This is a genomic window from Bacillus sp. BR3(2024) (assembly GCF_039134555.1).
In the GTDB taxonomy this organism is placed as follows: domain Bacteria; phylum Bacillota; class Bacilli; order Bacillales; family Bacillaceae_G; genus Bacillus_A; species Bacillus_A cereus.
On the sequence record NZ_CP152433.1, the window covers coordinates 4,980,017 to 5,095,359 of the forward strand.

Here is a 115,343-nt window from a genome sequence, read left to right on the forward strand (position 1 = left end):
CATTGCTTCTATCGCTGGATTTAAATTATTGAAGAAAAATTTAAGTACACGTGAAATTGCTTATCATAAAAAAGGGCTGCTATTAGGGCTTGTCGTTACATTTATTACAGGCGCTACGATGTGGCTTTCAGGACATGAATCAGCGATCGCCTTACATAAACACTCACCTGAAAAACTTGCATCTGCTGAAGCTTTATTTGAAACGACATCACACGCACCGCTATCCATTGGCGGAGTTGTGGATCCCAATACACTTGAACTAAACTATGCACTTGAAATTCCCAACATGCTTAGCTTATTAGTGGGACTAGACCCTAGCACTGTCGTAAAAGGTCTAAAGGAATTTCCCCAAGAAACATGGCCACCATTTTATACACATACACTATTCAACTTAATGGTCGGCACCGCTGCGTTTACCTTTGCAGTTGCAGCAATTGCGCTCTTATATTGGTACTTCGTTTACCGAAAAAAGGGAACAGAACTACCAAAGTGGCTACTTTGGGGGGCTGCCGCATGCGGACCAATTATGATGCTCGGTATTGAATTCGGATGGATTTTCAGTTGTAGCGGTCGTCAACCATGGACAATTTATGGTATGCAACGTACCGTCGATGCATCTACACGCGCTGATTTCGTCGGTCCTTTATTTGTTTTGTTCATCATTTTATATATTGGACTCGCTATTTTAACAGTCATTGTTCTACGGACATTCTTTAGAAGACATCCATTAAAGAATGATTTACAACACCAAGGAGGCGATTCTCATGCATGAGGAAAGTATTGCAATCATCATCTTATGGGCCCTTATTTTCGTATACAGTATACTAGGGTCCATCGATTTTGGAGCTGGTTTTTGGGGCATGGTATACGCAAAACATCCGACGCTCGCTGCTAAACTTGCAAATCGGTACTTATCACCAACTTGGGAGGTAACAAATACGTTTCTTGTTTTCGTCGTTGTCGCATTTCTCGGCTTCTTTCCGAAAGCGGCCTTTACTCTTGCGACAGTAATGTTCGTACCAGTTATGTTAATTTTAGTGCTCGTTGCAGTACGTAGTACGTTTATGGTATTTGCTTACTCTTTGCCAAAATATCAGTACCTTCTTCGGGTTATTTCAGGTATTACTGGTCTCTTAATTCCAGCACTATTAATTACCGTTTTACCCGTTACAGAGGGAGCCTATATTACAATGTCTGAAGGAAAAGAAGTACTCTTGTATGGAAAACTTCTTTCTAGCCCGGTTATCTATTGTTATATGCTCTTCGGACTAACGTCTGAACTGTTTCTCTCCTCTCTCTTTCTCGCTGATTTTGCGAGAGAACAAAGTTCAGAAGATACGTATAGAATTTATAGAAGAAATGCCATCATCCTTGGTCCTGCAACGCTCGTTACAGCGATCATCGCCCTCGTTGTAATGGATCCAGAAACACATTGGCTTACGCAAGGATTAATAAAGCAATTCCCGTGGTTTACAGTTTCTATTGTTTTATTCGTTATCGGATACTCGTCCCTTTGGTGGACAAACAAAAAGTACAATACACTAGGATACCCTCGCATTGCCGTTTTAGCTGTCGTCGCTCAATATGCATTTGCAAGCTACGCTTACGGCGTCGCGCATTTACCGTATATTATTTATCCTGACGTAACTGTATTTACAAGCTTTACAACGACAGAAACGTTCTATGCACTGCTCATTCTATACGCAATTGGGATTGCAATTTTATTACCAGGATTTATTTTCTTCTGGAATTTATTCTTGAAGGATCGTACTTTTTTGAAGGAAAAATAATATAGTCTTGGAGTCTGTCCCAAAAGGCATTTTGGAATAGACTCCTTTTGTCATGTTTTGTCGATAAGTCGATATATTTTAAAAATCGCTGATATATTTTAACTTGCGCCAATACATCTCCATAATCGCCCATATAAATTTCATTTACTATTTTACTGCCCCACTAATTTATAGACTCCTCTCATAATAGTTATTTCACTATTCGTGACACTTGTCCTTTAGCTTGAAAAACACATATTCGCTTCATCTCGTTATACGTCTAGTTCTTCTTATTTTTTGCTGAATATACTACCAATATAAACTTGAGACAAGCTACATCTGTTCAAGGGAAAATAGAAAGGTAGGCAAAATATGAGCATTGAAATATGGATTACTATTATTGTATTCTTCTTAACGATGATTGTTATCTTTTGGCGGCCTCGCGGTTTAAATGAGGCGTGGCCAGCAGCAATCGGTGCTGGCATTATCCTAATTACTGGACTTGTGTCAAAACCAGACGTCATAGATATTGTTAGTAAAATAGGAGGGGCCTCCATAACAATATTAGCAACTATTGTTATGGCAGTTATATTAGAAAGCTTCGGCTTCTTCCATTGGTCCGCAGCGAAACTGGCAAATCTAGCGAAAGGTTCTGGACGCCGTCTATACTGGTATATTCAATTATTATGTTTTCTTATGACTCTTTTATTTAATAACGACGGTAGTATTTTAATTACAACTCCCATTTTAATTCTTCTTCTAAAAAACCTTCAATTAAAACCACATCAACAAATTCCTTATTTATTAAGCGGAGCTTTAATCGCTACCGCATCTAGTGCACCAATTGGTGTAAGTAATATCGTAAACTTAATTGCATTAAATATCGTTAATATGACTCTTTATATGCATACTGCTATGATGTTTGTACCTGCAACATTAGGCTTATTATTTATGTCATGGCTCATGTATACAGTTTTGAAGAAAAAACTTCCGAAAAAATTACCTGTTTCTTCATATGATATTGAAGAAATTTTCTTCACGAAAAACTTCCATCCACTAAAAGGAAATAATTCTGTTGATACGAAACAAAAACGGACAAGATTCATGTTAAAAGTATTAGGTTTCGTCTTCCTGATGCGCTGTCTTTTATTCGTTGCATCCTTCTTATCCATCCCAATTGAAATCGTTGCAGTACTTGGTTCACTTGTTCTTCTCATTTGGAGATGGTACTACTTACGAACAAATCCTGTCGACATTTTGAAAAAGACACCGTGGCACATTTTAATTTTCGCCTTCTCTATGTACGTCATTATTTACGGACTCCACAACGCAGGATTAACAGCTGTACTTGTACAATGGCTCGAGCCAATTGTGAATCAGCATCTACTCTATGCTAGCTTTGCAATGGGCGGACTTGTATCCATCCTCTCTAACGTCTTCAATAACCATCCTGCCCTTATGATTGGTACAATCACATTAACAGAAATGGGACTAGATCCAGTCACATTAAAAACAATCTATCTTGCAAACATCATTGGTAGTGACATCGGTTCACTATTACTACCAATTGGTACACTAGCTTCACTCATTTGGATGTATATTCTGAAACAAAACAAAATTAAAGTAAAATGGAAAGACTATTTAAGTGTATCCCTTATCGTTATCCCGCTCACAACAGTCGTCACACTATTCCTCTTATTCTACTGGGTACATCTCTTCTTCGCCTTATAAAGTGAAACTTTAATCAGTGGGGGTTTTGTTCATCCCCCACTGATTATTAGCCTTCACCAATCGGGCTTTTACGGGCAGTTTACCCCCGACCTAACTTCTTTGCTTCCGCTGAATTTTGAGGTGGGGGTCTTACTGCCCACAAATAGCGGGATAAACAACAGAAGCCCCATTTGCTACCGTCTTAGCAAATGGGGCTTCTTCTATAATAAAGTTAGGTACTACAGTGTGATCAATCAAGTAAAGAGGTGTAACATGTTATTGATATAAATGACTACCAGCTTCTTTAAATTCTTCCGCTTTCTCTTTCATTCCTTTTTCAATTGCTTCTGTCGTTTCTAAATCATTTTCTTTTGCATACTCACGAATATCATGCGAAATTCTCATACTACAAAACTTCGGTCCACACATTGAACAGAAGTGAGCTGTCTTTGCCCCTTCTGCAGGCAACGTTTCATCATGATATTCCATCGCGCGTTCAGGATCTAAAGATAAATTAAATTGATCGCGCCAACGGAATTCGAAGCGTGCTTTTGAAAGTGCATCATCACGCTGATGAGCCGTTTTATGTCCTTTCGCAAGATCAGCCGCATGCGCTGCAATTTTGTACGTAATAACACCCGTGCGTACATCATCTTTGTTTGGCAAACCTAAATGTTCTTTCGGCGTTACATAACAAAGCATCGCTGTTCCAAACCAGCCAATCATAGCAGCTCCAATCGCCGATGTAATATGGTCATAACCGGGTGCAATATCTGTCGTTAGCGGCCCAAGTGTGTAAAACGGCGCGCCCTGACAAATATCAAGCTCTTTCTCCATATTTTCTTTAATTAAATGCATCGGTACGTGTCCAGGCCCTTCAATCATAACTTGCACATCATGTTTCCAAGCAATCTTCGTTAATTCACCAAGTGTTTCAAGCTCAGAGAACTGTGCTTCATCATTTGCATCTGCAATCGAACCTGGACGTAATCCATCTCCAAGAGAGAACGAAACATCATACTGCTTCATAATTTCACAAATCTCTTCAAAATGAGTGTATAGGAAGTTTTCTTTATGATGAAATAAACACCACTGCGCCATAATTGATCCACCGCGCGAAACGATACCTGTCGTACGCTTTGCAGTAATTGGAATGTAACGAAGCAATACACCAGCGTGAATCGTAAAGTAATCAACGCCTTGCTCCGCCTGCTCAATTAACGTATCACGATATACTTCCCACGTTAAATCTTCTGCAATTCCGTTTACTTTTTCCAGCGCTTGATAGATCGGTACAGTTCCAACTGGTACAGGCGCGTTACGAATAATCCACTCACGCGTCGTATGAATATTTTTACCTGTAGATAAATCCATAATCGTATCTGCACCCCAGCGCGTTGCCCACGTCATCTTCTCTACTTCTTCTGCAATCGAAGAAGATACAGCTGAGTTTCCGATATTCGCGTTTACCTTCACATGGAAGTTACGCCCGATAATCATCGGTTCAGCTTCTGGATGATTAATATTCGCTGGTAAAATAGCGCGGCCTTCTGCGATTTCCTTACGAACAAACTCCGGCTCTACCCCTTCACGAATCGCAACATATTCCATCTCAGAAGTAATAATGCCATTACGTGCATAGTGCATTTGCGTAACGTTTGCACCTTGCTTTGCTCTAAGTGGCTGGCGATCCATTTGCGGGAAAACAGGTGTATGTTTCGAAGCCACTTTCACACCGTCATCCTCTGGTTTCACTTCACGCCCTTCGTATGCTTCTACATCACCACGTCCCATAATCCAAGAGTGGCGCGGCGTTGGAATCCCCTTTTCTAACTCCACTTTATACTCAGGATCCGTATAAGGGCCGCTCGTATCATACACACGAATTGGCGGATTTGGAACGCCATTCGTTTCGCTTTGTTCAATCTCACGCATCGGTACTTTCATGCCTTCTCGTGGTCCATCCACATATACTTTCTTACTTCCTGGTAAACTCGATTTCAATTCAATTTGCTCAGCTGAAACAGATTGTTTCATAATTTTTGTTGCCCCCCTGTTCGTGACAAGGACGAGATATGGCCAGCGTATGCCAAAATAAAAAGAGCCAGGTCCATAAAAAAATAAGGACCTGGCTCATAAAAGACATCATTATGTAAAGCCGTTAACTTCCCTACGCTGGTACGAGCCAGATCAGGTCCAAAGGGTTAAGAAGTTCACGCGCTTCTCTCTCAGCCTACGCATACGTTAGGCACCCCTAGTTTATCACTGATTTAATTTTCAATACTTTCCCATCATACACCATAATCTGAAAAATTCAAAGTTTATTTCTTTTGTTTTTTATGGAATCATCCACGTTAAATAATATGCCTGTACATACGTCATAATACCAACAATAATTACGAAGAATAGACTATGCTTCACTGTAAAACGGAACAAATCCGATTCTTTTCCAGCAAGACCAACCGCTGCACAAGCGATCGCAATCGACTGCGGGGAAATCATTTTACCTGTTACACCGCCTGTTGTATTTGCTGCAACGAGAAGCACTTCAGATACGCCGACTTGCCGCGCTGTAATGGCTTGTAAATTTGAGAACAGTGCATTCGCAGACGTATCAGACCCTGTTAGGAATACGCCAATCCAGCCTAAGAATGGTGAGAAGAACGGGAATAGTCCGCCAGTTCCAGCTAATGCTAACGCTAACGTGGAAGATAGACCAGAATAGTTTGCGATAAATGCAAACCCTAGTACGAATCCGATAGATAGAATTGGCATTTTTAATTCGCTTAACGTTTCTTTAAATGTCACTACTGCATCTTTTACATTCATTTTCAAAATAAACATGGAAATGATACAAGCAATTAAAATCGCTGTTCCAGTTGCCGATAATATATCAAACTTCAAAATTGCCTCGTAAGGCGTTGGTTTATTTACAATGGGCTCCGCTTTCATTACTAAATTATGCAGACCTGGAATTTCAAACTTAAATACAAGACTTTCTAAAGCCCCTCCTGGAGCGAATAATGCCTTAAAGAAACTTTGGCTCCAAATGACTACCATAACCGTTAATACGATAAATGGAGACCATGCCTTCACTACTTTTCCAAACGTTAATTTCGGTATCGATGCTGCTGTCGTTGCTGCTACTTCACTATTTGCTTGCCCAGATTGATAAATTTCTTTCGGCTGCCAAACTTTTAAGAACAGCGCTAAACTAATTAAACTTACAAGTGCCGATGTAATATCCGGAAGTTCCGGCCCTAAAAATGTCGCTGTAATGAACTGCGTAATCGCAAATGAACTACCCGCTACAAGTAATGCAGGCCACGTTTGTCTTATACCTTTAAATCCATCCATTAAAAATACGATAAAGAATGGAACAAATAATGATAGGAACGGTAATTGATGCCCAGCCATTTTTCCAATTTTATGTGGATCAATACCTGTTACTTGTCCAGCAACTGTAATCGGAATTCCCATCGCTCCAAACGCCACTGGTGCAGTATTTGCAATCAAACAAAGACCTGCTGCGTATAAAGGATTTAACCCAAGACCCGCAAGAAGCGCTGCTGTAATCGCTACTGGTGCCCCAAATCCTGCCGCTCCTTCTAAAAATGCTCCAAATGAAAAACCAATTAAAATAACGAGTAGACGATGATCGTTCGTAATCGATAATACCGATGCACGAATCACATCGAATTGACCTGTTTTTACAGAAATTTTATATAAAAATACGGACATAATGATAATCCAAGCAATTGGCCATAACCCGTACAAAAAACCGTACCCGGTTGCTGCCATTGCCATCGTGAACGGTATTTTATAAGCGAATAACGCTACTAAAACTGTAATTACAACTGTAATAAATCCTGCTACATACCCCTTCATGCGGAAAACTGCTAAAGCTAAGAAAAAAAAGATAATCGGAATAAGTGCGACCGCTGCCGAAATCCAAATGTTTCCGAATGGATCATAAACTTGTGTCCATGTGTTCATTGTTCTCTCCCCCTAAAGAATCCCCTTTTGAATAGAATAACCTCATCAATAGACTATCAGGTCATCATACCTTTAAGTCTAAAATAAAAAAACGTTTAAGAAAACGTTTTCAAAAACTTTCATTTATACTGTACCATAACAATTTCTATTAAAAAAGATTTTTTTGAAAATTTTATTATTTAACAGAAAATCTTACAAAATCGTCACGTTCTTGTAATGTTCATCGATAGGAAGTTTGCCAAAATTATTGCATAATAATAGTATAACAACAGAAATTATTTATGAGGTGATATATATGAACGGAAATAAAATATTAGCTGCGTTATCATACTTTAGTGTACTATTTGCCCCTATCTTATTCCCTATTATCGTTTGGATTGTAGGAGACGCTGAAACAAAACCACATGCAAAACGTGCTCTATGGACACACATCATTCCAAGTATCGCTACATTCATTGGCGTAACTATTTTAGGAATTATGGGTCTTGGATCTGATCAACCAGATGTAACACTTGGAATTGGATCAATGATTGTCTTAGCTATTTGCGGAATCATCAGCTTATACTACTTCATCTGGAACATTGTAAAAGGAATTAAAGTACTGAAAGCTTAATTTTAAACAAACGTTTGTTTAAAAAAGGCCCCTTGCAAATTGCAAGGGGCCTTTTCCAAATTCATTCACTTTATCTTCTGCGTTTCTTCTTTTTTCTCATCATTTTCTTTCGGCGCGTATTCACTTTATCCGCTATAATGTGGAGCGTACTTGCCACAACAATTCCCATTAAGAACGTTACAATTTCAACCTCATGTTTCTTCGCAATTTCTATTAAATTACCATCCAGTGCGATTACATTTAATAGAAATAAAAATGGAGAAAAGACGATTAACATGTACGCAATACGAATCACATCACCAAGTATAATCGTATGCGTAAAGAAAGATCGATGCGGCATTACTTTCTTATAAGGATACCAAAATATACGTAAGAAACCCCATTTGTTATAAGCATTACTGTACGTATCTAAATCTGGTGTTAAAAATGAAGTACCTACTAAAAAACCAATTGCAAAAGTTAATAAAAAATCAAAATTTGTTAATCCATACGAAAAGAGCAAAAACAAAACAACCGGAAGGGATATTAAGTTTATTTTCGTATGCGTTCTTCCTGATGGCATAATGCACTTCCTCGCTTACGTTCGTCCTGTCACCTTATGACAGGTTTCACCTATTGACCTAATTTCTGATCGATAAATGTTGTGTCTATGTCCGAACCAAACCATTCTGCCAACTTCACTCGTGCCTTATCTTTCACATCTTCATTGACGTATAACGACACCTGTATTAGTGCGGCCGTTAACGCCCCTAAATCATCCGTATAGCCAATTCCAGCAATAAAATCTGGAATCGCATCAATCGGTGCAATAAAATAAGCAAGTGCTCCAATTACAATAATTTTCACTCGTTTTGGAACATCGGGTCTTTGCAAAACGTAAAACAGTAATAAACTTGCATAAATGACCGACTGCCCTGCTTGCTTTGCAACATGTTTTACTTTCTTCCAAAACGCTTCAACTGAAAATTTTTGTTTCATGTAAAAAGCCTCCCTATTTTTAAAAAGAAATAAGCTACAATATGTTATCAGTAAAAGTTCATGGAAATTACACAAAACCTATCAATGAACTTTCATTGTAACAAACAAACTAAAAAAGAACAAGTGTTCGTTAATTTTCACACAATTTCCTTCATATAATAGATTTCTAGATAACCCTTACCCATCTTCGTTTCTTATTTCTCAACAAAGAAAATTTTCACTTCTACTTAACATTCTGCTCTACCTTTGTTATATTTTCTAGTTGACGGACATATAAACGAATGTTAAAGTTTTCTCTGGTAGTGACAAATCTTATACAAAAAAATGTAAAATGTTATAGTGTTTCTCAGAAATGAATTTTGTTGTATAATACAGAAATGACGTTATGCTTATGAGCAACAAAAGAAACCAAAAGGGTATGCATAGTTATAGTCGTATATGGGTGAATATAGAACCTTTAATTATGGCCAAGAAAACTATGTATTTTTTATTTTAGCATTTTTCGCTCCAAAATCGACCAAGCCTGATAGAGAAAGGGTGGAAATGAATGAAAGAAACCTTGAAATCACAATTTCAAAATGTGCGTTTCACTTTATTCGTAGCTTTAGCCTTATGGCTGAAAACTTACCTTATTACACGCACAAGCTTTGATTTAAAACTTGAATCTTTCATGCAAGAATTCATTTTATTCCTTAGCCCATTAGCAGCATCATTACTGCTTGTTGGTCTTGCATTATTTGCAAAAGGGAAAAAACGTAACTATATAGCACTTGGAATTAATTTTGTCTTAACAATCGTTCTTGTTGGTAACGTAATGTTCTACGGATTCTACAATGACTTCGTTACATTACCGGTGCTAGGACAAACATCTAACTTCGGAAGTTTAGGTTCTAGTGTGAAAGAATTATTTAACTACAAAATTATCCTTGCATTTGCAGACATTATCATATTCTTCGTTCTATTGAAGAAAATGAAGAACTTTGCACCTACAGAGCGTGTAGCACGCCCGATGCGTTCTCTATACTTCGTATCAACAGTTGCTATTTTCTTCGCAAACTTAGGACTTGCAGAAGCTGAACGCCCAGAACTATTAACACGTTCATTCGACCGCGTTATGCTTGTTAAAAACTTAGGATTATATGTACACCAAGTATACGATCTTGGCTTACAAGCAAAATCAAGTTCACAAAAAGCGTTCGCTGACGGTAGTAAATTACAAGAAACAGAAAACTACGTAAAAACAACACAAAGTAAACCAGATCCAAATATGTTCGGTACTGCAAAAGGGAAAAACGTAATTGTTGTCTCTCTTGAGTCATTGCAAACATTCTTAATTGGTGCAACAGTTAACGGACAAGAAGTTACACCATTCTTAAACCAATTTACGAAAGAAAGTTATTACTTTGATAACTTCTTCCATCAAACTGGTCAAGGTAAAACATCTGATGCTGAATTCCTAGTAGATACTTCGTTATATCCACTAGACCGCGGTGCTGTATTCTTCACACACGGTAATAATGAATATACAGCAACTCCAGAAATTTTACGTCAGCAAGGGTATCACACGTCGGTATTCCACGCAAACAACGCAACATTCTGGAACCGTAACATTATGTATCCAGCACTTGGTTATGATCGTTACTACAACGAGCTTGACTACAAGATTACACCGGAAACAAAATTAAACTGGGGATTAAAAGATATCGAGTACTTCGATCAATCTATTGATATGTTAAAACAAGTGAAGCAACCATTCTATACTCGCTTCCTTACTTTAACGAATCATTACCCATTCACTTACGATGACAGTACAAAATTAATCGACGAATACAATTCTGGTGATGGAGTATTTGACCGTTACATGGTAACTGCTCGTTACTTAGACGAAGCAATGAAACACTTTATTGAGCGTCTAAAAGCAGAAGGTATTTACGACAACTCAGTAATCGTATTCTACGGTGACCACTACGGTATTTCTGAAAACCATAACCGTGCAATGGCACAGTTCTTAGGAAAAGAAGAAATCACTGCATTTGACCATATGAACTTACAAAAAACACCGATGTTTATTCACGTTCCGGGTCAAAAAGAAGGTAAAACAATTTCGAAACCAACTGGTGAAATTGACATTAAACCAACTATTCTAAACTTACTTGGTGTAGATTCTACAAATGACGTTCGATTCGGTCATGATGTATTCTCACCTGATAATAAAGGATTTGTTGTTCTTCGTGACGGTAGCTTCGTTACAGATAAATACATGTACACAAACAGTACATTCTACGATCGTGCTACTGGCGAAGTTGTACAATTACCGAAAGAAGAATCTCAACCACTAATTGATCGTGCCCAAAATGAATTGAACATGTCTGATAAAATCATTGAAGGTGACTTACTTCGCTTCTCTGAAAGTAATAAGATCAAAACTGGTGAAGTAAAAACAGTTATTAAAGAAGAAAAGAAGAGCGCTGAGTAATCTCAGCCTCTTTTTTTATTTTCTTCCATACAACTACTTATATTCATTAACTTTAAAATTACATAACCTTTACCAAATATTCACATAGTGTTAATGAAGAATCTCTATAATAAAATATGTAAACGAGGTTCTACATATTTCTTATCTCTCATCTTTCGTAAGATCCCTTAAAGAAGTGTGTAAATCTTTTGTTTCTACTTTCTTATAATTGTCTTTCAACATGTTTTGTTTCCATACACAAAACATTCAACGAGACAATGTCCCTATGAAAGATAGCTACCCTCCTTGTGCAGCATTCCATAAGAATGTTGCTTTTTTTTATTTAAAAGCAGGATTCTCATTCTTATTTTCGAATTTGTATATACAAAATGCTGTAAAGTGAAACATTAATCAGCCTCACCAATCGGGCAGTTATTCGCCCACTTCACTTCTTTGCTCCACCCGAATTTTTAAGTGGGAGTTTTACTGCCCGTTAATGAGGGGTAAATCATCCTTACTTCTCTATGAGTTACAAATACATATACGGTCATATGTAGAGAATTGCTTACATAAAAATTACTATAGTGATTTTTATCTCGCATGAATGAAAGTTTCACGTTACTTACGTACTTACGAAAGGATGGGACGGAAATTGGCATACGAAAAATTTGTACTTTGGAATGATGAAGTTATTGATACAACAAAACAACAAACGTACATAGAACTTGAAGAGAGAGGTTCGCAGTTCGGAGATGGTGTCTACGAGGTTATTCGCCTATATAAAGGGAACTTTCACTTATTAGATCCGCATATAACGAGATTATATCGATCCATGGAAGAAGTAGAATTATCGCTCCCTTTCTCAAAAGCTGAGCTCATCACTTTACTTTACAAATTAATTGAACGAAACCATTTCCACGAAGATGGCACAATTTATTTGCAAGTATCTCGTGGTGTACAAGCTCGCACACATGTATTTTCATATGACACCCCTCCGACAATTTATGCCTATATTACAAAAAAAGAAAGACCAGCCTTATGGATTGAATATGGTATACGCGCTATATCAGAACCCGATACTCGATGGCTACGCTGTGACATTAAATCATTAAATTTATTACCAAACGTACTAGCTGCTACGAAAGCTGAACGGAAAGGTTGTAAAGAGGCACTTCTCGTAAGGAATGGTATTGTAACGGAAGGAAGCCATTCCAACTTCTTTTTAATTAAAAATGGAACTCTTTACACACATCCAGCCAATCACCTTATTTTAAATGGCATTATTCGTCAATATGTCCTTTCTTTAGCGAATACTCTTCACATACCTGTACAGGAAGAACTTTTCAGCGTTCGTGACGTTTATCAAGCAGATGAATGCTTTTTCACAGGCACAATGATTGAAATTTTACCAATGACCCACCTTGATGGAACCGCGATTCAAGATGGGCAAGTTGGACCTATCACCAAAAAACTGCAAAAATCTTTTAATAAAATCTTGTTACAATCCAATATGTCATCTTCTTAAACACGAATAATTTCTGTCCTTTTATATTCAATATATGTATTTAAATGGAAATCAAGGTGTAAATTTATACCTTGATTTTTTCTTGTAATCTTTTTGTCATATTCAGATTCCCACATAAGCCTTGACAGTAATCGACATGCTCTTTAGAATTTTTAACAGTTGGTAAATATTTCTTCACTACATTACAGACAGAAAGGAATCGACAAATTATGAAAAAGTATCTTGCCGGTCTTGCGGCAGTGTCTGTAGCAGGAGGAGCAGCACCTACACTTGATAGTGTTCAAGCTGCACCTGAACAAAATACACAAAAAGCTGCTACAACTGTCCAAGCTTCTGCGTCAAACAACTCATCTTATACGGTAAACGCGAGCGTCTTACATGTTCGTGCGGGATCAAGCACTTCTCACGACATCATCTCACGTGTTTATAACGGTCAATCACTAAACGTGATTGGCGAAGAAAATGGTTGGTTCAAAATTAACATTAACGGAAAAACAGGCTTTGTTAGTGGCGAATTTGTATCAAAAAGTGGAGCAGCAAACAACAATGTAAGCACAGGTGGAAACAATAAAGTTACTGCTGATGTATTACGTGTACGTACAGCTCCTAACACTTCTAGTTCTGTTTCTGGACGTGTATATGCAGGACAAACATTAAACGTAATTGGACAAGAAAATGGTTGGGTGAAAATTAACCATAATGGACAAGTAGGTTATGTAAGTGGCGAATTCGTATCTGGCGTTTCTTCTAATGGGGGTTCTTCAAACAATAATACGAATAATAACAACCAAGAAGTAAAACCAGCAAGCGGAAACTATACAGTAAATGTATCTTCCCTTCGCGTTCGTACAGGTCCTAGCACTTCTCACACAACTGTAGGTTCTGTCAAAAAAGGACAAGTAGTACAAGTTGTCGGCGAAGTTCAAGATTGGTTCAAAATCAATTACGCAGGACAAACTGCTTATATAAGCAAAGACTACGTAACAAAAGGCGGTTCTAACGAAAACGTTACAGAAGGCAACAAACAAGAGCATAACAATAATAATGGAACTATTCAAACTGGCGGTTCTTACGTAGTTAACGCTACATCTTTACGTGTTCGTACAGGCCCTGCCGCTTACCATAGTGTAATTGGTGGCGTTTTAAACGGTACAACATTAAACGTAGTTGGATCTGAAAACGGTTGGTTTAAAGTAAATTACCAAGGAAAAACAGGCTTTGTTAGTAGCGAATTTGTAAAATTCGTTAAAGGTGGCACTACTACTCCTGAGCAACCAAAACAACCTGAACAACCTAACCAAGGTGCAATTGGCGACTATTACATTAATGCTTCTGCACTAAATGTACGTAGCGGCGAAGGTACAAATTATAGAATCATAGGCGCACTTCCACAAGGTCAGAAGGTTCAAGTAATTTCTGAAAACTCTGGATGGAGCAAAATTAACTACAACGGTCAAACTGGTTATATCGGAACACGTTACCTATCTAAAACACCAGTTGGAGGCGCAGTAGATAATAAGCCTAACAATAATCAAAATAACAATCAAAACAATAACAACAACAACAATAATAATACAGGCAATAATAGTGGCGACAGTTCTTCCGTACTTGCATATGCAAAATCAATGCAAGGTGTACCATACGTTTGGGGTGGAACTTCTGCTAACGGCGTAGATTGCAGTGGCTACATCTACCACGTATTTAAGAAATTTGGTCATAACATTAGCCGTCAAAGTGTTGCGGGATATTGGAGTAGCCTACCAAAAACTTCAAGTCCACAACCAGGTGACTTAATTTATTTCCAAAACACTTATAAATCTGGCCCTTCTCACATGGGTATTTACCTTGGGGGCGGATCATTTATCCAAGCTGGAGATAAAGGTGTAGCAATCGCTTCATTAAGTAACTCTTATTGGAAGAGCCACTTCTTAGGATACACGAAAGCACCTTAATTAATAGTTTCAAAGCCTTCTAGTTTACTAGAAGGCTTTTTGCTATGAGTTCAACATATTACTCCCTTTCTCCTACCTTCTCTCTATAAAAATAATGTATCTATTTTTTCATTTCATACACTTTATTCTGCAAAAATAATCCATAACGTTATCATAATGTATATATTCCCATAAAAAACATAACCTATTTCATGTCTATTTATTTTATATGTGTTTTTTTGAAGAATTTTCTTTTTATTTAAACTTTTCGTTAGACGTTTGACCTCCGATGTCCATTATGATAAGTTACTTAAGATGTATATTCGCAAAAGTATAGACAACTGGTTTATACACTTTTTTACTATGAGGAAGGAGCATACACTGCATGAATCTTTTATGGGGAATTGGCGGCGTGATTGGAGTATTAGCAATTGCTTTCTTACTATCTTCCAACCGCAAAGCTATTAATTGGCGCACAATTTTAATTGCGCTAGCATTACAAATGTCATTTTCATTTATCGTATTACGATGGGATGCTGGTAAAGCAGGTTTAAAACACGCTGCTGACGGTGTTCAAGGATTAATTAATTTTTCTTACGAGGGAATTAAGTTCGTTGCTGGGGATTTAGTCAACGCAAAAGGACCTTGGGGATTTGTATTCTTTATTCAAGCACTACTTCCAATCGTATTTATTAGTTCATTAGTAGCAATCTTATATCATTTCGGTATTATGCAGAAATTTGTTAGCGTCGTTGGTGGTGCATTAAGTAAACTTCTTGGAACTTCTAAAGCAGAAAGCTTAAACTCAGTAACGACTGTATTTTTAGGACAAACTGAAGCTCCAATCTTAATTAAACCTTACTTAGCACGCTTAACAAATAGTGAATTCTTCACTATTATGGTAAGCGGTATGACAGCTGTTGCTGGATCAGTTCTTGTCGGCTATGCAGCAATGGGTATTCCGTTAGAGCACTTATTAGCAGCTGCAATAATGGCAGCTCCATCAAGCTTATTAATTGCGAAACTGATTATGCCAGAGACAGAAAAAGTAGATAATAACGTTGAACTTTCTACAGAACGTGAAGACGCAAACGTTATCGATGCAGCTGCACGCGGTGCATCTGAAGGTATGCAACTTGTTATTAACGTAGCAGCAATGTTAATGGCTTTCATCGCATTAATCGCTTTATTAAATGGATTATTAGGATGGGTTGGTTCTTGGTTCGATATTAAACTTAGCCTTGATTTAATCTTCGGTTACTTATTATCACCATTTGCAATCTTAATCGGGGTTTCTCCTGGTGAAGCTGTACAAGCAGCAAGCTTTATCGGTCAAAAACTTGCAATCAACGAATTCGTTGCATACGCAAACTTAGGACCACACATGGCAGAGTTCTCTGACAAAACAAATCTAATTTTAACATTTGCAATCTGTGGATTCGCAAACTTCTCTTCTATCGCAATTCAATTAGGTGTAACAGGAACGTTAGCTCCTACTCGCCGTAAACAAATTGCACAATTAGGGATTAAAGCAGTTATCGCTGGTACATTAGCGAACTTCTTAAACGCAGCAGTTGCAGGTATGATGTTCCTATAAACTTATATAGAGTCTTCTCTTTCTCCAAGAGAAGACTTTTTTCATGCAATCCAAACGTATTATATATATCTATCAAGCACCTTATCCCAAATATAAGAACATTATGATACAATAATGTTTAAGTCTTTTTATTTTTCTGATGAAAATAGAAATACTACTTGTTGTTGCCCTTCAAAAGAATGTAACGACATAGTCAATTTCTTAATAATTGCGCATACTACAAGTATCTATGGATGAAATAGCTTTAAGGAGGAAAGTTTTGTGAAAGATAAGTTCTATAAAATCCTCTCTATGTGGATTCTACAAATTGTATTTTATTTTACTACTGTACATGTGACGAATTATGAGCATGCGCTCATTTTTACAATAATATACGTAATCGTAAATGTACTATTCTTATTTTTAGCTGACAAAACAGCATTTATTTTCTTCATACTAGGGACCATTATTTCCGTATTTTATTTATTTTATCAAGCATGGCTTCATTTATGGAGTACATCAGATCAATGGCAATATATGATTATCCACTTCCTGATGGCAGCTAACTTCTTCATTGTATATATAACAACTCACCTATTGAAAAAAGTGATTCATGAAAATAAAACTTTAACTGAGCGTGTGAGAACATTAGAACAATATATTGGAGAATCAAAATTACTAACAAGACAAGAATTCGAGAGACGCCAAGCGTTATTAACGACTGCAATGAATCGTCGTAATGAAACAGGCGTTATCATTTACTTTGATTTCACTTCCTTTAGTAAATATACGAAGGAAAGTGTTATGGACCGTGTAGCTTCCTTATTAGTTGAAACGGTAAGGAATGATTTTGACCTTGCTGCTGAATATGATAATAATACGCTAGTTATTTTATTACAAAACACAAATGAAGCTGGTGCTGACATTGTAATGAACCGCCTAAAACCAAAAATGGAGCAATGGCTTGCTGCTGAAGCAATCCGAGATATAAAAATTTCACGCGAGCACATTGGAAACAAAGGACAGACACTGTTATGATGACTCTCGTTATACTTCTTTTATTTCTTCTGTTTTGCGTACTCGTTTTTTGGATTAGTATCACATTTTCAATTAAATATGTACTTATTTTTACGGCCTTTCTATTCTCTGGCTTACTCGTTTACTACTCTTTCTTAACAATCGCGGGCTTAATTCACCGAAATAGTAAACGAAAAGATCGTACGCTAGAACATTATCCAAGCGTCGATATTTTCATACCTGCCCATAATGAAGGCGTCGTTATTAAAGATACCTTAGAGGCGATGGCGAAGATTGAGTATCCCGGAAAGCTAACTATTTATTTATTAAATGATAACTCTCAAGATGAAACACCTGAAATCGGCGATGATTTCGACAAAGCTTATGCTCATATTCGCCATATTCGTGTTCCACCCGGTGAACCGAAGGGTAAATCACGTGTACTAAACTACGGCCTTAGTATTTCAGATGGTGAATACTTCTGTGTGTACGATGCAGATAACCAACCTGAACCACACGCACTGCGAATGCTTGTAGAGCACGCTGAAACAACTGAAGATGCTGTTGGAGCTGTTGGACATGTTCGTACAGTAAACGAAAAAAGAAACTGGTTGACGCGAATGATTTCGCTAGAATTCCAAATCTTCCAGCTCCTTATGCAATCTGGACGCTGGTTACTATTCCAAACAGGCTCACTGACAGGAACAAATATGCTTCTTCGTCGCTCCGCACTAGAAGAGCTTGGTGGCTATGACCCTTACGCAATTGCAGAAGATGCTGAATTAACATTAAGAATTACACAAAAAGGTTATCTCTTACCAATCGTCCCAGAATCAGTTACTTGGGAACAAGAACCAGAGCATTTAAAAATTCTTATTAAACAACGTACACGTTGGCTCCAAGGGAATTTATACATTTTAGAAAAAATGTTCTCGTCATTAAGTTTCTTTAAAGGAAAACTTCTCGTCCATTCCTTACAACAAGTTCTAGTGTATGTTGTATTTTGGCTATTCCTAATCATTTCAAACGTTTGGTTTGTAATTGGGCTACTCGGGATATTCCAAATTCAATATAGCATTCCGCTACTATTTATGTGGTATGTCGCATATATTACATATGTTTCTCAATTATTTAGTGCCCAGAGTGTCGAACGAACCTTTACACCGACTAATATTTTTATTAGCGTTATTATGTACTTTACGTACGCACAGCTCTTTACGTACTTATTTATTCGTAGCTTAATCTTATACTTACGTGCAAAGAGCAAGAAACAAGTCATTGGCTGGGATAAGACAGTTCGATTCAAAAAAGATAAATAATAACAATAAGCACAGAGCGCCGTATGCTCTGTGCTTATTTATTGCCGTATAAATTATATATCAGACAATACCCCTTAGCTGAAAGTAATTTCACGTCCATCCCCCAACGAACGATCGACCTTCATTTATATACGAAAAAGTGATTGCTATTTTTGTAGAACCAATTGCTTCTCTTGCTGTTCTTTGCGCGTTTCAGTCTTAGGTTCCGTGCTTTCTTGGACACTACGATGTGCCACACGTTTCAAACAAATATGCTTCCACTTTCTTTCGTAACGTTTCATTATTCTAGATGTCCCCCTTGAATGCGCTTTAAAACTATTTGAAATCGCTTACAGGAAATAATATAGCACATATATATAAACGTGACAACACATTTCCGACAATTTTTTGTCAAAAATATGAATAGAATTCGTAAGGTATCGAATATTGTCGAAACCTATCGTTTTTTCTTCGTATAAAAGGCATACTACTTATATGGTAAAGTATTTTATTTCCCCTACCCGCATTTCAAATTCCTTCTATATAAAGTGAAACTTTCATTAGCCATCACCAATCGGGCTTTTACAAGCAGCTCGATTTATTTGCTTTTGCTGAATTTTGAGGTGGGGTTCTTACTGCTCAGCAAATAGAGGGATAAAAAAAGAGCTGATATGAAATCAGCTCTTTTCCTTCTATTATTAATGACGCTTCATACGTCCTTCTTTTTGTAACTCTTTAAATAAAGCTGCCATCATAAAGAAAATAACAAAGACGAACGGGAATGCTGCAATGATAGCTGCCGTTTGTAAGGCTTCTAATCCGCCAATATATAATAGCGTAGAAGCTATCGCGGCTAGAACGATACCCCAAATCATTTTAATACGATTTGGTGGGTTTAAACTACCATGTGTCGTTAACATTCCTAAAACAAATGTTGCAGAGTCTGCAGATGTAATAAAGAATGTTGCAATAAGTAAAATACCTAAAACTGATAAAGCTGATCCAAAGCTGCCCATCTGATCGAACATAGCGAATAATCCTACTTCTGTTCCCATCTCTTTAATTTTTTCAAACATATGTGCATCACCAAACAGCTCCATATGAATACCTGTTCCGCCGAAAACTGAGAACCAAAGTGCACCAATTACGGTCGGCACAAGTAACACACCGATAACAAACTCACGAATCGTACGTCCTCGTGAAACACGAGCAATAAACGTACCTACGAACGGTGACCAAGCAATCCACCATGCCCAATAGAAAATTGTCCATGACTGAATCCATTGATTCCCACCTTCGTCTAATGGACTTAAACGGAAACTCATACTTGGCAATTCCTGAATGTAAGAACCGATTGTTGAAGTGAAGTAATTCATAATAAAGTTTGTTGGACCTGCAAATAATACAATGATCATAAGTGCAAACGCAAAAATAATATTCGTATTACTTAAATATTTAATTCCTTTATCAAGACCTGTTTGCGCAGATAACATAAATAATACTGTTACGATTGCAATAATAACTAACTGAGTCGTTAATGAGTTCGGGATAGATGTTAAATAACTAACACCACCTGCAATTTGTTTCGCACCAAGACCTAATGACGTTGCAACACCAAACACAGTTGCGAAAACAGCTAACACATCAAATGAATGAGCAATACGCCCGTGTTCCCCGCCCTTAAATAACGGACCTACTGTCGCACTAATCGTACTTGCTTTTCCTTTTCTAAAAGTAAAGTAAGCAATACATAACGCTACAAACGCATATAGTCCCCAAGGATGTAATCCCCAATGGAAAAATGAAAAACGCAGTGCAAGGCGCGCACTTTCCTCAGTTGCACTATCTCCAAACGGAGGTGCGTATAAATGGTTTAATGGTTCGGCAACGCCCCAGAAAACTAAGCCAATACCCATACCAGCACTAAATAACATAGCAAACCATGTCATATAACTATAATCAGGTTCATCATCATCTTTACCTAAACGAATAGAACCGTATTTCGAAACAATTAAAAAGATAGACACACCTAAAATAATAGACACGGAAATAATATAAAACCACCCGAACTTACTAACTAATGCAGTTTGAATTGCGGTTGTTACATTTCCTAAGCTACCTTTTCCAATAATAGATTCGGGAATAATCCCCCAAATTGTAAATGCAATACATAATGTTAATGAAACGATGAATGTTTTTGTCAGTTTCCTCATCAAATCCCCCTTCGTAGGTTTCGCTTTTGTAAATAACATAAATTCCGATATGTAAAATCGGATAGAAAACTATAATTTTGCGGTGATTTTCTTACTTTCACCTTCACCAATTCGAATTCTTATGGACAGCCTTACCTTTCGTATAACCTTTTCACTCTGCAAGAGCTACAAGTTAGAAATACTGCTGTCAAATTGTGTGAGAAAAACGCGGATAGGAATGTATTTTCCTAAAAAAGGATGTGTTACATATGTAAAAAAGGGCAAAGTTCTTCCCTGCAACCCTTTCGTTTTGTAACAATTATGCGGTTTTTTTGCTAGTATATAGCACGTGTTTATAGCTTCACAAACAAAATGTTTATGTTTATATAACTATATTACCCATAAAACGGTAAAATACTCAAGGAATGTAATTGTTTAGTAAACATCATGTAACATTCCTGTAACATTTTTATTTACGTCGAAAAAAACATGTTGTATTAAATATTTTGAATATAACTAGAAACCTATGAATCATATAGAATGAAAAACGCTTTCCTATATTTTTTGTTATATTACAGGATGTTAACGACTTATTACGAATGGTTTGTAATTGTGTGTTTTCCCCAAATCCGAAAAAATCTGTTGCTATAATGAGGACACGAAAACAAACGCAATGGAGGCTATCATGAAAAAATTAATTGGTATAGCAACAGCAGCAGTTTTTGGTCTTGGGATTTTCACATCATCTGCTAATGCAGAAGCTGTTGTAACAACAGACGTACTAAACGTACGCGAAAACCCTACTACTGAATCAAAAGTTGTCGGTAAATTACTAAACGGTAATAAAATAGATGTTCAAAATACAGAGAACGGATGGTCAAAAATTACTTTAGACGGTAAAGACGCATTCGTAAGTGCAGAGTTCACAAAAAGCATCTACTACGTAACAGCTAACGTATTAAACGTACGTGCTGAAACGAACACAAACTCAGAGGTTCTTGGAAAGTTGAAGAAAGACGATGTAATCGAAACAACGAACCAAGTACAAAATGAGTGGTTACAATTTGAATATAACGGGAAAACAGCTTATGTTCATGTTCCTTTCTTAACAGGTACAGCACCTGTAATTGAGAAACAAGAAACAACTGCTCCTGCTAAAGCTGAAGCACCAGCTAAGGCTCAAGCACCTGTAGCACAAGCAAAACCAGCTGCTAAGCCTGCTGTGAAAGCTGCTGAAACTAGCGAACCATCTGGTGGTCGTGAGTTAACAGTTGTAGCTACAGCATATACAGCTCACCCGAGCGAAAACGGTGGCACATATGGCGGCCGTGTATTAACTGCAATGGGTCATGATTTAACTGCGAATCCAAACATGAAAATGATCGCTGTTGACCCGAAAGTAATCCCATTAGGATCTAAAGTATGGGTAGAAGGTTACGGAGAAGCTATCGCTGGAGATACTGGTGGTGCAATTAAAGGTAACCGTATTGATATCTTACTTGGATCAGATAGCGCTGCTCAAAAATGGGGACGCAAAACTGTTAAAGTGAAAATTTTAAAATAACCAATGACTGCTAAATTACAAGCCGGTTCTCTTTATTGAGAGCTGGCTTTTATTTATTTATAATACATATAAGGAGGCTACGCCCATGAATGTACAAGCAAAAGTAGACTGGATTGGTACGCCAAAACCGTACATATATAAAGATGAAGTGACATATAACGCTACTTCTATTGATTTTTCACTCGCTGGCGATGATAACCGCTATAAGTTAATTGTGCTCAAGTCTGAAAACAATACACATTACAAAATTGTGCAATATGGAATAAAACCAGGCTCTCAAAAGCCATTTCCTATCGACATTCCATTTGAACAAAACATGTTACCAATTATAGAGCAAATATTACATGATCCGTATGTACAAGCGATACTAAAGGAAACACACTCATAATTGTAAAAAAATATATCAACGATTTTTCAATTATATCTATCATACATCGCAATATATCAACGATTTTTCGATTATATCTATCATAACTTACGATATATCAACGGTTCGACACGAAATATCGATTTAGCTACAAAAAAGAAGCTGTTCAAATATTGAACAGCTTCTCTCATATTAACGAGTTGGACCAGATACATCTTCTGATTTCAACGTATTATTTGCACCAAGAGAATGATACAACATCTTTCCATTTCCATTCACAGTTATAATATGTTCGTTATTAAAACTTTTGAACTTCACAGATCCATCACCGTAACGAATATGATACTCTTCATATGTCGTTACTTTATATTTCGTAGCACTTTGACGCTCTACATTACGAACTTCCATCGTTAATAAGTCTTCTGTAATTCCTTTTTTGTGTAAATACTGTATATAATCACGGTCTTCCTTATACGATTTCCCGCTCTTATCATAATTATTTTCAATTAAACTAAAATCATTTAATGAAATTGCACGTACGTTATCATAAATATGATTTCTTACAAATTCGCCCACTGCTGAACTTGATGCTTCTTTCGGGAATTTTAAGTAATATGTGCTTTGGTCTCCCACTTTAACGCTTTCTGATTTAATTAAACCAAACTCAGCATTTTTCTCTAAATGCACTTCTACTGTTTCATCTGTTGGTACAGGGCCAAGCTTATAACTTCCATAATTTAATTTTCCACGTTTTTTCCCATTCACAAATACAGTTGCATCACTTTCATCAGAAGAAATGCTTACATACCTGCCTTCAAGCGATAAATCCACTTTCACCTTCTCGCTCTGTTCATCCGCTAAATCTACTTCTTTCTCTGTTTCTAATTCAGTAAGTTCTGTCTTCGCCGTTGCCTTTACAACATATGTACCTGGGAAGTATGGCCCCAACTCTTTCGAAGTTTTATCACTAGAAAGCTCTGCTTCTTTTTTGTCATTCACATATATTTCTGCATTTTTTGCAGTTGTACTAACGCTCATATAATAAGATTTCATGCTGAACTTATACTTTGGATATAAGAACCACTCTTTTCCCTCTTCTACTATTTCCCCGTCCTTAAATGAAGATTTATCTTTTGTTAACTTTTGATCTACTGTCTCTTTCTGTAAATAAGACAGTAATTGTTTGTTGTAAGAAGGATTCTCTTTTAAATAACGCATGTACGCTTTAAGATCCTCTGTCTTAATCTTTAAGCTTGAATCATTTGCTTTTACAAACTCATCAATTGCATTAATATCTTTCTTTTGGAATGCTTCAATCATTACATTTACTTGCTTTTCTTTTGAAAACTTATATGCTCCAAATTTATATGCCCCAAATAATAATGCAGCAATAATGGCAAAACCAATGATTAAAAATAAATTTTTCTTACTTTTCACTGGTTTTGTCTCGCTTTGTAATTCTGTATATGAAGCAGCAGTGTTATCAACGATTACTTCTACTTTACTCCCACACTCAGGACAAAAGTTCAAATGGTCTGCAACATTCTTTTTACATGTTCCACAAAACTTCAACGTGCTCTCCTCCTATTTTTTAGCTAATTTCATTCCAGCAAATGCCGCTACATATGTCACAATAAAACTAAACAAAATTAAATATGTAAATGAATTTTGCATAGATAGTACTGTTCCGCTTGTTCCAAATAAACTTGTTACAGTTCCTGAAACATTAATTTGGAACTTAGAAATCATATTCATTACAATCATCATAATTGTGTAAGAACCACTGCATACCGCTAATGTAATATATATATTGGCAGTCGGTAATTTAGCTAACTTTCTTCCCGCTCTAAACATAAAGAACAATGGAATAATAAGCAGTAATAAACCGTAATGGAATACGTTATTCACTTTATCAAATTCTGCAAGGCTTTCCTCATTTGCTCCTTTTGAAATTAATATCTCTCTAAGCTCTACGCCATTTACAGAGACGCCTGATATAAATGAAAACGATAGTGTGCTCTCATATACATTTGATTTCTTACCAATTCTAGTAAATTCCTTACTAAGTGCTGGACTTGATACTTCTAACGGCGCAAAATGAGCCATACTCCATAATTGAGGTGTTAACTCTAATGCTAATAATGTACTTTCAGATTTTAAAGTTGTTATTTCTTTTAATGGTTCAATACCGTCTTCCTTACTTACTAACGCCATAATACAAACTGCTACCGCTGTTACTAAAAGTCCTTTTATCATAGCTGAAACACCGTAATAAACAGACGCTCCATATGGCATTAACTCTTGAAATGCTACTGCCATATTGTTTTTGCTTGTATGAGCAATAAATCCTAATAAGGTAAATAATGTCCCACATACAAAACCACTCAATAAACTCTTCATCGCTGAATAGCCAACCGTAATCTTACCTGCTTCTGAGAATGGGATTGCAAAAGATTGTGATGCTATAAAACTTATAATGAATAAAAAGACTCCATAAATAATACCAACTGTTCCTGCCATAAAGATTTGATCTTTAATCGTTTTCGCAACATGCTGTTTCCCTAACCAAATTCCTGTACCAGCGAAAATAATAAATGGAATGATTAATAATAATGTAAATGGAGTATGCCAAGATAAAGAAAATATCAATCCACTATCATCGTTAGCTGTAAAACCAAGTAAATGGTAACTTAACATCGTAGAAGTTGCACTCGAATAAAAACTTGGCAACATTTCTAATTCTTTCGCAAATTTGCTAAACATCTCACTTAACATAGAGGCAAATAATAAACTACCAATCCAACCAGCAATTAACATGAGAATACTTGCAACAGCCCCACCAATAAAACCTTTTTGTAAAACGGCTTTATCTGCTTTAAATTCAACTTTAGGAGCACCATCCATTGTAGGCAATTTTACAGATTGTTCTTTTTTCTTCACAACAGATAAAGAATACCCACACTTTTGACAATATAAATTTTTTTGAGCATTTTCACTGCCACAACCTCTGCAGTATTTTGCAGTATCTTTTTCTAATGTTACTGCATCTATAGCTCCTGCAATCTCCATACTACCTTCATTTGGGCAATAATTTACTTCTTCACCATGTTGTTTTCCACATGTGCGACAATACATTTAATTCACTCCCCACTTTGCTTAATTCCACAAACTGGACAGTAAGTAGAGTTTTTATCGATATGCTCATTACATGAAATACAATTTACCGTTTCACCTTCATTTTCTACTGCTAACATCGGGTTAGGCTTTCCACACGAACCACAAAACTTATCATTTATTGATAAAGGTCCACCACATTCACATGTAGCTTTTTCACCTTGTTGTTTTTGCAATTCAACAATGCGCTTTCTTGCTTGATAAATAGCTACATCAAATTCTTGAACTGGAGCAATCATTTCTTTTAAGCTCGCTTCATTTACTCCACTTCCTCTTAATTGAACATACACTTGCTGTCCAACCTCTAATAGAACCTCTGCTTTTTTCTGCATTTGCACTTGCATTCCCTTTTTCAATTGAGCAATTTCTTGTGCAACTTGCAACTTCATTTTCCCTTGTTCTATTCCTTCTTGTAACTTATTCATTCCACTACCTAACTTCGTCTGTAAATCTGACAAATCATTTCTCCTCCTATACATATATATTCATATATGAAATTAACATTTTATATATTACCATGATTTTCAAGTTATGTAATCCAAATTTCATTTTTTCTGTTTTGAGCATTTTTTGTTTATAATGGTAAAGGAAAGAAATATGTGTACGGAGGAATATTATGCTGCAACACTCAATTACGAAAGATGAAATTATGATGATTGCGAATGAGTTCGTTCAAGGACTAGATCCACAGCAAACAGCTGATCAGGAACATGTCGCTACAGCTCGGCACCTATATCGTAGTGGTGTTGTCTACAACGTTGACTTTGATGGTTATACACTATCAGGAACTGTAGATGCGGAAGGCAACGTATATAGCGTTCATATTCCGATTCGTAATGTCGCTGAAAGTTATTGTGATTGCTTCGCACCAACACAATGTGAGCATATGCTCGCTGTATTACTATCTGCAGCGTCTAGTTTCGGGCAAGTAGGAGATGTATTAACTTTATTTAAAAATAATACGAAACCTTCCCTTCCTCCTATTCGAACTGCAAGACAAGTATTGCAATCATCAGCTTTTGAAGAAACGGATTATAAAAGTTGGGAATCATATTTTGAAAAAGAATATGATTCATTTAAAAAAGAACAAGCTCGCCTTACTTATAAACAAATGTATTTTCTTATGAGTATCTTTACAGATTTCTATACGAAACTTGAGCGGAAAGCTCCGCGCGTCATCGCCATACATGAATTATTCAGGTTACATGCAGCACTTTACTGCTTTCAAAAATTATTAGAAGAAATTCAGGCATTCGAAGCAAACAAAACGTATTCTTATCACCAACCTGTTAATGTCGTTCGCCTATTTGTAGATAAAGTGGAATCCATCGTTCGGGACTTACAATCAGAAGCGATTCCTTCAGAATCTGAAATAATTTTGCAAGAAACAGCTCGTCTTGTTCATGAAGTATTCTTCTCTACCGACGCTTATACGCAAGAGCGATTTTTCATTTATCGCCACATATGGAGTGAACTTTTAAACAATAAAGAGAAAATGCAAGAGGAAGAAAAACGAATCGATACGAAAATTAATCCACTATCTAAAGCGTTAGCGTCTTCTCACCTTCTCTTTTTAAATGAAGAAGATCTACTAGCGATGGACTTACTAAAGAAACAACCTGCTTCTGTTGTGAGTCTATACTTCTATTGGTTAGAAGAACTATTAAGTGCCATGCAGTGGGATCGTGCGAAAAACTGGCTTTCCTTTACGTATAAACAAGTAAAGAAAACGATCCAAGATCACGAAAATACGATTTTTATAAAAGATATCGTTCGGCTATTTGTAATCATGTATGAAACATACGCAACACATACAAATGAACAAGCTGGTTTTGAAATGATCTTGCAGGAACTATTACCGTATAGTTTCACAAACTATGAACAGTACGTACTCGCGAAAAAACAGTATCGTACATGGGCAGAGCTCCATCTCTTATATGGGTTTGAAGCAATTGAACTGTTAAAAGAACCACTGAAAGATATTGAAAAAGAAGCGCCAGAAGCAGCACTTCCTCTTTATCATCTTGCTGCTGTAGAAGCAATTGAAGAACGAAATCGTAAATCATATAGACGCGCAGTTCGTTACTTAAAGAAATTACGTACATTATATAAACGATTAAAACGCACCGATGAATGGGATGCTTTCATTATTCACATCGCCAATCTCCATTCACGTCTGCGTGCACTACAAGAGGAATTACGGAAAGGAAAATTAATCGATGATCAATCAAACTGAAGTAACAATTAGGCTCCAGCATGTTAGTCAAGGTTGGTTCCTTTGGGGAGAAGATGACAGCGGTACTTCATTATCCGTAACAAGTTGGAAACGAAATGCATTCACATGGCACTCCACTTCTTTCTACGGTACGTTTCTAAAAGAAGCAACCTTCGAAGGAAAACAAGGTGTGCTACTAACAAATGCACAAGCCTTTGAATACATTGCAAACAAACCAATGAATTCCTTTGCACATATTCAACTGAACGGCCCTATTACAGCACTTACAAAAGATGCAAATGAATTATGGGATGCCTTTACGAGTGGTAGCTTCGTACCAGATATCGAGCACTGGCCCAAACAACCATCTTGGAAAGTTCAAAATACGCCAATTGAAGATGACACATTAGCATCTCTTTTCTCAGCAGCAGTTAATGAAAGCATATTACAAGATAATCGCTCAAATGACGGCTGGGAAGATGCTAAAAGACTATATGAACATTACGACTTTACGAAAAGACAATTGGAAACAGCACTACATGAAGAAGATTGGCTTCGAAAAATTGGTTATATTGAAGATGATCTTCCGTTTACAATCGGACTAAGACTGCAAGAACCACAAGAAGAATTTGAAATGTGGAAACTTGAAACAATCGTGACACCAAAGCGCGGGGCGCATCGCATATATGTATATGAAAACATCGATTCCTTACCGAAAAGATGGCACGATTACGAAGAACGGATTACAGAAACACAAGAAGGTTTTAGTAAGCTCATACCGTGGTTAAAAGAAGGAGATACATTCCGAAATGAGCTCTTTGAAACAGAAGCTTGGAACTTCTTAACAGAAGCAAGCGATGAATTACTTGCAGCCGGCATTACAATTTTACTACCATCATGGTGGCAAAATTTAAAAGCAACAAAACCGAAATTACGTGTCCAGCTGAAGCAAAATACAGTACAAACACAATCGTTCTTCGGTATGAATACGCTCGTTAATTTTGACTGGCGAATTTCGACGAACGGCATTGATTTATCAGAAAGCGAATTTTTTGAACTCGTTGAACAAAACAAACGTCTATTTAATATAAACAGTCAATGGATGCGACTAGATCCAGCCTTTATCGAAGAAGTAAGGAAACTCATGAACCGTGCCGATAAATACGGACTAGAGATGAAAGATGTCCTGCAGCAACATTTATCAAATACGGCTGAAACAGAAATTGTAGAAGATGATAGTCCGTTTACTGATATTGAAATTGAACTAGATGGATATTATGAGGAACTATTCCAAAAGCTGCTTCATATTGGAGATATTCCAAAAGTAGATGTCCCTACTTCACTAAACGCAACACTTCGTCCGTATCAACAACACGGCATTGAATGGTTATTATATTTACGAAAGCTTGGATTTGGAGCATTGCTAGCTGACGATATGGGACTCGGGAAAAGTATTCAAACAATCTCTTACTTACTATATATAAAAGAAAATAATCTCAAAACAGGCCCTGCATTAATCGTAGCGCCGACATCTGTTCTTGGAAATTGGCAAAAAGAATTTGAGCGTTTCGCACCGAATTTACGTGTTCAATTACATTACGGAAGTAATAGAGATAAGGGCAATTCTTTTGAAGATTCCCTTCAATCAGCAGATGTTGTATTAACATCTTATGCATTGGCTCAACTCGATGAGGAAGAACTAACTTCATTATGCTGGGATGCTGTTATTTTGGATGAAGCACAAAATATTAAGAACCCACATACGAAACAGTCGAAAGCAGTACGAAACTTACAAGCAAATCACAAAATCGCTTTAACTGGTACGCCGATGGAAAATCGCCTTGCTGAACTTTGGTCCATTTTCGACTTTATTAATCATGGATATCTCGGAAGCTTAGGGCAATTCCAACGTCGCTTCGTCACACCGATTGAAAAAGATCGTGATGAAGGAAAAATCCAGCAAGTTCAACGGTTTATCTCACCATTTTTACTGCGCCGAACGAAGAAAGATCAAACGGTCGCATTAAATTTACCAGATAAACAAGAACAAAAAGCTTACTGCCCTCTTACTGGTGAACAAGCTTCCTTATATGAACAACTTGTTCAAGATACACTGCAAAATGTCGAAGGATTAAGTGGAATTGAAAGACGCGGCTTTATATTACTTATGCTGAACAAGCTAAAACAAATTTGTAATCATCCAGCTCTTTATTTAAAAGAAGAAGAGCCACAAAATATCGTTGAACGCTCTATGAAAACAAAAACGTTAATGGAGCTCATCGAAAATATAAAAGATCAAAATGAAAGTTGCCTAATCTTCACTCAATACATCGGCATGGGGAACATGCTAAAACGTGTGCTAGAAGAAAAATTCGGCCAGCGTGTCCTCTTCTTAAACGGTAGTGTGCCGAAAAAAGATCGCGACAAGATGATTGAGGAGTTCCAAAACGGAACGTATGACATTTTCATCTTATCCTTAAAAGCTGGCGGAACAGGATTAAACTTAACCGCTGCCAACCATGTCATTCACTACGACCGTTGGTGGAATCCAGCTGTGGAAAATCAAGCAACAGACCGCGCATATCGCATTGGTCAAAAACGATTTGTTCATGTTCACAAACTTATTACAACAGGAACATTAGAAGAAAAAATTGATGAAATGCTAGAAAGAAAACAATCTCTAAACAATGCGGTCATCACAAGCGATAGCTGGATGACTGAACTATCAACAGACGAACTAAAAGAATTATTACTTGGTGTATAAAGTGAAACTTGAATCAAGCCAGTTAAGTGGAGTTTTACTACTCGCAAAAAAAGGCGCTAATCTCAAATGAGATTAGCGCTTTTTTCTATTCCAAAACCAATTACTTATTATAATTCCCGTTAATCCGCCGCACGTATCAAGCAATGAATCTTGCCACATTGGTGTGCGGTCTCCCGTATACCATTGGTGAATTTCATCAAATGTTGCATAACCCGCAACGAAAAGAAGGGCATATATAAAACATCTTTTCCTCGAATGACCTGATCGATGAAAAGCGTAATAAATCAATGAACCTAGCATAAAGAACACCATAAAATGAGCACCTTTACGAAGGAAAAACTCAATAAATCCGCCTACACCTTTATTCGCAATACTAACAGGGGTTCCTCCACCATAATCAATAGATACCCATGAAAAATGCTCTTTCACAAATTCAACATTTACATATTGTTCAATATCTGAACGCATATCCTGCTTTTTATATGGTTGTGCCGAAGAATAGAAAATCAGCCCCATCCATAGTAATACAGGAATCCAAAATAACCATTTACGATTCATTATCCAGAATTCTCCTCTCTTAATCTTTTAAGGGTACCAAAAAAAAGAAAAAATTTCACGCCAAAACATGACATTTGTACCCTATTTATAAAGTGAAAGGAGGTGATACACATGGCAATTGAAACAATCGTAATGGATTTAACTTTACGTCTTGTCTTAAATAACGGATTAGATAAGAACGGCAAAACAGTTTTCAAGAGCAAACAATTTAAACGTGTTAAAACAAATGCGAGCTTAGATCAAGTACACAACGTAGCTCATGCTCTAGCTTCCTTACAAGCATCACCACTTCACGCTGTACAACTTGTAAGCACATCAGATCTTTCTAAACTATAAAGTAAAACTCGGATCAGTGGGGATTTTAATCATCCCCGCTGATTATTAGACCGCAATTTAACCGGCAGACCCAAATCCCATAAATAGCTTGATAAATACAAAGGAGGGAATAACAACATGCAAGTACTAGAGTTGATTTTCGCAAAAGAAGATGGAAAAACAGTCGTTTTTTCTATCGATACGCCCATCACACCAATCGATGCACAAGTCGTAAATCAAGTAATGGATACAATCCTCGCCTCATCTGTATTTTCATCCATTGATGAAAATACACGAAAAAAGGGAGCTCGCCTTGTAGAAAAAAATGTATCTGAAGTTCCAATTACTCTATAAAATGAAAAAGACGAATCTGCATCATTTTGCAGATTCGTCTTTTTTCTTCGGCATTTCAATCGGAATAAAAATCTTTGAGAAACCGACGCATACGTACTTATAATGTTCTTCACCTATATCAAACTCAGTCGTATATGTTGAGAAGAATATATAATCATTTCGCTTCGTATAATGATCAATTAATAACCCAACTTGTGGCTCAACATACTTTTTCGCTAACTTTTTACCGGCCGATGCCAAGTCGCCAAGGAGACCCTCTTCATTCTCTTTTTGAACTTCATCTAGCTTCTTACTCACATCATTACGCTTCATAAACTGCTTCGCTGCCCATTCTGTATATTCGCCCTTACTCGGATTACTGTTTGCTAAATATACTAGGAGAACGACAACTAAAGCCATAATAATATACTTTTTCTTCATACTATATCACCGCCTACTCTTTTCTATTTTCATATATATGTACAAGCGATGCAAATTAGAAAGACTATCACCTATTGATTGTAAACGAATAGCCAAAATTTACAATATGAAATAGAATATTAACAGTAAATTTACTTAATTTATATATAATTATATTCGGAATGAAAATTATAAGGGAGAATATAGAATTATGGATAATGAAAACAACATTTTTATTTCTAGTTCTACAATGATGCTTGAACCATGTAAACACCCTTATTACCGCACAAAAATTATCGACAGTAGCGGGAACCATCTTTACTCCTGTCAAACTGCTCTCCAACTTATACAGAAATCTTGTCTAACAAATATTCATTCTACTTATCAAGGGAGACGTAATGCCGTAAAAACAAAATTTAAATTCAAACAAAACGTTCCAATTCCGATCAATCATAGAGAATATATTTGTGCTTTCCCAACAGAATCTCCTGCTTCTCCAAATTGCATTTGGCTTTTCTTCAAACATGTTCATACAATAGAGTTTTTCAAAAAAGCTAAACAAGCTAAAATTCATTTTTCAAATGGAGCTACCGTAACGATACAAATTAGTCCCCATAAGTTAAGCCAGCAATTATGGAAAGCTGGATATGTATTATCCCAAATGAACATGCAAGATTCATCACCTTAATAACAAATGGAATGGAAGGTAGTATTTCCTTACCTTCCATTCTATTTTCTATTTTTATCCTTTTACACTATCTCGCATTTTCTCGAGTGCTTGCCGATACATCCATCTTACTTGATAATATGTCATTTCCGTCTCTAAAGCGATTTCTCCCATCGTCTTCCCTACAAAAAAACGTTCAAAAATAATATACTTCTCCTTCTCATCTAACACGCTCATAAAATCCTTCACTCTTATTTCAACGTCCTCAAAATGAAAGATATCCTCATACTCTCCTACACATACACATCTCTCCTGCACTGCGAACTCTTTCTTCAATCTCTCTAATATATAACCTCGCACCGTTACAACTGCATATGCAGGGAAATACCCCTTCTTTTCATCAAATCTTTCATACGCATGCCAAAGACCGATTAAACCACATTGATAATACTCTTCATAATCTTTACGAATACCTAATTTCTTTATTTGATTTACAATCATCCCTTCATACAAAACAACTGCCTCTTTAAAAGTCGCTGGCTTCACACAGTACCCGTTTCTAAAAGGTATACCTTTCTAGTATTCCGCGGTACCTTCACAATATAAAAATAAAGAAAAGATTTCACTGTGAGTAATTTCAAATACTACCGACGGAATTTGAAATTACACTAAACCGTATTTAAAATTCTGCTGGTAGTAATTGAAGTAAGGGTAAAAATAAAAAAGGTGACTCCTTTAAAGAGTCACCTTTTTAAAATAATATGTTATGCACCAAAGCCGCTTACTAAACCTCTTACAACGCCTAATGCAATTGTTAGGATAAAGAAGATTACAATTAAAATCGTAGCTTTTTTCTTACTTAAACCAGCTACAATGTGTAAGCCTAGTCCTGTTAGAATGAGGCTCCAAATATTAAAAATTTCAATTGAAGAGGCAATTCCATGTGCTACTGTCCCTTGTTCAAATAAAGGAGCTAAACTTGTATAAACATCAGTGCCATTTCCATCAAAAATAAATCCTAATCCTGCATTTAACAATCCGCCGATATAATAAACCAGATTAGCATATAAGTAAATCGATAATATTTTCATGTACGGTGTATCATTGCTCATAAACATCATAATAATTTTATAAAAACCTGCCGCAATAAAGAGACCTATAGGTGTCCCTAATAGACCAACAAGTGCGCCTCCACCAAGGGTAAATCCTTTTACCATTGCCCCTGCTTCACCATTTAATTCTTTTGCCAATTCTGGAGTACTAATTAATGTTAAGTAAGACACTGCTGTTGCTATAATCGTTCCTAATATAACAAATAAGAAAAATACTCCCCATATCGGACTTTTCGTCTTCATTCTCTCAAACTGCTCACCTGGAGAAGTAATCATTCCAAATAATGATGGCTTTTTTGAAACTACATCTTGCGTATTAATATTTGCTTCCATTATAACGCCTCCTTCTATTTATATAACCCGTTCTAACGGGCGGTTCACTTCCTCACGCAAGAGGCTACGAACCGCCCACTAGAACGGTAACGTGTAGTTCTACTACACTATTAATTACTCATAACGCAATGCTTCAATTGGATCTAATTTTGCAGCTTTGTTCGCTGGAATTAATCCGAAAATAATACCGAGTGTCATCGAGAACAGTACGCCTCCAACGACAACTTCCCATGAAACGAGTGGTGGCCATTTTGCGAATGTAGAAACGATATATGCTCCACCATACCCAAGACCAATTCCGATTAAACCACCTAGAAGTGTTAACATAACGGCTTCAATTAAAAACTGTAATAAAATTTTACTACGCGTTGCTCCAAGTGCTTTACGTATCCCAATTTCGCGCGTACGCTCTGTTACAGATACGAGCATGATATTCATAACACCGATACCACCAACGACTAGTGAAATACCAGCGATACCACCGATGATCATCGTCATAATGTTAGTAACTTTAGAAACACCTTCTTGGAATTCTTTTAAATTCACCAGCTCATATTTACCTGGAATATCGCTTGGTTTACGACTATTTAATACATCAACAGCTTTTTTCCCTGCCGTTTCTAAATTATCTACGTTTTTAGATTGAATGGCGATACTTTGAATTTCATCTGTTCCGTATAAGACGGGCCATAAAGTAAGAGGAATTAACATTTCCTCAGCCTCGAACCCCATAAATTCATTATCTGATTTATAGACACCAATAATTTGCATCGGTTGCCCTTTCATTTCAATAATTTTCCCTACTGGATTTTCATCTTTAAATAACGTCTCTTCTGATTTCGTACTAATCATAACAACATTATTTCCTTGTGAAATATCAGATTCATTTAATGAACGGCCTTTAACCACTTTCACTTTATTTACTTCAAAATACTCACTATCAAGTCCAATAACATTAATCATTGATTTTTTATCATTAATATCCATTGTTTCCATCGTATTATTCGTCGTAATAACATGAGAAACATCTTTAACTTGCTTTACTTCCATAATATCTTCTTCTGTTAATTTCGGTACTTGATGCCCACCCATACTAAACTCATCATTAATATCTGGTTTAAATTGAATTGGCATAAGATTATTACCAGAACCAGCGATTTTCGACTTCAACATCGCTTCTCCGCCTTGCCCAATTGCAACGACAGTAATAATCGAACCTACCCCGATAATAATACCGAGCATCGTAAGAGCTGAACGCAGTTTATGAGCTAAAATAGAAGATAAGGCAATTTTTATACTATCTAGTAAACTCATACCGCACACCTTCTATCTTCTGTAACTTTCCCGTCTCGCAGTACAATGCGGCGGGAAGAATACGCTGCTACTTCCTCTTCATGCGTAACCATAACAATCGTCGTACCTTCTGCATTAAGCTTCGTGAAAATATCCATAACTTGCTCACCAGACTTCGTATCAAGTGCACCAGTCGGTTCATCGGCCATAATAAACGTTGGATTATTCGCAATCGCTCTTGCAATCGCTACACGCTGCTTCTGTCCACCTGATAACTCATTTGGTAAATGATGCACGCGATCTGCCAATCCAACTTTACCTAACGCCTCCAAAGCACGTTTGCGACGCTCCGCTTTCTTCACGCCACCATATACGAGCGGAAGCTCAACATTTTCCACTGCGGAAAGACGAGGTAGTAAATTAAAATGCTGGAATACAAAGCCAATATATTCATTACGAATTAAAGCAAGCTTTGACTCGTCTGCTGTTAAGATATTCACGTCATTCAGCACATATTCGCCTTCTGTTGGACGATCTAAACAACCGATAATATTCATAAGCGTTGACTTACCAGAACCGGATGGCCCCATAATAGAAACGAACTCACCGCTCTGAATTGTTAAACTAATACCATGCAAAATCGGCACCGCCAATTTCCCTTGATAATAAGTTTTAGCAATATTATTTAACGTAATCATTTCTCTTTCACTTCCATTCCGTCATACACATCGTCGGAAGGATTTTTAACCACCTTTTGCCCCACTGTTACGCCTTCTATAACCTCTGTCCAGTCTCCATCAGTAGAACCTTTTTTCACATTTTGTTTACGAAGCTTCCCTTTATCCTCAACATAAACAAATGCATCATCGCCTTTTTCTACAATGCTTTTACTTGGGACAGCAATCATCGTCTTATTCTCTAAGTTTACTTGCAGAGAAACGTGATAACCTGGAGATAAACCATCTTGACTATCAAGACTTGCTTTATATGTATACTGAGACATATTTTGAGTTGCTTCACCCACGCCGCCAGCTTGCGCCATCTCTGCGCTCGTTGGGAATTCGCTTACCTCTGTAATCTTACCTGTCCACTTCTTCTTATTATTTGCTTTTGCCGTTACAGTGAATGTTTGGTCCTTTTGGATTTGTGACTTTTGAAGCTCAGTTAACGTCCCTTGAACTTGGAATGGATCTTTAGAAGCTACTTGTAAAAACGCTTTTCCTTGACCACCTAACGCTTGAGATGAACTTTGTGCCGTATCTTTATCTAACTTTTGAACAACACCAGCGAAATTACTATAAATCGTAAGCTCTTTCTGCTTCTTACTTAACTCTTCTTTCTGCAACTTTCCTTTTTCTTTCTCAAGGTCAATTGTTTTTTGCCCTATCTCTAACTCGTTTACTTGCTCGTCCATCGGATCTGTTACTTCTTTCCCAGCTCCGCTATCTTTCGCCTTCTTAATTTCTTTCTTCAAAGAATCAATCTTCTTTTTCCCCTGATCATAACGCATATCCGCCATCTTCTGATCAAGGTCAGCTTGCTTCATTTGAAGGTTAATCTCTTCATTATCATAAGAGAATAACTTCGTACCTTTCTCTACCTCTTGCCCTTCTTTTACCTCAATATCTTTCACTTTCCCTTTGGCCGGATCTGCATAGAAGCTTTCAATATTACCAGGTTTCACCTGACCAGAAATTAACTTCGTATTATTCAGCTTACGCTCTGTCACTTTCTCAAAACTTACAGCATCAGCATTTGTTGATACACCCTTCTTCTTACCTTGCATAACAAAAATATTAATTGCCGCTACAATAACAATTAGTGCAATAACCCCAATAATAATCCATTTCTTCTTCTTGTTTGGAGTACGAACCGTATTTGGTAACATATTCTCTCTCCCTTTATAAATTAATAGTTTAATAAATACCATAATTGTATAAAACTTTCTGAAAATAAATTGTATATTATTACAATCTTTTTACAAAGTTTTACACATCCATTTATATTGTAACAAAAATTCCAATGATTAGAAATATGACATTATATCTTTTAAGATAGATTTAAGGAAAGGAAAAAGGATAATTTAAATTGAATTTTCAAGTACTTTCTATATGAATGTAAGCCATCTTTTATTAATAAACTTCTTACCAAGATAAATTATTAAAATCATTTTCCTAATTGTACTATTGTCATTTTTGTCATATATATTTGACATTTCATTTATTCAATTATAAAATGTCACATATAAATGACATTTTGGTACACGAGATCTACAACCATAAATGGGAGGGTTATATTTGAATAACGTTAAACAATATCGAAAATTTGAAGGGCTATCGCAGCTAGCGTTAGCTAAAAAAGTTAACGTGGCAAGACAGACAATAAATTTAATTGAAAATAATAAATATAACCCTTCTTTAGCCTTATGTATCGAATTAGCAAAAGCACTAAAAACAGATTTAAACAGTCTATTTTGGGAGGGAGATTAAATGATGAAAATTGAATGGAAAGAAAGAGTTTATAATAGTTTTGTTGGAACACTGAGTGAGAGAGATGAATATCAAAAACAAGAAATCAATAAAGAATTATCTGTAGCTGGAATTGGTTTATGGTGGTTGAATATGTTGGCAATGCTTATTATGTTACTTGTTGATACTATGAACCACACAATATCTATAGGAACAATATTCACTTTTCTATCTAATATGATTTAAGCTAATTATTTAGCCTTTAAATTCAAGAAAAAAGGTTTAAGTGATACTGAATGTGCAACAAAAGAAGAATATTTACAACATAAGAAAAAATTAAGAAAAGCTGGCTTAAAAGCAGGTGTGCTTTGGGGCTTTCAAATGTTTGTTTTTATGAATTATATCCTTCCCTATGTAGGTTCAGAGGAAATCTCTATTTCTTTATTTAAGGTTGTAATTTTCATCTGTGGCGGCGGATTTTTCGGTCTAACTATGTACGTAATTGGTTTATTAAATCTAAAAAAATTATATTAATTAATAAAAATCATTTACATATTAAACTGCAATTTTACATACTGTTTGTTTTTCTAATATAAAAGCTATCCAATCACAATTGGATAGCTTTTTCAAACAAAATATTACGCTACTTTAGGATCTTTTCTCTCATGTCCACGCTGAACAATAAATAAGAAAATTGTTGATAAAACCGCACCTGTTAATAGTAAGATGAAACAACCATCCCAGCCAGAACTATCAACAATAACACCAATTGCTGCGTTAGCTACAAGACTTCCGCCTACATAACCGAATAGACCACACATACCAACTGTCGTACCTACTGCAAATTTCGGTACTAATTCCATCGCACTTAAACCGATTAAGAACTGTAGTACATAAATTAAACAACCGATAATAGAAACTGCAATACTTACAACAAGTACGCTAGTTGCTTGCCGATATATAAACGTACCAACAACAACTCCAACCATACTAATAATACATAATGGCATACGTTTTCCTTTAAATAATTTATCACTTAAAAAACCAACGATTAATGAACTTGGAATTGCCATACCTTCAAAGATTGCATATGCCGCATGCGCTTCTGCTTTTGAAAATCCTTTAACTGTCGTTAAATAAAGTGGAACCCAGTTAATAACACCGAAACGAATTAAATAAACAAAAGCATTCGCAATACATAAGAACCACACAAATTTATTTTTCACTACATACTTCATTAAAATTTCTTTTGGAGACATCTTGTTAGCATTATCTGCTTTTTCAAGATTTTCATAGTCATTACGATACTCATCAATTGGAGGAAGACCTTCAGATTCTGGTGTATCCTTCGCATTGATCCAAACAAGTACTGCAATTACCATTGCGATAATCGCAGGGAAAATAAACACGCCGCCTTGCCAATGATTTTCACCGAAAATACCTACACCAATTCCGACAAGTGGTGGCACAAGCATTCCACCAACGTTATGTGAAATATTCCAAAGACTTGTTTTCGTACCACGTTCTTTCTTCGAAAACCATTTCGTCATAACAATACTACAAGGTGGTGCTCCCATACCTTGTACAATACCGTTAACAACAAGTAATGTAACAATCGCAAAGCCGAAACAAATATTTACAAGCCCTGATAAGAATAAACCGACTGCGATAAAGCGCTGGGCGAAAGCTTTATCTGATAAATTCCCATAAAGAACTTACTAAATCCATAAACAATTGCCATTACTGAACCTAGTAGACCAATTTCAGCTGTACTAAATACGTACTTGATAACGTAAAGTTACTACGAACTAAATAATAAGCAGCATATCCAACTGAAATCCCCATTAACACACGAATACGTAGTAATCGATATACACGGTCGATCATATCCGCTGGCAATCTTTCAATTGCAGGTGCTGGCTTGAGCCATTTAAACATATATTTCCGTCTCCTTTTCTCACTTCAGAGAGAGACGCTGTCTATTCCATATCTCGATTATCCCGCTATTTGATATATTTTGGTTCGTCCTTCTAACCGGCTGTCCTTCTATTTCTTTCTCATTCTTCGCAAACATCGTTGGTACGCCAAACGACACTTTTTCTAAAATGTGACCCGCTTCTTCTGATAAACAATAATCAATAAATAAATCCGCAATAATACCACTCGGTGCACGTTTTAGTTTAGAAATCGCATTAACGGATAACCCTGTTTGCTGAGGTTCGTTACTTAAAATAGGAAAGCCTTGTTTTTGAAGCATTCTCTGATCTACCATATATTCACCGCTCGTAACAAGTTCCGCTGGGATGTAACCATTCACTGTTACTTCTCCAACTTGTTCTGCCAGATTCTTCACATATTCCTTCGCTTCCTCTTCACCTAACGTATCAATAAGTGATTGGAAAAACGTATATGCTGTACCTGAAACATTTGGATCGGGCATGACAATCTTTCCCTTATATACTGGATTCAATAAATCTTTCCATCTTAACGGATACGAGAGACCGAGCGGCGCTATTTCCTCGTTCCACCGCTCTTTATTAATCGCAATTGCCAGCTTCTCCACTTCATAACCGTACCAATAACCATCTTTATCTTTAACAGTTTTTGAAATACGATTTGCATGTTGACTTATCACAGGAATAGAAAGATTTTTTTGCTTCATCATTTGATGCGCATCTATTGTACCGCCAATAATAATATCCGCCTTCGGATTTCCAGCTTCTTCTTCCACTCTACGAAGAAGTTCTTCTGTTGAAAGACGAATAAATTCATACGTACATCCGCGCGGCTTACAAAATGATGAAAGTAACGCTTCACCAACTTCCTCACGAGCCGCTACATACGCAACAATATGACGATCATCCAAAATAGGGAGACCATTTTTACTATATTTAATAGAGGTTGTATCTCGAGAGCAACTAGACATCGCTCCTCCAATTACTAGCAAAAAGAAGAAAAAGGCTATCTTTCTCATGACGCATTCTCCTTTACGAATAACTCTGCTAGAGAGCCTTTCATATACATGACATTTCCGTTATTATCACCGAGATATTGCACAACAAAGTACGATGGATACACAGAAATCGTAAGAATATCTTCACGATCATTCTTTACACGCTTACCTGTTTTATAAGCTGTAATATAAGCAATCGGTTCATTCTGCGATTGTAATAACTTCTGAATTTCTCCGTAATCTGTAATTTGCTTTGCGTATCGAATAGAATCAAGTATGTACGTAAGATTGATAGTACGTACCACATCGCCTTGACGTACTACGACATCCTTTGCTGAAGCAAAGAAATCACTAATACGCTCTGGCGTGTAATACAGGCTTAATAAATACGTTTGAAGTGCTGAAATCATCGGATCCATGCCATTCTTTCCGTATACATTTTCCCCATACTGGAACAAGTCACCTAATGCAAAAGTACGCTTATGTCCATTCAAGTACGTTACTTCTCCAGTAAATACTTGTTCTTGGCTCTTAACGTCCCCTGGCTCTATTCGAATTCGGTCAAAGAATGTAACAATCGTATGCAAACGAACTTCATCCGTTACAACAATTTCTCCCCACTTTTCATGTCTTACTTTCACTTCGATTGGAAGAGATTCATTCACCCTTTATAAAACGGCTTGTTTATCATTTACAATGTTGATTCGATTATAGATTTGCTTCTCCATAACATAAAACAAAACAAGAGAAACAATCATACAAATGACAAACATAAGAATTTGAAATGATAGCCTTTTCATTTCTGCCTACCTCCAAGATAAAAAAACGTTGTTTCAAAAATACCGCATAATTGTTTCATAAATGTATCATTTAACCGCTTTCAAGTTTTTTATGTCTTCCATCCTTCTCGGAAGCAAAAATGTAATGAATATTGTAGTACCTATTTCTTCACTACTCTCAATCCGCATACTTCCGCCCTGCTTATTCATAATCTCCTGGCAAATATACAAACCATAACCATTCCCGTAACTAGAAGGAAGTGCCTTTCCTTTTGGAGACTCATTCCACTCTGCAAGCACCTCTTCGTCTATACCGATTCCATCATCATGAACAAAAACCTTCGCCTCATGCTCATTTACAATTACATTCATACGAATGTGCGAAGCATCACTATACTTAATTGCATTATCAAGCACATTTAAGAAAATTTGCTTCGTCTTATCAAAATCCGCAACAACATGTACATCCGTTAACTCATTTATCACTTCAATTTCAAATTGATTTAGACGAGGTTTCACAAGTGAAACTGCTTCTTCTGCCAATTCCTTTATGTTCACAACTGTAGGAGACACTTCAAGCGTACTCGTCCCATATTTCGAGGACTTAAGCAGTTCCTCTACAAGTGATAATAAACGCTCACTTTCCACAGCCACATAACGAAGACTTTCCTGTACATCTTCTTTCGATTGTAACTTTGGAATTAAATCAACATAACCAATAATTGCCGTTAGCGGTGTTTTTAGCTCATGCGTAATGCGGTCTAGGAAATCTTTCTGCTTCTCTTTCTCCTCCTGCAGTTGCTTAATATGCAGTTCAATTCCATCGGCCATCGCGTTAAAAGATGCTGAAAGCTGAGCGATTTCTACGTACTCATTTAACTCAATCTTACTCTTATAATCACCATTCGCGAGCCTCTGTGCCATTTGTCTCAACTGATCAATTGGTTTATGAAGAGACTTCGCCAAACGAATCGCAAAGAAAATACCGGTAGCTACTAAACAAAGAGATGTCATTAAGAACGTCCAGCTCACATTTGTTAAAACTTCCTTCTCACCCGTTAACTCATTTATAAAACGAATACTTCCAATGACATCGTTTCCATAATATACTGGGCTTGAAAACAAAAGAATAGGAGCTGGATCCGCCTCCTCAAAAACATAAGATTTCTTCCCCTTCAAGGAACTCTCAATGTCGATGTTACGGTGAAGCAATGCTCCTTTTTGTGTATCTGCAACAACATCGCCATTCTTCCCGATCATCTGCACACGGACATCCATACGCTTCGCTAAATACGACGCAATTAAAAGTGAATTCGAACCAAGCGTATCCACTTCTGCTTCCTTCTCTAAATAATTCATCGTATAAATTTGTGCTTCTACACTTAACTTTTCTAAAGAATCTGCTGCGTTATGATACATATTCTTTTCTAACGTAATATAAACAACTGCATATAAAAGAACAAAAATCGGAATTAACAGCCCAACTATTCCGAACACCATATTTCGCTTTAAAGACATACCATCACCATTTAACAATCCAGTTTATAGCCAACGCCATAATAAATTGTCTTAATATATTCTCCGCTCGTCCCAAGCTTCTTGCGAAGTCTCTGCACCATAATATCAACTGCTCTCGTATTTCCGATATACTCAAATCCCCATACTTTCTCAAGCAACTCATCCCTCATAAACACACGCTGCGGATTTGAAACAAATAACTGACATAAATTAAACTCTCGGTACGTTAACTGAATCTCTTGTCCACTCACATGTCCCTTTCTTTCCTTAGGACAAATCACTATCTCTCCAGCCTCAATTACTTCATGACTTACAGCGGCCTCCGTCTTCTTTACACGCCGCGCCATATTCTTAACTCGAAGAATAAGCTCCGCATAATTAAACGGCTTCGTCACATAATCATCAGCACCCAGCTGCAAGCCAAGCAACTTATCATTCATCTGACTCTTTGCCGTTAACATAAGCACCGGAATATCCCTATCCCTCTCACGGAACAAACGAAGCAACTCATACCCATCCGTATCCGGAAGCATAACATCCAAAATCAATACATCTGGTCCTTCATTCCATCGCTCTAAAGCTTCTCTCCCATCAGCCGCCGCTAATACTTCATAACCTTCCATCTCCAACTGCATCCGAATCAAATTACGAATACTCGATTCATCATCAACCACAAGTATTTTCATCATTCTCCTCCTTCCATCATGTATTATAGTACAGTTTAGTATAGCAAAAATCGTACAAAAAAAGAGAGGGTATTGTCGAACATATTTTGTCGACGATACCCTCTCCCCTTTTATTATTTAGCTACAAAATAATCCGTTACATATTGTGCCCAAACTTCATGACCTTTAGCAGTTGGGAAACCAAATTCTTCTTTTAAATATGGTAGGATAGCCTTTGTCGATGCATCCGGCCACGCTCCCCAATGATCAATATATGTATAATTATTTTGCGTCGCAAATTGTTTTAATGCTTCGATCGCTTTCGGATAATTTTTCGCACCATACACTGGATTTGATGGTTGAATCATAATCGTAGCACCCTTTGCACTAGTAGAAAGTGCTTGAACGAACTTCTGTGTATTTGCGACAGAGTTCCCATTACCAGTTTTACCGTTATCAGTAATAAATGGTGGCTCAAATAAAATTACATCTGGATTCTCTTTCGCAATCTCTTTATCACGCTTATTCGCGATTAACTCTTCTGTGCTTTCACCCTTATATTCCTTTACAGTCACATTCCATAAACCTTTACCGTAAGCAGTTTCTAAATTAGACGTTAACTTAGCTGTCCAAGCACCTTTTTCAGATGAAGAAGCTTCATCACCAACAATAACAAGATTTAATGCCTTTTTATCCTCAGCAGCTTTCTTTAACTTCTCTTTCACTGCATCTGGCAAATTCTTCGCATATGCTTCATTAAAAGATGACTTCGTATCTTGTTTTTTCTCTTCTTTTTTCTCTTCTTTTTTCTCTTCCTTTTTCTCTTCTTTCTTCGCTCCGCTATCTTTCACTTCAGCCTTTGTTTTCGTTACTTCACTCGTTTGTGTTTGTCCTGTTGCATTCGCAATCTTCTTATTCCAGTATAGTTTACCGCTCACAATCGAAGCTACAAACAATACAAAAATAACAAGGACAAGTACTGCTTTCTTATTCATCGATTCACCTCATCTATTAATCTCACAATATATAATACTAATATAAATCCATGCAAAAATAAACCCAACTCCTTCCAAAGGAGTTGGGTTATTACATATTATTTAGTCACTTCAAGATGCGCTCTTAACTTATTCGTTAAATCTTGTTTTGCTGCCTCTGGAACATAGTAGTACCAAATCCCATCAGCTGCTATGTGACCATCACCTGAGATTTGGATATCTTCACTGTTCTGCAGACAATCTTTATAATTCTTTTGCATATCAAACATTTGATCTTGCGTTAAGTTTGTTTTCACATTCTTTTGAATTGCTGTTAACACATCACCATAGCTTGATAAAGAAGAGAAACTTGCGCCTTTCTTAATAACAGCTTGCATCACTTGACGTTGACGCATTTGACGACCAAAATCGCCTCGTGGGTCTTCTTTACGCATGCGTGTGTATGCTAGAGCTTGGTCACCTGTTAAGTGGATATTTCCCTTTTGGAAGTGCTTTCCTTCCAGAGAAAACTCTAAATCATTATTAACATCTACACCGCCTACTGCATCGACAATGTCTTTAAATCCTTCCATGTTTACTTCAATATAGTAATTGATAGGAACATTTAAGAATTTTTCTACTGTCGCTACAGACATGTCTACGCCACCAAATGCATACGCATGGTTAATTTTATCACTTTTTCCTTTTCCAACGATCTCTGTGTATGTATCACGAGGGATACTTACTGTTTTCATTGAATTATTTTTTGGATTTAACGTGATGACCATTAATGAATCTGAACGACCTTTATCTTTACCGCGCTCATCTGCACCTAATAGTAAAATTGAAACAGGTTCAGATTTATTGATTTTTTCTTCTTGTTTATTACCTTGATCACGTTTTAATGGTTTATGAACTTCATCTAATGTTTTTGAAACGGAAGAATATATATTATAAGCGTAAGCTCCTCCACCTATAATTAGTACTCCTATGATTCCTAATATCCAAAATAGGATTTTCTTTTTCATGCTTTTAACCTTCTTTCTTCAGGTACCGCTATCAAATTATTATAACTTCAAAATATAAAATACATTATACATGTAATTCGATTTTTAAGCCAAACTATATTGATAACTCAATGAAAGTTTTAGCAACCTATAACCAATTCTCTAGTTACTAACTTTTTGATATCCAGTCTTATTTTCAGACTGCCACCTCCAAGAATCTGCACACATTTCTTCTAATCCGCGTGTTGCCTCCCAGCCTAATTCACGCTTTGCTTTCGATGCATCAGCAAAACATACTGCCACATCACCTGGGCGACGTTCTGTAATTTTATAAGGAACTTTTTTGCCCGAAACTTTTTCAAACGCTTCAACCATCTCTAGTACACTATAGCCCATGCCTGTGCCCAGGTTATAAGCATCTACTCCTGTTGTACTCAGTACTTTCTCAAGCGCCTTTACGTGACCATTTGCTAAGTCCACAACATGAATGTAATCACGGACTCCCGTTCCATCTTTCGTTGGATAGTCATTTCCGAATACACTTAATTCTTTTAACTTACCTATTGCTACTTGCGTTACATATGGCATTAAGTTATTTGGAATTCCGTTTGGATCTTCTCCGATACGCCCACTTTCGTGTGCACCAAATGGATTGAAATAGCGAAGTAACGCGATACTCCATTCTATATCTGCAAATGCTACATCACGCATAATTTGCTCAATCATTAATTTCGTTTGACCATATGGATTTGTTGCACTTAATGGAAACTCCTCCGTAATCGGTGACGTTTCCGGAATACCATATACAGTTGCAGATGAACTAAAGATTATCTTCTTTACATTATGTTTCTGCATTACTTCACATAGCACTAACGTGCTTGTAATGTTGTTATGATAATATGTTAATGGAATCGCTACTGACTCCCCTACAGCTTTAAATCCTGCAAAGTGAATAACTGCTTCAATTGCATTTTCTTCAAAAATTGCGTCAAGCGCTTCGCGATTTAAAACATCTTCTTTATAAAACTTAAATTGTTTTCCTGTTATTTCTTTCACTCGATTTATAGATTCTACCGAGCTATTCGAAAGATTATCCACTACTATAACTTCATAACCGCTATTTAGTAACTCTACACATGTATGACTACCAATATATCCTGCTCCACCTGTTACAAGTATTGCCATAATTAAACCTCCATTGCTATAACTTATTAAAAAAAGCGGAAATTATTTAATTTACAATCTCCTCTTTAAACTATTTTTTATTTAGACACAAAATAATTTGTTACACATTATGCCTAAATATCATATCCTTTCTCACTAGGGAAGCTAAAATCTTCTTGTATGTATGGTAAAATCGCTTTTTTTGATACATCAGGCCAAGTATTCCAATGATTAACATATGCATAACCATTTTACTTTGCAAATTGTTTTAATAACTTGATCGCTTTTTGGTTGTTCTTCGCACCAGAAACTGTATTTGATGGATGAATTATATTCGTATTACCTGTTGCATTCATAGAAAGTGCTCGAACGAATTTATTATCTCAATATAATGTATCGTTCACGATTAAAGTGACAAACAACATAAAAACAACTAAGGCAAGTACTACTTTCTTATTCATTGATTCGACTCATCTATTTATCTCACAATATAAGCCTACAAAAAAACAACTCCTTCCAAAGGAATTGTTTTTTTGTGACTTATTTAAGTCACGATGTGTTCGTAATTTATTTGTTGAATTACTATAAACATCTCTACATAATGAGCTAAATAAGATAAGTTTGCATAACTTGACATTGACGCATTTGATGAGCAAAGTCACCATGTGGTTCTTCTCTATGCATGCATAAGCTAAAGCTTAATCATCAGTCAAGTGACTATTCCTTTAAAAAAACACTTTTCTTCTAAAGAAAACTCTAAGACATTATTAATATCTACTAAAGCTACAATATCTCTAAATCCCTCCGTATTCACTTCAATACAATAACTGCTAGGGATATTTAAGGGTTTTTCTACAGTTGCTATCGACATACCTACGACACCAACAAATAAGATAATACCAAGTATCCAAAACAAAACTTTTTTCTTATACCAGCTAGCGCAAAATTCAAAGAAAAAAACAGTAATTACATTCTACATGAAACTGTATAAGCAAAAGCATATGCAATTCTCTCTCCTATACTCCAAATCCAAAATAACACTGACGTATAGAGTATGAGGATTCCAAATTAAAATATTTCTTTTTATTGCATAGAAATAAGAACCCTATTTTACCAAACTAAACTAATATAGAAAAATTTCCCAATACTTATTCTACTATCATTAACCGTTATACATATTCTTAATTTTAGGACATGCTATATTTTAAATTATTAATCGTCTCTCTTCCAATGGAATCATAAATAACATTATCCTTTTTAATAATATCTAATTCATAACAATTCCTTCCATCTATAATTATTGGACTTTTCATTAAATCCCCATACTTAGATATTTCAAAATCTTTTATTTCTTCCCATTCAGTAAAAATAAAACATATATCTGCTCCTAATAATGCATCTTCAATAGTTGCACAATATGTTATTTCATTAGGGTACAGTTCCTTAAACCTATCAAAGGCAACCGGATCCCAAACCCTCACATTCGCTCCAGCGTCTAGCATAATGGGTATATTAACTAAAGATGGAGCCTCTCTTAAATCGTCTGTCCCTGGTTTAAAGGTTAAACCTAAAACAGCAATTGTTACATCATTTAAACTTTCAAAGTATTTACGTGATTTTTTGATTAATTTTATTTTTTGATTCTCATTAACATCTATAGCTGCTTTAATCGTTTTTAATTCATAGTCATGGAAATTAGCTAACCAATGTAACGCTTTAGTATCTTTTGGGAAACAGGAACCACCATAACCTATACCTGAATTCAAAAATTTATTCCCTATTCTACTATCATATCCCATACCTTTAGCTACATCATCAATATCAGCACCGACAATTTCACATAAGTTAGCAATTTCATTAATATATGAAATCTTAAGCGCCAGGAAATCATTAGATGCATACTTAATCATTTCTGCACTTCGTCTTTTCGTTACCAATATTGGTGCACCAAAATCTTTATATACTTCTTTTAAAATATCCGCTACACTTTCTTCTTCTGCCCCGATAATAATTCTTGAAGAATGTAATGTATCCCTAACTGCCGAACCTTGTGATAAAAACTCTGGATTTGATGCAACATGTATAACCACATCATTCATAAGATTATTTTTGATAATGTATTCTAACCGTTCATTAGTACCAATAGGAACCGTTGATTTCACCACTACAATACAATCTTTTTCAACACTTTCTGCAATTTGAACTGCTACCGAATAAAGATACTGTAAATCAGCTGAACCATCTGCTTTCTCAGGGGTTCCCACACCTATAAAAATGACATCAGCATCTCTATAAGCCTTTTTATAATTTGTAGTAAATTTAATTTTATCCATATTTTTAACCATTAACTCTTCAAGTCCTGGCTCATAAATCGGAGATTTTCCAGATTTTAAAATTTGTATTTTGTCTTCATTCATATCTACACAAGAAACGAAATGCCCATGTTCTGCAAGACACACACCAGTGACTAGTCCAACATATCCAGTTCCAGCTACAGCTATTTTCATCATTATCTTCCTTATCTATCAATAATTTTTGCATTAATCTACTAAAATAGAAAATTCCCCTTAAAATTTCTTTTAAGATCCTAAAAAATAAGCTTTACTACCATATTTTAACTGATTATAATTAATATAAATATTATTAAATTAACACTATAGAGTATATTTTATCCATCGTAAAAATTCTTAATTATTTCTCCGCTTTTCTTTTTGGTATTACCCCCTTTAACATCAATGCTTGACTCATTAAATATGTAGATTCTCTTGTTTTTGCAAAAAACAATGGGGCCACAATTGTAGTAATGATTTGGGCAATTAAAGTTGCTACAGCAGAACCTACTACACCAAAGTAATTTATAAAGATGTAATTAAGTACAAAATTCACAAACATACCTATTAAAAAATAATATTTTGTATACTTGTTAACGCCTTCACTTACTATCCAAATATTTCGTGCAGTTCCTAACAAAGAAAAAACACTTGCCCATATTAAAATCGCAAGTGGAATAGCTGCTTCAATATATTGTTGTCCGTATAATGTTTGTATTATTAAATTAGAGCATACTGTAATAAATAAAGATACTAGTAACCCTAACCAGAAAATAAATGCATACAATTGCTTTAATTTCTCTTGGTATTCTACTATGGATATTTGTTTCATTTTTAATATAATTGGTCTAGCAGAGTTAATCACAGCTAATGGAACAAAATACCACAAAGTCGCTATATTTGATGCAACAGAATATACCCCAACACTTTCTTGTCCAATCAAATTTCCCAACATAATTCTATCCATCTGAGTAAAAATAGTTACTAAAAGACCTGATAAAATAAAATGATAGCCATTCAAAAACAGCTCTTTTGAATAATATTTGGAAAAAGATAAGTTAATGGGATTTTTTTTAAAATAGACTACTAATAAAATCACACCTAGAATCATAGCTTCAATTGAACTTGATAAAGCAAAAAGTTGTAATGAAGCATTTGAAATTAATAAATACACTTTCCAAATGCTAACAATAACCCTCGTGACTGACTTTGCTATTACCACATACATGGACATTAATCTCGATTGAAACCAATAATCAATTGTATCAAGTGAATTAAATATTAAAGCTAATGATTGTAATGTTATAACAGCAATAACTAGTTTTTCATCATAATGAGTTATTGAAACTATTAAATAAATTGCTAATATAGATATTATTGAGGTAACAAATCTAATTATTATAGCGGAAAAGAGAATTATATTATTTTTCCTTGGATAATCAACAAAATACTTAATGATTACATTTTCTAACCCTAAGCTACATATTACAGAAAAAAACGCGATAAATGAGGCGCCATAATTTAATATTCCATAATTTGAAGGCCCTAAATATCTAGCTGTCCAGATTCCTACAACTAAACCTAAAATTAATTGAAAAATTTTTTCCGATATTAACCAAATTGTATTACTGGTGAATTTATTACCTTTAAACTTTTTTATATTATTCATTTTAAGTTAGCCTTTTATTTTTATTATTTATAAATATTTTATAAATAGCTTTAAAGTTGTATTTTAATACTCCTTTTAGAGTATTAAAAGAATAACGTTTAAGGGTAATCATATTTTTTAATTCTTCCTTAGCCAAATCATTTAGCCCATTTAATAAATATAAAGTTAATAATTTTTTAGAGAATGCATATTCTACATTTAACATTTTATTTACATCGTTCAACTTATAGTAATATTTTCTACTAAATACCCGTGCATTACATTCTCCTTTAATATTATTTAAACCTATACCACTAATTTTCCCGTCATTATATTCATAATATTTAACTAATGGTTGATCAACTCTAAAAACATTATATCCTGCAGCTAAAATTTTCAATAATAATATTGTATCTTGCTTAGAAGGTGTATTCTCAAAATACCCCACATCTTCTAATACGTGTTTCGGACAAAGCCATAATGAAGTTCCAGCGATACATCCCAACATGTTTTCATATAAGGGATTTCCTTGCAAATCATTATTGTAGTACTGTTTATGCGCGCCTTTTGCATTTACTGCTTCACAATAACAATATATTAGTCCTACATTTTCATTTTTATGTCGATTATATAATTCAACTTGTTCTGAAATTTTGTTAGGTAATATCTCATCGTCATCATCTAAAAAAGAAATCAGAATTCCCGTTGCCTCCCTGATTCCTGTATTTCTAGCGCCTGCTCCACCCTTATTTTCTTCATGTTCTATATATCTAACCCCGTACTTTTCAATATATGGACTGACTAAAGATTTGGTCTTGGCTCTAAATTCCGAACCATCTCCATTATCATCCACAACTATTATTTCTATATTTTTATAATCTTGGTTAATACAACTCTCCACAGCTCTTACAATTTTATCAGCCCTTTTGTAAGTTGGAATTACTATACTTACCTTAGCATTATTCAATCCTTTCACCTCAATGTATTAGAATTTTATTATTTTATACTTAACTAATTTATTCTTTATAATTGGCTTTATATATATAATTAAACCTTTTGGGAGCGAAATAAATTTTAAGAAACCAAAATTACAATTCATATAGGCTGATATACTTTTTATTTCTAAACACCCTGCAATATAATATGAAACTGCTTTATATTTACTTTTTAAATCTCTTGCGTTTTCAATTCTTTGCTCTAAAAAATACATATATCCTTTAGGATTTTTCTTATGAATTGACTGTATATTTTTCGAATATCCATCATCTAAATATTCACAGAAATACAAGACTTTATTTAATAATTTCATCTCATATTTCTGGCTTATCTGATCATAGACAACAGCTTCCGTAATAAATTTTTCTCCTTCAAAAACAGGAAACAAATGCTTTTTTAAAATATCTGTTTTAAATACCAACATTGCGTCACCTTTAAATTTATGCTTCTCATAAAGATTAAAGATAGACGATTTTTCAATATTCTTCGGCATCTCTGTACCTACTACTTCACTAAAGTTGTTTCCTTTTAAAGCAATTATACCAGCTAATTTCCTATCACTTTCAATTTTATCCCAAGTATCATAAATCAACTGTACTGCATTATCTGACAAGTAATCGTCTGAATCTACACAAACAAATATTTTTGTTGTACACATTAATACACCAGTATTATGGGCCACTTGTTTACCACTATTTTTTTGTTTAAAATAAATTATTTTGATTTTCTTTTCCTTAATAAAAGAATTAATTATTTGTTCAGTATTATCGGTAGAACCATCATCTACAATAAGCCAAACAAAATTTTTATTAGATTGCCGACATAAACTCTCATAGCATCGCTGTATAAGATATCCTCTATTATATGTCGGTGTAAAAATTGTTAGGTTCTCCATCTTTCATCCCTTCTAACGCCATATTCATGTAATATATATAAAATCTCAATTAGACAACTTATTATTACTTAAGCTATCCTTCTTCCCTTTTATAACTACCATAATACAAATCAAAAGCCAAAATACAGGATCATAAATAAAAGTTTTTGACACTAACAACTTGAATGAATTACTTAAAACAACTATAAATATTATTAATTGTTTTTTATTTTTTACAACCATAAAACAAGTAGCTATTTCATATACTAAAAAGATAACTATTAAACCACCCAGAAGAATACCATAGGTTGAAAATATATCTAAAAATATATTATGTGGGAAGACTCCATAGGTCGATTGAAATTTACCTATTCCAATACCAAAGACATTCTCCTCTATCGTATGTATACCATATTCATAAATGAAATCACGATTATCAAAGACGCCTGAAATTTTATCTACTGATAAAACACTTTTTAAACTATTAATGAAATAACTATTTGCAGTAAAACTAATATTTTCAAGAATCTTTATTAATCCATTTAATAAACTAACAAAATTTAATGCTAAAATCAAAAGTATTATTAACATTGAAACCCTTTTTAACCAACTATTTGTCAATTGATAAAAACAGATTATTAGAAGAGCTGTTATTATAATAAAAGCCCCCTTAGGCCCATTAATAAAAGCTATCCCTAGCAAGGGAATTAAAAATATTAATTTAAAAAACTTTTTATTTATAATTGCGTCACCTAAAATAAAGCTTAAACCAAATACACAATAATATCCCCATGTCATGTAATCATGTATAATGCTGACTTTTCCCATAAATAATGCAGACATATATATCAATGTTATGGCATAGGAATGCCATAATATATACTTATATAAGTATTCATGACTGATAGGAAACAAGAAGACAATTAATAATATCAATCCATATAAAACAAAATGATTGAAATAATATGATAACATGGCATTATTATTCAAATAAAATGTAATAGTAAATGAAAGTATCATAAAATACATATAAAACACAAGTTTATAGTTTCTAAAAATCTTCAATTGAAATTTATTTATCATGAACAATAATGGAATGAACAAATACTCTATTGCCATGTTAAAAGAGATACCAAATAACCAATTCAAACCTATTTGATAAATATTTAAAAAGACAATCAATGATATTATAAAACTATTTATTTTTAAAACTGCAGTATTATCGACTCTTATAGACATATATTTCACCAAAGATTTTCCTTATTAATTATTTTTCTCTGATATTCTAATTACAAGTAATTCCTCTAAAAATAACAATTAACTTCTACTCTGCTTCTGCTAAAATATGCATTATTTTTTTATAAGAACTTTCTACTGATGTTTGATCTTTTTTTATACTATTGATCAACCTATTATTGTTACTATTAAATAAATTATGCATTATTTTGTTTGAAATCTCTTTTATATTATCGACATCATTAATCAAATCATTTGCTTCTAAACCATTAATAATCGCTTTTGCTCCAACATTCTGTGAAATGAGCAAATTACAACCGCATATTAAGGCTTCCATTGTTGCAAGGCCAAACGTTTCGAATTCACTATTTTGAATATATAAATTTGACTTTCTATAATAAGATTCCATATCTTTTTTTGCTACCTTTTCAATATACTGCACAAAAGGATATGACTTAATTTTATTAGTATCTTTTCCAACAGCCCCTATAACTATTAGCTTTAAATTAGAATTCTCATGTGTATTCAAATAATCAATAGCTTCACAAACTACTTTAATTTTTTTTAAAGGGACACCTCCACCTACACATAATAATGTTTTAGGTTCCCTTTTTACATTCTCATAATCCGATGCTTCGATCATCCCCCAATCAACTCCATTATTTACAAAAGTTAACTTGTCAATCCACTGAGGATAACTAACCTTTATGGATTCCATAAAATTTTCTGATACACAAATAGTAATCGGCGCCACTTTTAATGTTTGTTTCTCCACATTAATCAATTTAGAGTTAGAATTTTGATTTATTTTACCCTCTAACAACGCGCTCCCATGCATTAAATATGCTGATTTTTTCCCCAGTAATTTTGCAATTTTGAATCCAATAATATTAATTTTTGACAAACCTGAAAAAAGGACTGCATCAGACTTCCTTATCTTTGAATACAATTCTATTATCCTTTTATACAATTTAGTTTCCATTGAATATAATGTATTATTAGGCATATATTTTTTTAACGCTTTGTTAACACTAGCTGGCCCATTGTCACTATCAAAATCACCTACAAAAAATAACTTCAATTTGCTTCACTCCAAATACTTGCTTAAATTATATCGAGTACTTCATAAAAATGGATATATTCTACTTAATAAGAATATATCCACTTTTATACCCTTGCCTACCTAACATTATCTAGCACTCTTCTATCTATGGATACTGAGATAATTTTTATGACCTTTATACATGCTGTTAATTGCCTTAATGAAATTTGTTTCATGTCGATATAACTTATACTTACGAATAGCAAACTGCCATATTAGAAAGTGATAAAATTTATTACTTAATGCAGTAAACATTGCACCTTTATCCCAAAACAACTTATCATTAAAACCATTAAACCAAGTTGATTCATCATTATTATCAATAGATAATATAGATACAGGTTCAAAATGAATTTTCAACCCTTTTTTTAGACATTCAAAAAGAAAGATGTTCTCTTCTCCACACTGATAATAAGAAGAACCAGTTCCAAATAACTCATCAAAATAGATTTCATTCTCTATTATGGATTTTCTTCTAAAAGTAATTTGTACTGAAGATACTTTCATCACATCTATATATCCAAGCCTTTTCGCTTCTTTGTAAAATTTTTTCTTATGTCTTCCATCTGTATCGTAACAAAAAATTATTACATCTGCTTCTGCATTTTCTTCATATGCTGTTTTTATTTTATTTGTATAATCATCGTGATAAAATAAATCATCATCACAAATCACACAAATATCGCCACTTGAATTATTAATTGCCATATTTCTGCTTTTACTCAATCCTTTATCATGCACATTAATAAATTTAAGTTTTTCCTCATCCAAATTCCGTGGAATCTGGATGTTATTATCTGTCAACTGATTTATAACCACTGCTCTATCCTTTATATTCATACGATGAATCAAATTGTAATTTGTTTGATTCATCGTGGATACTAACATTTCTATATTCATAATTACTCCTTTTTTTATTAGGTACCATTCCCATTTTATATATTAAATTCTTAACAATTTATCCCTAACATAATTGTTAAAAAGTACATACCAAATAAGCATGTACCTACTATCATAAACATTGATATATTTTTTCTTTTATATCCCCACTGGATATGCTTTTCTCCAAAGAAAATATTCAATTATTTCTCCATTAAGGTTTTGAACTCACATTTATTTCCTCAAATATTTTAATGATGTATTACAAATATACATCCCTAAACATTGCATTGATTTTAACAAACTAAGGTTTTGGTTTTTTCTATATATATTCCAAGTCCATATAATGGTTTTGAATTTATTTGAACTTAGCGAATTATTTGATTTTCTATATGAAGCTAAATTTTCATTTACTCCATAAGCTACAACTCCACTTTTCATGATACTCAACCACGTTGCATAGTCCTCATGCCTTAAATCTGGCATTTCGATATCTTCAACCTGCTCTTTGTCAATCATAACTGTCAAACACCCTATTGGGTTACCACCTCTTAATAACCTATGATAGTCAACAACACTAGGTGCCTCGATTATTTTATTAAACGTTGTCCCATCTTCATTCATCCATTCATAACTTGAAAAGGAGAAAACATAATTGTTTTTCTGCATAAAACTTAACTGAATTGATAATTTATTAGGATGCCACAAATCGTCACTATCTAAAAAAGCAATATATTTCCCAGTAGCGGCCTTTATGGCTGTATTTCTAGCAAAAGTAACTCCCTTATTTTCATCTAGAGCTATTAACCTAATCCTTTTCTCGGACTCCATATATTGTTCAATAATTAATCGACTACTATCTTTGGAGCAATCATCAACAATTATTAATTCCCAATTAGCATAATCCTGATTTATCACAGATTCAATGGTATTTCTCAAATACTTTTCAGCATTATAGACTGGAGTAATAATTGAAACCAATTCTCTCATACACATTACACCTCTAAAATATATCTTTTTAACTATTAACATTCTAATATAAAAATGTCATTTAAGTTTTCTATAAGGTCCCCTCTACTCTTCTTACCTAGCGCCCTCTCCAGTAAAGATAACCTTAATAGTTTTAAATATTATTTTTACGTCCATAAACAGGTTTAAATTTTTTATGTAGTAAATATCAAACTCCAATTTTTCCTTTGGTGAAATATCATATCCACCATTTACTTGTGCCCACCCAGTAATCCCTGGTCTTACAACTATACGATTTTTAAATCCAGGGATTTCTTTATTAAATTGTTCAGTAAATATTGGTCTTTCTGGACGAGGTCCTACCAAACTCATATCACCTTTTAGCATATTAATTAGTTGCGGTATCTCATCAATTCTAGTTCTTCTAATAAAAGCACCTATCTTTGTAACACGAGCATCATTTTTTTTCGCCCATTGTGCTCCATTTTTCTCAGCATCAATATACATTGACCTTAATTTTATTATATTAAACACTCTTCCGTTTAACCCCACACGCTCTTGAAGGAAAAAAGCCGGGCCATTTGACTCAAGTTTTATAGCTAAAACAAAAAGTAATAATATTGGAGAAAGAATTACAAGACCCAGTAATGCTATAAGAAAATCAGCAGTATTTTTTAACATAAAATAAATGTAATGATTAGGAAGGTTAATATTAGTCTCAATTGTTTCATCTAGGGGGTATTTTTTTATTTCTCTCATAGCCATATAATGCTCACCTCTTATTCTCTATCTAAAATTATCCAATCTGTTTTGAAATAAATTGCTAATATACTCTATAAGTTCTTCTCTTAATTGAGCATTCTGCAACCCAAACTCTAAGTTTGTAGTAATAAAGCCCAATTTCTCCCCAACATCATAACGGATTCCTTCAAAGTCATACGCGAATACTCGTTGAATCTCATTTAATTGTTGAATTGTATCCGTTAATTGAATCTCTCCACCGGCACCTGTTTGTTGGTTCTCTAGAAATGTAAAAATCTCCGGTGTTAATATGTAACGACCCATAATTGCTAAATTTGATGGTGCTGTTCCTTGAGCTGGTTTCTCTACAAATTGACGCACTTGATAACGACGACCATTTTGTTCGATTGGATCAATGATACCGTAACGATGTGTCTCATTTTCTGGTACTGTTTTTACACCAATAACAGATGATTGTGTTTCCTCGTATTGGTCCATTAATTGACGTAAACATGGTGTTTCGCCTTGGACAATATCATCACCAAGTAACACCGCAAATGGCTCATTTCCAATAAATTTACGCGCACACCATACTGCATGCCCTAAACCTTTTGGTTCCTTTTGTCTTATGTAATGAATATTAATTTTTGAAGATGCTTGTACTTTTTCAAGCATTTCATACTTCCCTTTTTCTAAAAGGTTTTGTTCTAGTTCGAAAGAATGATCGAAATGATCTTCAATGGCACGTTTTCCTTTTCCAGTTACAATAATGATATCTTCAATACCTGATTCTATCGCTTCTTCTACTATGTATTGAATCGTCGGTTTATCGACGATAGGTAACATTTCTTTCGGCATTGCTTTCGTCACTGGTAAAAATCTTGTCCCAAGACCAGCAGCTGGGATAATCGCTTTTCTTACTTTTTTCAATTATAGGCCCCCTTTTAAATCTATTTATTCTCATGTAACAATAACAAAAACCCTACCTATAGAGTTACACTTATAACTCCATAGGTAGAGTTTCTATTAGAAATAAATTATGGGCATCCAACCCATCCTCACGTCATACTCCCGACGACAAGCGTCTAAGGTAGGTTCGAAAATAAATTTTCTACCCACAGCACGACCGAGTGCCTCCATTGATAACGGTTAGGAGACATCACCAGTTCCTTATTTAAAAAATACCGAACAATCTTTTACGACGAATTTGTTCTGGATCTTCTTTGTAAATTGCCTTCCCGCTAATTAATAAGTACGGATTTTCTTTCAAATCACTCATAACATTCATCCCGAATTCTTTCTCAATTAATTCATAGCTTTCCGCTAAATGAAATCCTCTTGAAGTTGTGTTATGTGCATCTGAAGCGACCATGTGTGTTAAATTATGTTCCACAAGCTGTAGTGAGAATTTTTTAATTTTTTTGCCAAACTTCCCAAGTAAACTACCTGCTGTTACTTGCGTTAGTGCCCCTTTATTTACAAGGTTATATAACTTATCCGGCCGCTCGATTAACTCGGCATTACGTTCTGGATGAACGATAATTGGAATCATTCCTTTTACACGTAGTTCATATAATAGTTGTTCTGCATAACGAGGTACGTGATTCGATGGGAATTCAATGAATATATATTTATTTGTTTCATTTAAAGTAACAATTTTACTAGCTTCATAGTCTTCTAATAAATCGCCATATAACCTGACCTCTTGTCCCGGTAAGATAGTAAGTGGAATATTATGTTGTTGTAGTTTATCATTTAATTGTTTTACGCGATGAATAATTGAGGTACGTTCATTTATATATTTGCCATTTTGATGATGCGGCGTTGCGACAATTGTATGTATTCCTTCTGAAACGGCTTGTTGTGCCATTGCTAAACTATCTGTTACTGTTTGTGCACCGTCATCGATGCCATGTAAAATGTGACAATGTAAATCAATCATTTATTTTATCCTCCCTCTCTCATATAAAAATCTTTTTTCCCTTGAATATGAGAAATCTCATATTCAAGGGAAAAAAGGAGATATGTTTCAACCATATCTCACTCTTTTAATTAGTTTGCACCGTAATAATAATATAAGCCCTCTTCACGTTCACGATCGTTCAGAACAACACCTAACAATTTACCTTTAGCCGATTCTAACAATCCTTTTGCTTTTACTGCTGTTTCTTTCTCTGTCGATTCACTACGGACGACAAGAATAGAAGCATCACATATATTTGCCATAATTTGCGCGTCGGTTACAGCTAAAATAGGCGGCATATCAAAAATAACTAAGTCGTACATGCTGTATGCTTGTCCAAGAAGTTCTTTCATTGATTTTGAACCTAACAATTCTGCTGGATTTGGTGGGATTGGACCACATGCTAAAAAGCTTAGGTTATCTATAGATGTCGTTTGTACACATTTCTCTAAACGTTCACTATGTGTTAATACGTTCGTTAGTCCAAAAATGTTATCTACTTGGAACATTTGATGCATTGCTGGTTTACGCATATCCGCATCAATTAATAATACTTTTTTCCCTTGTTGAGCAAACACAACTGCCATGTTTGCTGTCGTTGTCGTTTTCCCTTCACTTGGGTTCGCAGATGTTACCATTAGTGAATGTAAATTCGTATCAACAGCTGCAAATTCAATATTTGTTCGAATATTACGATATTGCTCTGAAATCGGTGATTTCGGTTGTTGATGAGCAATTAATTGACGACGTTGACGATGATTCTGTTTCTTTTTAAATAAATTAAGAGCCAATTGTTTGTCCCCTCACTTTTCTTGATGATGGAGCGTGTGATTTCACGTTCAATGTTTCTTCATCCATACGAGCAACAATCCCTAATACCGGTAAGCCAAGTAAGTTTTCTACATCTTCTTCTTTTTTCACTGTGTTATCTAAGTAATCTAGTAAGAATGCAAGAGCAATTGAAGCCATTAAACCAACGACAAAAGCGATTGCTACATTTAACATTGGACGTGGTTTAATTGGAGATAGATTTTCTGCAACTTCTGCTTTTGATAACACTGTTACATTATCAACACTCATAATTTTAGCAACTTCACCTTTAAACACTTCTGCAGTTGTATTAGCAATATCACGAGCTAGTTTTGGGTCTTTATCTTGCGCAGTTACCGCCACTACTTGTGAGTCTTTCTCATTAGCTACTTCAATTTTATTGTTTAGCTCTTGTACTGTTATATTTAAACCTAGCTTTTCTTTCACTTGATCCAAAATAACAGGGCTTTTAATAATAACCTTGTATGTATTTGTTAATTGAATATTTGTTTGTACCTCATTGTATTGAATTGCTGCTCCTTCTTGCTTCTTCTGATTCACAAGAATTTGCGTCGAAGATTGATAGATTGGTGTCATAAAGAAAAAGCTAATGATAGCACTTACTATAGCTGCACCAAATGCGATTACGAGGATCATTGCTAAACGTTTTTTTAAGATATGAAATAACTCTTTTAGATTAATTGTTTCTTCCATAAGTTCCTCCAACTTTCTAAAATTTACACATAGGAAAAATTATAACATATAAATCTTACATTTTTTATTTTTAATAATTCAGTTCTATATTTGTTCACAGGAAACAAGTATAATCTTACAAAATAATCTTAAATATGACAACACATTCCAATGATTTTCCAAATTATTTATCATATCACGTTTTTTATGCTATGTAACTTGAGAAATAAATTTCAAAATGAGAAAAAAAGCCAACAAGTATTTCTGAAGTGCACCCCAATTGTTAGACACAGTCTAACAATTGGGGTGCATTTTTTATGGCTAAATTTTCTTCAAAAGAAAAAATCCAAGCGGTGAAACGATATTTAGATGGTACAGAAAGTGGAAAAATAATTGCTAAATCTATAGGAGTTAACCCTAGCGTACTTCGTGAGTGGATTAGACGATATGAGTCTTCAGGTGAAAAGGCCTTTGAAAAGTGCTATACATTCTACCCAGCCCAGTATAAACTAGATGTACTTTATTATATGAATGAACACGGGACATCTATCAGAGAAACAGCGGCACTTTTCAATATACCGTCTTATGAAACACTTCGGAAATGGAAAATAGCTTATGAAACAGGAGGATTGGATGCCCTACAATTAAAGAAAAAGGGGCGTCCAACCATGAAAGATAAAAAAATAAAACCAGTAGATGAAGGATCAATCGAAGCCTTACAAGCGGAAAATGAGCGTTTACGTATGGAAAATGCATATTTAAAAAAGTTGAATGCCTTAGTTCAAAACAAAGAAAAATCACCAAACAAGACAAAGCGCAAGTAATCTACGAGTTAAGGCATGAATTTCCTATCAAGGAGTTACTTCAACTCGCAAACATTCCACGTAGTACGTACTATTACTGGATGAAACGTTTTAATCGTCCTGATCCAAATGCGGAGGTAAAAGAACTGATTCAAGCTATTTATAATGAACACGATGGGTGTTATGGTTATCGTCGTATTCGTGATGAACTTATGAATCGTGGACACAAAGTAAATCATAAAAAAGTATATCGCCTTATGAAAGAATTAGAGTTAAAATGACTGGTTCGTATGAAAAAATATCGCTCTTACAAAGGGACAGTTGGGAAAATTGCGCCAAATATTTCAAATCGCAACTTCCAAGCTGAAAAACCAAATGAAAAGTGGGTTACAGATATTACGGAGTTTAAGTTATTTGGGGAGAAGTTATACCTATCACCAATGTTGGATTTATTTAATGGTGAAATTATCACGTATACAATTGGTTCCAGACCGACCTATTCCCTTGTTTCAACGATGTTGGACCAAGCCCTTTATTGTGTAACCGATCCGGATAAACTCCTCATTCACTCTGATCAAGGTTGGCACTATCAAATGAAACAATACCGTCCTTCTCTTAAGAATTGTGGCATAACTCAAAGTATGTCTCGCAAAGGAAACTGTTATGACAATGCCGTTATTGAAAATTTCTTCGATATCATGAAATCGGAATTTCTGTATCGAAAAGAATTTGAAAGTATAACACATTTCAAACAAGAATTAGCAAAGTATATAGAATACTATAATCATAAAAGAATTAAGGCAAAATTAAAGGGTATGAGCCCAGTACAATACCGGGCTCATACCCTAGAGGCTGCCTAATGAAACGACCTGTCTAACTTTCGGGGGTCACTTCATTCTTATTGGCTTTTTTCTATTTTAGTAATAACCATACTGCTCTTTTTCTTCTCTTTTATCATTCAAAACAACACCTAGTAGTTTTCCTGATGCTTTATCTAATATTTGTTTCGCTTTTACGATTTTATCTTTTTCTGTCTTTTCACTTCGTACAACGAGTACGATTCCATCACATTTATTCGCAAGTATTTGTGCATCTGTAACCGCAAGGACAGGTGGTGTGTCGATTAATATAATATCAAACATGTTATATGCTTCTAGTAACGCCTCGTCCATTGCCCGGCTCCCTAATAGTTCTGCTGGGTTTGGCGGGATTGGACCTGCGGCCATTAAGTATACGTTCTCTATATCTGTTTTTTGAATGCATTGCATAAGTTTTGCTTGTCCTGATAATAAGTTCGTTAACCCATTTGAACTATGAATGGCAAATAAGTTTTGTATCGTCGGCTTACGCAAGTCAGCTCCAATTAATAAAACTTTCTTTCCTTGTTGTCCGAAAACAACTGCCAAGTTTGAGATTGTTGTTGTTTTCCCATCACCCGGATCGGCTGAAGTAACAATAATAGAACGAACATGATTATCTACAGATGTAAACTCAATGTTTGTACGAATGTTACGGTATTGTTCTGTAATACGCGATTTAGGCTCTTTATGTGTAATTAATTGTCGTAATGGTTTTCTTTTCTTTCTCCCGAACATATTCATAATCTCCTTTTGTGAAATGCGACATTTCCCTTTTCTCTCTCTTATGCTCGATTTCATACGTCTAATTAATATTCTTGCTGATTTCCCCACATTTCATCATAATCAATAACATTCTACTTTGTCTTATTTAAGTACCTTAACAATATGACAATGCCCTTATTTCTTTATTACCTTTATCACTTATCCTGTTTTCTAGATAAACAATAAAGTAAGTATATGGTAATCACCATCTATTTACAAGCAATTTTCTGATTAGTTTGTATATTATCGTTTCATCGTTATATAGCAGAAATTAAAAAAATCCCCTTGTCTTTTCACAAGGAGATTTTTTAGTACTATCTATTCTTTTTTATCACCAATCGCAAATGTAATTTCTGCCTCACATGCAACTTCACCATCTACTGTTGCGATTGCTTTTCCTTTTCCAATTGGGCCGCGTACGCGTGTCATTTCTACTTCTAGACGTAGTTGATCACCTGGGCGTACTTGTTTTTTGAAACGGCAATTGTCGATACCTGCAAAGAAAGCAAGTCTTCCGCGGTTTTCTTCTTTCTTTAATACTGCAACTGCTCCGACTTGTGCTAATGCTTCTACAATAAGTACACCAGGCATAACTGCATAGTCAGGGAAGTGTCCGTTAAAGAATTCTTCGTTTGCGGATACATTTTTAATCCCAACCGCTCTTTTACCTTCATCTACTTCTAATATTTTATCAACAAGTAAAAATGGATAGCGGTGAGGAATGATTTCTTTAATTTGTTCTATATTTAGCATATAACAATCGCCCCCTTTTGTAATATTGGTCTTACCACTTGGACATATTGCTATTATCCCATTTTGTTTATTGTTTGTCATTACAAAGTAACATTTTATATTTAGCACAACTTCCTAAAAAAAAATGCACACACTCTATTCCATTAAAATAGTTGCACATTTTTGCAACTGACACGGAGGTGGAAAGGAGTGTATGCCCAAATTAGGGAAAGGCAATATGTATTGAAACATTATTTGCCTTAATGTCGTATTCGACTCATTATATTATAAACGTTTTCAATTAAGGAAATATTAAATTTAACCATATATATGAATATTTTACCTGTTTCCTTCATATTTCTCTATTTTCCTTCCATTTTCGCAAAAAAACAAAATAAAAAAATATAAAAACAAAAAAAGAACTAAGGCATTAGCCTTAGTTCTTTCAAATTATCTCAAAGCACGCTTTGGTAATCTGTCGATATTCTCTAACATAATACCTGTACCAACCGCAACGCAGTGCATTGGGTTTTCAGCAATTAATACTGGTACTTTTAGTTCTTCTGCTAGAAGCATGTCGATACCGTGTAGTAAAGCTCCACCGCCTGTTAGAATAACACCGCGGTCGATGATATCTGCAGATAGTTCTGGCGGTGTGCGCTCTAATACACCTTTTGCAGCTTGTACAATAACAGCTGCATTTTCTTTTAATGCTTCTGTAATTTCTTCAGAGCATACTGTAATTGTACGTGGTAAGCCTGTTACCATGTCACGTCCGCGAATTTCAAGCTCTTCGCTACGTGCACCTGGGAATACTGTACCAACTTTAATTTTAATATCTTCTGAAGTACGTTCTCCGATTAATAGCTTATACTTACGTTTAATATAGTTTAAGATCTCCATATCAAACTTATCGCCAGCCATTTTGATAGAGGAAGAGGTAACAATATCACCCATAGATAGTACAGCGATATCTGTTGTACCTCCACCAATATCAACAACCATGTTACCGCTTGGTTGGAAGATTTCCATACCAGCACCAACTGCGGCTACTTTTGGTTCTTCTTCTAAAAATACTGTTTTACCACCTGAACGTTCAGCAGCTTCACGAATTGCTTTTTGTTCTACTGATGTAATATTTGTTGGACAACAAATTAAAATACGAGGTTTTGAAAAGAAGCTCTTTACGTCCAATTTGTTAATGAAATACTTTAACATTGCTTCTGTAATTTCGAAGTCTGCGATTACACCATCTTTAAGTGGACGAATTGCTACAATATTACCAGGCGTACGTCCCACCATGCTTCTCGCTTCTTCACCTACTGCTAATACTTTACCACTATTACGATCGATTGCCACAACAGATGGCTCATTTAATACAATACCCTTACCTTTAACATGAATTAATACGTTAGCCGTACCTAGGTCAATTCCGATATCTCGCGCAAACATTCCCGTTTTTTCCTCCTCGATATTCAAAATCAGGTTACACCCGAATTCTTTTCACCTAATTTCTGATTTTATCATAAATTTAACAGAAACGTAATATTCGCAAAAAGAATTCTTCTGAAAAATATTACCGAATGTGAACGGAATGTTTGCTACTGTAACATTATTGACGTACAGGCTTCTCTACATCTTCTTTTCTATACTTTTGCTTTGTTGCTTCTCCACCTCTTAAATGACGAATAGACTTATGATAATCAAGAATTTCTTTCACTTCATTTGCGAGCTCTGGATTAATTTCTGGTAGACGCTCTGTTAAATCTTTATGGACTGTACTCTTTGATACCCCAAATTCCTTTGCAATGACACGCACTGTCTTTCTTGTCTCCACGATATACTTACCAATCTTGATAGTTCTCTCTTTGATGTAATCGTGCACACCACTCGCCTCCCTAATTTGGATGTGAGAAGGGTGAAATGAGCCTCGCTGCATACGACTAAGAAGTAAGTGTGAGTGCTGTTTGTAAGCGTTAAACATTCTTGGATTTATAATGAAATGATTCACGATTTCTCACCTCAAACACTCTCTTTGCTTTGGTTTATACCATTGTATTGCCCGCACTACTGATATATGCTACATGTTCACTATTTTTGCGGACTAAGTTAAGAAAAATTACGTTTTTTTGTGAGAAATACGTTAACAGTGACTATTTTGACGAAAAAAAATGACACCTTATGTATAAGGCGTCATTCTTCTCTTTCAAACTCTTCTTCTAATAATTGATGGTGGGGAACCTCTTTCTTACCGGCAATATAATAATATAAGGTGAATAAAACAAACAATAAAATAATAGCAGTCGACAGAACAAATAAAAATGACACAGTATCCCCTCCCTTTTGTAATATATATTCGAGAATCTCGTCATTTTTCCTTGTTTTTGCAACTTTTTTCTCGAAATTGAGTATTTTTATATAAAGTGAAACTTTAATCAGTGGGTGCCATTTCCCACTGATTATTAGCTTTCACCAATCGGGCTTTTACGGGCAGTTGATGCCCGACCTAACTTCTTAGCTTTTACTGAATTTTGAAGTAGGAGTCTTACTGCCCGTTAATGCGGGATAAAAATAAAAAAATCAGCTCCCCTAGTGGGAACTGATTTTTTCACTTTCTTATTCTTGTGAAGAAGAATCGTTAGATGATTCTGTAGAACCATTTGTTGATTTTTCTTCTTTCTTCGGTTCTTCTTTTTTGTCACTAGTTGAACCGCTTGTTGATTTCTCTTCTTTTTGAGACTTGTCTTCTGTTTTACTTTCTGGTTTCGTGCTCGTTGACTTCTCTTCTTTTTGAGATTTGTCATCAGCTTTTTTACCAGAAGCATTCGTAGCCTTTGCAGCACCTGCATCAGCTTTAATTTCTGTTACTGATTTATTTAAGTAACGTTCAGGGTTCACAGCCACATTGTCTTTACGTACTTCAAAGTGAACGTGAGAGCCTGCCTCTTTATTCATTGCACTTAGACCGGATGTTCCTAATACTTCACCTTGTGCAACTCTTGCACCTTTTTCTACTTTCACACTGCCTAAGCTTTGATAAGATACCGCTACACCATTTCCACTATCAACTGTTACAACATAACCAAGAAGTGAATCTTTTTCAGCTTTCGTTACTGTACCACTTAAAGCAGCAGCAACATTGAATTCTTTTCCATTCTTCGCAGCAATGTCAATTCCTTTGTTCGGGGAATATGTGTTGTTATAAAAGACAAGTGCTTTTTCTTGTTCCGCCTCAGTTGCTGCATCTTCATAGAATTTCTTCTGTACGACTACTTCCGCATTCGCGGCAGCTGGCATTTTCACTACTTCTGAAGATTTCGTTACTGGTACTGCTGGATCTTCCGATTGTGTATACGGTGTTGCTTGATCGTGGTTTGGAGTCTTCTTCGGATTAGCTCCTTGGAACCATAGCGCAACCATTAAGATTACCGCTGCACAAGCAATGTATAGTGCCGGAAACACCCATCTTTTTTGAAATAAATGTACTACCTTTTGCGACTTTTTATTATTTCTTCCTCGCATTCCATCATCACCTCAGCAATCATTTTGAACAATATTCACGTATCCTATACAACGTATAACTAATTACTTTTCGACAAAATCTGTAAAAATATGTATAAGAACTGTAAAATTTCCGAGGAAATGATAGAAAAAAGAAAAAACTGAGCACTTTTAGCTCAGTTTTTAGTCTAATTGTTTCTTTTTATATACGATTAAACATACAACGAGCGATATAATAAGCCAAACTGCAACATTTAATACATGCCCACTAATACTACTAAATCCCGCCCCACCTACTAAGCTTTTAAGTGCTTTCACAATATGAGATGTTGGAAGATATCCAATCATCGTCTTAATTACTTTATTTTCAACCATTGGCTCAAACTGTACAGCCAAATACATCGTCATTAATATCGGCATTCCAATTATTGATGTTTGTGGTACAGAAGATGCAAGTAATCCGATCATTGTTCCAAGTACGATAAACAAAATAGTTCCGCATAAGAATATCAATCCTACCAATGGAAGATTAATATTTAACTGATCTAAAATGAATAAATTTACAATACAAATGACCATCGTCAGACCCGATGTTAATAAACTCTTTCCAAGTAGAACTTCAACCGAAGATGCCGGTGATAGCATTAATACACGCAATGTATGTTTTTCTTTTTCTTCTGCAATTACCATAGATTGAACAAAGCCTGCGACAAATAGGAAGGCCGTTATAGTAGTAATACCTAACATTTCCTTTCCCACTCCAAATCTGCTAAACAAAAATGAAAGTATAATTGGTAAAAATGCCATTAACAACACTTGTGAATTTGTCTTAAAATCTTGTACTTCTTTTCTAAAAATAGCTGATACACGTCTCATTGAAAATGTCATTATAATCCCCTCCCAGTAACTTCAATAAAGATATCGCCTAGCGTTGGTTCGTGTGAATGAATAGATAACAGTTCGCCCTTTTTCATCCATTCTGAAATACGATTTGCGCCTAATTCATCTTTTTGCACTACTTCTTTTCGTTTACCTTTTAATACGACCTCTATTTGATCCTTAGCGTATTGTAAGCGCAGGTTCTCTGGCGTATCGAGTGCTACAATTTCTCCGCCACAAAGGAAGGCAATACGGTTACAAAGCGTTTCTGCTTCATCCATGTTGTGCGTCGTTAAGAAAATCGTCGTTCCTTCTTCATTTAAGTCTTTTAAGATTTTATGAATGTTTTGTACGTTTACTGGATCAAGTGCAGATGTTGGTTCATCTAAGAAGAGGATATCTGGTTTATGAAGGATTGCTCTCGCTAGTGTGACGCGTTGCTTCATTCCCTTTGATAATTTCTTTACTGGTGTTTTTTTATCATCTAATAAATTTACTTGTGTTAGTACTTCATCGATTCGTTCTTTTTTGCAATCGTATAAGTCACAAAATAATAGTAAGTTATCATAAATGCTAAGTCTTTCATATAAGCCGCTGTTATCTGTTAAAATACCAATTCGTTTGTAATCGATGCTACTTGGTCCTGTAATATCTTTCCCTAATACTCTTACCGTTCCAACACTATGAAGCAATTGAGAAGTTAAAATTTTTACTGTTGTCGTCTTACCAGATCCACTCGGTCCGAGGAATCCGAATATCTCTCCTTGCTTCACCTCAATATTTACATTTCGAAGTGCCGTTTTTCCACTGAAACTTTTCATTACATCTTTCATTTCAATTGCCAATGTCATTTCTTCATCCCCTTTGTTTTTCTTCTTTATAGATGAAAGTCGCTTTAGCGCTTTTCGTTCGTTTGTTTCGCTTTTCTTGACTCAATCATATGAAAAACAAAGGGATTACGCAGTAAAATACCGATAAAAGGAGTATTTTTACCGGTGAATGAATCGCATGTTGAGCTTATTGGAGCACTTTTTATAGCCCAATCACACCTTTTAATTCATCCATGCGTCCTTTTGAAAGCGGAATCGAACTTTTTCTTTCGTCGTCTAAAATTAAACTGAAACTGTTACGAGTCCATGTAATCACTTCTCGTACTCTTTGTAAATTTATAAGGTACGAGCGATGACATCTAAAGAAACCAAAACCTGTTAATCTCGCTTCTAGTTCACTTAATGTTAATGCACATACGAAATCGCCTTCACGAACGTGAATATGCGTTACTCCGTTTTGCGTTTCAATGAAATGGATTTCCATCGGATCAAGTAAAATGATTTTATCGTTCACTTTCGCAGGTATTCTTTCTAACTTCATTTGCGGAATCATTTGAATGACTTTTTCTTCACCGACTTCTTCCACTTCCTCTTGCTCAATTTCTATCTTTTTCACACCATCATTGTTTAATATGTATACATCCTCTGTTAACGAAAGGGCATCCGATAAAAATGATGACGTAATAAAGATTGCCTTTCCTTGCTCTTTCATTTTCATAATTGCTTTTCGAATAATAACCGTACTCTCTATATCTACATTTTGCTCCGGTTCTTCCAAAATAATTAAATCCGGATTATGAATCATTATTCGTCCAATATGAAGACGACGCTTCTCTGAAAATGATAGTTTTTCTATTTTAACGTTTAGCTTATCTAGGAGACCAACAGACTGCACAACTTCTTCTATACTTATCTTTGATTCATAAAGCCCTATTAAAAACTTAAAGTATTCTTTCACCTTCAAACGATCATATGCCTCATCCTTCAAAAAACAAAAGCCGATGCGGGAATAATTTTTCTTTCCAATTGCTTCTCCTTCAAACAGTACATTGCCAGTCGAAGCTTCTTCTTCACCAATAATAATGCGGTGTAACACTTTAGCTGTATGATTATTGCATTGCAAAACAATACATTGTCCTTTCTCAACCTTTAGCTCAATTGCCGGTAACTGGTTCGTCTTCCCTAATTGTTTCAACTCTAGTAACGCCATTTCATTTCCCCCAAATGCCTTTTTATCCTATTATATCAAACAGTTAATGGAAAATTATGATATTTTAAACAAAAAAAAATAGATGCCAGAGTTCTGACACCTATTTCTTCACCATCAATTTTCCTTCATAATCATTCATCGTCTTTATTTCAACGCCTTTATAGTAATGAGCGACGATATCTGTATATTTCTTTCCTTCCGCTGCCATGCCGTTCGCCCCATATTGACTCATACCAACGCCGTGACCAAAGCCTTTCGTCGTAACGATGATTTTATCTCCTTGTTGTTTCCACGTAAAATCAGAAGAACGTAAATCTAACTTTTCACGAACTTCTTTTCCTGTTAATGTTTTTCCTTGAAAAGCTACATCCTTTACGCGCTTTCCTTCCGTAAGGTCTTTAATATTTCCAACCTTCCCGTCTGCTAACACTTTCACACCGAGACGTTTTTGAAAATCAGCTACTGTAAATGTTTGCTCACTCGTAAACTTTGGAGAGGCTTGATCCCACGGACTATCTACACTTTTCAAGTACGGATAATCATTTCCCCAATAGTCAGCTGCATTTTCTGTTCGGCCATTACTCGTTGAAAAGAAGGATGCTGAAATTGGTTTTCCATCATACGTTAAAACTTGTCCTGCTGTTTTCGAAACGGCTTCTTCGATTTTCTTCAAATTATTTTCGTAGTTATTACCCCATTGCTTCTTCAATTCATCTTTGCTTTTGTACACTTGATCTTTCACCGTATCTGTCACGTCCGCATTATTTTTCTTTCCTCCGCTTAACATACGTTGTACTACAAATGTTCTCGCTGCTAATGCCTGCGCCTTTAGTGCCTCTATTTCAAAACTGGCATTCATCTCAGAAGCTACTACACCTGTCACATACTCCTCCACTGGTAATGTTTCTACCTTCTTCTGTTTTTCGCGATATACAGCAACTTGAACAGCTGTATCCACTTTTCCTGGAGCTGGTATGCTTTCTATCGCTGGAGGAGTTTTAGAGGCCGTTTCTTCCCCTACTTTTGCTTTCGCAAATGGAATAACAAGGGCTGCAGGTACAATGATAACGAGCGCTATTAAGAGCGCTACTGTAATAAAAAGTGGCTTTGAAAATTTCATCCTATTTTCCTCCAATATAAAAGCTTTACTCCATTCATTCTTATGGAACAACTCTTTCTTTTAGAACATACTTAAGGGGAAGAGTATAAAACAGAAATTTTCTAAATATTTTTACTGGTACGTGCATAAGTATAGAATTTATTGACTATAACAGTAATAACCCAAAAAAATAGCCCCTATGTCAAAAGACATAGAGACTATTTTAATTAAGCGTGAAGATCAGAAACTTCTTGTTCTTTCACTTCTTCTACTTTTTCGTTTACACGTTCAATAGTTGCACCTAATGCAGCTAATTTCTTATGGAAGTTTACATAGCCACGGTCAAGATGTTTTAACTCAGTTACACGAGTATAACCTTCTGATACTAAACCAGCTAAGATTAATGCAGCTGCAGCACGTAAGTCAGTTGCTGCTACTTCAGCACCTTGTAAGCTGTTTGGACCGTTCATAATAACAGAACGACCTTCAATTTTAATATCAGCATTCATACGACGGAATTCTTCAACGTGCATAAAGCGGTTTTCGAATACCGTTTCTGTAATCATGCTTGTTCCATCAGCTTGTAGTAATAATGCCATCATTTGTGATTGCATGTCTGTTGGGAAACCTGGGTGGGGCATAGTTTTAATATCAACCGCTTTTAACTTATCTGGGCCGATAACACGTACACCTTCGTTTTCCTCAATAATTTTAACACCCATTTCTTCCATTTTCGCTGTAATTGAGCGTAAATGTTCAGGTACAGCATTTTCAATTAAGATGTCTCCACCAGTAATTGCTGCTGCAACCATGAATGTTCCCGCTTCAATACGGTCAGGAATAATAGAGTGGTTTGCACCATATAATTTATCAACGCCTTCGATACGAATCGTTCCAGTTCCAGCTCCGCGTACTTTCGCTCCCATCGCATTTAAGAAGTTAGCTAAGTCAACGATTTCTGGTTCTTTCGCTGCGTTTTCAAGAATTGTTGTCCCTTTTGCTAATGTAGCTGCAGACATAATGTTTTCTGTCGCGCCTACGCTTGGGAAGTCTAAGTAGATTTTAGCTCCTTTTAGTTCTCCCTCAACATATGCCTCAACAAAACCGTTACCAACCTGTACTTTTGCTCCCATTGCTTCGAAGCCTTTTAAATGTTGGTCAATTGGACGTGAACCAATTGCACATCCACCAGGAAGTGCAATACGAGCACGACCGTTACGTGCTAATAATGGTCCCATTACTTGAACAGATGCACGCATTTTACGTACATATTCAAATGGTGCTTCAATGTTTAGTTCTTTAGAAGAATCGATTGTAACTTGATTATTTTCAAATACGACTTCAGCATTTAAATGACGTAATACCTCATTAATTGTGTATACATCAGACAAAACTGGTACTTCAGATAGTACATTCTTTCCATCACTCGCTAATAGGGCTGCAGCGATTATAGGTAATACAGCATTTTTTGCGCCCTCAACACGCACTGTGCCGTTTAACCGCTTTCCGCCACGGACGATGATCTTTTCCAAATTATTCCCCTCCGTGTCCTTTTTTCAGTATCTATTCACTCAATACTCAGAAGTTATGATCGGTGTGCCAACCACAATTGTATCTTTGTTGTCTGTAGAACGTATTGCTATTTGCACATTTATTTTCTCTCTATTTGTTGAAAGAGCGTCATCCCACTTTTTATTGTATGCGGAGACTGACACAAATGCTCTTTCTTCTACTTGTTCGATCGCTCTTGCTGAAAGATCTTTCAAAACCTGATTGGTTTTATTTTGCAAAACACCTTCAATCTTATCATTCAGTACACCTTGAACACAAGTGTAAATTATAGGTTTTTCACTAAAAATTTTATTCATGTTTTGAACATACTTCGGGTCCCATTTCGCCCCACTTACTTCAAAGATAATGAAAGTGTTTTCTTTAGTATTTTCTTTAGTATTTTCTTTACTCCAAGTTACTACTACTCGTTCTTCATAAGAAGAAAGCTTTTTATAGGATGTAGCTTTATATCCATCTGGAGATTGCTCTACTTCCCACTTTTGAATATTTGCCTTTTCCTTCACATCGTTTAACAACTTTTGAAACGTATGTATGTTAGAAATTGTTTTTGTTTCTCTCGCTAACCATGACCATTTTTCTACTTTAGCATCATTTTTCTCTAAAGCCTTGATCATGCTCTCCATTTTCTTTTCATCGCTTATCGGTTTCATCTCTCTATATCCAACCAAAAATAAAACAACACTAAGTGCAACAATAAGAATGGCTTTAAGCTTCAATTTCATCCCCTCCTATCCCCATTGTTAACGGAGATTTGAGGTTCTATACACTTACTTTACTAAATACGTTAAACTCTTCGAATAGCCTAAATAATCAAGGAAAAAGTTACTTACAGATGTCCCAATTGCAATTGTAATTAAGATGAGTAATACTCGCGTCTGCAGCACTTTTCCGGACTTCATTAAACGCTCAATGTGAATGCCTTGTAAGGCCCACCACGTAATGGTAATAAACAATAAATGCGAAACAATGGCAATCAGTGCTTGTTGCCCTAAAAGTTGTGCCAAAAAATCGACCCCTTTTTACTCAGCTACTACTTATGAAAGAATATAAAAACGATACCATAATAAGTAGGAGCTACACTTTTTCAAATGCACATAGACATCTTACATTTTACATCGTGATTTTCTTTCCAAAAACGTATATCTACATTACAAGTTAACACAAAATAAAAAGCGCAGAGTACTGACTCCACACCTTTTATTTTCACTATTGTACCACGTTCCCTAAGAAGAAGAAATCTTTCATTAATGGAAAATATTCATAAAAGAAATTGTACCCAATCATCGGCATAATCCCTAGTATTACAATCGAAATTGCACAAAGACTCATAACAACCTTTATATTTAACGGTAACCGTATTCTCTCTTCTGTCTCTCCGGTTCGGAAAAACATTTGTTGTAAAATACGGAAATAATATACGAATGAAACAACCGTCGTACCCATCATAATCGAAGCTAGTACGTAATGTGCTGGCTCTACATGAAGTGCGCCTAAAAAGATATTAATCTTTCCAATGAATCCAGCCGTTCCTGGTATCCCAGCCAACGATAAAATAAAAATTGTCATCATTATCGCTGTAAATGGCGACCTTTTATATAAACCTGTGAAAATTGTTATATTTTCCTCATCATTTTGTAAGATTAAGCCGTGGATAATGGCAAATGCGCCTATATTCATAAGCATGTATGCCAGCATATAAAACCACATGCTATCCATCGTAAATGGTGATAATGCCACAAGTGGAACGAGTAAATACCCCGCATGTGCAATGCCTGAATAAGCAAATAAACGCTTTATATTGTATTGTTTTAACGCGACTACATTCCCAACAATCATCGTAATACTTGCTAGCACTGCAATATATATACTCATATGCCCATATAAAGATTGCATATCTCCTTGTATTAATACACTTGCAAAGATCATAAGGAACAAACGAATAATGAGTAGGAACCCAGCAATTTTAGAAATCGTTCCAAGAAAAGCAGTAACAGGTGTAGTCGCTCCTTCATACACATCAGGTGCCCACATATGAAACGGCACTGTGGCAATTTTAAATGAGAGACCAACTAGCAATAAAAGAAATGCGAGAGCTAACAATAACTGAATACCACTAGCGAGCTCCCCAGTGAGTACCTTTTGCATATCTACAATGTTAGTTGAACCTGTAATACCGTATAAATAACTCATTCCGAAGAGCGTAATCGCCGTTCCAATTCCTCCGCTAATGACATATTTCATTGCCGCTTCATTTGATGCACGGCTCTTTTTTCGTATTCCTACTAAAATATAAGAAGAAAGTGAAAGTAACTCCAAACCAACGAAAAGGGTAATAAAATCAACACTAGAAGCCATGAACATCGCACCAAGAAGCGCCATTAAAAATAAATAATAATATTCGCCCTTATCTTCGATTGGATTCTTCTTATCATCGCTCATCGCGGTGCATAAAATGAGAGCTGAGGCACCTAATAGCAACGTTTTAAACCCTTTTGAAAATCCATCTAACACAAACGATCCATTTAAAATATCTCCTGCCGGTTCGCTATATAGAGTAATTAATGACACGATTGCTAATACGATGGCAGCAATCGCACCAAGAGCTACATATCTATGGTTCAGCTTAAAAAACAAATCACATATGGAAAGGAGGATGGCGGCGCCGAGAATAATAAATTCTGGCACCATTAGATGCCACGATAAGCTAAGTAACGTATTCATATCCATCCTACTTCACCCCCAATGTTTTCAATGTATTTTGAAGCGGATCCCCTAGTATCTCTGGCATAACTCCAATTGCAATAATACAAAAGATAAGTAGTAAAACAGGGACATACTCCCATCCGTGTATATCAGATTTTGCTTCCCACTCTTTCTTTCCAAATGTCACTTGAAGTGTCGCCCTTAATACATACACAGCGGTTAAAATGATGCCAATCACACCGACTGCAGCAATGACGGGCTCTCCTTGAAATAAACCGAGAAAGGCAAGAAATTCACTAACAAACCCAGACATCCCTGGTAATCCAAGCGATGCCATTCCTCCTGCTAAGAAGAAGCCGCTAAGTACTGGGACACTTTTTGCGAGTCCACCAAGCGCTGTAATGTCTGATGTTCCGAAACGTTGTTCTATAACACCGAGTAAGAAAAACAGCAAGGCTGCAATTAAACCATGTGATACAACCTGGAATAACGCTCCTTGTGTACCAGGTGCATTAAGTGACGCAAGTCCCATTAACACAATTCCCATATGCGAAATACTAGAGTAAGCCAGTACTTTCCTAAAGTCCGTTTGGATGAGCGCTAAAAAGGCACCGTATAATAAATTAATTACGCCTAATATCGCAATTAGTGTTGCAACATCGTGAAAATATTCCGGGAATAGCCCTTTCCCGAAGCGAATAATACCGTACGCTCCAATCTTCAGCAAAACACCCGCATGAAGCATAACTACAGCTGGATGCGCTTCTATGTGTACATTGACCATCCAGCGGTGCAACGGAAAAACAGGTAGTTTAATTGCAAAAGCAATCATTATGGCAATAAATACACTAAGCTGCAAACTACTTGGGATGACGAGTGCTCCCTCTGCGTTTACGCTTCTTAATATCTCTTTCAGCTCCACAATATTTGTTGTACCTGTTTTCGCGAACAAAATTGAGAAAACAATGAGCAAAATAGCTGAGCCAATACCGTTATATATTAAATAACTATACGCAGCCTTTTCACTCGACAATTTTCCCCACTTTCCAATTAATAAGAACATTGGTGGCAACGTAATTTCAAAGAAGATAAAAAACAACATTAAGTTTTGAGCAGCAAAGACGCCGAGCATTCCTATTTCTAGCATGAGTAACAGCATATAAAATGCTTTTAAATTTCTTTTAATAGAAAAGGCTGCAATTGCTGCAAGCGTTGCTAGAAGTGCCGTCAGTACCATCATGACAAGCGACAAACCATCAATACCGAGCTCGTAATAAATAGAAAACCACCTTTTATCTACCGCTGTAAAATCGCCGAACTTAATCCATTTCATCTTTTCATCGAATAGTGACAAATTCTTTCCAGAAGCATATGTACAAGCGAGGACGATAGCGATTCCAAATGGAAGTGCCGTCCCAAATAAGCCAAGCGCTCGCACTGTACGCAATTCCTTTTTCGGTGTTAATACAAGCAATAAAATTCCTAAAAGCGGGGAAAAAATGAAGAACGTTAACAACAAATCATTCATCGTAAATCCCCTCCCGTATAGAGCAAAATAATGACGAGTACAGCGAGCGAAACCGCCGTTACAGTACCGTACACTTGTACATTCCCGTTTTGAAGTTTCGATCCAAGATTACTTGTGCCTTTAACTACACTTCCAATTAAAACTGCAATTCCTTCGACTACATACATTTCAAATAAGCGAAGCACATGAGCGATTCCTTTCGTAATAGGGATCACCGTCATGTTGTATAGTTCATCCACATAATATTTTTCTTTCAAAAGATTATAAAGAGATGTTTCCGTACCCCCAGCCCAATCTCTAGAAATTGATTTCTTGCAATATATGAAATATGCAAGAGCGATTCCCGCAAATGAAACGAGTGTCGCAACAATCATAATCCAAACTGGTCCATGCGCTTCTTCAACCTTAAACCCTACATCTTTCGTCAACCAATCTCCGAGAAATGTCCCAAACCATGGTGTATTTATATATCCTGCCACTACCGCAAGAACGCCGAGAACAATCATTGGATACGTCATAACGCGAGGCGATTCATGCACTTCTTCCTTCGTCTTCGTTTCTCCAGTAAAGACAAGAAAGTATAGGCGGAACATATAAAATGCTGTTAAAAACGCCGCAATTACCGCTAAAGTAAATAAAACGTAATTGCCATTCATCCACGTCGCCGCTAAAATTTCATCTTTGCTGAAAAAACCGGAAAGCAGCGGAACACCGCTAATGGCAAGGGTACCTATTAAAAATAGCGTACCAGTTACTTTCATCTTCTTCTGTAAACCGCCCATTTTATTAATGTTTTGCGTATGCACAGCATGAATTACACTTCCTGCCGCCAAAAATAATAGTGCTTTAAAAAAAGCGTGTGTCGTTAAATGGAATATACCAGCTACATAACCGGCAGAACCTAACGCGAGCATCATATACCCGAGCTGGCTAACTGTAGAATAAGCAAGCACCCTCTTTATATCTGTTTGCACAAGACCAATAGAGGCCGCAAAGATTGCAGTGAAAGCTCCAACGATTGCCACTGTCTGCATCGCCACTGTACTTGCTGAAAATAGAGGGAACATCGTCGCTACTAAATATACGCCAGCTGCGACCATCGTCGCCGCGTGAATAAGTGCCGAAACGGGCGTTGGCCCTTCCATTGCATCTGGCAACCACGTATGAAGGGGGAACTGACCTGATTTTCCCATCGCCCCGATAAAAATTAATATCGCTGTTATTGTAATCATGTAAGGAGGTAGATCCCCTGTATAAATCGCCCTAAATATTGCGTCATATTCAAAACTACCTGCGTACCAAAAAATTAAAATCATCCCGATAAATAAACCAACATCCCCAATACGGGTCATAATAAAAGCCTTTTTTGCAGCAGCCTTCGCTTCTTCTTTAAAGAAATAAAAACCGATAAGTAAAAATGAACCAAGCCCAACTAATTCCCAAAATATATAAAGCTGTAATAAATTCGTTGATATAACAAGCCCTAACATCGCAAATGTAAAGAGTCCTAAATATGCGTAAAAGGTTGGTAATCGTTCATCACCTTTCATATAACCTTTCGAATACACATGTATAAGTAGACTCACAAGCGTCACGATAAATAACATTAAAGCTCCTAATGCAGTTACTTCAAAGCCGAATGATATATCCACATCTCCAGCTCTAAGCCACACCCACTTATGCTTCACGCTTGCTTCTGAAAACCTTTCTATTAACACAAGTACCGCAAGTATAAAGGAGAGAAAGACGAAAAAAATACTAAGTACGCTGCTTCCTTCTCTAATTTTCTTCCCGAATATAATAAGTAACAAAAACGAAACGAGTGGGAAAAGCGGTATGAGCCATGCATAATCGATCATTGTTTCCTTCCCCCTTTTTCGGTCACAATGCTATCCTTTAAGCGTATCCATTTCATCCACCTGAACTGTTGTACGATTACGATATAAAGCAATTAAAATAGCGAGTCCTACCGCCGCTTCCGCTGCCGCTACAGCCATCGTAAACAGTGAGAAAATTTGACCTGTTAAATTCGGAAATAAGCCTAATTTACTAAACGCCACTAAGTTTAAATTGGCAGCATTCAGCATTAATTCGATACAAACTAATACGATTACTGTATTCCGCTTTGTTAAAGCTCCAAATAGACCGATGCAAAACAAAATAATCGCAAGTGTTAAATATGCAGAAGCTGGAACGCTACTCATTGGAATCCTCCTCTTTCTCGTCCTTTTTCGCAAGTATAATTGCGCCAACGAGTGCTACAAGTAAAATAACTGAAGTTAGTTCAAATGGAATAATATATTTTGAATAGAGAAGCGTACCGATTTGAAGTGTGTTGTTTTCATGGAGAGGTAAACTTCCTTGTGTGCTTTCATTTGCAAAATCAACATTATTAATAGCGAAATACATAACCGCTCCAAATGCTACAACTGCAAAGAAGATAATCCATTTTCGAAGAGTAAGACGCGATTCATTTTCCGCGTTATGTTTCGTTAACATAATGCCGAAAATCATAATAATTGTGATTGCACCAGAGTAAAGTAAAATTTGTGCAACGCCTATAAATTCGGCTGACAAAAGAAAATACAAACCTGCAATGCTGAGAAATGTCAGAACGAGAGCTAGCATCATGTGCATAACTTTCGTTAAGTTCAACATAAGAACACCGCCGATAATTGCAGACAAGGATAGTATAAAGAATGCTACAAACTCGCCATTCATGCCTTATTCTCCTTCCTGACGTTTTCGTCGTTTTCGTCAAGCCACTGCAAATTTTTAAATAAGTAATCACGTGAATATTCCGCGAGTTCAAAGTTACTTGTCATGACAATTGCCTCTGTCGGACAAACTTCTGTACATAAATCACAAAGAATACAAATTTCAAAATTAATATCATACGTGTCGATAATTTTTCCTTTTTTCGTAGGATCCGGATGTTTCTTTCCTGTTAACTGAATACAGTCTGTCGGACAAATGTTAGAGCACTGATTACAAACAATACATTTCTCCGGATAAAATTTTTGAATCCCCCGAAAACGGTCTGGCAACGGCAACGGTTGATTTGGATAATCATACGTTACCTTCTTCTTGCTCAAATTACTTAATGTATATTTTAACCCTTTAAATAGTCCTTTCATCTCTTACTGGCACCCCCCTCATAGATTAGAAGAATAACTCCTTAATCAATGCCGTTAAGAAAATATTTGCAAGTGCAATCGGCAATAATACTTTCCATCCAAACTCCATTAACTGGTCACCTCTTATACGCGGGAACGTAACGCGGAACCAAATTAATAGAAAGACTACACTACTAAATTTCAAAGCAAACCATACGGCACCTGGGATAAATCCAAGAAACATGACTGGATTCCATCCGCCTAAAAAGAGCACTGTAATTAACGATGCCATCCCGAAGAAATATACGTACTCTGAAAGCATGAAAAACGCCCAGCGAAAACCTGAGTATTCCGTATGATATCCAGAAACAAGTTCTGACTCCGCTTCCGGCAAATCGAATGGCGTCCTATTTAACTCTGCAACTGCTGCGATTAAGAAAACGACGAATCCAATTGGCTGTACGAAAATGTACCAGACCTTCTCCTGCGCCGCTACAATCTCATTTAAATTCAGACTACCAGCTAGCAAAACGATGCCAATTACACTCATTACGAGCGGAATCTCATAAGAAATCATTTGCGCCGCCGCACGCATCCCTCCTAAAAGGGAATATTTATTATTCGATGCCCATCCCCCAGTTACAACACCTATCGTCGTAATACCGGAAACAGCAATATAATAAAGTAGCCCGACTCCAATATCTGCAAATTGAAATTTATCAGTGAACGGGATAACCGCAAGCACCATAAATGCTGGTGCAAATGCAATGACAGGCGCTAATATAAACAGCGGTTTATCTGCTGCTTTCGGAATACTATCTTCTTTCAATAATAGTTTTAAAACATCAGCTACCGTTTGCAGTAAACCGAATCGGCCTCCAACCTGGTTTGGTCCAATCCGCCCTTGCATAAACCCCATCACTTTCCGTTCTGCCAAAATTCCATATGTAACGAAGCCAAGGACTGCAAATAGTAGAAGTACCGCTAATCCGAAAAAAATGAAGAAATTCGTCCAGCTTGAAGGTGATTGTAAGAGCGTCTCAATCATTAGCCATCAACCTCCCCAAGTACAATATCAACTCCACCTAAAATCGTAATTAAATTAGCGATGTTTTCACCTTTCAATAACTTCGGTAAAATTTGCAAGTTATAAAAAGATGGCCTACGAAACTTCAAACGGTACGGCTCTTTCTTTCCGTCACTTGCGATATAACAACCAATCTCTCCGCGCGGCGATTCGATACGTACAAATGCTTCTCCCTTAGGTGCCTTAATAATTTTCGGTACTTTTGCCAGCACAGCTCCATCTTTCGGGAACTGCTGAACCGCTTGCTCAACAATCTTTAAAGACTCCTCGATTTCTTGCATTCGGCAAACGTAGCGATCCCAAGCATCTCCCACGCTTCCAACAGGAATATCAAAATCAAAACGATCATAAATCGAATACGGCTCATCTTTGCGAAGATCCCAGTTTACTCCAGTGCACCGCAAATTTGCTCCGCTTAAAGAATACGAGATCGCTTCTTCCGCGCTATATATACCAACGCCTTTCACACGATTTAAGAAAATCTCATTACCGCTAACAAGATCATGATAACCTGCTAATTGCTCCCTCATATACGGAACAAACTCTTCCACCTTTTCAATCCAATCATCTGGCGCATCCCACTTCACACCACCAACTCTCATATAGTTAAAAGTAAGCCGTGCCCCGCATAATTCATTTAATAAATTTATAATCATCTCTCGTTCACGAAACGCGTACAAAAACGGGCTGACCGCTCCTATATCAAGAAGATTCGTCCCCCACCAAACGAGATGACTCGCAATTCTTCCTAACTCCATCGCAAGTACTCGCAAGTATTCGGCACGCTCCGGAATTTCAAGCCCCATCATCGTCTCCACAGCATGGCAAATGACGTAATTATTCGTCATGGCTGATAAATAGTCCATTCGATCTGTATAAGGGATAATTTGCGTATACTGTAAGCTCTCAGCGATCTTTTCGGTCCCGCGATGCAAATATCCAATAACAGGTGTAGCTTCTTTAATAATTTCCCCGTCAATCTTAATTACGAGCCTGAACACACCATGTGTACTCGGATGCTGAGGTCCTACATTCAAAAGCATCTCTTCCGTGCGGATCATAGCTACACCTCCACATCATACGGTTCATAGTCTTTTCTAAGCGGATATCCTACCCAATCATCTGGCATTAAAATACGCGTTAAATTCGGATGCCCTTTAAATACAATGCCGAGCAAATCGTATGCTTCTCGCTCCGGCCAGTCAGCTCCTTTCCAAAGCGCTGTCACAGATTCGACTTGCGGCGCTTCCCGGTCTAGCTTTATCTTCACCGCTACCGATTGTTTCTTGCCATATGAAAACAAATGAACATACACTTCCATATGTGTCACAAAATCCGTCGCATGTAGCTCTGACATATAATCAAAAGCAAGTCCCTCATGGAATCGCAGTGACTCCATCACTTCATAATACTTTTCGGGATCCACCACAAGAGTTGGCACATCCTTTGACAGTTTATTAATGTAGGAATCTACTAATGCACCCTCTCCTAACTTCTCCCTAATAGCCTCAACATACTGATTTAAATACGGCTGATTTACGGACGGTTCTTCCTGCTTCGGCTCATCCTCTTTCTTACCTTCAGCTCCCTTTGTCTTCGCTCTTGCAGCCGCTGCTGCTTTCGCTTTTGCCGCTGCAATTGCCTTTGCCTTTTCATCTCCCGAATCCCCATCACCTTGCGAGGCTTTCTGCTTCGCCAATGCTGCCGCTTTCGCCTTTGCCGCCGCCACCGCCTTTGCCTTGGCTTTCGCTTTTTCTTCTTCCGTTACTTCTTCGGTTCCTTCTCTTTTCTGCTTCGCTAATGCTGCCGCTTTTGCTTTTGCGGCTGCTGCCTTCGCCTTGGCTTTCGCTTTTTCTTCTTCCGTTACTTCTTCGGTTCCTTCTCTTTTCTGTTTCGCTAACGCTGCCGCTTTTGCCTTTGCAGCTGCTGCTGCCTTCGCCTTGGCTTTCACTTTTTCTTCTTCCGTTACTTCTTCGGTTCCTTCTCTTTTCTGTTTCGCTAACGCCGCCGCTTTTGCCTTTGCAGCTGCTGCTGCCTTCGCCTTGGCTTTCGCTTTTTCTTCTTCCGTTACTTCTTCGGTTCCTTCTCTTTTCTGTTTCGCTAACGCCGCCGCTTTTGCTTTTGCGGCTGCTGCCTTCGCCTTGGCTTTCGCTTTTTCTTCTTCTATAGTAATATCATCATTTTTTGGTAGCGCTTTCTCTTTTTCTTGATCTTCCTCCTCAAGTTCACTTATTTCCGCCTCGTGTTTCGCTACAAGGCGTTTTCTCGCTTCTTCTTTCGCACGCCTAGCTGCTTCTTTTTTCAGATCCTCTAAATCTTTATTTGGATTACTCATTTATTCGTCACCTGCTTTCCGGTCTTTGCCTCGTAACGAATTTTCTCTTTTAATTTATTAATTCCATAGATTAAAGCAGCTGGATTTGGGGGACAACCAGGAATATACACGTCAACTGGTACGATTTGGTCTACACCTTTCACAACAGCATATGAATTTACATACGGACCACCTGCTGTCGCACAAGATCCCATCGCAATAACCCATTTCGGTTCGGGCATTTGATCATATAAACGCCGAACAATAGGAGCCATCTTCTTCGTTACTGTTCCCGATACAATCATGACGTCCGATTGCCTTGGTGAAGTTCGAAAAAATGACCCAAATCGATCTAAATCGTAATGTGATGAGCCTACCCCCATCATTTCAATTGCACAGCATGCCAGTCCGAATGTCATCGGCCATAAAGAGTTGCTCCTCGCCCATCCTTTCAACTGTTCCAATGTAGAAAAAAAGATATTTCGTTCTAATTCTGCTCGCTCATTTGGATGTAATTCCTCAAAATTTATAACCATTGTAACACCTTCTTTTTCCAAGCATACGCTAATCCAACTAGCAACATTACAACAAAGATGAGCATTTCAATTAATGCAAATAAACCTAGCTTGTCATACGCAACAGCCCAAGGATATAAAAATAAAGTTTCTACATCAAAGATCACAAACAATAAAGCGAAAATATAATAACGAGCATGAAACCGAATATTTGCATCATGAAAAGGCTCAATTCCACTCTCATACGTCGTCGCCTTTGCTGCACTTGGTTTATTTGGGCGCAGCATCCTTCCTAATGTAAGAGCCACTACCGGCAGCAATATACCTAATAGCAAGAAAATCAAAACGATCATATAACTATTTTCATATACACTTGCCATTGTGAAACCCTCCCCCCTAAATTAAGAACAAGTTCACATAGTAAACAATATGTCCTAGTTGCAGTAATTATTATTTTTAAATTTTTCTAAATAATGCAACTATTCTAATCATTATAGCAAACTTCAAATTCCTATGTCGATATGTTGGGAGACAGAAACAAGAATTATTAAAATCTATCTTTACAACTTGCTATAATTGTGCAAAATAAATATAAAACTTATATATGCTTTTCAAGAAACCGTAGGTGATATAAATGAAAAAACAAACACATGTAAGTATTCTTATAAGCATTGTATTGCTGTCTATAACGCTTCACTATGTAGCAATGCCTTTTGTATATGAATACTCATTTCCTTTTCAGCTATTAATCGGAACGAGCACCCTATTAATTGATATTATCGCTTGTAGTTATATACTTTATTTTTCAAACATGAAAGAAGGGCTATCTCGTTTATTTTGGATCATATTATCTGTTGGAGCTCTCTCTTATTTTATCGGTGATATAGTCGTTGCCTATCAGCGTTTAATTGTAAAGGACTTCTATACGTTCGTTGATCCATCTGACTTTTTTTACTTACTTTTTTTAGTTAGCTTTACGTTTGCCTTTCTATACGAAATCATTTATAACCGAGATTTATTAGAAAAACTTTTTATGCTATGTGATATTTGTATTATCGTTACAGCCCAATTTACTTTAAGTTACTACTTACTTATTGAACGAACTATTCATATCTTTACAACATCCTATATCGACATATTTGTTCAACTTACCTATCCAATGGCTGATTTACTCTTTCTCTTAATAGGAATCAACCTTTTATTCAAACCACTATCCTTATTACCTAAAAAGATCGGTGCACTTCTTGGCAGTGCTTTAATTTTATATGCTACTACAGATGCGATTTATGCTTATATAAAATACTTCATACCAGAGTATTCTATGTTTACAGTTACGCCTTTCTATCAAGTAACCTTAGTACTAGTAGCAATCGCCTGTATTCTCCATACAAAAAAGCCTGAAAAACAAGAACAAGTACTACTAACACCTAAAATTGGCGAATCAATCCGATTATCATTACCGTATATTTCGGTAGTAATGCTTATTGTTTTTATATTAGTTGAATACGTTTTTGCGCCTATTATAGTAATCGGACTTATAATAACTTTTTCTTTCGTTCTCATACGTCATAGTTTAGTTCGAAAACAAAATAAAATATTATTGATCGCTCAAATGCAATTCAACTCAGAACTCGAGAAACAAATTAAACTACGTACAGAAGATTTAGTAGAACAGAAAAATGAACTCTATCATAATCAACAAATGTTTAAATCTTTATACGAGCATCATCCCGATCCAATTTTCACATTAGATTTGTACGGTAATTTTCTCAAAGTAAATAACGCTGGTACTACTTTACTCGGTTATCAAACGAATGAATTATTAAACCAGCCTTACTACTCACTCATATACGAAGAAGATTTAGAAGAAATGATTAACGCCTTTCATCGCGTGAAAAAGGGATATTCTATTTCTTTAGAAATACGGGCTTACCATAAAAACAGAGATATTTACTACTTGCACGTTACCGCCGTACCGATCTTTTTAAAGGAGAAAATTTCTGGGGTTTATTTAATGATTAAAGATATTACGGAAAGCAAACAACAACAAGAACAAATCAACTTCCTAGCATACCATGATACTTTAACAGAGCTTGCAAATCGTCGTGCATTTCATCAACATTTAGAACAGGCAATTGCGCGAGCAAAAATATCGAAAAAGCCTTTTGCTGTTATGTTTCTCGACCTAGACCGTTTTAAGGTTATTAATGATACCCTCGGTCATCGAGTAGGAGACCTATTACTCATCGCAGTAGCAAAAAGGCTCGAAAGAATAGCAACATCAAATATGAAACTCGCGCGGCTAGCTGGGGATGAGTTCACAATCCTTATCGAGAATTACAAAAAAAAGCCAGATGTCCAAAAAATAGCTGATAGGATTGTAGCGGCCATGAATGAGCCATTTGAAATCGAAAATCAACATTTACAAATCTCACCGAGTATCGGAATTGCAATATATCCTGAAGCAGGTGAAGATGCGCTATCCATTTTGCAGCATGCTGATATGGCCATGTACGAAGCAAAGAATAAAGGAAAAAACGGTAGCTCTCTTTACACGAAAGAACTATATAAAAAAATGGAACGAAAAGCTCGAATTGAAAAAGATTTGCCAATCGCTTTAGTAAACAAAGAATTTTATCTCGTTTATCAACCACAAATTGATACGACAACAAATAAAATTATCGGTGCTGAAGCTTTAATACGTTGGAAACACCCACTATTAGGTGACATTTCACCATGTGAGTTTATTCCAATTGTAGAAGAGACGCCACAAGTAGTCCCACTTGGACATTGGGTATTACAAGAAGCTTGTCTCCAATTAAAAATATGGCATACCTTTGGCTACCAAAATTTAAAAATAAGTGTTAATTTATCCGCAAAAGAATTCCGGCAAGATCAATTAATCGAAAACATTTCACAAATATTAAACGACGTGCAAGTCGATCCAAAATATGTAACACTTGAGTTAACAGAAAGAATTGCAATGATTGACGAGAAAGAAACATTATTGAGACTGAAGCAATTAAAAGAGTACGGTATCCAAACTTCCATTGATGACTTCGGTACTGGGTATTCTTCTCTTGCTTATTTATCAATTTTTCCAATCGACACATTAAAAGTACCGAGAGAATTTACACAATTAGCTGATCATCGTCCTGAAGAACGAGCCATCGTTTCTACAATACTTTCCCTCGCAAATACTTTAAATCTTTCAGTCGTTGCCGAAGGAATTGAAACCGAAAAACAACTTAAGTTTCTGCAAAAACATAACTGTAAATATATGCAAGGTTACTATTTCAGTAAACCACTTACTAGTAATCAATTTATAAAATTTCTACAAAAAACCCCCAGTATGAACAAATAATTCATACTGGGGGTTTTATAGTGCTAAATTTTTTTCTCATAATATTCTTCTGCAATCTCTTCGTAAAAAGCTGCAGATGTCGTATAGAAATATGGAATTAACCATAAGAATCCAATCCCTAACGTAATACAACTTAATATAAACCAGCCAATAAAACTTAAACATAAAATGAAATACTCCATCTTATGTCCATCCATCATACGACGACTTTCTGTAATAGCTTGGTTCAGTGAATACTCAGGATGATCGTTTATAATAAAGTATGTCATCGCATAAGAAAATGATTTAATAATACCTGGAATAATGAACAATAACGTCCATAAGAAAAGATAAAGATTTACTAATAAATATAATAAAAATGATTTTAGAAATCTCTTTCCCTCTGAAAACCAAATAAATACATTACCAATACTAGCTTGCTTTTCACGAAGGATATTTAAACCAAGGTAATATCCACCTAAAGTTAACGGTCCAGTAACAAAAAATGAAAGAATATTCGTTGAAAGTGAACCATTTGTTTTTTGCCAACCGAAAATTAAAGAAAATCCCCAATCAACACTAAAACTAAAAGCCGTGATAAGAATTGAAATGAGTAGTGTAGCTCCAACAGCTAATCCCCATTTCCCTTCTAATGAATCTAGTGCTTCTCCTTTTAAATCACTAATCATGCGTAGCCTCGCCTCCTATACACAATAATTCTATTAGTATAGCATGTTCCTATTGAAATTCACCTTTTGAAATGTAGCGATAAAAGTGTGCTGTCGTCGTACTCATATACGGACTAAGCCAAAGAAATCCTATTCCAAAAGTAAGCAGCGCTAAAATAGCCCATCCTATGAAGCTCAGCCATAAAAGAAACAAATCTAACTTATGACCCTTCATAAGATTCTTACTTTCCTTCATCGCCTGCGAAACACTATATTCTGGATTTTCAATCATCACATAGTACGTCAGTGCATAAGAAAAATACATCACAATCATACCAACAATTGAAATTGCTAATAGTACGAAGAAAGCTATTGCAAATGACGTATTCCCTTCTTCACCTAACAATGCAAATAAGCCTATTAACAGCATCGGAATCCATGTACCTGTATATAACAAAATCGCAAGCATTGCCCACATTGTTTTCATCATTCTTTTAAAGCCACGAAATCCTTCGAATAAGTAATCTACTTTAGCATCTTCTCGTTTACTAATCTGTAAAAATACATTTGTATAACCATATGACGTAATCCCATACGATGCGTTACTCAAAATTATCATAATGCAATAAAAAATTCCAAAGGTAATACCTGCTCCAATTGACATCGTTTCCTCTTCAAATGATCCAGTTAAGCCTGCAACTGAGAGAAATATAATAATTCCTGGAATTAACAGTATAAGCATTGCAGCCATCGAAACGACATAACTTAAAATAAAATATAAAATTGTTGATCCAACACCTAGTCCCCATTTTCCCTTTAAAGAGTACAATGCTTCTCGCTTCATTTCACCAATCATTGATCCATCCCCTTTATGAAATATAAATTGTTGTACACTTCTACTTATACAAGCATCAATATAATTATACCATTTTTGTAAAATTATCCATAAAATACACACAAAAAAATCCGTAAAGGCAAAGCCCTTACGGATTTTTTTACTTCATATCGGAAACGTTTAAACGGTTCACGGCACGTTGTAATGCCATTTCTGCACGTTTAAAGTCAACATGTGCTTGTTTATCTTGCAGACGTTGCTCAGCGCGACGCTTCGCTTCATTTGCGCGATGGATATCGATATGGTTTGCTTCTTCAGCAGATGATGATAATACAGTCACTTTATCTGGACGAACTTCGATAAAGCCACCGCTTACTGCTACATAATCAGTGTGTCCACCATTTTTCAGACGAACTGCACTAATTTTTAATGGTGCAACAGTTGGAATGTGACCTGGTAAGATCCCCATTTCCCCACTCTCTGCTTTTACACTTACCATTTCTACTTCTTTTTCGTAAACCGGTCCATCAGGAGTTACAATACTGACTGGAAATGTCTTCATACTTCGTCCCTCCTAAGGCCTTACGCCATCATTTTCTTCGCGTTTTCAATAACTTCTTCAATGCCACCTACTAAGCGGAATGCATCTTCTGGAAGGTCATCATATTTTCCTTCTAGAATTTCTTTGAAACCACTAACTGTATTCTTTACAGGTACGTAAGAACCTTTTTGACCTGTAAACTGCTCAGCTACGTGGAAGTTTTGAGATAAGAAGAATTGAATACGACGAGCACGATGTACAACTAACTTATCTTCTTCAGATAACTCATCCATACCTAAGATAGCGATGATATCTTGAAGTTCTTTATAACGTTGTAAAGTTTGCTGTACTTGACGAGCTACTTCATAATGCTCTTCTCCTACGATTTCTGGAGAAAGTGCACGAGATGTAGATGCTAATGGATCTACGGCTGGGTAAATACCCATTTGCGTTAAACGACGCTCTAAGTTTGTTGTTGCATCTAAGTGAGCGAACGTTGTAGCTGGTGCTGGGTCAGTATAGTCATCGGCTGGTACATATACCGCTTGGATAGACGTGATAGACCCTTTATTTGTAGATGTAATACGCTCTTGTAATTGACCCATTTCTGTTGCAAGTGTCGGTTGGTAACCTACCGCAGATGGCATACGACCAAGAAGGGCAGATACTTCAGAACCCGCTTGCGTGAAACGGAAGATGTTATCGATGAACAGAAGTACGTCTTGTCCTTGCTCATCACGGAAATGCTCAGCCATTGTTAAACCTGTTAATGCAACACGTTGACGTGCTCCAGGTGGCTCGTTCATTTGTCCGAATACCATCGCAGTTTTCTTGATTACGCCAGAATCGCTCATTTCGTGGTATAAGTCATTACCCTCACGAGTACGCTCACCTACACCAGCGAATACAGAGATACCACCATGCTCTTGTGCGATGTTATTGATTAATTCCTGAATTAATACTGTTTTACCTACGCCGGCACCACCGAATAGGCCGATCTTACCACCCTTAATGTAAGGAGCAAGTAAGTCTACTACTTTAATACCAGTTTCAAGAATTTCTACTTTAGTAGATAATTCTTCGAATGCAGGTGCTTGACGGTGAATTGGATCACGGTGTACATCCGCAGGAAGTTCACCATCTAAGTCAATTGCATCACCTAATACGTTGAATACACGTCCAAGTGTTGCATCACCAACTGGTACAGAGATTGCTTTACCAGTATCTTCTACTTCTGTGCCACGAACAAGTCCATCTGTGGAAGACATCGCAACTGTACGAACTGTATCATCACCTAAATGAAGTGCAACTTCAAATGTTAAGTTCATGCTTCCGTTTTCGTTGCTTTGTTTTACCGTAAGGGCATTGTAGATTTCTGGTAGCTTTCCGCCATCAAACTTAACGTCTACAACCGGACCCATGATTTGCGTAACGCGCCCTTTATTCATCGGGTTCCCTCCTAGCTTTCTTTTAATTAGCTACCTCTATCAGAGAAGTTAGCTTTTAATTTTTTATTAGTTTAGCTTACGCGACTCTCCTGAAAGAGCCGCTTCCGCTTTTTATTGAATCTATCTCCAGCGGTTAGAATGTTCGGTGGCTTCGCTTTTTCCTACGAGGCACAAATCGCCTCTACGTCAAAAGCTCCATCCCCCTCTCATTCTGAACGAACCGCTTCCGCTTTTTAATACTATTCTAACGCTGCTGCTCCACCAACGATTTCCGTAATTTCTTGCGTAATCGCTGCCTGACGCGCACGGTTGAATGAAAGTGTAAGTGAATCGATAACTTCCATTGCGTTGTCTGTAGCACTCTTCATTGCTGTCATACGCGCTGCGTGCTCACTTGCTTTACCGTCTAGTAATGCACCGTACACTAAGCTTTCTGCGTATTGTGGCAATAGTACTTTTAAAATTTCTTCTTCAGAAGGTTCGAATTCATAAGCTGTCGTCGGTTTGTCAGACGCCACACCAGTAAGCGGTAAAATTTTATTTTCCGTTACCTCTTGTGAAATTTTACTTACGTAATGGTTGTAGTAAATGTACAGCTCATCATAAGCACCATCTGCGAACATCGCAATTGCTCGAGAAGCAAGGTCTTTAATATCAGTAAATGATGGGTGGTCAGATAATCCAACTACTTCATCAATAATGTTAAAGCCGCGACGTTTTAAATAATCACGTCCTAGTCGTCCAAGCACAATAATAGAATATTGGTTTGAATCCATATTATGACGTTCACGAATTACGTTACTTACTGTACGTAATACGTTACTGTTATAACCACCTGCTAGTCCGCGATCAGACGTAATAACGATGTATCCTGTACGCTTTACAGGACGCGCATTTAGCATTGGATGATTAATCCCTTTGCTTCCTTGCGCAATGCTCGCTACTACTTCTTGAATCTTTTCCATATACGGAACGAAAGATTTAGCATTTTGCTCTGCACGGTTTAACTTAGATGCAGATACCATCTCCATCGCTTTCGTAATTTGACTCGTTTTCTTTGTCGAGTTAATCTTCGCTTTTATATCGCGTAAAGATGCCACAGGTTTTCACCACCTTTTTTCCGGAAGTTGGCACGATTAGTAAGAATCCTCTTCCTAATCTACGTTGCAAGATATTCTTGCTCATGATTGAAGGAAAAGAATAGGTGCACCTACTCTTTTCCTTTACATGACCTTTAGCAATCTCAGAGCCCGAGATGCCTTTTATATATACTATCTAGCTCCAGCGGCTTGAACGAGCCGCTTCCGCTTTTATTATTCAGAAGCTACGAATACTTTTTTAAATCCATTGATTGCTGCTGCAAATTTGTCGTCATCCGCAAGTTTCTTAGTTGTGCGGATTTCTTCTAATAAGTCAGTCGCATTAGAATCTAACCAAGCATGGAATTCTTCTTCAAAACGAGTGATATCTACTACTGGGATATCATCTAGGAATCCACGTGTTAAAGCGTAAAGAATGATAACTTGTTTCTCTACACGTAACGGTTTGTGTAATCCTTGTTTTAATACCTCAACAGTACGAGCACCACGGTTTAATTTCGCTTGAGTTGCTTTATCAAGGTCAGAACCGAACTGAGCGAACGCTTCTAACTCACGGTAAGATGCAAGGTCAAGACGAAGTGTACCTGATACTTTACTCATTGCTTTAATCTGAGCAGATCCACCTACACGAGATACAGAAGTACCCGCATCGATCGCTGGACGTACGCCAGAGAAGAATAGGTCAGATTGTAAGAAGATTTGTCCATCCGTAATAGAAATTACGTTTGTTGGGATGTATGCTGATACGTCCCCTGCTTGTGTTTCGATGAAAGGTAGTGCAGTTAAAGAACCGCCGCCTTTTGCATCACTTAATTTTGCTGCACGCTCTAATAAGCGAGAATGTAAGTAGAATACATCCCCTGGGTAAGCTTCACGACCTGGAGGACGACGTAATAGTAATGACAGCTCACGGTAAGCCGCTGCTTGTTTTGATAAGTCATCATATACTACTAATACGTGTTTACCATTGTACATGAACTCTTCACCCATTGTTACACCAGCATAAGGAGCTAGGTATAATAATGGAGCTGGCTGAGAAGCAGATGCAGTTACAACGATTGTGTATTCTAATGCACCGTGCTTACGTAGTGTTTCTACTACGTTACGTACAGTTGATTCTTTTTGTCCAATTGCTACGTAGATACAAATCATGTCTTCATCTTTTTGGTTAATGATTGTATCAAGTGCAACTGCTGTTTTACCAGTTTGACGGTCACCAATGATTAACTCACGTTGACCACGGCCAATTGGTACAAGAGCATCGATCGCTTTAATACCTGTTTGAAGTGGCTCATGAACAGATTTACGATCCATTACACCTGGTGCTGGACTTTCGATTGGACGAGTGTTTGTTGTATTGATTGGGCCTAAACCATCAACTGGTTGACCTAATGGGTTTACAACACGACCAATTAGTTCTTTTCCTACTGGTACTTGCATGATGCGACCAGTACGACGAACTTCGTCACCTTCACGGATTTCTGTGTAAGGTCCTAAAATGATAATACCTACGTTGTTTTCCTCTAAGTTTTGTGCTAGTCCCATAACGCCGTTAGAGAACTCTACAAGTTCACCAGCCATAACGTTATCAAGACCATGAGCACGCGCGATACCGTCACCAACTTGGATAACTGTACCAACATCACTAACTTCGATTTCAGACTGATAGTTCTCGATTTGTTGCTTTATCAGTGCGCTAATTTCTTCAGCTCTGATGCTCATGTGCTTCACCCCTATCTATTCTTCATTAATTCACGCTGAATACGTGCTAATTTTCCTTGTAAACTTCCGTCATAAATGCGATTTCCAATACGTACTTTAATTCCGCCTAGTAAATCTTCATCTACAACATTTTTCACGCGAATTGCATCTTTTCCCGTTCTCTTTGCAAATGCTTCAGCAATGTTAAGCTTCTCTTCTTCTGATAGAAGACGAGTAGAATATACAGTTGCATCCGCTACGTTACGTTCTTCATTAGCAAGAACAACATATTCATCTGCAATTTCAGGTAAGATATCAATGCGTTTGTTATCAATTAAAATATATAACGTATTTAAAATAGATTCAGAAACAGATCCGAATACGTTTGCAAGAAACGTTTTCTTTTGTTCCTTTGAAATGTTCGGTTGCGTTAAAAAGCTATGTAGTTCTCCGTTCTTTACATAAACGTTTTGTACAAGGCGTAATTCCTCTTCAAACATTTCTAATACGTGTTTTTCTTTTGCAATTTTAAAAAGAGCGACAGCATAACGTTTTGCTACAATCCCATTGCTCATCGCGCTTCTCCTACTTCTTTAATATAATCGCGAATTAACTTCACTTGATCTTCTTCTTTTAATTCTTTTTCAATTACTTTAGAAGCAATTTGAACAGATAAAGAAGCGACTTGTTCTTGTAAAGCAGCAATTGCTTGCTCTTTTTCGCGTTGAATTTCTTGTACAGCAGATGCTTTAATTGATTCTGCTTCTTCTTTCGCAGCAGCAACAATAACATCCTTTTGATCTACAGCTTGCTTTTTCGCTCTTTCGATTAACTCTTGTGCTTCAACACGCGATTGTTTTAACATCTCACGTTGTTCTTCTACTAATTTCTTCGCTTCAGCATTATTTCTTTCTGCAGCGTCGATTTCATTAGCAACGTGCTCTTCACGTTCTTTCATAATTCCCATTAAAGGACCCCACGCAAATTTGCGTAGCATTACTAATAGAAGTAAGAAAATGAACAATGTATAAGCAATCGTTCCAAATGGAATGGAAGCTCCTAATAATAAAGTTGGCACAAGGATTCACTCCCTTCAAAATATCTAAATTGATCATATGAAAAAAAAAGACATACGTTTCGTTCATAAAGCAATGGCGAAGAAAGTTCGGAAAAACACTCTTCGCCATCTATGTAAGGGGAGTCTCCCTTATTTGTTCATTACGATGAATGCAATAACTACACCGATGATTGGAAGTGCCTCAACTAAAGCAACCCCGATGAACATAATTGTTTGAAGTGCGCCTTTTAATTCTGGTTGACGAGCAACACCTTCGATTGTACGTGATACGATAAGACCGTTACCAATACCTGCACCTAATGCTGATAAACCAATTGCAATTGCAGCTGCGATTACACCTAAACTCATTTAATTTGTCCTCCTTTGTATTATAAAAAAATAAATTTTTTCTTACTTAAATTATATTAATGGTCATGGCTTACTTTATGAGCCATATAAACCATCGTTAACATAACGAAAATAAATGCTTGGATTGATCCAACGAATACACTGAATCCCATCCATGCTAACATTGGTACAAGCGCACCTAATGCCCCAAGGACTGATGCTCCGCCCAACTTAGCAAGTAATCCTAATAAGATCTCACCTGCATAAATGTTACCAAATAAACGAAGACCTAACGTTAATGTGTTAGCAAACTCCTCAATAACCTTTAATGGGAATAAGAATTTCATAGGTTGGAAATAACCTTTTACGTACTCTTTCGTACCCTTCATCTTAATTCCATAATAATGGGTGAGGGTAACTACCATCACGGCTAATGTTAATGTAACTGCTGGATCAGACGTTGGTGATCTCCACCATGCAATATGTTCGCCAGCTTCAGTTGCTGAATACATGAATGGTAAACCAAGGAAGTTCGATACGATGATAAACATGATAAGCGTAACGCCAAGCGTTAAGAAACGTCCACCTGTTTTCCAGTCCATCGTACTATTGATAATCCCTTTCACGAAGTCAAACACCCATTCCATGAAGTTTTGCATCCCGGTTGGGCGCAGAGCTAAGCTGCGAGTTCCGATAACAGCGATTAAGAAAACAATAACTGCTGCTACAGTAACCATCATAACTGATGACAAATCGAACGTTAAACCTAGAAATTCAACTAATTTACCGTGTTCCACTAGTAATTCACCTCTCTTCCCTGCTCTTATACTCTAAATAAAGAAAATCTATGATCATGACAAGGTATCCTGTCAGCAATCCTACACCTAGGCCCCACATCGCGATTAACTCTTGATATTTGGCTGCAAATAAAATTAATAACCCAATCGTGGCGAATCTTGAATATGTACTTACCGCTGTTGCCTTGAACTTCACGTTTTCTCCATTTGTTACGCGATCTAGCAGCTTGTCTGTTCTACGTGCAATGATGCGCAAACTAAGAAAACTGAAAATCGTACCGATAATCAGTCCAAGAAATACATCCTTGTAAGAGGTAAATCCCCATCCTAGCACTAGAAGCGCAAGCAAGTAGTACATATATTTCTTTTGTCTTTGGACAAGTCCATGTACGTCTATCATCATTGCTCTCCCGAATAGTAATGTCGAATGAGTCGAATCATTGCGTATACCCCTGTTCCTAGTCCGAGTAATAACCCTATAATAAGAAACAACGGAAACGTTCCAACCTTATTATCAATCCACTGCCCACCAAAGATTCCAACAAGAATAGAACCGACTAATTGAGCAAGAATACCTGACATTAAAGCATAAGCTTTTATATGGCTGCGATCGTTTTTTTGCAAGGATTCATCCCTCCAATATGTAACCCTCATTCACGATGTGTTAATAATAACTCATTTTTTTGCATAAATCCTATACAAAACAAAAAGTTTACATTTTCGTCACGGAATAGATGTAATTTTGTCACTGAAAGCCCTACCATCTATCCCCGTTGTTAGCATACAATAGGGTATTAACAGTGTCAACGAGAAATCGTAAAAAATCTAAAAATTTGAGTATTAGGCATTTCCTCCCAAAAATGAAAACGTTCCCCTTCTAAATACTGGTTACATATATGCAATTTCTAACAGTTTTCTCTTTATAATAGAAGGAAATGTTCACAAGTTTGTCACTATTATATTTTCGAGATATAACGCTTTTCTTCCATAATATAGTGTTCCTCAGACGTAAGACTTCTATATTATATGTGAGGTGTATGCAACTTATGTTGTATATACGATGTATATTTATCCTCTCCCCCTCCCCTACTTGCTTACAGCAAAAAAGACGAGCTGGGGAATCTCCCCTGCTCGTCAGTTGTCTTACTTCGTTCCGAATAAACGGTCACCAGCATCACCAAGACCTGGTACTACATATCCGTGGTCATTTAATTTCTCATCTAATGCTGCTACATAAATATCAACATCAGGATGTTCTTCTTGTACTACTTTTACCCCTTCTGGAGCTGCAACGATACACATTAATTTAATTTGTTTCGCACCGCGCTTTTTCAGAGAGTTAATTGCTTCAGCCGCAGAACCACCTGTTGCTAGCATCGGATCTAGTACGATAAAGTCACGCTCTTCTACATCCGTTGGAAGTTTCACATAGTATTCTACCGGTTGCAATGTTTTAGGGTCACGGTATAAACCAACGTGTCCTACTTTTGCTGCTGGAATTAATTTCAGAATTCCATCAACCATTCCTAAACCTGCACGTAAAATCGGAATTAAACCAAGTTTTTTACCAGCGATCACTTTTGTTGTCGCTTTGCTTACAGGTGTTTCAATTTCAATGTCCTTAAGTGGAAGGTCGCGAGTAATTTCGAAAGCCATTAAGCTTGCTACTTCGTCCACTAATTCACGAAAATCTTTCGTACCTGTATTCTTATCGCGAATATATGTAATCTTATGTTGAATTAACGGGTGATCAAATACATACAGTTTTCCCATGTGAATCTCTCCTTTAGATGATATTCATGCGTTTGCACGCTTTTTTACACTATTTACGATTGTAAAGAAAACGCTACTAATATTCAAGGGCAAATTTGGCAAAATCATGATTTTACAATGAATCTATCTAGTATCTTTACCAATTATGGGAGCTGTATCCTTCATTATATCGCCAAAATTTATTCATCATTTGTATACATACTTTAAAAATAATATATGTCCAAAAAAAAGACCGCCAAAACAATTAAGTCTCGGCAGTCTTCTTCAATCTATTATAGATTTGGATACATTGGGAATTTGCTAGTTAACGCTTCTACACGCTTACGTGCTTCTTCTAATGCAGCTTCATTTTCATGATTTTTTAATGTATAAGCAATAAGTGACGCAATTTCATCCATTTCTTCTAAACCAAAACCACGAGATGTTACAGCTGCTGTACCGATACGTACACCACTTGTTACAAATGGGCTTGCTGTTTCAAATGGAATTGTATTTTTGTTCACTGTAATACCAACTTCATCTAATACGTGCTCTGCTACTTTACCTGTGATTTCTAAGTTACGAACATCAATCAAGATTAAGTGATTGTCTGTTCCGCCAGAAACAAGTGTAAGTCCTTCTTTTTGAAGACCTTCAGCTAAGCGGTTCGCATTGTTAATGATATTTTGTGCATATGTTTTGAAATCATCTTGAAGTGCTTCACCAAATGCAACAGCTTTTGCAGCGATTACGTGCATAAGTGGACCACCTTGAATACCAGGGAAGATTGATTTATCAATTTGTTTTGCAAATTGCTCTTCACATAAAATCATACCACCACGCGGACCACGTAACGTTTTATGTGTTGTCGTTGTAACGAAATGTGCATGTGGTACTGGATTTGGATGTAAACCAGCAGCTACTAAACCTGCGATATGTGCCATATCAACCATTAAATAAGCGCCCACTTCATCTGCAATCTCACGGAATCGCTTGAAATCGATAACACGAGGGTATGCACTTGCACCTGCAACGATTAATTTTGGTTTATGTTCTTTCGCTTTTGCTAATACATCATCGTAATTAATACGGTGAGAGTCAGCATCCACGCCATATTCTACGAAATTATATTGTACTCCACTGAAGTTAACAGGGCTTCCGTGTGTTAAGTGACCACCATGAGATAAGTTCATACCAAGTACTGTATCGCCTTGCTCTAAAATCGTGAAGTATACTGCCATGTTCGCTTGTGCACCAGAGTGTGGTTGAACATTTACGTGCTCTGCGCCGAAAATTTCTTTCACGCGATCACGTGCGATATCTTCTACTACGTCTACGTGTTCACAGCCACCATAGTAACGTTTTCCAGGATATCCTTCAGCATACTTATTCGTTAAAACAGAACCTTGTGCCTCCATTACTGCTTCACTTACGAAGTTTTCCGAAGCAATTAACTCAATCTTTGAACGCTGTCTTCCTAGTTCTGCCTCAATTGCAGCAAATACCTTTTCATCTTGACGTTTTAAATGATCCACCAAAATCCCCCTTTTCTGAACGAATTACATCGATTCCCAACAGTTTTTTCTTATTTATTCAGAAAAAACGAAAATTCAGGTTGTAATTCTTTCGAACCTTCATGTTTTCAACTACATTCTAACATGACTTTCTATATCATAAAAGAAAAAAAAGACCGAAAATCAGTCTTTTCTTTCTTCTATTATAAAGTCAGACAACATACCTTTTATCTTATGATAAACAGGTACTATATGACTTCCTAATTTCTCATATTTAACGGCAAGTGGTAGTCTCTTCCACTGCCGCATAGACAGCACGTGCTCCACCAATTAGTTTTCCACGTGTTTTGGCCATCGTTACATGCGCACTTCCAATTTCCTTCACACTTGTACGAACCGGAACAGCTACATGCTTTAAATGCATACCGATAAATGTATCACCAATATCCATTCCTGCATCAGCTTTAATAAACTCAACTACTACCGGATCTTTCAAATTGTGATACGCGTATGTCCCCAATGCACCACCTGCTGATCTAACAGGCGTAACTGTTACAATTTCAAATTGATATTTTATCGCTACTTCTCTCTCAACTACTAAAGCACGGTTTAAATGCTCACAACATTGAAACGCTAATTCAATACCTGTTTGCTCTTGAAATTGTTTTAACTCAGAGAAAATCGCCTCTGCTACTTCCATCGTTCCTGATGTTCCAATTCTTTCGCCTAGCACTTCGCTCGTGCTACAACCCACTACAAAAATTTGACCGCTTTGTAATGAAGCTTGTTCTTGGAAATCAGAAAGCGACATTTGTAGCTGTTCTCTTACCTTTACGATTTCTGTCATTACGCCTCTTCCTTTCACAGGTTGGTTCACCAAATTATATTTCACACTACTGATAGTTAGAATCTATTACTTTGTTTCGTATGTTTTAATTTTTCCTACGCGGTTTTCGTGACGACCACCTTCATAATCAGTTGTTAACCAGATTTTCGCGATATCACGCGCTAGGCCAGCACCAATTACACGCTCGCCCATTGCTAGCATGTTAGTGTCATTATGCTCTCTCGTCGCTTTCGCGCTGAAAGTATCATGAACTAACGCACAACGGATACCATTTACTTTGTTTGCTGCGATTGACATACCAATGCCTGTCCCACAAACTAAAATACCACGATCTACTTCACCATTCGCTACCATTTCAGCTGCTGGAAACGCAAAGTCAGGGTAATCAACAGAACCAGCTTCACATTCACAACCTAAATCAATATATTCAATATTTAACTCTTCTAATAAACTTACAAGTTCTTTGCGGATATTCATACCGCCGTGATCAGATGCTATTACTACTTTCATTTTTACCCCTCCAAAGTTTCAATCAATTATCTTCATTTCACACTCGCTACCTCATATAGGAAGAAGTGATCTCCAATATCGTATTATACACGAAACATCAACCTACTGAATGTTTTTTCAGTAAAGTTTGTACAAGTTTTTCCATCTCATCTAACGTTTCTTTATAAATAGAAAGCGAGCCTCCAAATGGATCTGAAATGTCCTTGCCTATACCTTCAGTTAATCCATATAACGTATTTAATTTCTTTTCAACGCTCGGATAATGCCCAAGTACAATTTGCTTATGGTTTTCTGTCATCGTTACGACAATATCAGCCCAATCAAGCAAAGTTTCATTTACTTGCTGCGCCGCATGATCAATTGAAATTCCTTTTTCATCTAAAGCTTCCTTCGCATGTACCGATGCATCGCTCCCAGGATAGGCGAAAACACCAGCAGATTGCACTTCAAACTTATCTCCTCCGTGATGACGAAGCAACGCCTCAGCCATTGGACTACGACATGTATTGCCAGTACAAACAAATAACACTCGTTTCATTCAAACCCACCCCTATATTCAATTTCTTATCATTCATCATAACTTACATTAGAATAGAACAAAAGAAATGTAAATATACAAAAGGCGCATTTCTCTTATATTTTTTCTAAGAAAAATGCGCCTTATCCACATATATGTGAAACCCTATTTCCAAGTGCCTAGAGTATTTTAACATACATACTGAACACGCAACAAAAATAAGGAATCCATTTCATACGAAACGGATTCCTCTTATATTGCAATTATTTCATTGTAACTTTCATTACTTCTGTTGAACCTTTTGTAGCTGCTACGCCTACAGTTGTCTTAATAGACTCAGCTGCATCTGTGTTTGTAATAACAATTGGAGTAATTGTGCTTTTCGCTTTTTCACGGATTAATTCTAAGTCGAATGAGATTAATTTATCTCCAGCTTTTACAGCTTGGCCTTCAGAAACGTGAGCTTCGAAACCTTCACCTTCCATTTTTACAGTTTCTAATCCAACGTGGATTAAAATTTCTGTACCGTTTTTCGCTTTAATTCCGATAGCATGTTTTGTGTGGAATAATTGTACGATTTCACCATCAACTGGAGATACAACTACACCTTCAGTAGGATCAATTGCAACACCGTCACCCATCATACGACCAGCAAATACTGGATCTGGTACTTCTTCAATATTTTTCACTGCTCCAGTTAATGGAGCTACGATTGTTTCTTCATTTGTTTTTGAACCAAGACCGAATAATTTTTTAAACATAGGATAGTCCTCCTTATAATTTACCTAAAAGTTTATAGGGCAATCCCTAGTAAAACTCGGGATACATGTAAGACTTCATACTTCGAATATTATACTGTAAAAACGCTTTCGAAATAAATTATGTCATTACTAATAGACTCTTATTGTAGCGCTTCACAAAATTCCAGTCAATTCTGATTGTCTGAATAACAATTAGAAGTTAACTTCTATTTATATTTTCTCTTTTTTTGCCCAACTTGTCTAGAGGTCTTTACTACATTTTATTTTTTGTTGTTAATTTGTAAAATTTAATTCAAACTTTTTTCAAAATCCACTTGACTATAGTAAGTAACTATTTTATTATTACTTACGTAAGGTAAGTTAATAACTTTTAGGAGGTTTTTAAAATGATGGATTTCGGTCTACTTATTATTCGTCTTATTATAGGAATTACATTCATGGGTCATGGCGCTCAAAAATTATTTGGTTGGTTCGGCGGTTACGGTTTAAAAGGAACAGGTGGCTGGATGGAGTCAATCGGTTTACGTCCTGGTGTATTTATGGCATTTATGGCTGGCGCAACTGAATTACTAGGTGGTTTCTTATTCGCATCAGGTATTTTCATTGTAGTTGGTTCATTATTTATCGTTGGAACAATGTTAATGGCTATCTTCACTGTTCACGGAAAAAATGGTTACTGGGTAACACAAAACGGATATGAATATAACTTAATGTTAATCGCTGTCGCTGTTGGTGTAGCTTTAATCGGACCTGGCGCATACGTTTTACTTTAATTTTTATCTCAAATTTGAGATTCTTGAAAAAGAACTTACTTCATTACAATTGAAGTAAGTTCTTTTTATGAAACAAAATATTATTTCCAGCAGGATTTTCTCATCGTTATCTTGTAAACAAACAATAAGTATTCATATTTAGAAAGGGGATTACAAGCATGTTATCCATTAATCCAAATGAACAAACTGAAAAAGATAATTACAAATTACTTACCGGAAGTATCATCCCTCGTCCTGTCGCATTCGTTACTTCTGTAACAAAAGAAGGTGTACTAAACGGAGCACCATATAGTTATTTCAATATTGTCGCTGCTAATCCACCACTTATCTCAGTATCTGTACAACGAAAAGCAGGAGAAAGAAAGGACACTTCCCGAAACGCAATTGAAAAAGGAGAATTTGTCGTACATATTTCTGACGAATCATATGTAGCAGCAATTAACGAAACAGCAGCTAACCTCCCGCCAAATGAAAGTGAAATTGAACTAGCAAAACTAACACCAATCGAAAGTGAAGTCATCTCTGTTCCAGGTGTAAAAGAAGCAAATATTCGAATGGAATGCGTATTAGAACGTGCAATTCCACTTGGCGGAACGGAAGACTCACCAGCTTGTGATCTACTAATTGGACGCGTCGTTCGTTTCCACGTTGCCGAACATCTATATGAAAAAGGGCGCATTCACGCCGAAGGACTCAAACCAATAAGCCGCCTAGCAGGACACAACTATGCAAAATTAGGAGAACAATTTGAATTAGTTAGGCCAGTTTAAAAGTGGAAGTGGCCCGTTTAGCTCTGACCAGCTAAGGTTCTCTCGCACAAAAGGTGCTTTTTACCTTTCGTGCGGGAGGTTCTTAGATGCGAAGAGCTGGCCACTGGAACTGGATAATATCTAAAAGCGGAGGCAGCTAGATTCCTCCCATCACTCAAATATAAAATCCCCTGCTTTTTAGCAGGGGATTTTATCATTGTAATTCTTCCTTCTTTTCCTCTAAAGTAGGCATTTTCTCTTTTTTCGGCTTCCCTAGCTTAATTACGAAGAAGTATAGGGAAAGCAATGTAATAAGAAAAACAATTAAAAACGGGTACGGAGAGTAAAAGGCACGCGCCGCCTCAGTCTTTCCCGCAACAAATTTCAATGACTCAATATCTAAAAACTCAGCAAACATTTGTACACCGAGCATACTAAACCAAAAAACAAAAAAACTAATAATAATACCAAAAACTTGCTTCAATCTCGTCATTCATCTCATCCTTTCTATATCTGTAATTTTTAGCGTAATAAATATAGTACAAACAAAATATTCACAGAAAGGAACTATCTCACCATTCACGAATTAACTTAATCCAACCTAACATCGAAATTTGCAAAATAATACCCCAAATTATAAGTCTTCTTAGCCATCGAGGAAAGAAGGTTAAAAACTTAACATACCATTCCAATAGCTTGTTCATAATTCCCTCCTACATAAAATTATATAGGAAAAAGGATATATAATCCAAACCCAACCAAAATGATACCACCTACTATCTCACCGTATGTACCGAGCATATCTTTCGCATGTCTCCCAATTAATAAACCAATCCACGCTAATAACATGCTAACAAATCCAAAAAGTAAAATCGTAATAATTGTCTGTGCCCCATAAATACCAAGACTAAGCCCTACTGAGAAACTATCTATACTGACGCCAAATGCAAATACGAATAAACTAATTCCAATAGGGGCAGTTCTAGTCTCTTCATTTTGTAAAATGGTCGAATATACGATATAAAACCCTAGTCCGATTAATAAAATAGCACCCGCAAAATGTGCGATATCTCCATATTTCTCTGATAAAAAACGACCTAGTACCATTCCTATAAACGGCATAATAATATGAAATATCCCTATCGTCATACCAATATACAGGATTTGTCTTAACTTTAGGGGCATCATCCCCATACCAAGACTCACCGAGAACGCATCCATCCCTAAGGCGAATGCCATAATTATTAAAGGTATTAGCTGTTCAAACGTCATTCATGCCCCTCCTTGGACGTGCTACTTCACAATATGCTTATCCAAGGAGAAATATTCTGTTTGCTAATCTTACCTTATCATTCAATAATAATATGATGTCCTGCCGCTTTCGTTAAACGATTCATAATTGCATTCCCTATTCCTTCATTAGGGAATGACTCACTAAAAATAACATCCACTTCACTTGCATCAAATGTTCTAAGTACATCATATAATTTAGTCGCAACGCTAGCTAAGTCACTTCTAACACCACAAGATAATATAACATCTGCACTATATACATGCTGATACTCTTCTGTCGTTAATACGCCTACTTTAAATCCTTCTTTCTTTTTCTCATCCACAAGATGCTGAATAAACTCACGTGAGCCCTCGACAATACTAAGTGGTGCTTTCGGCGCATAATGTGTGTATTTCATTCCAGGCGATTTCGGTTTTTCCTTCTCATCCTTTAAAGCTGGATCTAAAGAAACAGTACCTATCACCGCTTCTAATTGTTCTTTCGTAATCCCACCTGGACGTAATATTGTTGGAACCGTGCTTGTACAATCAATTACAGTTGATTCAACGCCTACTCCAGTTGCACCACCATCAACAATACCTGCAATCTTCCCATTCAAATCTTCATATACGTGAGAAGCTAATGTTGGACTTGGACGCCCTGAACGATTCGCACTTGGTGCCGCAACAGGTACATTCGCCTCTTCAATAAGAGCAAGTGCAATTGGATGATCAGGCATTCTTACTCCAACCGTATTAAGTCCTGCCGTCACCTTCTCTGAAATTCCTTCTTTTCTCGGCAAAATAATTGTTAATGGTCCTGGCCAAAAATGTGCCATTAACTTCTCTGCAACTGGTGGAATTTCTTTCACAATCCCATCTAACTGAGATTTTGTACCTATGTGGACAATGAGTGGATTATCACTCGGTCTTCCTTTCGCTTCGAAAATTTTCGCGATTGCTTCATCATCCATCGCGTTTGCCCCTAACCCATATACTGTTTCCGTAGGGAAAGCAACCGCCTCATTTTCTCTTAATAATTTTGCTGCTTCTTGTAACTGTGGATAATATTTTTTTCTTTCCACAACATTATCCACAACCCACATATTTGTATGCATTTTTTTCCACGTCCTTTTCTAGCCTTAAATACTTGTCTATTTTTAGTTTACTATGAGATTTATCCAAAAGACAAACAAGGTTTATCCACAAAATGTGGATAAACCTAATTAATCCGTGGATAACTTTGTGAATAGCTGACAATTTAGTATTATTGCATTCTGCTCTTTTATATTTTTACAAAAATGTTCTAGCTGTTGAATTCCCTCTGGAACCTCATCCTTTTCTATAGTAAAAAAGTCAAAGAACTGAAAGATCGGTACAGATTGTGGATGATTTGTTAGTAAGTACAATTGTTGAACACTTTTTTCTTTCATATACTGCAAAAACATTTCAAAAAAATATAAGAAAGTCTGTTTATCCACATGAGGTGTGAATAAACAAGAACGAATAAGTACATCTTCCCCACTTTGTTCATAACCAATTACAGCTCGTATTTCTTCCGCCTCTTCCAAAATCATAAATTGTGCGTACAACTCATTTATTTTATCATCTTTTTTATTAGCTTGTCCGAAAAAAGAATGTAATCTTTCCACATCTGCTTTCGTAGCAAAATACACTTTCTTCATAATAAATCCCTCCTCATTTTTATATATGAGGAGGGATTTATTAATAGTACTATTTAGAGAATAAAGATGTAAAAGCTTCTACAATAAACAATTTAACTTCTGGCTTTTCTTCTTCCTCTTCTACTTTTACATACTCATTTTGCTGTTCTTGTTTTTTCTCCACAGGTTTCTCCACTTTTTCCACATTTTTTGTTTCTTCTTTACTTACAGGCTGCTCTTCGACTTTTGTTTCATTTTTTACTACTTTCTTTTCAGAAGATGTTACTTTTTTTACTACTTCCTGTTTTACAACTTTCGTTTCTTTTACCTTATCCACTTTCTTCTCTTCTGTATTTACTACTTCCTTATCTAGTTGTTTCACCTGCTCCTCTTCAGGAGATTCCGCCTTCACAACGTGCTCTTCTTTTCTTACAGCTGTCCCACTCGAAAAATCTAAGAAACACATTGGTGGAAATAATACACACCACCAGTTCGCCCCTTCACCTTCTCCAATTGTAATCAATACCGCTTCATATTCTCCTGCCGGATAAATAAAATTCCCATATACCTTTGTAGGAAACTTTACATTCTTACTAAATTTCACTTGAAATGATTCTTTACTTCCTTCTCTTTTTAACGTATTTTCCACCGTTTTCTCGATTTCTGGAATATGACTTTGAATTACTTTGCGCGCCTCTTCAAATGAAGTTAAATCCGCTACCCATCCATCAATTTGTGCTTTTACTTCATCACGCACTTTACGCTTTAATGCCTGGTCTTTATCTGAATCACTATTTGCTAAAATTCGTAATCGAACGGCCTCTTTCGGAATAACTGAAGGCCCTTTCGCATCAGCTTTCATATATCCAAACTGCACAAGTAACTGTGCACCAATTAATAGTATAAGAAGATAAGCAATAACTTGTTTTTTCATTTCCTCCACCGTCCCTTCTACAAACAGTGTGGACAGACTTTCATCTTTCTAAACTATTAAATTCAAAATCTATATGAATTTTTCCACAAAAAAATAGAGTAAGGTGTGAACCTTACTCCATCTCTGCAAATACCATACGATCTTTTCCGTTAATATCGAAAACAACCTCAACATGAGCATGTGGAAAAGCTTGTTGTAACAATCTTTTTACATCCTCACCTTGTCCTACTCCAATTTCAAACGCTACAATCGCTTTCTTCTGCAACACATTCGGCAATTCTTCCATAAAACGGCGATAGAAATCTAATCCGTCTTCACCACCAACAAGTGCTCTCTTCGGCTCATGCTCTTTCACAACAGGAGAAAGACCACGCCAATCCTCTTCCGGTATATATGGAGGATTTGAAACAACAACATCTAGCTTTTGACCCGTTTTATGAAATGGTGACAATAAATCACCGTGATAGAACGTTACTTCTGCACCTAAAGCTTTTGCATTTTCTTTTGCAACTTCAATCGACTCTTGTGCAATATCTACTGTATACACATGAAGATTTTTATTTTCTAAAGCAAGCGTAATAGAAATCGCTCCACTACCTGTACCTATATCTGCTACATGTAGTTTCTCATCACCAAAATGGCGCTCGATTCTTTCTAATACTCCCACTATAAGCTCTTCTGTTTCCGGCCTTGGTATTAATACTTCTTCATTCACAAAGAAAGACCGTCCATAAAACATTTCATAACCAATCATATATTGAATAGGAATACCTTCTACATGCTTATGGATAAACTCCGTAAAGCTTTTCTCTTGTTCCTCAGTTATTTCTTCACGCATATTCATAAGTAATCCTGTTCTGTTCACCTTTAATACATGACAAAGGACAATTTCTCCCGCATTTTCATCTCGTCCATTTTCCTGTAAAAAAGAAGAAGCCCATTTCAGGGCTTCATAGACACGCATTACTCAGCTGCCTCCATCTTTTGAGCCTGATCTTCCATCACTAAGGCATTGATGAAATCATCTAACTTACCTTGTAAGATTTGATCTAGCTTTTGAATCGTTAAACCGATTCGATGGTCTGTAACACGGTTTTGCGGGAAGTTATACGTACGAATACGCTCTGAACGATCTCCCGTACCAACAGCTTGTTTACGGTTTTGATCATACTCAGCTTGCGCTTCTTGTCTAAACTTATCATAAACACGTGCGCGTAATACTTTCATCGCTTTTTCTTTATTCTTGATCTGTGATTTCTCATCCTGACAAGATACAACTACACCAGTCGGTAAGTGCGTTAAACGCACCGCTGACATCGTTGTATTAACGCTCTGTCCACCAGGTCCACTAGAAGCGAATGTATCAACACGAACATCTTTCTCATGAATATCAATTTCTACTTCTTCTGCCTCTGGTAATACAGCTACAGTTGCTGTAGATGTATGAATACGTCCACCAGATTCCGTTTCAGGAACACGTTGTACACGGTGAGCGCCATTCTCGAATTTCAGCTTCGCGAAAGCACCTTTACCATTAATCATAAAGATAATCTCTTTATATCCACCTAACTCTGTATAGCTAGCCTCAATAATCTCCGTTTTCCAGCCCTGTACCTCAGCGTAACGGCTATACATACGGTATAAGTCACCAGCAAATAAAGCTGCCTCGTCTCCACCAGCAGCTCCACGAACCTCAACGATAACGTTCTTATCATCATTAGGGTCTTTTGGAACAAGTAAAATTTTCAGACGCTCTGATAATGTTTTATCTTGTGATTCTAACTCAGAAACTTCTTCTTTTACCATTTCACGCATTTCTGCGTCTAACTTATCTTCTAACATTGCTTTCGCATCTTTTAATTGCTCACGAACATCCTTATACTCACGATACACCTCTACCGTTTCCTGTATATCAGACTGTTCCTTTGAATATTCACGAAGCTTATTTGAATCACTAATAATCGCTGGATCACTTAACAATTCATTTAACTTCTCATAACGATTTTCTACAGCTTGCAAACGATCTAACACATCATTCACCTCTACATCCTAGTATCTAATACAAATAGTATATGGTACTTACTCAAAAAAACGCAAATTATATTTAAAAGCGTAAGCGGCTCACACCGCTCATTCTCTCTATTTTGAAAAAACCCGCCTTGCGCAGCGAGTTTTACTTATCTTTGTTTGCAGGTACTGCATGACAATGACGACAACGTGGTTCATACGATTCTGAAGCTCCAACTAAAATAATTGGATCATCAAATGCCGCTGGTTCTCCATCAATTAATCGTTGTGTACGACTTGCTGGAGATCCACATACAGAACATACTGCTTGTAGTTTTGTCACATGTTCAGCAATCGCCATCAGCTGAGGAACTTGTCCAAATGGTAGACCACGGAAATCTTGGTCTAAACCAGCTACAATGACACGATAGCCACGATTTGCCAATACTTGCACCACTTCCACAATGTCCTCATCAAAAAATTGCACCTCATCGATTGCAATAACATCCAGCTCTTCTGTAATATGTTCAAATATATCCTTTGAAGCTGAAACAGGAACTGCTTTTACCTTTAATCCGTTATGTGATACAACATCTTCTTCACTATATCGATTATCAATACATGGTTTAAATACAATTGCATGTTGTTTTGCAAATTGCGTACGGCGCACACGGCGGATTAGCTCTTCTGACTTGCCAGAAAACATACTACCGCAAATCACTTCAATCCAGCCATTTTGATTTATTAAGTACATGAAGCTCTCCTTTCATCTACTTTTCAGTTAAAAGTAGGGTAAAGGTATAATATTTTCGCAAAAAAAACAGACAAGCGAATACATACACTTGCCTGTTTTATGTTTTTATTACTTAAGACCGTATTTCTTATTGAAGCGGTCAACGCGTCCGTCTGCAGTAGCAAACTTCTGACGTCCAGTGTAGAATGGGTGAGAATCAGAACTGATCTCAACTTTTAGTAATGGATAAGTGTTACCATCTTCCCACTCAACAGTTTCGTTAGATCCTTTAGTAGATCCGCTTAAGAATTTGAAGCCTGTGTTTGTGTCCATGAATACAACTTTCTTGTAATCTGGGTGAATTCCTGCTTTCATTCTTTTCATCTCCTTCCGCCCTGAATCATTTTCGAAACAGAGTTTTTCATCTTCAGTTGCATACACAACTATATTGATGAAACACATATGATGAAATTATAACAAGGCTAACTTCATTTTGCAACTACCTGTTTTTGTCTTTTTGATTTTAAAAGCAGAAGCGGCTCGTTCAGAATGGGAGGGGGATGGAGCTTCTGACGTAGAGGTGCTTTTTACCTTGTAGGAAGACGCGAAGCCACCGACCATTCTAGCCGCTGGAGCTGGATATTATCTTAAAAGTGGAGGTGGCTCGCTCAGCTCTGACCAGTTAAGGCTCTTTCGCCCTAAAGGTGCTTTTTACCTTTCGGGCGGAAGGTTCTTAGATGCGAAGAGCTAGCCACCAGAACTGGATATTACTTAAGAATCCAGGACACTTCGAACTCTCGATCTTGAAGCGCTTTTTGCTTCATGCGAGAGAGCGAAATGACCAGAGATTTTAGCCGCTGGAGGGAGCTCATCCAGCTCTGACTAGCTCAGGTTCTTTCACTTATTTCTCTCTTTAATATCACCTAAACAGCATAAAAAACTCGCTTACTATAAAATAAGCGAGTCTTGATTTTTTCCCTTTACTTAGTTGTTACATACCTTTTCGAGTCTGCAACAATGTTTTGTAAAAACTCTTCATTTGTCTTCGTTTGACGAAGCTTACGTAAGAAACTTTCAACAAAGTCTGGTGTATCACGCATTGTCTTACGAATGCCCCATAACTTGTCTAAATGTTCTTTTGGAATTAATAGATCTTCTTTACGTGTACCAGAACGACGAATATCAATCGCTGGGAAGATACGACGTTCAGCTAATGAACGATCTAAGTGAAGTTCCATATTTCCAGTTCCTTTAAATTCCTCGTAAATAACATCGTCCATACGTGATCCTGTATCAACAAGGGCTGTTGCTAAAATTGTTAAGCTACCGCCTTCTTCAATATTACGTGCAGCTCCAAAGAAACGCTTCGGTCTATGGAAGGCAGCTGGATCGATACCACCTGATAATGTTCTACCACTTGGTGGAATAACGAGGTTGTAAGCTCGAGCTAAACGGGTAATACTATCCATTAAAATGATAACATCTTTCTTGTGCTCTACAAGACGCATCGCACGTTCTAACACAAGCTCAGCTACTTTAATATGATTTTCTGGTACTTCATCAAAAGTAGAACTTACAACATCTCCTTTAACAGAACGTTCAATGTCTGTTACTTCCTCTGGACGCTCATCAATTAAAAGTACAATTAGTTCTGCTTCCGGATGATTTGTTGTAACACTGTGCGCGATTTCTTTTAATAGACTTGTTTTACCAGCCTTTGGAGGCGCAACAATTAAACCACGTTGTCCAAATCCAACTGGTGCGATTAAATCCATGATGCGTGTCGGTAACTTTTTCGGTTCCGTTTCCAATTTCATTTGGCGATCTGGGTATAATGGTGTTAATGCAGGGAAATGCACACGCTCTTTTGCTGAATCTGGATCATCTCCGTTTACAGCTTCAACTTGTAATAACCCAAAATAGCGTTCATTTTCTTTCGGAGGTCGTACTTTACCAGAAACTTTATCTCCATTACGTAAATCGAAACGACGAATTTGCGAAGCTGAGATATAAATATCTTCTGAGCTTGGAGAATAGTTGATAGGACGTAGGAATCCAAATCCTTCTGATTGAATAATTTCTAATACGCCTTCCATGAAAAAGAAACCTTCTTTTTCTGCTCGAGCTTTCAAAATAGAAAAAATCAGCTCTTTTTTCGTTAACTTGCTATAATACGAAATCTTAAATTCTTTCGCAAGCTCGTATAACTCTTTTAATTTCATGTTTTCTAATGCTGCAATTGACAAATTCATTCAGACACCACACTTTAACGTTATTCTCTTTTTTCATGGGTAAAGGGAAAAAATACGGAAGGCAAATAATTAATAATGAAAGGCAATAAGTTCAAGTAGGGTAATATTCACTATTGTAACCCTTTTATCTAGTTTTAATCAATACGTTGGAACACAAATACAAGAAGCGAAGACAAGAAAATTTGTCTTCGCTTCTTATTTAATTTAGTTCCAGCTCCGATAGTTAGAAAGATCGACCATTTTAACCTTTCTGAAGGAGCTGCTTACGCTTTTTACTTAATAACCAAGTTCGGTTTTTTATTTAAGCTATGACGACCATCTACGAAGCGAACTGTGCCTGATTTTGCGCGCATAACAAGGGATTGCGTTGTTCCTACGCTACCTTTAAATTGAACACCGCGTAATAGTTCTCCATCTGTTACGCCTGTTGCTGCAAAGATTGCATCGTCACCTTTTACTAAGTCCTCCATACGAAGGATACGATTAATGTCTTCTATGCCCATTTTTTTACAACGTGCTAATTCAGCTTCGTTTTGTGGCAATAATTTTCCGTGAATTTCTCCACCTAAACATTTTAAAGCAACTGCTGCTAATACACCTTCAGGTGCTCCACCAGATCCAAATAAAATATCTACACCTGTACGATCAAACGCTGTATTAATCGCTCCAGCTACATCTCCATCATTAATCAATTTAATGCGCGCACCAGCTTTACGAATTTCTTCGATAATTTCTTGATGACGTGGACGATTTAAAACTGTCGCTACAACATCTTCAATATCTTTATTTTTCGCTTTCGCAACTGCACGTAAGTTATCAATAATAGGCGCATCAATGTCGACCGCCCCAACTGCTTCTGGGCCAACCGCGATTTTATCCATGTACATGTCAGGGGCATGTAACAAATTACCGTGGTCTGCAATTGCAATGACAGCAAGAGCATTCCAGCCACCAGCTGCTACGATGTTTGTCCCTTCTAAAGGATCAACCGCAACGTCTACACGTGGTCCATATCCTGTACCTAATTTCTCTCCGATATATAGCATTGGTGCTTCATCCATCTCACCTTCACCAATTACAACTGTACCTTTCATCGGAATTGTATCAAATACATCACGCATAGCTGATGTTGCTGCACCGTCTGCCTCATCCTTTTTCCCGCGCCCCATCCAACGCGCTGATGATAAAGCTGCAGCCTCTGTTACACGTACTAACTCCATAGATAAACTTCTTTCCACGATAATCCCTCTCCTTTAAGCCTTTATATTTCTGCCGTATTTTGTGAACCGTGTTTTTCTATAAAGTGTACTTCCGCAAGTAGTGATGCTTCGCTTCCCCCTTGCGGAAGTATCACTTATGCGTTCTTCATTTCTTCAATTTCTTGCTTTGTCATTTGTTCTCGCCAAATGTTTGCACCAAGCCCTTTAAGCTTGTCCACTATATTCTCATAACCTCGATCAATATGCTCAAGTCCTGTTACTTCTGTAATTCCATCTGCCATTAACCCTGCAATAACAAGTGCCGCTCCTGCTCGTAAATCACTCGCCTTCACTTTTGCACCTTGCAGTAACACAGGACCAGTTACAATTGCCGAACGACCCTCTACTTTAATTTGAGCATTCATACGACGTAATTCATCAATGTGTTTGAAACGGGCACCGTAAATTGTATCTGTTACAACTCCTGTCCCGTGTGCCTTTGTTAAAAGCGTCGTAAACGGCTGTTGTAAATCCGTTGGAAAACCTGGATATACAAGCGTTTTGAT

At 36.4% G+C, this 115,343-nt stretch carries 112 protein-coding genes, 5 pseudogenes and 1 riboswitch (2 of these 118 running past the window's edge); of the genes and pseudogenes, 23 read left to right on the forward strand and 94 right to left on the reverse strand.

Annotated elements, in window-relative coordinates; genetic code table 11:
- From cydA to V7S45_RS25765, 3 genes are all read left to right on the forward strand, one after another.
- Positions 1 to 772, forward strand: the 3' portion of a protein-coding gene (gene cydA, locus V7S45_RS25755; protein WP_000381978.1) for a cytochrome ubiquinol oxidase subunit I. Its footprint begins 584 nt before the window's first position; the window shows 772 of its 1,356 coding nt (coding positions 585–1,356); the start codon falls outside the window, past its left edge; its stop codon occupies positions 770 to 772.
- Complete coding sequence (locus tag V7S45_RS25760) at positions 765 to 1,790, forward strand: cytochrome d ubiquinol oxidase subunit II (RefSeq protein WP_342761567.1); 1,026 nt, start codon at positions 765 to 767, stop codon at positions 1,788 to 1,790. The genes cydA and V7S45_RS25760 overlap by 8 nt, the downstream gene beginning before the upstream one ends.
- 351 nt (positions 1,791 to 2,141) lie before the next feature.
- Positions 2,142 to 3,500, forward strand: a complete 1,359-nt coding sequence (locus V7S45_RS25765) for an arsenic transporter (protein ID WP_113304292.1) — start codon at positions 2,142 to 2,144, stop codon at positions 3,498 to 3,500.
- Between the two features lie 255 nt (positions 3,501 to 3,755).
- Here the strand turns inward: V7S45_RS25765 and thiC are convergent, their stop codons facing one another.
- Both thiC and lldP read right to left on the reverse strand, forming a co-directional pair.
- The gene (gene thiC, locus V7S45_RS25770; RefSeq protein WP_000814485.1) at positions 3,756 to 5,516 is read right to left on the reverse strand and encodes a phosphomethylpyrimidine synthase ThiC; all 1,761 of its coding nucleotides are present in this window, start codon (positions 5,514 to 5,516) and stop codon (positions 3,756 to 3,758) included.
- Between the two features lie 113 nt (positions 5,517 to 5,629).
- A riboswitch (TPP riboswitch) is annotated at positions 5,630 to 5,745 on the reverse strand.
- Between the two features lie 71 nt (positions 5,746 to 5,816).
- Positions 5,817 to 7,475 carry an L-lactate permease gene (gene lldP, locus V7S45_RS25775; RefSeq protein ID WP_342761568.1) on the reverse strand — a complete coding sequence of 553 codons (1,659 nt, stop codon included), beginning with the start codon at positions 7,473 to 7,475 and terminating at the stop codon, positions 5,817 to 5,819.
- 295 nt (positions 7,476 to 7,770) lie between these two features.
- Between lldP and V7S45_RS25780 the strand changes: the two genes are divergently transcribed.
- Positions 7,771 to 8,088 carry a DUF4870 domain-containing protein gene (locus V7S45_RS25780; RefSeq protein ID WP_001014099.1) on the forward strand — a complete coding sequence of 106 codons (318 nt, stop codon included), beginning with the start codon at positions 7,771 to 7,773 and terminating at the stop codon, positions 8,086 to 8,088.
- Positions 8,089 to 8,158: 70 nt separating this feature from the next.
- Here the strand turns inward: V7S45_RS25780 and V7S45_RS25785 are convergent, their stop codons facing one another.
- Both V7S45_RS25785 and V7S45_RS25790 read right to left on the reverse strand, forming a co-directional pair.
- Positions 8,159 to 8,650, reverse strand: coding sequence for a metal-binding protein (locus V7S45_RS25785; protein WP_001139059.1), 492 nt, complete (start codon positions 8,648 to 8,650; stop codon positions 8,159 to 8,161).
- 50 nt (positions 8,651 to 8,700) lie between these two features.
- Positions 8,701 to 9,066 (reverse strand): YkvA family protein, encoded by a 366-nt coding sequence (locus V7S45_RS25790; RefSeq protein WP_000810369.1) that lies wholly within the window; start codon positions 9,064 to 9,066, stop codon positions 8,701 to 8,703.
- Positions 9,067 to 9,613: 547 nt separating this feature from the next.
- Between V7S45_RS25790 and V7S45_RS25795 the strand changes: the two genes are divergently transcribed.
- The 6 genes from V7S45_RS25795 to V7S45_RS25820 all read left to right on the forward strand — a co-directional run bounded on the left by V7S45_RS25795 (position 9,614) and on the right by V7S45_RS25820 (position 18,889).
- Entirely contained in the window at positions 9,614 to 11,542 is a 1,929-nt protein-coding gene (locus V7S45_RS25795; RefSeq protein ID WP_000665333.1) for an LTA synthase family protein, read from the forward strand.
- 619 nt (positions 11,543 to 12,161) lie between these two features.
- Positions 12,162 to 13,046: a D-amino-acid transaminase gene (locus V7S45_RS25800; RefSeq protein ID WP_089607808.1), complete on the forward strand. Its 885-nt coding sequence runs from the start codon at positions 12,162 to 12,164 to the stop codon at positions 13,044 to 13,046.
- A gap of 209 nt (positions 13,047 to 13,255) precedes the next feature.
- Complete coding sequence (locus V7S45_RS25805; RefSeq protein ID WP_342761569.1) at positions 13,256 to 14,998, forward strand: SH3 domain-containing protein; 1,743 nt, start codon at positions 13,256 to 13,258, stop codon at positions 14,996 to 14,998.
- 364 nt (positions 14,999 to 15,362) lie between these two features.
- Positions 15,363 to 16,574, forward strand: a complete 1,212-nt coding sequence (locus tag V7S45_RS25810; RefSeq protein WP_001051020.1) for a NupC/NupG family nucleoside CNT transporter — start codon at positions 15,363 to 15,365, stop codon at positions 16,572 to 16,574.
- A gap of 261 nt (positions 16,575 to 16,835) precedes the next feature.
- A complete protein-coding gene (locus tag V7S45_RS25815; RefSeq protein WP_342761570.1) occupies positions 16,836 to 17,591 on the forward strand; it encodes a diguanylate cyclase in 756 nt (251 codons plus the stop codon).
- Complete coding sequence (locus tag V7S45_RS25820; RefSeq protein WP_000988751.1) at positions 17,588 to 18,889, forward strand: glycosyltransferase; 1,302 nt, start codon at positions 17,588 to 17,590, stop codon at positions 18,887 to 18,889. The genes V7S45_RS25815 and V7S45_RS25820 overlap by 4 nt, the downstream gene beginning before the upstream one ends.
- A 677-nt stretch (positions 18,890 to 19,566) precedes the next feature.
- On the opposite strand, the gene opuD is transcribed toward V7S45_RS25820, so the two are convergent.
- Positions 19,567 to 21,081, reverse strand: a complete 1,515-nt coding sequence (gene opuD / locus V7S45_RS25825) for a glycine betaine transporter OpuD (RefSeq protein WP_089607734.1) — start codon at positions 21,079 to 21,081, stop codon at positions 19,567 to 19,569.
- 664 nt (positions 21,082 to 21,745) lie between these two features.
- Here opuD and V7S45_RS25830 point away from each other — a divergent pair.
- Both V7S45_RS25830 and V7S45_RS25835 read left to right on the forward strand, forming a co-directional pair.
- Positions 21,746 to 22,624, forward strand: coding sequence for a cell wall-binding protein EntA (locus tag V7S45_RS25830; protein WP_342761571.1), 879 nt, complete (start codon positions 21,746 to 21,748; stop codon positions 22,622 to 22,624).
- Between the two features lie 85 nt (positions 22,625 to 22,709).
- Positions 22,710 to 23,012: a DUF3910 family protein gene (locus V7S45_RS25835; RefSeq protein ID WP_001102539.1), complete on the forward strand. Its 303-nt coding sequence runs from the start codon at positions 22,710 to 22,712 to the stop codon at positions 23,010 to 23,012.
- Positions 23,013 to 23,183: 171 nt separating this feature from the next.
- On the opposite strand, the gene V7S45_RS25840 is transcribed toward V7S45_RS25835, so the two are convergent.
- From V7S45_RS25840 to V7S45_RS25850, 3 genes are read right to left on the reverse strand one after another with little or no spacing between them, the layout of a single operon-like run.
- The gene (locus V7S45_RS25840) at positions 23,184 to 24,563 is read right to left on the reverse strand and encodes a hypothetical protein (protein WP_089607737.1); all 1,380 of its coding nucleotides are present in this window, start codon (positions 24,561 to 24,563) and stop codon (positions 23,184 to 23,186) included.
- 12 nt (positions 24,564 to 24,575) lie between these two features.
- Complete coding sequence (locus V7S45_RS25845) at positions 24,576 to 26,126, reverse strand: zinc ribbon domain-containing protein (protein WP_089607738.1); 1,551 nt, start codon at positions 26,124 to 26,126, stop codon at positions 24,576 to 24,578.
- Positions 26,127 to 26,131: 5 nt separating this feature from the next.
- Positions 26,132 to 26,623 carry a zinc ribbon domain-containing protein gene (locus V7S45_RS25850; RefSeq protein ID WP_001281753.1) on the reverse strand — a complete coding sequence of 164 codons (492 nt, stop codon included), beginning with the start codon at positions 26,621 to 26,623 and terminating at the stop codon, positions 26,132 to 26,134.
- A gap of 158 nt (positions 26,624 to 26,781) precedes the next feature.
- Between V7S45_RS25850 and V7S45_RS25855 the strand changes: the two genes are divergently transcribed.
- Positions 26,782 to 28,401, forward strand: coding sequence for a hypothetical protein (locus V7S45_RS25855; RefSeq protein WP_342761572.1), 1,620 nt, complete (start codon positions 26,782 to 26,784; stop codon positions 28,399 to 28,401).
- Positions 28,385 to 31,144 (forward strand): DEAD/DEAH box helicase, encoded by a 2,760-nt coding sequence (locus tag V7S45_RS25860; RefSeq protein ID WP_342761573.1) that lies wholly within the window; start codon positions 28,385 to 28,387, stop codon positions 31,142 to 31,144. The genes V7S45_RS25855 and V7S45_RS25860 overlap by 17 nt, the downstream gene beginning before the upstream one ends.
- A 72-nt stretch (positions 31,145 to 31,216) precedes the next feature.
- Here V7S45_RS25860 and V7S45_RS25865 read toward each other — a convergent pair whose 3' ends face one another.
- A complete protein-coding gene (locus tag V7S45_RS25865) occupies positions 31,217 to 31,702 on the reverse strand; it encodes a VanZ family protein (protein ID WP_001080707.1) in 486 nt (161 codons plus the stop codon).
- Between the two features lie 111 nt (positions 31,703 to 31,813).
- Between V7S45_RS25865 and V7S45_RS25870 the strand changes: the two genes are divergently transcribed.
- A complete protein-coding gene (locus V7S45_RS25870) occupies positions 31,814 to 32,038 on the forward strand; it encodes a DUF1659 domain-containing protein (RefSeq protein ID WP_000963861.1) in 225 nt (74 codons plus the stop codon).
- Between the two features lie 117 nt (positions 32,039 to 32,155).
- Positions 32,156 to 32,371 carry a DUF2922 domain-containing protein gene (locus V7S45_RS25875; protein ID WP_001197593.1) on the forward strand — a complete coding sequence of 72 codons (216 nt, stop codon included), beginning with the start codon at positions 32,156 to 32,158 and terminating at the stop codon, positions 32,369 to 32,371.
- A gap of 21 nt (positions 32,372 to 32,392) precedes the next feature.
- Here the strand turns inward: V7S45_RS25875 and V7S45_RS25880 are convergent, their stop codons facing one another.
- Positions 32,393 to 32,791 carry a DUF4359 domain-containing protein gene (locus tag V7S45_RS25880; protein WP_000731405.1) on the reverse strand — a complete coding sequence of 133 codons (399 nt, stop codon included), beginning with the start codon at positions 32,789 to 32,791 and terminating at the stop codon, positions 32,393 to 32,395.
- A gap of 190 nt (positions 32,792 to 32,981) precedes the next feature.
- On the opposite strand from V7S45_RS25880, the gene V7S45_RS25885 reads away from it, so the two are divergent.
- Entirely contained in the window at positions 32,982 to 33,458 is a 477-nt protein-coding gene (locus V7S45_RS25885; protein WP_000368309.1) for a competence protein ComK, read from the forward strand.
- Positions 33,459 to 33,512: 54 nt separating this feature from the next.
- On the opposite strand, the gene V7S45_RS25890 is transcribed toward V7S45_RS25885, so the two are convergent.
- The 5 genes from V7S45_RS25890 to V7S45_RS25910 all read right to left on the reverse strand — a co-directional run bounded on the left by V7S45_RS25890 (position 33,513) and on the right by V7S45_RS25910 (position 38,063).
- The gene (locus tag V7S45_RS25890; RefSeq protein ID WP_002025078.1) at positions 33,513 to 33,983 is read right to left on the reverse strand and encodes a sigma-70 family RNA polymerase sigma factor; all 471 of its coding nucleotides are present in this window, start codon (positions 33,981 to 33,983) and stop codon (positions 33,513 to 33,515) included.
- A gap of 218 nt (positions 33,984 to 34,201) precedes the next feature.
- Positions 34,202 to 34,882: a Yip1 family protein gene (locus V7S45_RS25895; RefSeq protein WP_242278355.1), complete on the reverse strand. Its 681-nt coding sequence runs from the start codon at positions 34,880 to 34,882 to the stop codon at positions 34,202 to 34,204.
- A 114-nt stretch (positions 34,883 to 34,996) separates the two neighbouring features.
- Positions 34,997 to 36,196, reverse strand: coding sequence for an ABC transporter permease (locus tag V7S45_RS25900; protein WP_000054380.1), 1,200 nt, complete (start codon positions 36,194 to 36,196; stop codon positions 34,997 to 34,999).
- Positions 36,193 to 36,873, reverse strand: a complete 681-nt coding sequence (locus V7S45_RS25905; RefSeq protein WP_000631630.1) for an ABC transporter ATP-binding protein — start codon at positions 36,871 to 36,873, stop codon at positions 36,193 to 36,195. The genes V7S45_RS25900 and V7S45_RS25905 overlap by 4 nt, the downstream gene beginning before the upstream one ends.
- A complete protein-coding gene (locus V7S45_RS25910; protein ID WP_342761574.1) occupies positions 36,870 to 38,063 on the reverse strand; it encodes a biotin/lipoyl-binding protein in 1,194 nt (397 codons plus the stop codon). The genes V7S45_RS25905 and V7S45_RS25910 overlap by 4 nt, the downstream gene beginning before the upstream one ends.
- Positions 38,064 to 38,472: 409 nt before the next feature.
- On the opposite strand from V7S45_RS25910, the gene V7S45_RS25915 reads away from it, so the two are divergent.
- Both V7S45_RS25915 and V7S45_RS25920 read left to right on the forward strand, forming a co-directional pair.
- Positions 38,473 to 38,664, forward strand: a complete 192-nt coding sequence (locus V7S45_RS25915) for a helix-turn-helix transcriptional regulator (protein WP_342761575.1) — start codon at positions 38,473 to 38,475, stop codon at positions 38,662 to 38,664.
- Positions 38,665 to 39,177, forward strand: a pseudogene (locus V7S45_RS25920) (DUF3278 domain-containing protein). It abuts the gene before it with no gap.
- A 104-nt stretch (positions 39,178 to 39,281) separates the two neighbouring features.
- On the opposite strand, the pseudogene V7S45_RS25925 reads toward V7S45_RS25920, so the two are convergent.
- The 23 genes and pseudogenes from V7S45_RS25925 to V7S45_RS26035 form a co-directional block, all read right to left on the reverse strand.
- Positions 39,282 to 40,581 (reverse strand): annotated as a pseudogene (locus V7S45_RS25925) (MFS transporter).
- 19 nt (positions 40,582 to 40,600) lie between these two features.
- Positions 40,601 to 41,617, reverse strand: coding sequence for an ABC transporter substrate-binding protein (locus V7S45_RS25930; protein WP_342761576.1), 1,017 nt, complete (start codon positions 41,615 to 41,617; stop codon positions 40,601 to 40,603).
- Entirely contained in the window at positions 41,614 to 42,261 is a 648-nt protein-coding gene (locus V7S45_RS25935; protein WP_342761577.1) for a DUF3919 family protein, read from the reverse strand. Before V7S45_RS25935 ends, V7S45_RS25930 begins: the two co-directional genes overlap by 4 nt.
- Positions 42,262 to 42,264: 3 nt before the next feature.
- Positions 42,265 to 42,396 (reverse strand): hypothetical protein, encoded by a 132-nt coding sequence (locus V7S45_RS25940; RefSeq protein WP_342761578.1) that lies wholly within the window; start codon positions 42,394 to 42,396, stop codon positions 42,265 to 42,267.
- A gap of 66 nt (positions 42,397 to 42,462) precedes the next feature.
- Positions 42,463 to 43,893: a HAMP domain-containing sensor histidine kinase gene (locus V7S45_RS25945; protein WP_342761579.1), complete on the reverse strand. Its 1,431-nt coding sequence runs from the start codon at positions 43,891 to 43,893 to the stop codon at positions 42,463 to 42,465.
- Positions 43,894 to 43,904: 11 nt separating this feature from the next.
- Positions 43,905 to 44,579, reverse strand: a complete 675-nt coding sequence (locus V7S45_RS25950; RefSeq protein WP_342761580.1) for a response regulator transcription factor — start codon at positions 44,577 to 44,579, stop codon at positions 43,905 to 43,907.
- 113 nt (positions 44,580 to 44,692) lie between these two features.
- Positions 44,693 to 45,553, reverse strand: a complete 861-nt coding sequence (locus V7S45_RS25955) for an SGNH/GDSL hydrolase family protein (protein ID WP_342761581.1) — start codon at positions 45,551 to 45,553, stop codon at positions 44,693 to 44,695.
- Between the two features lie 98 nt (positions 45,554 to 45,651).
- Positions 45,652 to 46,578: pseudogene (locus tag V7S45_RS25960) on the reverse strand (LytR family transcriptional regulator); the annotation flags it as partial.
- Between the two features lie 123 nt (positions 46,579 to 46,701).
- Positions 46,702 to 47,724 carry a UDP-glucose 4-epimerase GalE gene (gene galE, locus V7S45_RS25965; RefSeq protein WP_342761582.1) on the reverse strand — a complete coding sequence of 341 codons (1,023 nt, stop codon included), beginning with the start codon at positions 47,722 to 47,724 and terminating at the stop codon, positions 46,702 to 46,704.
- A gap of 600 nt (positions 47,725 to 48,324) precedes the next feature.
- Positions 48,325 to 48,586: pseudogene (locus V7S45_RS25970) on the reverse strand (LCP family protein); the annotation flags it as partial.
- Between the two features lie 304 nt (positions 48,587 to 48,890).
- A complete protein-coding gene (locus V7S45_RS25975) occupies positions 48,891 to 50,213 on the reverse strand; it encodes a UDP-glucose/GDP-mannose dehydrogenase family protein (protein WP_081097508.1) in 1,323 nt (440 codons plus the stop codon).
- Between the two features lie 181 nt (positions 50,214 to 50,394).
- Complete coding sequence (locus tag V7S45_RS25980) at positions 50,395 to 51,702, reverse strand: flippase (RefSeq protein WP_060851516.1); 1,308 nt, start codon at positions 51,700 to 51,702, stop codon at positions 50,395 to 50,397.
- 1 nt (position 51,703) lies between these two features.
- The gene (locus V7S45_RS25985; protein WP_060851515.1) at positions 51,704 to 52,648 is read right to left on the reverse strand and encodes a glycosyltransferase family 2 protein; all 945 of its coding nucleotides are present in this window, start codon (positions 52,646 to 52,648) and stop codon (positions 51,704 to 51,706) included.
- Between the two features lie 18 nt (positions 52,649 to 52,666).
- Positions 52,667 to 53,572: a glycosyltransferase family A protein gene (locus V7S45_RS25990; protein ID WP_060851514.1), complete on the reverse strand. Its 906-nt coding sequence runs from the start codon at positions 53,570 to 53,572 to the stop codon at positions 52,667 to 52,669.
- Positions 53,573 to 53,617: 45 nt separating this feature from the next.
- Positions 53,618 to 54,790 (reverse strand): O-antigen ligase family protein, encoded by a 1,173-nt coding sequence (locus V7S45_RS25995; RefSeq protein ID WP_342761919.1) that lies wholly within the window; start codon positions 54,788 to 54,790, stop codon positions 53,618 to 53,620.
- An 85-nt stretch (positions 54,791 to 54,875) separates the two neighbouring features.
- On the reverse strand, positions 54,876 to 55,868 hold the full coding sequence (locus V7S45_RS26000; RefSeq protein ID WP_342761583.1) for a glycosyltransferase family 4 protein: 993 nt from the start codon (positions 55,866 to 55,868) through the stop codon (positions 54,876 to 54,878).
- Between the two features lie 123 nt (positions 55,869 to 55,991).
- A complete protein-coding gene (locus V7S45_RS26005; RefSeq protein ID WP_342761584.1) occupies positions 55,992 to 56,789 on the reverse strand; it encodes a glycosyltransferase family A protein in 798 nt (265 codons plus the stop codon).
- Between the two features lie 213 nt (positions 56,790 to 57,002).
- Positions 57,003 to 57,758: a glycosyltransferase family 2 protein gene (locus V7S45_RS26010; RefSeq protein WP_060851510.1), complete on the reverse strand. Its 756-nt coding sequence runs from the start codon at positions 57,756 to 57,758 to the stop codon at positions 57,003 to 57,005.
- A gap of 93 nt (positions 57,759 to 57,851) precedes the next feature.
- Positions 57,852 to 58,502: a sugar transferase gene (locus tag V7S45_RS26015; RefSeq protein ID WP_342761585.1), complete on the reverse strand. Its 651-nt coding sequence runs from the start codon at positions 58,500 to 58,502 to the stop codon at positions 57,852 to 57,854.
- Positions 58,503 to 58,523: 21 nt separating this feature from the next.
- Positions 58,524 to 59,408, reverse strand: coding sequence for a UTP--glucose-1-phosphate uridylyltransferase GalU (galU, locus tag V7S45_RS26020; RefSeq protein ID WP_060851508.1), 885 nt, complete (start codon positions 59,406 to 59,408; stop codon positions 58,524 to 58,526).
- 244 nt (positions 59,409 to 59,652) lie between these two features.
- Positions 59,653 to 60,420 carry a CpsB/CapC family capsule biosynthesis tyrosine phosphatase gene (locus V7S45_RS26025; protein WP_342761586.1) on the reverse strand — a complete coding sequence of 256 codons (768 nt, stop codon included), beginning with the start codon at positions 60,418 to 60,420 and terminating at the stop codon, positions 59,653 to 59,655.
- Between the two features lie 110 nt (positions 60,421 to 60,530).
- The gene (locus V7S45_RS26030) at positions 60,531 to 61,232 is read right to left on the reverse strand and encodes a CpsD/CapB family tyrosine-protein kinase (protein WP_098615248.1); all 702 of its coding nucleotides are present in this window, start codon (positions 61,230 to 61,232) and stop codon (positions 60,531 to 60,533) included.
- Positions 61,222 to 61,965, reverse strand: a complete 744-nt coding sequence (locus tag V7S45_RS26035) for a Wzz/FepE/Etk N-terminal domain-containing protein (protein WP_060851505.1) — start codon at positions 61,963 to 61,965, stop codon at positions 61,222 to 61,224. Before V7S45_RS26035 ends, V7S45_RS26030 begins: the two co-directional genes overlap by 11 nt.
- A gap of 296 nt (positions 61,966 to 62,261) precedes the next feature.
- Here V7S45_RS26035 and V7S45_RS26040 point away from each other — a divergent pair.
- Positions 62,262 to 63,607: pseudogene (locus V7S45_RS26040) on the forward strand (IS3 family transposase).
- Between the two features lie 57 nt (positions 63,608 to 63,664).
- On the opposite strand, the gene V7S45_RS26045 reads toward V7S45_RS26040, so the two are convergent.
- From V7S45_RS26045 to nuoA, 24 genes are all read right to left on the reverse strand, one after another.
- On the reverse strand, positions 63,665 to 64,342 hold the full coding sequence (locus tag V7S45_RS26045; protein WP_000467956.1) for a CpsD/CapB family tyrosine-protein kinase: 678 nt from the start codon (positions 64,340 to 64,342) through the stop codon (positions 63,665 to 63,667).
- 345 nt (positions 64,343 to 64,687) lie between these two features.
- Complete coding sequence (gene fabZ / locus V7S45_RS26050; protein WP_000931959.1) at positions 64,688 to 65,122, reverse strand: 3-hydroxyacyl-ACP dehydratase FabZ; 435 nt, start codon at positions 65,120 to 65,122, stop codon at positions 64,688 to 64,690.
- 429 nt (positions 65,123 to 65,551) lie between these two features.
- Positions 65,552 to 66,553: a rod shape-determining protein gene (locus V7S45_RS26055; RefSeq protein ID WP_000457978.1), complete on the reverse strand. Its 1,002-nt coding sequence runs from the start codon at positions 66,551 to 66,553 to the stop codon at positions 65,552 to 65,554.
- A 160-nt stretch (positions 66,554 to 66,713) separates the two neighbouring features.
- Positions 66,714 to 66,986 (reverse strand): sporulation transcriptional regulator SpoIIID, encoded by a 273-nt coding sequence (gene spoIIID, locus V7S45_RS26060; protein ID WP_000544012.1) that lies wholly within the window; start codon positions 66,984 to 66,986, stop codon positions 66,714 to 66,716.
- 308 nt (positions 66,987 to 67,294) lie between these two features.
- Positions 67,295 to 67,429, reverse strand: coding sequence for a hypothetical protein (locus tag V7S45_RS26065; protein WP_000008901.1), 135 nt, complete (start codon positions 67,427 to 67,429; stop codon positions 67,295 to 67,297).
- Positions 67,430 to 67,717: 288 nt separating this feature from the next.
- On the reverse strand, positions 67,718 to 68,623 hold the full coding sequence (locus V7S45_RS26070) for a M23 family metallopeptidase (protein ID WP_001214926.1): 906 nt from the start codon (positions 68,621 to 68,623) through the stop codon (positions 67,718 to 67,720).
- A 162-nt stretch (positions 68,624 to 68,785) separates the two neighbouring features.
- Positions 68,786 to 69,490, reverse strand: coding sequence for an ABC transporter permease (locus V7S45_RS26075; RefSeq protein WP_048655556.1), 705 nt, complete (start codon positions 69,488 to 69,490; stop codon positions 68,786 to 68,788).
- A complete protein-coding gene (locus V7S45_RS26080; RefSeq protein ID WP_000170866.1) occupies positions 69,490 to 70,332 on the reverse strand; it encodes an ABC transporter ATP-binding protein in 843 nt (280 codons plus the stop codon). The genes V7S45_RS26075 and V7S45_RS26080 overlap by 1 nt, the downstream gene beginning before the upstream one ends.
- A 181-nt stretch (positions 70,333 to 70,513) precedes the next feature.
- Positions 70,514 to 71,521 (reverse strand): LytTR family transcriptional regulator DNA-binding domain-containing protein, encoded by a 1,008-nt coding sequence (locus V7S45_RS26085; RefSeq protein WP_001185925.1) that lies wholly within the window; start codon positions 71,519 to 71,521, stop codon positions 70,514 to 70,516.
- A gap of 100 nt (positions 71,522 to 71,621) precedes the next feature.
- The gene (spoIID, locus tag V7S45_RS26090; RefSeq protein WP_000672663.1) at positions 71,622 to 72,641 is read right to left on the reverse strand and encodes a stage II sporulation protein D; all 1,020 of its coding nucleotides are present in this window, start codon (positions 72,639 to 72,641) and stop codon (positions 71,622 to 71,624) included.
- Positions 72,642 to 72,847: 206 nt separating this feature from the next.
- Positions 72,848 to 74,152: a UDP-N-acetylglucosamine 1-carboxyvinyltransferase gene (gene murA / locus V7S45_RS26095; RefSeq protein ID WP_000411274.1), complete on the reverse strand. Its 1,305-nt coding sequence runs from the start codon at positions 74,150 to 74,152 to the stop codon at positions 72,848 to 72,850.
- Positions 74,153 to 74,191: 39 nt separating this feature from the next.
- Positions 74,192 to 74,914, reverse strand: coding sequence for a YwmB family TATA-box binding protein (locus tag V7S45_RS26100; RefSeq protein ID WP_342761587.1), 723 nt, complete (start codon positions 74,912 to 74,914; stop codon positions 74,192 to 74,194).
- A 45-nt stretch (positions 74,915 to 74,959) separates the two neighbouring features.
- Positions 74,960 to 75,196, reverse strand: a complete 237-nt coding sequence (locus V7S45_RS26105) for a DUF1146 family protein (RefSeq protein ID WP_000057889.1) — start codon at positions 75,194 to 75,196, stop codon at positions 74,960 to 74,962.
- Between the two features lie 202 nt (positions 75,197 to 75,398).
- Positions 75,399 to 76,913, reverse strand: a complete 1,515-nt coding sequence (nuoN, locus tag V7S45_RS26110) for an NADH-quinone oxidoreductase subunit NuoN (RefSeq protein ID WP_342761920.1) — start codon at positions 76,911 to 76,913, stop codon at positions 75,399 to 75,401.
- Positions 76,914 to 76,920: 7 nt separating this feature from the next.
- Positions 76,921 to 78,423: an NADH-quinone oxidoreductase subunit M gene (locus tag V7S45_RS26115; RefSeq protein WP_000998925.1), complete on the reverse strand. Its 1,503-nt coding sequence runs from the start codon at positions 78,421 to 78,423 to the stop codon at positions 76,921 to 76,923.
- Positions 78,420 to 80,282, reverse strand: a complete 1,863-nt coding sequence (gene nuoL, locus V7S45_RS26120) for an NADH-quinone oxidoreductase subunit L (protein WP_025688654.1) — start codon at positions 80,280 to 80,282, stop codon at positions 78,420 to 78,422. Before nuoL ends, V7S45_RS26115 begins: the two co-directional genes overlap by 4 nt.
- A gap of 30 nt (positions 80,283 to 80,312) precedes the next feature.
- The gene (gene nuoK, locus V7S45_RS26125; RefSeq protein ID WP_000100079.1) at positions 80,313 to 80,627 is read right to left on the reverse strand and encodes an NADH-quinone oxidoreductase subunit NuoK; all 315 of its coding nucleotides are present in this window, start codon (positions 80,625 to 80,627) and stop codon (positions 80,313 to 80,315) included.
- Positions 80,620 to 81,144, reverse strand: a complete 525-nt coding sequence (locus V7S45_RS26130) for an NADH-quinone oxidoreductase subunit J (protein ID WP_342761588.1) — start codon at positions 81,142 to 81,144, stop codon at positions 80,620 to 80,622. Before V7S45_RS26130 ends, nuoK begins: the two co-directional genes overlap by 8 nt.
- On the reverse strand, positions 81,141 to 81,560 hold the full coding sequence (gene nuoI, locus V7S45_RS26135; RefSeq protein ID WP_342761589.1) for an NADH-quinone oxidoreductase subunit NuoI: 420 nt from the start codon (positions 81,558 to 81,560) through the stop codon (positions 81,141 to 81,143). Before nuoI ends, V7S45_RS26130 begins: the two co-directional genes overlap by 4 nt.
- Positions 81,561 to 81,585: 25 nt before the next feature.
- Positions 81,586 to 82,587, reverse strand: coding sequence for an NADH-quinone oxidoreductase subunit NuoH (gene nuoH, locus V7S45_RS26140; protein WP_000573426.1), 1,002 nt, complete (start codon positions 82,585 to 82,587; stop codon positions 81,586 to 81,588).
- A complete protein-coding gene (gene nuoD / locus V7S45_RS26145; RefSeq protein WP_223698981.1) occupies positions 82,587 to 83,687 on the reverse strand; it encodes an NADH-quinone oxidoreductase subunit NuoD in 1,101 nt (366 codons plus the stop codon). The genes nuoH and nuoD overlap by 1 nt, the downstream gene beginning before the upstream one ends.
- Before the next feature lie 2 nt (positions 83,688 to 83,689).
- Positions 83,690 to 84,961, reverse strand: a complete 1,272-nt coding sequence (locus tag V7S45_RS26150) for an NADH-quinone oxidoreductase subunit C (protein WP_342761590.1) — start codon at positions 84,959 to 84,961, stop codon at positions 83,690 to 83,692.
- Entirely contained in the window at positions 84,958 to 85,476 is a 519-nt protein-coding gene (gene nuoB, locus V7S45_RS26155; RefSeq protein ID WP_000236331.1) for an NADH-quinone oxidoreductase subunit NuoB, read from the reverse strand. The genes V7S45_RS26150 and nuoB overlap by 4 nt, the downstream gene beginning before the upstream one ends.
- Positions 85,467 to 85,835, reverse strand: coding sequence for an NADH-quinone oxidoreductase subunit NuoA (nuoA, locus tag V7S45_RS26160; RefSeq protein ID WP_000179273.1), 369 nt, complete (start codon positions 85,833 to 85,835; stop codon positions 85,467 to 85,469). The genes nuoB and nuoA overlap by 10 nt, the downstream gene beginning before the upstream one ends.
- Positions 85,836 to 86,089: 254 nt before the next feature.
- Between nuoA and V7S45_RS26165 the strand changes: the two genes are divergently transcribed.
- Positions 86,090 to 88,819: an EAL domain-containing protein gene (locus tag V7S45_RS26165; protein WP_025688647.1), complete on the forward strand. Its 2,730-nt coding sequence runs from the start codon at positions 86,090 to 86,092 to the stop codon at positions 88,817 to 88,819.
- A 23-nt stretch (positions 88,820 to 88,842) separates the two neighbouring features.
- Here the strand turns inward: V7S45_RS26165 and V7S45_RS26170 are convergent, their stop codons facing one another.
- The 19 genes from V7S45_RS26170 to V7S45_RS26260 form a co-directional block, all read right to left on the reverse strand.
- The gene (locus V7S45_RS26170; protein ID WP_000622462.1) at positions 88,843 to 89,487 is read right to left on the reverse strand and encodes a DUF975 family protein; all 645 of its coding nucleotides are present in this window, start codon (positions 89,485 to 89,487) and stop codon (positions 88,843 to 88,845) included.
- A gap of 49 nt (positions 89,488 to 89,536) precedes the next feature.
- Positions 89,537 to 90,322, reverse strand: a complete 786-nt coding sequence (locus V7S45_RS26175; protein ID WP_000578827.1) for a DUF975 family protein — start codon at positions 90,320 to 90,322, stop codon at positions 89,537 to 89,539.
- A 139-nt stretch (positions 90,323 to 90,461) separates the two neighbouring features.
- Positions 90,462 to 90,863 carry a F0F1 ATP synthase subunit epsilon gene (atpC, locus tag V7S45_RS26180; protein WP_000847211.1) on the reverse strand — a complete coding sequence of 134 codons (402 nt, stop codon included), beginning with the start codon at positions 90,861 to 90,863 and terminating at the stop codon, positions 90,462 to 90,464.
- Between the two features lie 20 nt (positions 90,864 to 90,883).
- A complete protein-coding gene (gene atpD, locus V7S45_RS26185; RefSeq protein ID WP_001032595.1) occupies positions 90,884 to 92,290 on the reverse strand; it encodes a F0F1 ATP synthase subunit beta in 1,407 nt (468 codons plus the stop codon).
- Positions 92,291 to 92,529: 239 nt separating this feature from the next.
- The gene (atpG, locus tag V7S45_RS26190) at positions 92,530 to 93,390 is read right to left on the reverse strand and encodes a F0F1 ATP synthase subunit gamma (RefSeq protein ID WP_342761591.1); all 861 of its coding nucleotides are present in this window, start codon (positions 93,388 to 93,390) and stop codon (positions 92,530 to 92,532) included.
- 213 nt (positions 93,391 to 93,603) lie between these two features.
- On the reverse strand, positions 93,604 to 95,112 hold the full coding sequence (gene atpA / locus V7S45_RS26195; protein WP_000027518.1) for a F0F1 ATP synthase subunit alpha: 1,509 nt from the start codon (positions 95,110 to 95,112) through the stop codon (positions 93,604 to 93,606).
- Between the two features lie 11 nt (positions 95,113 to 95,123).
- A complete protein-coding gene (gene atpH, locus V7S45_RS26200; RefSeq protein WP_000064683.1) occupies positions 95,124 to 95,666 on the reverse strand; it encodes a F0F1 ATP synthase subunit delta in 543 nt (180 codons plus the stop codon).
- Entirely contained in the window at positions 95,663 to 96,169 is a 507-nt protein-coding gene (gene atpF / locus V7S45_RS26205) for a F0F1 ATP synthase subunit B (RefSeq protein ID WP_001142624.1), read from the reverse strand. Before atpF ends, atpH begins: the two co-directional genes overlap by 4 nt.
- A gap of 129 nt (positions 96,170 to 96,298) precedes the next feature.
- Positions 96,299 to 96,517: a F0F1 ATP synthase subunit C gene (gene atpE, locus V7S45_RS26210; RefSeq protein WP_000052064.1), complete on the reverse strand. Its 219-nt coding sequence runs from the start codon at positions 96,515 to 96,517 to the stop codon at positions 96,299 to 96,301.
- Between the two features lie 56 nt (positions 96,518 to 96,573).
- Positions 96,574 to 97,293, reverse strand: a complete 720-nt coding sequence (gene atpB, locus V7S45_RS26215; RefSeq protein WP_000399871.1) for a F0F1 ATP synthase subunit A — start codon at positions 97,291 to 97,293, stop codon at positions 96,574 to 96,576.
- Between the two features lie 7 nt (positions 97,294 to 97,300).
- Positions 97,301 to 97,693, reverse strand: a complete 393-nt coding sequence (locus V7S45_RS26220; RefSeq protein ID WP_000567600.1) for an ATP synthase subunit I — start codon at positions 97,691 to 97,693, stop codon at positions 97,301 to 97,303.
- A complete protein-coding gene (locus V7S45_RS26225; RefSeq protein ID WP_001171223.1) occupies positions 97,693 to 97,917 on the reverse strand; it encodes an AtpZ/AtpI family protein in 225 nt (74 codons plus the stop codon). Before V7S45_RS26225 ends, V7S45_RS26220 begins: the two co-directional genes overlap by 1 nt.
- Positions 97,918 to 97,943: 26 nt before the next feature.
- The gene (locus V7S45_RS26230; protein ID WP_000232962.1) at positions 97,944 to 98,057 is read right to left on the reverse strand and encodes a DUF4024 domain-containing protein; all 114 of its coding nucleotides are present in this window, start codon (positions 98,055 to 98,057) and stop codon (positions 97,944 to 97,946) included.
- A gap of 379 nt (positions 98,058 to 98,436) precedes the next feature.
- Positions 98,437 to 99,066 carry a uracil phosphoribosyltransferase gene (upp, locus tag V7S45_RS26235; RefSeq protein ID WP_000517539.1) on the reverse strand — a complete coding sequence of 210 codons (630 nt, stop codon included), beginning with the start codon at positions 99,064 to 99,066 and terminating at the stop codon, positions 98,437 to 98,439.
- 272 nt (positions 99,067 to 99,338) lie between these two features.
- A complete protein-coding gene (glyA, locus tag V7S45_RS26240; RefSeq protein WP_000349805.1) occupies positions 99,339 to 100,580 on the reverse strand; it encodes a serine hydroxymethyltransferase in 1,242 nt (413 codons plus the stop codon).
- 253 nt (positions 100,581 to 100,833) lie between these two features.
- The gene (locus V7S45_RS26245) at positions 100,834 to 101,406 is read right to left on the reverse strand and encodes a TIGR01440 family protein (protein WP_000136379.1); all 573 of its coding nucleotides are present in this window, start codon (positions 101,404 to 101,406) and stop codon (positions 100,834 to 100,836) included.
- A 66-nt stretch (positions 101,407 to 101,472) separates the two neighbouring features.
- Positions 101,473 to 101,916 carry a ribose 5-phosphate isomerase B gene (gene rpiB / locus V7S45_RS26250; protein WP_000869542.1) on the reverse strand — a complete coding sequence of 148 codons (444 nt, stop codon included), beginning with the start codon at positions 101,914 to 101,916 and terminating at the stop codon, positions 101,473 to 101,475.
- A gap of 97 nt (positions 101,917 to 102,013) precedes the next feature.
- Complete coding sequence (locus tag V7S45_RS26255; protein WP_025688631.1) at positions 102,014 to 102,454, reverse strand: low molecular weight protein arginine phosphatase; 441 nt, start codon at positions 102,452 to 102,454, stop codon at positions 102,014 to 102,016.
- A 242-nt stretch (positions 102,455 to 102,696) separates the two neighbouring features.
- Entirely contained in the window at positions 102,697 to 103,194 is a 498-nt protein-coding gene (locus V7S45_RS26260; RefSeq protein ID WP_000473665.1) for a PTS glucose transporter subunit IIA, read from the reverse strand.
- Between the two features lie 386 nt (positions 103,195 to 103,580).
- Here V7S45_RS26260 and V7S45_RS26265 point away from each other — a divergent pair, with 386 nt between their 5' ends.
- Together V7S45_RS26265 and V7S45_RS26270 are read left to right on the forward strand one after the other, a co-directional pair.
- Positions 103,581 to 103,967 (forward strand): DoxX family protein, encoded by a 387-nt coding sequence (locus V7S45_RS26265; RefSeq protein WP_000968616.1) that lies wholly within the window; start codon positions 103,581 to 103,583, stop codon positions 103,965 to 103,967.
- A 158-nt stretch (positions 103,968 to 104,125) separates the two neighbouring features.
- On the forward strand, positions 104,126 to 104,737 hold the full coding sequence (locus V7S45_RS26270; protein WP_000949055.1) for a flavin reductase family protein: 612 nt from the start codon (positions 104,126 to 104,128) through the stop codon (positions 104,735 to 104,737).
- Positions 104,738 to 104,930: 193 nt separating this feature from the next.
- Here V7S45_RS26270 and V7S45_RS26275 read toward each other — a convergent pair whose 3' ends face one another.
- The 13 genes from V7S45_RS26275 to murA (V7S45_RS26335) form a co-directional block, all read right to left on the reverse strand.
- On the reverse strand, positions 104,931 to 105,209 hold the full coding sequence (locus V7S45_RS26275) for a DUF3935 domain-containing protein (RefSeq protein WP_000197472.1): 279 nt from the start codon (positions 105,207 to 105,209) through the stop codon (positions 104,931 to 104,933).
- Between the two features lie 79 nt (positions 105,210 to 105,288).
- Positions 105,289 to 105,420, reverse strand: coding sequence for a hypothetical protein (locus V7S45_RS26280; protein ID WP_001037634.1), 132 nt, complete (start codon positions 105,418 to 105,420; stop codon positions 105,289 to 105,291).
- A 19-nt stretch (positions 105,421 to 105,439) separates the two neighbouring features.
- Positions 105,440 to 105,988: a manganese efflux pump MntP family protein gene (locus tag V7S45_RS26285; protein ID WP_000142475.1), complete on the reverse strand. Its 549-nt coding sequence runs from the start codon at positions 105,986 to 105,988 to the stop codon at positions 105,440 to 105,442.
- 77 nt (positions 105,989 to 106,065) lie between these two features.
- A complete protein-coding gene (locus V7S45_RS26290; RefSeq protein WP_000557353.1) occupies positions 106,066 to 107,106 on the reverse strand; it encodes an L-threonylcarbamoyladenylate synthase in 1,041 nt (346 codons plus the stop codon).
- Positions 107,107 to 107,214: 108 nt separating this feature from the next.
- Positions 107,215 to 107,673, reverse strand: a complete 459-nt coding sequence (locus V7S45_RS26295) for a mechanosensitive ion channel protein (protein ID WP_000758437.1) — start codon at positions 107,671 to 107,673, stop codon at positions 107,215 to 107,217.
- 49 nt (positions 107,674 to 107,722) lie between these two features.
- Positions 107,723 to 108,586, reverse strand: coding sequence for a stage II sporulation protein R (spoIIR, locus tag V7S45_RS26300; RefSeq protein WP_025688628.1), 864 nt, complete (start codon positions 108,584 to 108,586; stop codon positions 107,723 to 107,725).
- A gap of 112 nt (positions 108,587 to 108,698) precedes the next feature.
- On the reverse strand, positions 108,699 to 109,550 hold the full coding sequence (gene prmC / locus V7S45_RS26305; protein ID WP_001267065.1) for a peptide chain release factor N(5)-glutamine methyltransferase: 852 nt from the start codon (positions 109,548 to 109,550) through the stop codon (positions 108,699 to 108,701).
- Positions 109,550 to 110,617 carry a peptide chain release factor 1 gene (prfA, locus tag V7S45_RS26310; protein WP_000887064.1) on the reverse strand — a complete coding sequence of 356 codons (1,068 nt, stop codon included), beginning with the start codon at positions 110,615 to 110,617 and terminating at the stop codon, positions 109,550 to 109,552. Before prfA ends, prmC begins: the two co-directional genes overlap by 1 nt.
- A gap of 142 nt (positions 110,618 to 110,759) precedes the next feature.
- Complete coding sequence (locus V7S45_RS26315) at positions 110,760 to 111,347, reverse strand: thymidine kinase (RefSeq protein WP_025688625.1); 588 nt, start codon at positions 111,345 to 111,347, stop codon at positions 110,760 to 110,762.
- Positions 111,348 to 111,455: 108 nt separating this feature from the next.
- Entirely contained in the window at positions 111,456 to 111,701 is a 246-nt protein-coding gene (locus V7S45_RS26320; RefSeq protein ID WP_000643433.1) for a type B 50S ribosomal protein L31, read from the reverse strand.
- Between the two features lie 605 nt (positions 111,702 to 112,306).
- Entirely contained in the window at positions 112,307 to 113,578 is a 1,272-nt protein-coding gene (gene rho, locus V7S45_RS26325) for a transcription termination factor Rho (RefSeq protein ID WP_001053903.1), read from the reverse strand.
- Between the two features lie 272 nt (positions 113,579 to 113,850).
- A complete protein-coding gene (gene glpX, locus V7S45_RS26330; protein ID WP_000442340.1) occupies positions 113,851 to 114,816 on the reverse strand; it encodes a class II fructose-bisphosphatase in 966 nt (321 codons plus the stop codon).
- A gap of 116 nt (positions 114,817 to 114,932) precedes the next feature.
- Positions 114,933 to 115,343: the 3' end of a UDP-N-acetylglucosamine 1-carboxyvinyltransferase gene (gene murA / locus V7S45_RS26335; RefSeq protein WP_000413254.1), read on the reverse strand. Its footprint extends 879 nt past the window's final position; only the last 411 of its 1,290 coding nucleotides appear in the window; its start codon lies off the right edge, out of view; the stop codon is at positions 114,933 to 114,935.

Bases quoted from the DNA above. Each gene is read 5' to 3' on its own strand.
- V7S45_RS25980 (WP_060851516.1), bottom strand. From the start codon at position 51,702: ATGAATAATATAAAAAAGTTTAAAGGTAATAAATTCACCAGTAATACA.
- rpiB (WP_000869542.1), bottom strand. From the start codon at position 101,916: ATGAAAGTAGTAATAGCATCTGATCACGGCGGTATGAATATCCGCAAA.
- V7S45_RS26015 (WP_342761585.1), bottom strand. From the start codon at position 58,502: ATGGCTATGAGAGAAATAAAAAAATACCCCCTAGATGAAACAATTGAG.
- nuoA (WP_000179273.1), bottom strand. From the start codon at position 85,835: ATGGCAAGTGTATATGAAAATAGTTATATGATCGTTTTGATTTTCTTG.
- V7S45_RS25870 (WP_000963861.1), top strand. From the start codon at position 31,814: ATGGCAATTGAAACAATCGTAATGGATTTAACTTTACGTCTTGTCTTA.
- thiC (WP_000814485.1), bottom strand. From the start codon at position 5,516: ATGAAACAATCTGTTTCAGCTGAGCAAATTGAATTGAAATCGAGTTTA.
- V7S45_RS25845 (WP_089607738.1), bottom strand. From the start codon at position 26,126: ATGTATTGTCGCACATGTGGAAAACAACATGGTGAAGAAGTAAATTAT.
- V7S45_RS25835 (WP_001102539.1), top strand. From the start codon at position 22,710: ATGAATGTACAAGCAAAAGTAGACTGGATTGGTACGCCAAAACCGTAC.
- V7S45_RS26035 (WP_060851505.1), bottom strand. From the start codon at position 61,965: ATGGAAGAAACAATTAATCTAAAAGAGTTATTTCATATCTTAAAAAAA.
- V7S45_RS26290 (WP_000557353.1), bottom strand. From the start codon at position 107,106: ATGCATACAAATATGTGGGTTGTGGATAATGTTGTGGAAAGAAAAAAA.
- V7S45_RS25830 (WP_342761571.1), top strand. From the start codon at position 21,746: ATGAAAAAATTAATTGGTATAGCAACAGCAGCAGTTTTTGGTCTTGGG.
- V7S45_RS26265 (WP_000968616.1), top strand. From the start codon at position 103,581: ATGATGGATTTCGGTCTACTTATTATTCGTCTTATTATAGGAATTACA.
- V7S45_RS26295 (WP_000758437.1), bottom strand. From the start codon at position 107,673: ATGAAGAAAGTGTATTTTGCTACGAAAGCAGATGTGGAAAGATTACAT.
- nuoN (WP_342761920.1), bottom strand. From the start codon at position 76,913: ATGAATACGTTACTTAGCTTATCGTGGCATCTAATGGTGCCAGAATTT.
- opuD (WP_089607734.1), bottom strand. From the start codon at position 21,081: ATGAGGAAACTGACAAAAACATTCATCGTTTCATTAACATTATGTATT.
- V7S45_RS26165 (WP_025688647.1), top strand. From the start codon at position 86,090: ATGAAAAAACAAACACATGTAAGTATTCTTATAAGCATTGTATTGCTG.
- V7S45_RS25880 (WP_000731405.1), bottom strand. From the start codon at position 32,791: ATGAAGAAAAAGTATATTATTATGGCTTTAGTTGTCGTTCTCCTAGTA.
- V7S45_RS26055 (WP_000457978.1), bottom strand. From the start codon at position 66,553: ATGTTTGCGCGAGATATCGGAATTGACCTAGGTACGGCTAACGTATTA.
- V7S45_RS25945 (WP_342761579.1), bottom strand. From the start codon at position 43,893: ATGTCTTTAAAGCGAAATATGGTGTTCGGAATAGTTGGGCTGTTAATT.
- V7S45_RS25865 (WP_001080707.1), bottom strand. From the start codon at position 31,702: ATGAATCGTAAATGGTTATTTTGGATTCCTGTATTACTATGGATGGGG.
- nuoD (WP_223698981.1), bottom strand. From the start codon at position 83,687: ATGATCCGCACGGAAGAGATGCTTTTGAATGTAGGACCTCAGCATCCG.
- atpA (WP_000027518.1), bottom strand. From the start codon at position 95,112: ATGAGCATCAGAGCTGAAGAAATTAGCGCACTGATAAAGCAACAAATC.
- V7S45_RS25955 (WP_342761581.1), bottom strand. From the start codon at position 45,553: ATGAATAAGAAAGCAGTACTTGTCCTTGTTATTTTTGTATTGTTTGTA.
- V7S45_RS26320 (WP_000643433.1), bottom strand. From the start codon at position 111,701: ATGAAAGCAGGAATTCACCCAGATTACAAGAAAGTTGTATTCATGGAC.
- V7S45_RS25860 (WP_342761573.1), top strand. From the start codon at position 28,385: ATGATCAATCAAACTGAAGTAACAATTAGGCTCCAGCATGTTAGTCAA.
- upp (WP_000517539.1), bottom strand. From the start codon at position 99,066: ATGGGAAAACTGTATGTATTTGATCACCCGTTAATTCAACATAAGATT.
- V7S45_RS25905 (WP_000631630.1), bottom strand. From the start codon at position 36,873: ATGATTACGTTAAATAATATTGCTAAAACTTATTATCAAGGGAAATTG.
- V7S45_RS25805 (WP_342761569.1), top strand. From the start codon at position 13,256: ATGAAAAAGTATCTTGCCGGTCTTGCGGCAGTGTCTGTAGCAGGAGGA.
- spoIIR (WP_025688628.1), bottom strand. From the start codon at position 108,586: ATGAAAAAACAAGTTATTGCTTATCTTCTTATACTATTAATTGGTGCA.
- V7S45_RS25800 (WP_089607808.1), top strand. From the start codon at position 12,162: ATGGGACGGAAATTGGCATACGAAAAATTTGTACTTTGGAATGATGAA.
- V7S45_RS26285 (WP_000142475.1), bottom strand. From the start codon at position 105,988: ATGACGTTTGAACAGCTAATACCTTTAATAATTATGGCATTCGCCTTA.
- V7S45_RS26270 (WP_000949055.1), top strand. From the start codon at position 104,126: ATGTTATCCATTAATCCAAATGAACAAACTGAAAAAGATAATTACAAA.
- V7S45_RS26275 (WP_000197472.1), bottom strand. From the start codon at position 105,209: ATGACGAGATTGAAGCAAGTTTTTGGTATTATTATTAGTTTTTTTGTT.
- V7S45_RS26255 (WP_025688631.1), bottom strand. From the start codon at position 102,454: ATGAAACGAGTGTTATTTGTTTGTACTGGCAATACATGTCGTAGTCCA.
- V7S45_RS25885 (WP_000368309.1), top strand. From the start codon at position 32,982: ATGGATAATGAAAACAACATTTTTATTTCTAGTTCTACAATGATGCTT.
- V7S45_RS25820 (WP_000988751.1), top strand. From the start codon at position 17,588: ATGATGACTCTCGTTATACTTCTTTTATTTCTTCTGTTTTGCGTACTC.
- V7S45_RS25895 (WP_242278355.1), bottom strand. From the start codon at position 34,882: ATGGAAGCAAATATTAATACGCAAGATGTAGTTTCAAAAAAGCCATCA.
- lldP (WP_342761568.1), bottom strand. From the start codon at position 7,475: ATGAACACATGGACACAAGTTTATGATCCATTCGGAAACATTTGGATT.
- rho (WP_001053903.1), bottom strand. From the start codon at position 113,578: ATGAATTTGTCAATTGCAGCATTAGAAAACATGAAATTAAAAGAGTTA.
- V7S45_RS26045 (WP_000467956.1), bottom strand. From the start codon at position 64,342: ATGTTCGGGAGAAAGAAAAGAAAACCATTACGACAATTAATTACACAT.
- V7S45_RS26100 (WP_342761587.1), bottom strand. From the start codon at position 74,914: ATGAAATTGAAGCTTAAAGCCATTCTTATTGTTGCACTTAGTGTTGTT.
- V7S45_RS25795 (WP_000665333.1), top strand. From the start codon at position 9,614: ATGAAAGAAACCTTGAAATCACAATTTCAAAATGTGCGTTTCACTTTA.
- atpD (WP_001032595.1), bottom strand. From the start codon at position 92,290: ATGAATAAAGGGCGCGTTACGCAAATCATGGGTCCGGTTGTAGACGTT.
- V7S45_RS25975 (WP_081097508.1), bottom strand. From the start codon at position 50,213: ATGATGAAAATAGCTGTAGCTGGAACTGGATATGTTGGACTAGTCACT.
- nuoI (WP_342761589.1), bottom strand. From the start codon at position 81,560: ATGAAAGGACTATTTAAAGGGTTAAAATATACATTAAGTAATTTGAGC.
- V7S45_RS26005 (WP_342761584.1), bottom strand. From the start codon at position 56,789: ATGAATATAGAAATGTTAGTATCCACGATGAATCAAACAAATTACAAT.
- V7S45_RS26025 (WP_342761586.1), bottom strand. From the start codon at position 60,420: ATGATTGATTTACATTGTCACATTTTACATGGCATCGATGACGGTGCA.
- V7S45_RS25940 (WP_342761578.1), bottom strand. From the start codon at position 42,396: ATGAAAAGGCTATCATTTCAAATTCTTATGTTTGTCATTTGTATGATT.
- V7S45_RS26260 (WP_000473665.1), bottom strand. From the start codon at position 103,194: ATGTTTAAAAAATTATTCGGTCTTGGTTCAAAAACAAATGAAGAAACA.
- V7S45_RS26085 (WP_001185925.1), bottom strand. From the start codon at position 71,521: ATGGCGTTACTAGAGTTGAAACAATTAGGGAAGACGAACCAGTTACCG.
- V7S45_RS25855 (WP_342761572.1), top strand. From the start codon at position 26,782: ATGCTGCAACACTCAATTACGAAAGATGAAATTATGATGATTGCGAAT.
- V7S45_RS25995 (WP_342761919.1), bottom strand. From the start codon at position 54,790: ATGTCTATAAGAGTCGATAATACTGCAGTTTTAAAAATAAATAGTTTT.
- V7S45_RS26080 (WP_000170866.1), bottom strand. From the start codon at position 70,332: ATGACATTGGCAATTGAAATGAAAGATGTAATGAAAAGTTTCAGTGGA.
- V7S45_RS26175 (WP_000578827.1), bottom strand. From the start codon at position 90,322: ATGATTGGTGAAATGAAGCGAGAAGCATTGTACTCTTTAAAGGGAAAA.
- V7S45_RS25910 (WP_342761574.1), bottom strand. From the start codon at position 38,063: ATGTTACCAAATACGGTTCGTACTCCAAACAAGAAGAAGAAATGGATT.
- spoIID (WP_000672663.1), bottom strand. From the start codon at position 72,641: ATGAAATTTTCAAAGCCACTTTTTATTACAGTAGCGCTCTTAATAGCG.
- V7S45_RS25765 (WP_113304292.1), top strand. From the start codon at position 2,142: ATGAGCATTGAAATATGGATTACTATTATTGTATTCTTCTTAACGATG.
- V7S45_RS26315 (WP_025688625.1), bottom strand. From the start codon at position 111,347: ATGTACTTAATAAATCAAAATGGCTGGATTGAAGTGATTTGCGGTAGT.
- atpC (WP_000847211.1), bottom strand. From the start codon at position 90,863: ATGAAGACATTTCCAGTCAGTATTGTAACTCCTGATGGACCGGTTTAC.
- V7S45_RS26010 (WP_060851510.1), bottom strand. From the start codon at position 57,758: ATGAGAGAATTGGTTTCAATTATTACTCCAGTCTATAATGCTGAAAAG.
- V7S45_RS26245 (WP_000136379.1), bottom strand. From the start codon at position 101,406: ATGACAGAAATCGTAAAGGTAAGAGAACAGCTACAAATGTCGCTTTCT.
- V7S45_RS26170 (WP_000622462.1), bottom strand. From the start codon at position 89,487: ATGATTAGTGATTTAAAAGGAGAAGCACTAGATTCATTAGAAGGGAAA.
- V7S45_RS26130 (WP_342761588.1), bottom strand. From the start codon at position 81,144: ATGAATGGCGAGTTTGTAGCATTCTTTATACTATCCTTGTCTGCAATT.
- V7S45_RS25930 (WP_342761576.1), bottom strand. From the start codon at position 41,617: ATGAGAAAGATAGCCTTTTTCTTCTTTTTGCTAGTAATTGGAGGAGCG.
- nuoL (WP_025688654.1), bottom strand. From the start codon at position 80,282: ATGATCGATTATGCATGGCTCATACCGCTTTTCCCACTCGTTTCGTTT.
- galE (WP_342761582.1), bottom strand. From the start codon at position 47,724: ATGGCAATACTTGTAACAGGTGGAGCAGGATATATTGGTAGTCATACA.
- V7S45_RS26070 (WP_001214926.1), bottom strand. From the start codon at position 68,623: ATGCGAGGAAGAAATAATAAAAAGTCGCAAAAGGTAGTACATTTATTT.
- V7S45_RS26115 (WP_000998925.1), bottom strand. From the start codon at position 78,423: ATGAATGATTTGTTGTTAACGTTCTTCATTTTTTCCCCGCTTTTAGGA.
- atpH (WP_000064683.1), bottom strand. From the start codon at position 95,666: ATGAGCAATGGGATTGTAGCAAAACGTTATGCTGTCGCTCTTTTTAAA.
- nuoH (WP_000573426.1), bottom strand. From the start codon at position 82,587: ATGATTGAGACGCTCTTACAATCACCTTCAAGCTGGACGAATTTCTTC.
- V7S45_RS25810 (WP_001051020.1), top strand. From the start codon at position 15,363: ATGAATCTTTTATGGGGAATTGGCGGCGTGATTGGAGTATTAGCAATT.
- V7S45_RS26230 (WP_000232962.1), bottom strand. From the start codon at position 98,057: ATGGTAGGGCTTTCAGTGACAAAATTACATCTATTCCGTGACGAAAAT.
- V7S45_RS25950 (WP_342761580.1), bottom strand. From the start codon at position 44,579: ATGAAAATACTTGTGGTTGATGATGAATCGAGTATTCGTAATTTGATT.
- V7S45_RS25760 (WP_342761567.1), top strand. From the start codon at position 765: ATGCATGAGGAAAGTATTGCAATCATCATCTTATGGGCCCTTATTTTC.
- V7S45_RS26220 (WP_000567600.1), bottom strand. From the start codon at position 97,693: ATGATAGACGTACATGGACTTGTCCAAAGACAAAAGAAATATATGTAC.
- V7S45_RS26075 (WP_048655556.1), bottom strand. From the start codon at position 69,490: ATGACATTTTCAATGAGACGTGTATCAGCTATTTTTAGAAAAGAAGTA.
- prmC (WP_001267065.1), bottom strand. From the start codon at position 109,550: ATGCGTGTCTATGAAGCCCTGAAATGGGCTTCTTCTTTTTTACAGGAA.
- nuoK (WP_000100079.1), bottom strand. From the start codon at position 80,627: ATGAGTAGCGTTCCAGCTTCTGCATATTTAACACTTGCGATTATTTTG.
- V7S45_RS26150 (WP_342761590.1), bottom strand. From the start codon at position 84,961: ATGAGTAATCCAAATAAAGATTTAGAGGATCTGAAAAAAGAAGCAGCT.
- V7S45_RS25780 (WP_001014099.1), top strand. From the start codon at position 7,771: ATGAACGGAAATAAAATATTAGCTGCGTTATCATACTTTAGTGTACTA.
- nuoB (WP_000236331.1), bottom strand. From the start codon at position 85,476: ATGGTTATAAATTTTGAGGAATTACATCCAAATGAGCGAGCAGAATTA.
- V7S45_RS25900 (WP_000054380.1), bottom strand. From the start codon at position 36,196: ATGAGTTTACTAGATAGTATAAAAATTGCCTTATCTTCTATTTTAGCT.
- atpE (WP_000052064.1), bottom strand. From the start codon at position 96,517: ATGAGTTTAGGTGTAATCGCAGCTGCAATTGCAATTGGTTTATCAGCA.
- V7S45_RS25990 (WP_060851514.1), bottom strand. From the start codon at position 53,572: ATGGAGAACCTAACAATTTTTACACCGACATATAATAGAGGATATCTT.
- V7S45_RS26280 (WP_001037634.1), bottom strand. From the start codon at position 105,420: ATGAACAAGCTATTGGAATGGTATGTTAAGTTTTTAACCTTCTTTCCT.
- V7S45_RS25875 (WP_001197593.1), top strand. From the start codon at position 32,156: ATGCAAGTACTAGAGTTGATTTTCGCAAAAGAAGATGGAAAAACAGTC.
- V7S45_RS25785 (WP_001139059.1), bottom strand. From the start codon at position 8,650: ATGCCATCAGGAAGAACGCATACGAAAATAAACTTAATATCCCTTCCG.
- fabZ (WP_000931959.1), bottom strand. From the start codon at position 65,122: ATGCTAAATATAGAACAAATTAAAGAAATCATTCCTCACCGCTATCCA.
- V7S45_RS25790 (WP_000810369.1), bottom strand. From the start codon at position 9,066: ATGAAACAAAAATTTTCAGTTGAAGCGTTTTGGAAGAAAGTAAAACAT.